This is a genomic window from Gaetbulibacter sp. NE, from assembly GCF_025548475.1.
Classification (GTDB): Bacteria; Bacteroidota; Bacteroidia; order Flavobacteriales; family Flavobacteriaceae; genus Gaetbulibacter_B; species Gaetbulibacter_B jejuensis.
Genome location: NZ_JAOQHY010000002.1, coordinates 173,015 through 266,526 on the forward strand (window position 1 = coordinate 173,015; position 93,512 = coordinate 266,526).

General features: G+C 33.0%; 96 protein-coding genes and 1 tRNA gene (1 of these 97 cut by a window edge). 40 read left to right on the plus strand and 57 right to left on the minus strand.

Annotation, left to right across the window (positions count from 1 at the left end; genetic code table 11):
• From OD803_RS05425 to OD803_RS05470, 10 genes are all read right to left on the minus strand, one after another.
• On the minus strand, nucleotides 1-616 hold the start of the coding sequence (locus tag OD803_RS05425) for an OstA-like protein (protein ID WP_442899854.1). It extends 1,079 nt beyond the left edge of the window; 616 of the gene's 1,695 nt are visible here — the first part of the coding sequence; its start codon is at nucleotides 614-616; its stop codon lies beyond the left edge, outside the window.
• A 228-nt stretch (nucleotides 617-844) separates the two neighbouring features.
• Complete coding sequence (locus OD803_RS05430) at nucleotides 845-2,119, minus strand: adenylosuccinate synthase (RefSeq protein WP_262732642.1); 1,275 nt, start codon at nucleotides 2,117-2,119, stop codon at nucleotides 845-847.
• Nucleotides 2,120-2,135: 16 nt separating this feature from the next.
• Nucleotides 2,136-2,582: a Fur family transcriptional regulator gene (locus OD803_RS05435; RefSeq protein ID WP_129760439.1), complete on the minus strand. Its 447-nt coding sequence runs from the start codon at nucleotides 2,580-2,582 to the stop codon at nucleotides 2,136-2,138.
• Between the two features lie 25 nt (nucleotides 2,583-2,607).
• Nucleotides 2,608-4,818 (minus strand): RelA/SpoT family protein, encoded by a 2,211-nt coding sequence (locus tag OD803_RS05440; protein WP_262732643.1) that lies wholly within the window; start codon nucleotides 4,816-4,818, stop codon nucleotides 2,608-2,610.
• Nucleotides 4,819-4,915: 97 nt separating this feature from the next.
• Complete coding sequence (locus OD803_RS05445) at nucleotides 4,916-6,148, minus strand: M48 family metallopeptidase (RefSeq protein ID WP_262732644.1); 1,233 nt, start codon at nucleotides 6,146-6,148, stop codon at nucleotides 4,916-4,918.
• A gap of 48 nt (nucleotides 6,149-6,196) precedes the next feature.
• Nucleotides 6,197-6,544 carry a four helix bundle protein gene (locus tag OD803_RS05450; protein WP_262732645.1) on the minus strand — a complete coding sequence of 116 codons (348 nt, stop codon included), beginning with the start codon at nucleotides 6,542-6,544 and terminating at the stop codon, nucleotides 6,197-6,199.
• Between the two features lie 28 nt (nucleotides 6,545-6,572).
• Complete coding sequence (locus OD803_RS05455) at nucleotides 6,573-7,370, minus strand: TrmH family RNA methyltransferase (protein WP_262732719.1); 798 nt, start codon at nucleotides 7,368-7,370, stop codon at nucleotides 6,573-6,575.
• 92 nt (nucleotides 7,371-7,462) lie between these two features.
• Nucleotides 7,463-8,773: an amidohydrolase family protein gene (locus OD803_RS05460; protein WP_262732646.1), complete on the minus strand. Its 1,311-nt coding sequence runs from the start codon at nucleotides 8,771-8,773 to the stop codon at nucleotides 7,463-7,465.
• Between the two features lie 12 nt (nucleotides 8,774-8,785).
• Nucleotides 8,786-11,770 carry an amidohydrolase family protein gene (locus OD803_RS05465; RefSeq protein WP_262732647.1) on the minus strand — a complete coding sequence of 995 codons (2,985 nt, stop codon included), beginning with the start codon at nucleotides 11,768-11,770 and terminating at the stop codon, nucleotides 8,786-8,788.
• A gap of 85 nt (nucleotides 11,771-11,855) precedes the next feature.
• Complete coding sequence (locus OD803_RS05470) at nucleotides 11,856-12,923, minus strand: DUF3810 domain-containing protein (RefSeq protein ID WP_262732648.1); 1,068 nt, start codon at nucleotides 12,921-12,923, stop codon at nucleotides 11,856-11,858.
• A gap of 195 nt (nucleotides 12,924-13,118) precedes the next feature.
• On the opposite strand from OD803_RS05470, the gene OD803_RS05475 reads away from it, so the two are divergent.
• Complete coding sequence (locus OD803_RS05475; protein WP_262732649.1) at nucleotides 13,119-14,582, plus strand: aminoacyl-histidine dipeptidase; 1,464 nt, start codon at nucleotides 13,119-13,121, stop codon at nucleotides 14,580-14,582.
• A 69-nt stretch (nucleotides 14,583-14,651) separates the two neighbouring features.
• On the opposite strand, the gene OD803_RS05480 is transcribed toward OD803_RS05475, so the two are convergent.
• From OD803_RS05480 to OD803_RS05490, 3 genes are read right to left on the minus strand one after another with little or no spacing between them, the layout of a single operon-like run.
• Nucleotides 14,652-15,875: a peptidylprolyl isomerase gene (locus OD803_RS05480; protein ID WP_131507699.1), complete on the minus strand. Its 1,224-nt coding sequence runs from the start codon at nucleotides 15,873-15,875 to the stop codon at nucleotides 14,652-14,654.
• A 10-nt stretch (nucleotides 15,876-15,885) separates the two neighbouring features.
• Nucleotides 15,886-16,431 carry a gliding motility-associated peptidyl-prolyl isomerase GldI gene (gene gldI, locus OD803_RS05485; RefSeq protein ID WP_262732651.1) on the minus strand — a complete coding sequence of 182 codons (546 nt, stop codon included), beginning with the start codon at nucleotides 16,429-16,431 and terminating at the stop codon, nucleotides 15,886-15,888.
• A complete protein-coding gene (locus OD803_RS05490) occupies nucleotides 16,424-17,443 on the minus strand; it encodes a DHH family phosphoesterase (protein WP_262732653.1) in 1,020 nt (339 codons plus the stop codon). Before OD803_RS05490 ends, gldI begins: the two co-directional genes overlap by 8 nt.
• A gap of 88 nt (nucleotides 17,444-17,531) precedes the next feature.
• Here OD803_RS05490 and OD803_RS05495 point away from each other — a divergent pair, with 88 nt between their 5' ends.
• On the plus strand, nucleotides 17,532-17,951 hold the full coding sequence (locus tag OD803_RS05495) for a nucleoside-diphosphate kinase (RefSeq protein WP_129760457.1): 420 nt from the start codon (nucleotides 17,532-17,534) through the stop codon (nucleotides 17,949-17,951).
• A 50-nt stretch (nucleotides 17,952-18,001) separates the two neighbouring features.
• Here OD803_RS05495 and OD803_RS05500 read toward each other — a convergent pair whose 3' ends face one another.
• From OD803_RS05500 to recF, 3 genes are read right to left on the minus strand one after another with little or no spacing between them, the layout of a single operon-like run.
• Nucleotides 18,002-18,298 carry a DUF721 domain-containing protein gene (locus OD803_RS05500; RefSeq protein WP_129760459.1) on the minus strand — a complete coding sequence of 99 codons (297 nt, stop codon included), beginning with the start codon at nucleotides 18,296-18,298 and terminating at the stop codon, nucleotides 18,002-18,004.
• Entirely contained in the window at nucleotides 18,298-18,720 is a 423-nt protein-coding gene (locus tag OD803_RS05505) for a hypothetical protein (protein ID WP_262732654.1), read from the minus strand. The genes OD803_RS05500 and OD803_RS05505 overlap by 1 nt, the downstream gene beginning before the upstream one ends.
• Nucleotides 18,717-19,796 (minus strand): DNA replication/repair protein RecF, encoded by a 1,080-nt coding sequence (gene recF / locus OD803_RS05510; protein ID WP_262732656.1) that lies wholly within the window; start codon nucleotides 19,794-19,796, stop codon nucleotides 18,717-18,719. Before recF ends, OD803_RS05505 begins: the two co-directional genes overlap by 4 nt.
• A 134-nt stretch (nucleotides 19,797-19,930) precedes the next feature.
• Between recF and OD803_RS05515 the strand changes: the two genes are divergently transcribed.
• From OD803_RS05515 to OD803_RS05550, 8 genes are all read left to right on the plus strand, one after another.
• On the plus strand, nucleotides 19,931-20,695 hold the full coding sequence (locus OD803_RS05515) for a tetratricopeptide repeat protein (protein ID WP_129760464.1): 765 nt from the start codon (nucleotides 19,931-19,933) through the stop codon (nucleotides 20,693-20,695).
• 5 nt (nucleotides 20,696-20,700) lie between these two features.
• On the plus strand, nucleotides 20,701-21,180 hold the full coding sequence (gene ribH, locus OD803_RS05520) for a 6,7-dimethyl-8-ribityllumazine synthase (RefSeq protein WP_129760466.1): 480 nt from the start codon (nucleotides 20,701-20,703) through the stop codon (nucleotides 21,178-21,180).
• A 107-nt stretch (nucleotides 21,181-21,287) separates the two neighbouring features.
• Nucleotides 21,288-21,506 (plus strand): hypothetical protein, encoded by a 219-nt coding sequence (locus OD803_RS05525; protein ID WP_129760468.1) that lies wholly within the window; start codon nucleotides 21,288-21,290, stop codon nucleotides 21,504-21,506.
• A gap of 14 nt (nucleotides 21,507-21,520) precedes the next feature.
• On the plus strand, nucleotides 21,521-21,802 hold the full coding sequence (locus OD803_RS05530; protein ID WP_129760470.1) for a riboflavin synthase subunit beta: 282 nt from the start codon (nucleotides 21,521-21,523) through the stop codon (nucleotides 21,800-21,802).
• Nucleotides 21,802-23,661: a DNA mismatch repair endonuclease MutL gene (gene mutL, locus OD803_RS05535; protein WP_262732658.1), complete on the plus strand. Its 1,860-nt coding sequence runs from the start codon at nucleotides 21,802-21,804 to the stop codon at nucleotides 23,659-23,661. Before OD803_RS05530 ends, mutL begins: the two co-directional genes overlap by 1 nt.
• Before the next feature lie 3 nt (nucleotides 23,662-23,664).
• Nucleotides 23,665-24,435 carry a rhomboid family intramembrane serine protease gene (locus OD803_RS05540; RefSeq protein WP_129760473.1) on the plus strand — a complete coding sequence of 257 codons (771 nt, stop codon included), beginning with the start codon at nucleotides 23,665-23,667 and terminating at the stop codon, nucleotides 24,433-24,435.
• Nucleotides 24,436-25,305 carry a rhomboid family protein gene (locus tag OD803_RS05545; RefSeq protein WP_134200406.1) on the plus strand — a complete coding sequence of 290 codons (870 nt, stop codon included), beginning with the start codon at nucleotides 24,436-24,438 and terminating at the stop codon, nucleotides 25,303-25,305. It abuts the gene before it with no gap.
• A 6-nt stretch (nucleotides 25,306-25,311) separates the two neighbouring features.
• Complete coding sequence (locus OD803_RS05550; protein WP_262732659.1) at nucleotides 25,312-26,334, plus strand: endonuclease/exonuclease/phosphatase family protein; 1,023 nt, start codon at nucleotides 25,312-25,314, stop codon at nucleotides 26,332-26,334.
• A 1-nt stretch (nucleotide 26,335) separates the two neighbouring features.
• Here the strand turns inward: OD803_RS05550 and OD803_RS05555 are convergent, their stop codons facing one another.
• From OD803_RS05555 to OD803_RS05625, 15 genes are all read right to left on the minus strand, one after another.
• Nucleotides 26,336-26,959 carry a WbqC family protein gene (locus OD803_RS05555; RefSeq protein ID WP_262732660.1) on the minus strand — a complete coding sequence of 208 codons (624 nt, stop codon included), beginning with the start codon at nucleotides 26,957-26,959 and terminating at the stop codon, nucleotides 26,336-26,338.
• Between the two features lie 16 nt (nucleotides 26,960-26,975).
• Nucleotides 26,976-28,511 carry a signal peptidase I gene (gene lepB, locus OD803_RS05560; protein ID WP_262732661.1) on the minus strand — a complete coding sequence of 512 codons (1,536 nt, stop codon included), beginning with the start codon at nucleotides 28,509-28,511 and terminating at the stop codon, nucleotides 26,976-26,978.
• A 57-nt stretch (nucleotides 28,512-28,568) separates the two neighbouring features.
• Nucleotides 28,569-29,267 (minus strand): 4-hydroxy-tetrahydrodipicolinate reductase, encoded by a 699-nt coding sequence (gene dapB / locus OD803_RS05565; RefSeq protein ID WP_262732662.1) that lies wholly within the window; start codon nucleotides 29,265-29,267, stop codon nucleotides 28,569-28,571.
• A gap of 29 nt (nucleotides 29,268-29,296) precedes the next feature.
• A complete protein-coding gene (locus tag OD803_RS05570) occupies nucleotides 29,297-29,905 on the minus strand; it encodes a DUF5683 domain-containing protein (protein WP_262732663.1) in 609 nt (202 codons plus the stop codon).
• Nucleotides 29,895-30,794 (minus strand): ParB/RepB/Spo0J family partition protein, encoded by a 900-nt coding sequence (locus tag OD803_RS05575; protein WP_131507671.1) that lies wholly within the window; start codon nucleotides 30,792-30,794, stop codon nucleotides 29,895-29,897. Before OD803_RS05575 ends, OD803_RS05570 begins: the two co-directional genes overlap by 11 nt.
• Nucleotides 30,794-31,558 carry a ParA family protein gene (locus OD803_RS05580; protein ID WP_134200394.1) on the minus strand — a complete coding sequence of 255 codons (765 nt, stop codon included), beginning with the start codon at nucleotides 31,556-31,558 and terminating at the stop codon, nucleotides 30,794-30,796. The genes OD803_RS05575 and OD803_RS05580 overlap by 1 nt, the downstream gene beginning before the upstream one ends.
• 134 nt (nucleotides 31,559-31,692) lie before the next feature.
• Nucleotides 31,693-32,850 carry a hypothetical protein gene (locus OD803_RS05585; protein ID WP_262732665.1) on the minus strand — a complete coding sequence of 386 codons (1,158 nt, stop codon included), beginning with the start codon at nucleotides 32,848-32,850 and terminating at the stop codon, nucleotides 31,693-31,695.
• Between the two features lie 37 nt (nucleotides 32,851-32,887).
• Complete coding sequence (scpA, locus tag OD803_RS05590; RefSeq protein ID WP_262732667.1) at nucleotides 32,888-35,044, minus strand: methylmalonyl-CoA mutase; 2,157 nt, start codon at nucleotides 35,042-35,044, stop codon at nucleotides 32,888-32,890.
• Complete coding sequence (locus OD803_RS05595) at nucleotides 35,044-35,685, minus strand: hypothetical protein (RefSeq protein ID WP_131507665.1); 642 nt, start codon at nucleotides 35,683-35,685, stop codon at nucleotides 35,044-35,046. The genes scpA and OD803_RS05595 overlap by 1 nt, the downstream gene beginning before the upstream one ends.
• Nucleotides 35,666-36,334 carry a hypothetical protein gene (locus tag OD803_RS05600; RefSeq protein ID WP_129760496.1) on the minus strand — a complete coding sequence of 223 codons (669 nt, stop codon included), beginning with the start codon at nucleotides 36,332-36,334 and terminating at the stop codon, nucleotides 35,666-35,668. The genes OD803_RS05595 and OD803_RS05600 overlap by 20 nt, the downstream gene beginning before the upstream one ends.
• 10 nt (nucleotides 36,335-36,344) lie before the next feature.
• On the minus strand, nucleotides 36,345-37,718 hold the full coding sequence (locus OD803_RS05605; RefSeq protein ID WP_262732668.1) for a methylmalonyl-CoA mutase subunit beta: 1,374 nt from the start codon (nucleotides 37,716-37,718) through the stop codon (nucleotides 36,345-36,347).
• A complete protein-coding gene (locus OD803_RS05610; protein WP_129760500.1) occupies nucleotides 37,708-38,037 on the minus strand; it encodes an FtsB family cell division protein in 330 nt (109 codons plus the stop codon). Before OD803_RS05610 ends, OD803_RS05605 begins: the two co-directional genes overlap by 11 nt.
• Before the next feature lie 6 nt (nucleotides 38,038-38,043).
• Nucleotides 38,044-38,649, minus strand: a complete 606-nt coding sequence (udk, locus tag OD803_RS05615; RefSeq protein WP_131507661.1) for a uridine kinase — start codon at nucleotides 38,647-38,649, stop codon at nucleotides 38,044-38,046.
• Between the two features lie 46 nt (nucleotides 38,650-38,695).
• The gene (locus OD803_RS05620; RefSeq protein ID WP_262732669.1) at nucleotides 38,696-39,112 is read right to left on the minus strand and encodes a c-type cytochrome; all 417 of its coding nucleotides are present in this window, start codon (nucleotides 39,110-39,112) and stop codon (nucleotides 38,696-38,698) included.
• Complete coding sequence (locus tag OD803_RS05625; protein ID WP_262732670.1) at nucleotides 39,109-40,215, minus strand: PQQ-dependent sugar dehydrogenase; 1,107 nt, start codon at nucleotides 40,213-40,215, stop codon at nucleotides 39,109-39,111. Before OD803_RS05625 ends, OD803_RS05620 begins: the two co-directional genes overlap by 4 nt.
• Nucleotides 40,216-40,309: 94 nt before the next feature.
• On the opposite strand from OD803_RS05625, the gene OD803_RS05630 reads away from it, so the two are divergent.
• The 17 genes from OD803_RS05630 (at nucleotide 40,310) to OD803_RS05710 (ending at nucleotide 61,156) form a co-directional block, all read left to right on the plus strand.
• Nucleotides 40,310-40,384 (plus strand) — tRNA-Pro (locus tag OD803_RS05630).
• A gap of 231 nt (nucleotides 40,385-40,615) precedes the next feature.
• Complete coding sequence (locus OD803_RS05635; protein ID WP_262732671.1) at nucleotides 40,616-41,881, plus strand: site-specific integrase; 1,266 nt, start codon at nucleotides 40,616-40,618, stop codon at nucleotides 41,879-41,881.
• Between the two features lie 302 nt (nucleotides 41,882-42,183).
• A complete protein-coding gene (locus OD803_RS05640; RefSeq protein ID WP_262732672.1) occupies nucleotides 42,184-43,770 on the plus strand; it encodes a DUF6377 domain-containing protein in 1,587 nt (528 codons plus the stop codon).
• A gap of 250 nt (nucleotides 43,771-44,020) precedes the next feature.
• A complete protein-coding gene (locus tag OD803_RS05645) occupies nucleotides 44,021-46,963 on the plus strand; it encodes a SusC/RagA family TonB-linked outer membrane protein (protein ID WP_262732674.1) in 2,943 nt (980 codons plus the stop codon).
• 12 nt (nucleotides 46,964-46,975) lie between these two features.
• A complete protein-coding gene (locus OD803_RS05650; protein ID WP_262732675.1) occupies nucleotides 46,976-48,451 on the plus strand; it encodes a RagB/SusD family nutrient uptake outer membrane protein in 1,476 nt (491 codons plus the stop codon).
• A 12-nt stretch (nucleotides 48,452-48,463) separates the two neighbouring features.
• Nucleotides 48,464-50,185, plus strand: coding sequence for a SusE domain-containing protein (locus OD803_RS05655; RefSeq protein ID WP_262732676.1), 1,722 nt, complete (start codon nucleotides 48,464-48,466; stop codon nucleotides 50,183-50,185).
• A gap of 11 nt (nucleotides 50,186-50,196) precedes the next feature.
• On the plus strand, nucleotides 50,197-51,636 hold the full coding sequence (locus OD803_RS05660; RefSeq protein WP_262732677.1) for a glycoside hydrolase family 30 protein: 1,440 nt from the start codon (nucleotides 50,197-50,199) through the stop codon (nucleotides 51,634-51,636).
• A gap of 11 nt (nucleotides 51,637-51,647) precedes the next feature.
• On the plus strand, nucleotides 51,648-53,126 hold the full coding sequence (locus tag OD803_RS05665) for a glycoside hydrolase family 30 protein (protein ID WP_442899852.1): 1,479 nt from the start codon (nucleotides 51,648-51,650) through the stop codon (nucleotides 53,124-53,126).
• Between the two features lie 24 nt (nucleotides 53,127-53,150).
• Nucleotides 53,151-54,146 carry a T9SS type A sorting domain-containing protein gene (locus OD803_RS05670; RefSeq protein WP_262732678.1) on the plus strand — a complete coding sequence of 332 codons (996 nt, stop codon included), beginning with the start codon at nucleotides 53,151-53,153 and terminating at the stop codon, nucleotides 54,144-54,146.
• Nucleotides 54,147-54,250: 104 nt separating this feature from the next.
• Nucleotides 54,251-55,627 (plus strand): sugar porter family MFS transporter, encoded by a 1,377-nt coding sequence (locus OD803_RS05675; protein ID WP_262732679.1) that lies wholly within the window; start codon nucleotides 54,251-54,253, stop codon nucleotides 55,625-55,627.
• 18 nt (nucleotides 55,628-55,645) lie between these two features.
• A complete protein-coding gene (locus OD803_RS05680) occupies nucleotides 55,646-56,485 on the plus strand; it encodes an RteC domain-containing protein (protein WP_262732680.1) in 840 nt (279 codons plus the stop codon).
• 235 nt (nucleotides 56,486-56,720) lie between these two features.
• The gene (locus OD803_RS05685; protein ID WP_036124021.1) at nucleotides 56,721-56,999 is read left to right on the plus strand and encodes a helix-turn-helix domain-containing protein; all 279 of its coding nucleotides are present in this window, start codon (nucleotides 56,721-56,723) and stop codon (nucleotides 56,997-56,999) included.
• Between the two features lie 33 nt (nucleotides 57,000-57,032).
• On the plus strand, nucleotides 57,033-57,569 hold the full coding sequence (locus OD803_RS05690) for a 1-acyl-sn-glycerol-3-phosphate acyltransferase (RefSeq protein WP_262732681.1): 537 nt from the start codon (nucleotides 57,033-57,035) through the stop codon (nucleotides 57,567-57,569).
• Nucleotides 57,566-58,228, plus strand: a complete 663-nt coding sequence (locus tag OD803_RS05695) for an ATPase (RefSeq protein ID WP_262732682.1) — start codon at nucleotides 57,566-57,568, stop codon at nucleotides 58,226-58,228. The genes OD803_RS05690 and OD803_RS05695 overlap by 4 nt, the downstream gene beginning before the upstream one ends.
• Nucleotides 58,229-58,311: 83 nt before the next feature.
• Nucleotides 58,312-59,217 (plus strand): sce7726 family protein, encoded by a 906-nt coding sequence (locus OD803_RS05700; protein WP_262732683.1) that lies wholly within the window; start codon nucleotides 58,312-58,314, stop codon nucleotides 59,215-59,217.
• A complete protein-coding gene (locus OD803_RS05705) occupies nucleotides 59,178-60,113 on the plus strand; it encodes a sce7725 family protein (RefSeq protein WP_262732684.1) in 936 nt (311 codons plus the stop codon). The genes OD803_RS05700 and OD803_RS05705 overlap by 40 nt, the downstream gene beginning before the upstream one ends.
• Before the next feature lie 2 nt (nucleotides 60,114-60,115).
• The gene (locus OD803_RS05710) at nucleotides 60,116-61,156 is read left to right on the plus strand and encodes an RES domain-containing protein (protein ID WP_262732685.1); all 1,041 of its coding nucleotides are present in this window, start codon (nucleotides 60,116-60,118) and stop codon (nucleotides 61,154-61,156) included.
• 533 nt (nucleotides 61,157-61,689) lie between these two features.
• Here the strand turns inward: OD803_RS05710 and OD803_RS05715 are convergent.
• The 4 genes from OD803_RS05715 to OD803_RS05730 are packed head-to-tail and all read right to left on the minus strand — an operon-like array spanning nucleotide 61,690 to nucleotide 63,268.
• Nucleotides 61,690-61,878: a hypothetical protein gene (locus OD803_RS05715; RefSeq protein ID WP_262732686.1), complete on the minus strand. Its 189-nt coding sequence runs from the start codon at nucleotides 61,876-61,878 to the stop codon at nucleotides 61,690-61,692.
• Nucleotides 61,868-62,110 carry a hypothetical protein gene (locus OD803_RS05720; RefSeq protein ID WP_262732687.1) on the minus strand — a complete coding sequence of 81 codons (243 nt, stop codon included), beginning with the start codon at nucleotides 62,108-62,110 and terminating at the stop codon, nucleotides 61,868-61,870. Before OD803_RS05720 ends, OD803_RS05715 begins: the two co-directional genes overlap by 11 nt.
• The gene (locus OD803_RS05725) at nucleotides 62,088-62,510 is read right to left on the minus strand and encodes a DUF5675 family protein (RefSeq protein WP_262732688.1); all 423 of its coding nucleotides are present in this window, start codon (nucleotides 62,508-62,510) and stop codon (nucleotides 62,088-62,090) included. The genes OD803_RS05720 and OD803_RS05725 overlap by 23 nt, the downstream gene beginning before the upstream one ends.
• A 2-nt stretch (nucleotides 62,511-62,512) precedes the next feature.
• Nucleotides 62,513-63,268, minus strand: coding sequence for a hypothetical protein (locus tag OD803_RS05730; RefSeq protein ID WP_262732689.1), 756 nt, complete (start codon nucleotides 63,266-63,268; stop codon nucleotides 62,513-62,515).
• A 221-nt stretch (nucleotides 63,269-63,489) separates the two neighbouring features.
• On the opposite strand from OD803_RS05730, the gene OD803_RS05735 reads away from it, so the two are divergent.
• The gene (locus OD803_RS05735) at nucleotides 63,490-63,690 is read left to right on the plus strand and encodes a hypothetical protein (RefSeq protein WP_229730285.1); all 201 of its coding nucleotides are present in this window, start codon (nucleotides 63,490-63,492) and stop codon (nucleotides 63,688-63,690) included.
• Nucleotides 63,691-63,917: 227 nt separating this feature from the next.
• Here OD803_RS05735 and OD803_RS05740 read toward each other — a convergent pair whose 3' ends face one another.
• Complete coding sequence (locus OD803_RS05740) at nucleotides 63,918-64,388, minus strand: hypothetical protein (RefSeq protein WP_262732690.1); 471 nt, start codon at nucleotides 64,386-64,388, stop codon at nucleotides 63,918-63,920.
• A gap of 195 nt (nucleotides 64,389-64,583) precedes the next feature.
• Between OD803_RS05740 and trxB the strand changes: the two genes are divergently transcribed.
• The gene (gene trxB, locus OD803_RS05745) at nucleotides 64,584-65,564 is read left to right on the plus strand and encodes a thioredoxin-disulfide reductase (RefSeq protein WP_262732692.1); all 981 of its coding nucleotides are present in this window, start codon (nucleotides 64,584-64,586) and stop codon (nucleotides 65,562-65,564) included.
• Nucleotides 65,565-65,636: 72 nt separating this feature from the next.
• Here the strand turns inward: trxB and OD803_RS05750 are convergent, their stop codons facing one another.
• The 7 genes from OD803_RS05750 to OD803_RS05780 form a co-directional block, all read right to left on the minus strand.
• Entirely contained in the window at nucleotides 65,637-67,457 is a 1,821-nt protein-coding gene (locus tag OD803_RS05750) for a M2 family metallopeptidase (RefSeq protein WP_262732693.1), read from the minus strand.
• Between the two features lie 21 nt (nucleotides 67,458-67,478).
• Nucleotides 67,479-68,321, minus strand: a complete 843-nt coding sequence (locus OD803_RS05755; RefSeq protein WP_262732694.1) for a DUF2807 domain-containing protein — start codon at nucleotides 68,319-68,321, stop codon at nucleotides 67,479-67,481.
• A 110-nt stretch (nucleotides 68,322-68,431) separates the two neighbouring features.
• Nucleotides 68,432-69,154 (minus strand): head GIN domain-containing protein, encoded by a 723-nt coding sequence (locus OD803_RS05760; RefSeq protein WP_262732695.1) that lies wholly within the window; start codon nucleotides 69,152-69,154, stop codon nucleotides 68,432-68,434.
• A 17-nt stretch (nucleotides 69,155-69,171) separates the two neighbouring features.
• Nucleotides 69,172-69,684 (minus strand): nuclear transport factor 2 family protein, encoded by a 513-nt coding sequence (locus OD803_RS05765; RefSeq protein ID WP_262732696.1) that lies wholly within the window; start codon nucleotides 69,682-69,684, stop codon nucleotides 69,172-69,174.
• 90 nt (nucleotides 69,685-69,774) lie between these two features.
• Complete coding sequence (locus tag OD803_RS05770) at nucleotides 69,775-71,550, minus strand: PspC domain-containing protein (protein ID WP_262732697.1); 1,776 nt, start codon at nucleotides 71,548-71,550, stop codon at nucleotides 69,775-69,777.
• Nucleotides 71,550-71,888 carry a PadR family transcriptional regulator gene (locus OD803_RS05775; protein WP_129760523.1) on the minus strand — a complete coding sequence of 113 codons (339 nt, stop codon included), beginning with the start codon at nucleotides 71,886-71,888 and terminating at the stop codon, nucleotides 71,550-71,552. Before OD803_RS05775 ends, OD803_RS05770 begins: the two co-directional genes overlap by 1 nt.
• A 73-nt stretch (nucleotides 71,889-71,961) precedes the next feature.
• Nucleotides 71,962-72,408, minus strand: a complete 447-nt coding sequence (locus tag OD803_RS05780) for a DUF4870 domain-containing protein (RefSeq protein WP_129760525.1) — start codon at nucleotides 72,406-72,408, stop codon at nucleotides 71,962-71,964.
• Nucleotides 72,409-72,552: 144 nt separating this feature from the next.
• Here OD803_RS05780 and OD803_RS05785 point away from each other — a divergent pair, with 144 nt between their 5' ends.
• The 6 genes from OD803_RS05785 to OD803_RS05810 all read left to right on the plus strand — a co-directional run bounded on the left by OD803_RS05785 (nucleotide 72,553) and on the right by OD803_RS05810 (nucleotide 76,579).
• Entirely contained in the window at nucleotides 72,553-73,008 is a 456-nt protein-coding gene (locus OD803_RS05785) for a DUF4442 domain-containing protein (RefSeq protein WP_131507642.1), read from the plus strand.
• 11 nt (nucleotides 73,009-73,019) lie between these two features.
• Nucleotides 73,020-73,676, plus strand: a complete 657-nt coding sequence (locus OD803_RS05790; RefSeq protein ID WP_262732698.1) for a hypothetical protein — start codon at nucleotides 73,020-73,022, stop codon at nucleotides 73,674-73,676.
• Between the two features lie 185 nt (nucleotides 73,677-73,861).
• Complete coding sequence (locus OD803_RS05795) at nucleotides 73,862-74,662, plus strand: TIGR00266 family protein (RefSeq protein WP_129760529.1); 801 nt, start codon at nucleotides 73,862-73,864, stop codon at nucleotides 74,660-74,662.
• Between the two features lie 161 nt (nucleotides 74,663-74,823).
• A complete protein-coding gene (locus OD803_RS05800; protein ID WP_129760530.1) occupies nucleotides 74,824-75,021 on the plus strand; it encodes a hypothetical protein in 198 nt (65 codons plus the stop codon).
• A gap of 140 nt (nucleotides 75,022-75,161) precedes the next feature.
• Nucleotides 75,162-75,491 (plus strand): hypothetical protein, encoded by a 330-nt coding sequence (locus OD803_RS05805; protein ID WP_262732699.1) that lies wholly within the window; start codon nucleotides 75,162-75,164, stop codon nucleotides 75,489-75,491.
• 62 nt (nucleotides 75,492-75,553) lie between these two features.
• Entirely contained in the window at nucleotides 75,554-76,579 is a 1,026-nt protein-coding gene (locus OD803_RS05810; protein WP_262732700.1) for a transporter, read from the plus strand.
• A gap of 26 nt (nucleotides 76,580-76,605) precedes the next feature.
• Here OD803_RS05810 and OD803_RS05815 read toward each other — a convergent pair whose 3' ends face one another.
• A complete protein-coding gene (locus OD803_RS05815; RefSeq protein ID WP_131507632.1) occupies nucleotides 76,606-77,565 on the minus strand; it encodes a LysR substrate-binding domain-containing protein in 960 nt (319 codons plus the stop codon).
• Between the two features lie 103 nt (nucleotides 77,566-77,668).
• On the opposite strand from OD803_RS05815, the gene OD803_RS05820 reads away from it, so the two are divergent.
• Nucleotides 77,669-78,148, plus strand: a complete 480-nt coding sequence (locus OD803_RS05820; protein WP_262732701.1) for a Dps family protein — start codon at nucleotides 77,669-77,671, stop codon at nucleotides 78,146-78,148.
• A 60-nt stretch (nucleotides 78,149-78,208) separates the two neighbouring features.
• Here OD803_RS05820 and OD803_RS05825 read toward each other — a convergent pair whose 3' ends face one another.
• Genes OD803_RS05825 through OD803_RS05850 form a run of 6 tightly spaced genes read right to left on the minus strand, consistent with a single transcriptional unit; the run spans nucleotide 78,209 to nucleotide 84,456 of the window.
• Nucleotides 78,209-79,543, minus strand: a complete 1,335-nt coding sequence (locus tag OD803_RS05825) for a DUF58 domain-containing protein (RefSeq protein WP_262732703.1) — start codon at nucleotides 79,541-79,543, stop codon at nucleotides 78,209-78,211.
• Nucleotides 79,543-80,613: an AAA family ATPase gene (locus tag OD803_RS05830; RefSeq protein WP_262732704.1), complete on the minus strand. Its 1,071-nt coding sequence runs from the start codon at nucleotides 80,611-80,613 to the stop codon at nucleotides 79,543-79,545. The genes OD803_RS05825 and OD803_RS05830 overlap by 1 nt, the downstream gene beginning before the upstream one ends.
• A 2-nt stretch (nucleotides 80,614-80,615) precedes the next feature.
• Nucleotides 80,616-81,815, minus strand: a complete 1,200-nt coding sequence (locus tag OD803_RS05835) for a DUF4350 domain-containing protein (protein ID WP_129760548.1) — start codon at nucleotides 81,813-81,815, stop codon at nucleotides 80,616-80,618.
• Entirely contained in the window at nucleotides 81,812-82,555 is a 744-nt protein-coding gene (locus tag OD803_RS05840) for a hypothetical protein (RefSeq protein ID WP_262732705.1), read from the minus strand. The genes OD803_RS05835 and OD803_RS05840 overlap by 4 nt, the downstream gene beginning before the upstream one ends.
• Entirely contained in the window at nucleotides 82,548-83,492 is a 945-nt protein-coding gene (locus OD803_RS05845; protein ID WP_262732706.1) for a hypothetical protein, read from the minus strand. The genes OD803_RS05840 and OD803_RS05845 overlap by 8 nt, the downstream gene beginning before the upstream one ends.
• Complete coding sequence (locus OD803_RS05850; RefSeq protein ID WP_131507611.1) at nucleotides 83,479-84,456, minus strand: stage II sporulation protein M; 978 nt, start codon at nucleotides 84,454-84,456, stop codon at nucleotides 83,479-83,481. The genes OD803_RS05845 and OD803_RS05850 overlap by 14 nt, the downstream gene beginning before the upstream one ends.
• Nucleotides 84,457-84,479: 23 nt before the next feature.
• Here OD803_RS05850 and OD803_RS05855 point away from each other — a divergent pair, with 23 nt between their 5' ends.
• Nucleotides 84,480-85,223 (plus strand): RDD family protein, encoded by a 744-nt coding sequence (locus OD803_RS05855; protein ID WP_262732707.1) that lies wholly within the window; start codon nucleotides 84,480-84,482, stop codon nucleotides 85,221-85,223.
• Nucleotides 85,223-85,828, plus strand: a complete 606-nt coding sequence (locus OD803_RS05860) for a trimeric intracellular cation channel family protein (RefSeq protein WP_129760558.1) — start codon at nucleotides 85,223-85,225, stop codon at nucleotides 85,826-85,828. The genes OD803_RS05855 and OD803_RS05860 overlap by 1 nt, the downstream gene beginning before the upstream one ends.
• Here OD803_RS05860 and OD803_RS05865 read toward each other — a convergent pair.
• The 3 genes from OD803_RS05865 to OD803_RS05875 form a co-directional block, all read right to left on the minus strand.
• Nucleotides 85,825-86,190 (minus strand): hypothetical protein, encoded by a 366-nt coding sequence (locus OD803_RS05865; RefSeq protein WP_262732708.1) that lies wholly within the window; start codon nucleotides 86,188-86,190, stop codon nucleotides 85,825-85,827. The two genes, OD803_RS05860 and OD803_RS05865, sit on opposite strands and share 4 nt — an antisense overlap.
• 110 nt (nucleotides 86,191-86,300) lie before the next feature.
• Nucleotides 86,301-88,463 (minus strand): M3 family metallopeptidase, encoded by a 2,163-nt coding sequence (locus OD803_RS05870; RefSeq protein WP_262732709.1) that lies wholly within the window; start codon nucleotides 88,461-88,463, stop codon nucleotides 86,301-86,303.
• 62 nt (nucleotides 88,464-88,525) lie between these two features.
• Nucleotides 88,526-89,236, minus strand: a complete 711-nt coding sequence (locus tag OD803_RS05875) for a peptidylprolyl isomerase (RefSeq protein ID WP_262732710.1) — start codon at nucleotides 89,234-89,236, stop codon at nucleotides 88,526-88,528.
• 1 nt (nucleotide 89,237) lies between these two features.
• Here OD803_RS05875 and OD803_RS05880 point away from each other — a divergent pair, with 1 nt between their 5' ends.
• Nucleotides 89,238-89,879 carry an NUDIX hydrolase gene (locus OD803_RS05880; RefSeq protein WP_262732711.1) on the plus strand — a complete coding sequence of 214 codons (642 nt, stop codon included), beginning with the start codon at nucleotides 89,238-89,240 and terminating at the stop codon, nucleotides 89,877-89,879.
• 46 nt (nucleotides 89,880-89,925) lie between these two features.
• The gene (locus OD803_RS05885) at nucleotides 89,926-90,723 is read left to right on the plus strand and encodes a lysophospholipid acyltransferase family protein (protein WP_134200311.1); all 798 of its coding nucleotides are present in this window, start codon (nucleotides 89,926-89,928) and stop codon (nucleotides 90,721-90,723) included.
• A gap of 111 nt (nucleotides 90,724-90,834) precedes the next feature.
• Here the strand turns inward: OD803_RS05885 and OD803_RS05890 are convergent, their stop codons facing one another.
• From OD803_RS05890 to OD803_RS05905, 4 genes are all read right to left on the minus strand, one after another.
• On the minus strand, nucleotides 90,835-91,476 hold the full coding sequence (locus OD803_RS05890; protein WP_262732712.1) for a hypothetical protein: 642 nt from the start codon (nucleotides 91,474-91,476) through the stop codon (nucleotides 90,835-90,837).
• Nucleotides 91,477-91,480: 4 nt separating this feature from the next.
• On the minus strand, nucleotides 91,481-91,975 hold the full coding sequence (locus OD803_RS05895; protein ID WP_129760564.1) for an RNA polymerase sigma factor: 495 nt from the start codon (nucleotides 91,973-91,975) through the stop codon (nucleotides 91,481-91,483).
• A gap of 56 nt (nucleotides 91,976-92,031) precedes the next feature.
• Nucleotides 92,032-92,706, minus strand: coding sequence for a lysoplasmalogenase (locus OD803_RS05900; protein WP_262732713.1), 675 nt, complete (start codon nucleotides 92,704-92,706; stop codon nucleotides 92,032-92,034).
• Between the two features lie 121 nt (nucleotides 92,707-92,827).
• Complete coding sequence (locus OD803_RS05905) at nucleotides 92,828-93,325, minus strand: hypothetical protein (RefSeq protein ID WP_262732714.1); 498 nt, start codon at nucleotides 93,323-93,325, stop codon at nucleotides 92,828-92,830.
• Nucleotides 93,326-93,512: the final 187 nt, after the last annotated feature.

Consider the following 93,512-nt stretch of genomic DNA (forward strand, 5'->3'; position numbering starts at 1 on the left):
TTCGATTCTCATAATCTATTCTTGATTTTTTTACGAAATAACCAACATCATTATTGGTGTCATAAAATCCTCTTTCGCAATAAATGTTTGAAGCTTCACCTTTAATGGTTGTTGGACCATAAAGGTAAGCGTGACCACTTTCAGAATAAAAATCTAATTGGTTGGAATTAATTGTATAATCAGGATTAACCAATACCACGTCTTTTAAAAAACGGTATTTTTTGCTGTCCATGTAATAACGACCAATTTGACTAGTAATAGTACCAGAAGAGTCTCTAACCACTTTTCCTTTGCTCTTATAATAAGCTTGTTGTTTTGCTCGATCAAAAAAGAGCGTGTCAGTTGTTAAGGTAGATTGCGGTTCGGTAAGTACAACGTCTCCACTGGCAAAAGCTAGTTTTGTAGTTCCGCTATATTCAACATACTTAGCAGTCATGTTTATAGTATCTCCTTGCTGCATTCTTACATTACTGAATGCTTCAATAAAGTTTTCGTTTTTATAATAAATGGCTTTATCACACCACATGTTTACACCATCATGAGTGACATGAATTTGTTGCTGGTCATTTCTTACAAATGTTGCAATGTCTTTACCAACAGTAGAATCAGCAACCATAAAACCAGCATGCTCAATTTGTATTCTTTTACCTTCTTGAGCATAACTTTTAGTGACTACAAAAAGTATAAGTATAGTGTAATAGAGTAGGTTGTGTATTTTCAAGATAAAATTAATTTTTTTCAAAAATAACTATATTCTAAAGGCTTTCGTATGTGTTAACACATTTTTTAACAGAAAAAAGCCTGCTTAAAAATAATGAGCAGGCTTAGTATTTAGGTTTGTAAATTACTTTCTTACAATGGTTTGTTTTCTGTCAGGTCCTACCGAAACAATTGTGATAGGAAGTTCAAGTTCTTTTTCTAAGAAAGCGATGTAATTATTAAGTTGTTTTGGCATTTGAGAAGCTTCAGTCATTTCTGTTAAGTCTTCATTCCAACCGTCAAACTCTGTGTATACAGGCGTTACATTTTTCTCTTCAATATTAAACGGTAAGTGATGTATGGTTTCACCTTTATAGTTATAGGCAGTACATACCTTTAACGATTTAAACCCAGAAAGTACATCGCCTTTCATCATGATAAGTTGCGTAACACCATTTACTTGACATGCATAGCGTAATGCTACCAAATCTAACCATCCGCAACGACGTGGACGACCAGTTGTTGCTCCAAACTCATGACCAACTTTAGCCATAGTTTCTCCATCTTGATCAAATAATTCAGTAGGGAATGGTCCAGAACCCACACGAGTAGTGTAAGCTTTAAAGATACCATACACTTCACCAATTTTATTAGGAGCAATTCCAAGTCCAGTACAAGCACCAGCAGCTGTAGTGTTACTAGAAGTTACAAATGGATAGGTTCCAAAATCGATATCTAAAAGCGAACCTTGAGCACCTTCGGCTAAAATAGATTTGTCCGATTTTTGTGCTTGGTGTAAGTACTCTTCAGAATCTATAAACTGAAGTGTTTTTAAGGTTTCTATAGCATCAAAAAATTCAGTTTCAAGTTCTTTTAAATCGTACTGAATGTCAACATTATAAAATGCTATCATAGCTTCGTGCTTATCTGCAAGAGCTCTATATTTTTCTTTCCAATCGGCAAGTTCTATATCACCAACTCTTATACCATTTCTTCCGGTTTTGTCCATATAAGTTGGACCAATACCTTTAAGGGTTGAGCCTATTTTAGCTTTTCCTTTTGAAGCTTCGCTTGCAGCATCTAATAAACGATGCGTAGGCAGTATAATGTGAGCTTTTCTAGAAATAAGAAGTGATGCTTTGTAGTCCACATCTTGTTCTGCTAATTTATCAAGCTCTTTTTTGAAGATTACAGGGTCAATAACTACACCATTACCAACTACATTTGCAGTATCGTTATGAAAAATACCAGAAGGTATTGTGTGTAATACATGTTTTTTACCATTAAATACCAATGTATGTCCAGCATTTGGACCACCTTGAAATCTTGCAATAATATCGTATTTGGAGGTGAGAACATCAACAATTTTTCCTTTGCCTTCGTCTCCCCATTGTAAACCTAGTAGTAAATCTACTGCCATTATAATTTAGTTAGTGTTATTTGTTTTTAGTTCCGTAAAAATAAAGTGAGTGATTGTTGATTTTTATATCAAAAACTTCTTCGATGGTTTTTTTGATAGATTGAATTCTTGGGTCGCAAAACTCAATAACCTCACCAGTGTCAGTTAAAATAACATGATCGTGTTGTTTGTCGAAGTAAGATTTTTCATAATGTGCTTGGTTTTGACCAAATTGGTGTTTTCTTACCAATCCACACTCTAAAAGGATTTCTATAGTATTGTATAGTGTAGCACGACTTACACGATAGTTTTTATTTTTCATTTTGATGTATAGAGATTCAATATCAAAATGTTCTTCACTATCGTAAATTTCCTGAAGTATAGCATAACGCTCAGGAGTTTTTCTGTGTCCTTTTTCTTCTAAGAAAGCCGTAAAAACGTTCTTTACGATTTCTTGATTACTTTGTTCTGTCTTTACACTCATAATAAGTTGCAAATTTACACATTTTTTACACTCTAGTAACCTTATCTATACCATTAATTTTTTTAAGGTTATCCATAAGTTTTTTTAACATGGAATTGTTTTTAACTACAACGTTGATTTTTCCTGTGAAAACACCATCGTCACTTTGAAAACTAATACTCTTCATGTTAACGTGCATATTTGAAGAAATAATTTTTGTAATGTTATTTACCAATCCTAAATTATCAATACCAGATAATTTTATTTGAGCTGAAAATTCTTGTTGTGAAGAATCTATCCATTTTGCCTGAATAATTCTGTAGGCATAATTAGATTGTAAACTCAAGGCATTTGGGCAATTCTTTTTATGGATTTTTATACCTTCATTAATAGTTAAAAATCCAAATACAGGATCTCCTGGAATAGGATTACAACAGTTAGCTAACTTATAGTCTAGTTTTTCTTCTTCTTTACCAAAAACTAATAAATCATACTTTGAGGTAATCTCATCTTTTTCTATCTCTTCCTTAGAGATATTTTGCCTTCTAGAGATTTTATTTTTGATAAAGCTAACTAAAGCATTGCTTCTAGATGAAGCAAAGTCCTTAAGCATACTATTATCAATAGTGCCAATACCAACACGATAAAATAAATCTAAGCTTGTTTTTAGCTTAAAGTAAACAACCATGTCGTTTACAGCCTTTTCATCAAGGTTTATTTTAAGCTGCTTTAGTTTTCGTTTTAAAATCTCTTTACCGTCTTCAGCAATTGTTTTTTTCTCGTCTTTTAACGACCCTTTAATTTTGCTTCGTGCTCTTGCAGTAGTAGCATAGTCTAACCAGTTGGAGTTAGGTTTGGCATTTTCGGATGTTAAAATTTCAACTTGGTCACCACTTTGCAATTCTTGACTCAAAGGCACCAGTTTGCCATTTACTTTAGCTCCTCTTGTTTTCATACCTATTTCGGTATGGATACTAAAGGCAAAATCTAAAGGTGTTGCGCCTTTTGGTAACGATTTTAAATCTCCTTTAGGCGAGAAGACATAAATTTCTTTTGAATATAGGTTGAGCTTAAACTGTTCAACAAAATCAACAGCATTGGTTTCGTTAGTTTCTAATGCTTCTTGTAGTTTATTTATCCAGGTGTCTAGAGCATCTTCGGTATTACCTTGTTTGTATTTGTAGTGTGCTGCATAGCCTTTTTCGGCGATTTCGTTCATGCGCTCACTACGAATTTGAACTTCTACCCAACGTCCTTTAGGTCCCATAACCGTTATGTGCAACGCTTCGTAACCAGTAGATTTTGGAGAGGATATCCAATCTCTTAATCGGGTTGGGTTGGGTGTGAAGTGGTCTGTAACTATAGAGTAGATTTTCCAAGCTAGGAATTTTTCATTAGCGACATCAGACTTGTAAATGATACGAACAGCAAATTTGTCATATACTTCATCAAAGGTGACACCTTGTTTTATCATTTTTCTACGAATAGAATAAATAGATTTTGGTCGACCTTTAATGTCGTAATTTAAGCCTTCAGCATCTAAAGCATCTTTAATGGTTTTAGAAAAGGTTTCAATGTATTTGTCTTGCTCTTCTTTACTTTCCTTTATTTTATCATGAATATCTCGATAAACTTCAGGCTCGGTATATTTTAAACCAAGGTCTTCTAGTTCGGTTTTTATGTTATAAAGCCCAATTCTATGTGCTAATGGTGCATAGATGTAGAGTGTTTCAGAAGCTATTTTTTCTTGTTTATCACGTCTCATCGCATCCATGGTTTGCATGTTATGAAGACGGTCGGCTATTTTGATAATGATAACTCTAATGTCGTCATTGAGTGTTAATAGCATTTTACGGAAATTTTCCGCTTGGGTGGAGACATCGGTTTCTTTACTTAGCGACGAAATTTTAGTAAGTCCGTCAACAATACGTGCTACAGTTTCTCCAAATAATTGTTCGATGTCATTTTTGGTATAATCCTCATTGTCTTCAACAACATCATGGAGCAGAGCAGCAGCAATAGAGATAGCATCCAAGCCTATTTCTGAAGCGACAATTTTTGCTACAGCTATAGGATGAAAAATATAGGCTTCACCAGATTTTCTACGTTGATCTTTGTGCGCATCAACAGCTACATCAAACGCATGACGGATTAATTTTTTATCGTCATTGGTTAATGTCTGGTAACTTACTTTAAGGAGTTCTTTGTAAGCTTTAGCAATGGCTGCATTTTCTTTTTCTATCTCAACTTCTGTCATAAAACTAAAGTACGCATTAGAAATTTAATGTGCAATTGCTTTTTATGGTTTTATTTAATGGAAAACAGTTGCCAAATCTGTTAAAAATAAATGCTATTTAACCCAATAAATTTCGCATGCGTTGTAACAGTGTTGGGTGTGAATAATGCACAAATACGTAAGCTTTGTGAGGTGTTAAATTGCTAAGGCTGTTTTTGTTTAGTTTTTTTAAAGCTGTGATAAGCGGTAGCGCTTTATAAGTGTTTTTTGCGTAATCATCAGCTTGATATTCAAACTGTCTTGACAGCCAATTCATTACCAGTCCTGTGATTTCAGAAATAGGAGCGTAGAGTAGTCCAAAAGCAACTAAACCAACATGAAAACTGTGTGTGCTTACGCCTAAGGCATTAGAAAGTAATGGATTTGTTATAAAAATGGAAAGCACATACAAAGTAAGTCCTGTAAGTAGTACTGAAGCTACTAAGTTGTAAATAATGTGTTTTCTTTTGTAATGACCTACTTCATGAGCTAAAACTGCTACAATTTCCTCTTCTTCCAAATCATTGATTAAGGTATCATATAGTGTAACTCTTTTTTCATTTCCAAAACCCGAAAAGTAAGCGTTTGCTTTTGTGCTACGTTTTGAACCGTCAATCACAAATATTTTTTCAAGATTAAACCCAACCGATTGAGCATATTCTGAAATTTTATGACGTAAAGAGCTTTCTTCTAAAGGAGTTTGTTTGTTGAATAGTGGTACAATAAGCTTAGCATAAAACATATTCATAAATACCGAGAATATCGTTATGATAGCCCAAGCGTATAACCAAAAATGTTGTTGGGTAAGTTGAAATATGTAAATGATGAGAGCTAAAATTCCACCACCAATAACAGCCATCATTAATACCCCTTTTACTTTGTCTAGAATAAATGTCTTTATGGTAGTTTTATTGAAGCCAAAACGCTCTTCAATCACAAAAGTCTTATAGTAAGAAAATGGAGTAGATAGGATATCACTTCCAAACATGATTATACCAAAAAACACCAAAGCGATTACAATTGAGTTATCGCTGAACCGTCTTGCTAAAACATCAACATATTCGAAACCACCAAAACAAATAAAAGCCAATGTTAAAGCCACCGAAAAAGTTGAACTCCAAACACCAAACTTATAATTGGTGAGTTTGTAGGCTTGCGATTTTTTATATTCAGCGTCATCATAAACATCTTTAAGCTCGTTTGGTATAGCATCGTTAAAATGTTTTGCGTTAAGCGCATCTAGGATTTTATCAATAATAAAATTTACAATGATTATTGCTATTATAATATAAAATAGAGTAGTGGCAGTCATATTAGAATTAATAATTAGTAATGATTGATTATTAATAGTTAATTATAATTAGTCTTCTTTAGAAGATTGAATTATTTTAAATAAAATTTTCAAAATACTTGAGAGTTCAGGTTCAAGTTTGTTATAATCTTCTTTTGAAATGTAATTTGTGTCTTTCAAAAGTCTTAACCAATAATGGGTTTCTCTGGCTTCCTTGTAAGAAATTGACATTTTTGCTCTGAAGTCTTTTTTTGAAATACCTCCAATAGCTTCTTCAACATTAGCACCAATAGATGTTCCGGACTTTAAAAGTTGTTTTGACAAAATGTATTCATTTTGTGACATTAACTTTTTACTTAAAAGAACGATTGATACCGCAAAAGTATATGATTTAGTAACTATTAAGTTGTCTTTCATTTATTAACGATTAATTGTACATCATTAATTATTCATTGATAAGCCTTTGGCGAACAGCTTCAAAAATAAGTATTCCTGCAGCAACAGACACATTCATAGAGTCAATTTCACCTTGCATAGGAATGATAATGTTATGTGTAGACTCTTGCAACCATTCGTCACTTAATCCAGTCGCTTCAGTACCTACAACTATAGCAGTAGGTAATGTATAATCTTGTGTGTGATAGTTTACAGAAGCTTGTAGTGCAGCACAAAAAATGTTAATGCGATGTTGTTTTAAAAACGAAACGATATCTTTTGTTGAGCCTGTAGCCACTTGCTTGGTAAATACACAGCCAACGCTAGAGCGAATAATATTAGGGTTGTATAAATCGGTTTTTGGGTTTGCAATAATTACAGCATCTACATTAGCAGCATCAGCAGTACGCAATAAAGCACCAATGTTACCTGGTTTTTCAGGAGCTTCGGCTACTAAAATCAAAGGGTTTTCACTTTTAAAGATAATATCATCTAAAAGATGTGATTTTGTTTTGGCAACAGCAATAATCCCTTCGGTTGTGTCTCTATGTGCAATTTTTTGAAATACATCTTTAGAAATTTCAATACGCTTAATGTTTGATGGTATTAATGAAGATAGTTCTTCTTCTGAAATCAATTCAGAATAAAACAAAACGGTATCCACGTCATAATTGCCTTTAAGTGCTAAAGATAATTCTCGTTTGCCTTCAATAAGAAACAATCCAGACTTTTTACGCTCGCGCGATTTGTCTTTTAACTGAACAAGTTGTTTAATGTAAGGATTTTGTATGCTTGTAATTTCTTTTATCATAACCAGACAAAAGTAGCCATTTTAGTCGATAATTTTATTGTAACGAATGTCTATTGAACAAAAAAGCGAACCATTTGGTTCGCTTTAAGTTATTCTTGATTTTTGAATTTATTGGAGTAGCGTTTCCACAATTTAGTTTGATGACTTTCTAAACTCACATCGCGACCATCAATAAAAGCGTGTGTTAAAACATTTGTACGCATATCTAATGCATCACCTTCGCTAATAAAAAGTGTAGCACTTTTGCCTTCTTCTAAAGAGCCATATTGATCATCAATACCTAAAACTTTAGCAGTATTAAGTGTTATCATTTGTAATGCTTGCTCTTTTGTTACGCCATGAGCAACAGCTGTTCCTGCTAAAAACGGAAGATTTCTAGCATTCATACGCTCCATACTACCACTACTTTCTAAAGCAACTGTAACACCTTTGTCTGTTAATAGTTTTGCTAATTTATAAGGTAAATCGTAATCGTCATCTTCATTACTAGGTGTTTTATGAAGACGTTGTACTAAAACCGGAATATTGTTTTGCTTCAGTAAATCGGCTACTTTATAAGCTGAATAACCTCCAACAATAACCATGTGTTTAATACCATTTTTGTTTTTGAAGTTGATAACATCATTAATTCCTTTTTCGTCATCTACATTTACATATAGTTTTTTAGAACCATCAAAAATACCTTTAAGTGCTTCAAAAGGTAAGTTTGTGATTTTTTTGTCTCCATTGTTATAGGCTTTAGATTGGTCTAAATAATCTTGGAGTTCATTAACTTGCTTTGAGTAGTTTTCGTTAGGTTTTAAACCAGGATCTTCTCCACGCCACCAACGACCTCTAGAAAAACTATTAGGCCAATTAACATGAATGCCATCGTCAACTTTTATAGCAGCATCTTCCCAGTTCCAAGCGTCAAATTGAACGATAGACGATGTTCCTGAAATAGTACCACCTCTTGGTGTTATTTGTCCTATAAGCACTCCGTTTGGACGCATACTTTCAACCACTTTGGATTCTGAATTATAGGCAATTAAACTTCTAATGTGTGGTTTGTAAGTTCCAATTTCGGCATCGTCATCAGTTGCTCTAACTGCATCAATTTCTACTAATCCTAAAGTAGTGTTAGGTACTATAAATCCTGGATACACATGCTTACCTTCGGCATTTATGGTTTCCATGTTAGTGATATTGATTTTTACAATTCCAGCATCGGCAACTGTAAGTAATTTACCATCTTTAATTATGATAATACTGTTATCGATAACGTCACCATTACCAATATGAGCTGTAGCTCCTACAATAGCAATGTCTTTAGTTTGCTTTGGAGCAGGTGTTTGTTGTGCTATTGCTGATGAAAAGCATAACACTAATAACACTATAAGGGTTTGTTTAATTTGTTTCATAATACTGTTTTTTTAGTGTTCATGGTGTTCGTTATCCATAGAATCGCAATGCAAAAATTCTTTTTCTTTTTTCTTAATAGGTTGTGTTTTTAACCCTTTGTTCTTTGCTTGTAACATCAAGTTGATGAGTTCGCTTTTTTCATTTTGAATTTTGCTTCTCATCATTTCATCTCGTTTTAAATCGAAATAGGTAACACCTTCAATAATGGTTTTTTCTGCTTTTGCATATATTGAAAGTGGATGGTCTGTCCATAAAACCACATCAGCATCTTTACCTACTTTAATACTACCAACTCTATCATCGATATGTAATAATTTAGCAGGATTAAGAGTTACGAATTTCCAAGCTTCTTCTTCACTAACACCACCATATTTTACCGCTTTTGCAGCTTCTTGATTTAAACGTCGAGACATTTCGCCATCATCACTATTTATAGCAACTGTAACACCTTGGTTGTGCATTATTGCAGCGTTGTAAGGAATGGCATCATTTACTTCATACTTGTATGCCCACCAATCACTAAATGTAGAGCCACCAACACCATGTTCTTTCATTTTGTCAGCAAGTTTATAACCTTCTAAAATGTGTGTAAACGTATTGATGTTGAAATTGAACTTTTCAGCTACTTTCATTAGCATATTTATTTCGCTTTGTACATATGAATGACAAGAAATAAAACGCTCTTTATTTAATATTTCGGCAAGTACTTCAAGTTCTATATCCTTACGATAAGGCTTTCCGCTTTTCTTTAAAGCATCATATTCTTTTGCTCTTGTGAAATAATCTATATAGAGTTGCTCAACTCCCATACGTGTTTGTGGGAATCTTGAATAACTAGACCAATTAGATTGTTTTACGTTTTCACCTAATGCGAATTTGATAAACTTAGGACTGTTGTCGTAAATTAAATTATCGGCAGATTCTCCCCATTTTAGTTTTATAATTGCTGAGCGTCCACCAATTGGGTTAGCCGAACCATGTAAGATTTGTATTGAAGTTACACCTCCAGCAAGATTGCGGTAAATACTTATGTCTCCTGGTTCTACAACATCTTCTATAGATACTTCGGCAGAAGAGTTTTGTCCACCTTCGTTTATAGATGCAGCAGCAATATGTGAGTGCTCATCAATAACTCCAGCAGTAAGATGTTTTCCTGTTGCATCAATAACTTTTGCGCTATTGTCTGATAGGTTTTGACCTATTTTGGCAATCTTTCCGTTTTTGATAAGTACGTCAGTGTTTTCTAAAATTCCATCAGCTTCATTAGTCCAAACCGTAGCATTTTTAAATAATAATGTTTCGGCTTTTGGTAATTCGGTAAAACCATACGCATTGTTTGGGAATGTTACTGGAAATACTTTTTCAGTGGAGTCTTTAGATTTCTTTTTATCGTCAGATTTAGTGTCGTCTTCTTTTTTTAACGATTTAGCATAAAATGACATTTCGTTTCCTGTAGGCATCGTAGTTGTACCTCTAAGGTTGTTGTCACTGTCAACATTTGCTATAATTCTAACAAACTCTTGTTTTGTAGAATCTTTTGTTGTCATTGAAATAGTAACCCAATTATCACTGTAGCTTACTTTAGAACCTAAGGTATTGTCACCACTGATAATTTCAGATTTCAATTTGCTAAGTTCTCCTTTTAATGACATTTTATAATCTTCACCAGCTAATCTAAACTCATAGTCGCCTCTAATGTCCTTAATTGTCATGTCTTCTATAACATTTTGCTGACCAAGTACCCAGTTTTCATATAATGTGGTTTCTTTATCAAAAATGTTTCCAGAAGTAATTAAGAAGTTAGCGTAAGTTCCGTTCTTTAAAGAACCAATAGTATTTTGCTTTCCTAATAATTGAGCAGGAATAGTAGTAAGTGATTCCAAAGCTTTTTCTTCAGAAAGTCCATATTCAATAGCTTTTAAGAGGTTGGATTTAAATTCTTTTGGCGATTTTAATGAATGCGTAGTTAACGCAAATTTGATATTGTTTTCAGCTAAAACCTTTGGGTTTGCTGGTTTTTGATTCCATGCTCTCATATCGCTAAGCGATAAACCTGAAGCCAAAAACGGATTTTCAACATCGTAAGCGTCTGGGAAGTTAATTGGGATAATTAACGACGCGTTTGTGTTTTTTACTTCGTTTACACGTTCGTATTCATCACCACCTCCAAGTATAACATATTGTACACCATATTCATCACCAACTTTATCAGCTCTTAATAGATTAGCTCTACTACCTGCAGCAAAAATTTGAATTAAGGATTTATTCTTATTTAGTGCTTCAAGAGATAAATCTTTTGTTTTAGAGTTTCCTTTTGCATACCAATCAGCATCAATATACAGTTGTCTTAGCAAAGCCATACTTCCCATAATAGAAGAAGGGTAAGACTGTCTTGAAGTTACACTTTTAGAAAACGAGAAGTATTGCGCAGAATAATCATCTAATATTCGGTTAGCGTTTGTGCCTTCGCTATCAAGCGCTACAAGCATTCCGCTACCTCTAACAATTCCATCTTGTATGTGTGCATTAAGTGTTCCAAAACCTGCTTTAATGTATTCTGAAGCTTTTTTGCTGTCATAACTAAAGCGGTCTATTGCTTTGTTTTCAGGCATTACATGGTCGTTCCAGTAATATCCTGACCTGCTAGGTTCGTACTGTGCACTTCGTCCACTTCCTGAGTCTCGTTCAGGGGCTTTAATACCAAAATCGGAATAGATGTCAATAAAAGAAGGATAGATGCTTTTACCTGAAACATTAATGATTTTGGTGTTTTTTGGAATGCTTACAGAAGTTCCTGTAGCAACGACTTTTCCGTCTTTAATTAATAGTGTTCCGTTTTCAATAACTTGAGTAGGAGTCACATAAATTTTAGCATTTGTAAATGCAGTGTAGTTTGTGTTTGTTGCAACTACACCATCATTTTTTGGAAAATATTCTTGTGCGTAAAAAGAAAAACAGCACAAAAATGTTAAGATAGTGAGATACGGTCTTATCATTATGTAAGTGTTGGTTAAAAAAATTGAAAGCTAAAGATAGAAATATTGCCTTTAGTAAAGAACTAATACACTTTTTTTAACTTTTTTAGAATGTATTATTTTCAAAATAATTTACTAAAAGTGCAACTACATAACTGTAGCTTTCCATACCATCTATTTGGTTGTTAGCTTTTAGAAATGTATCATAAGTAGATTTAAACAGAGGCTCAGTTGGGTTTTGATAACTGTCCCAAAAGTCTCTAACCTCTTGATAGTTTTTTAAAATGCCTTTATTCACTTTAGTAACCAAAGTTTCATACTGTTTAGGATCGCGTCTATAAATTTCGTGTAGGCAATGTCTTAATGCAAACGCATAACCAGAATACTTAAAATAAATATCATCATGATGCATTGCTGCCATACTACCTATAAAGTTAGCTTCATTTTCAGCAGCATAACCCAATTGGTGTGCTACTTCGTGGCTTGTAGTGGTTGGATATTTAAAAGTTGGAATCAGTCCATCAATTTGTGCTTCATTGGTAAACGGATTTAAATATCCTGAAAAACCCATATAAGTTAGTGGTAAACTATAAATTGAACGTTTAACGCTTTTAGGCTGATAGGCTAAATGAGGAAATTTTTTAGAAAGTTTATCATAGCCTTTAGGGACTTTTTGTAATAATTCTGTTTTGCTATAAGGCATGTCAACCTTAATAGTGTCATTATTTGTAATAGCTATATGAACAGTGTTTACAGTACTAATTAGACGCTCTGTAGTTGCAATAAGTGCTTCAGTAGTATAGTCTTTTTCTATATTAAGCGCTTTGTGTAGTGGTAGCCTGTAATAATTAAAAGCCCAAAGTAAATGAAATGCAAAATACCCAATAGATACGGCTGATAATACATCTAAAATCCACGCTTTTGTGTCTTTTATTATACGTTTTCTATTTACAAACAACCATCTTAATATATAAACAGTAGCTAAGGTGTATAACACATCACCTACAGAAAAAGGCACCCAACCAAAAGCGTATCGCATCAGTTTTGAGATGTATACATAAAGACCATTGCTGTATAATTGTTCAACAACATCAGGAAAACGCGCTATAATTTTCAAGAATATAATTTGAAGTACAATTGAAAACGCTAGTATGGATTTGAGGTATTTCTGCATAAATCAAAAATAGATAAAAATTATTGTCATTCCGCACTTGATGCGGAATCTAATAATGCAATTTTCTTTATGGAATTCTGAAAACAACATTTCGACTGCGCTCAAAGTGACAAATTATAAACACAAAAGAGAACGCTAAATTAAGACAGAATGCAATATTCAATTTGTACCTTTGTAAAACTTAAAGTAAATACTATGAATTCAGAAATAAGACAATTAGAACCAACACAACTTTGGAACAAGTTTGCAGACCTAAATGCTGTACCAAGACCATCTAAAAAAGAAGAGCGTGTTATCGCGTTTATGAAAGATTTTGGAGAGCAACTCGGTTTAGAAACGATTGTTGATAAGGTAGGTAACGTCATTATAAAAAAGCCTGCAACTGCTGGTATGGAAGACCGCAAAACCATTGTAATGCAATCGCATTTAGATATGGTTCACCAAAAAAATAACGATACCGTTTTTGATTTTGACACACAAGGAATTGAAATGTTTATTGAAGGTGATTGGGTAAAAGCCAAAGGCACAACGCTTGGTGCTGATAACGGACTTGGAGTAGCCACCATAATGGCAATTTTAGAAAGTAAAGATATTGAGCATCCTGCTATTGAAGCCTTATTTACTATTGATGAAGAAACAGGAATGACAGGAGCAATGGGACTTGAAGGCGGTTTATTGCAAGGAGATATACTTTTAAATTTAGATACCGAAGAAGATGACGAAATTGGAGTAGGTTGCGCTGGTGGTGTTGATGTTACTGCTACAAGAACTTATAAAGAAGAAGAAACTCCTGAGTTTAAAACTGGTTTTAAATTAACTGTAAAAGGTTTACAAGGTGGACACTCTGGAATGCAAATCCATGAAGGTTTAGGTAATGCCAATAAAATAATGAACCGTTTATTGTTTGACGGATTTGAAAACTTTGGCTTGAGAATTAGTGAAATTGATGGTGGAAGTTTGCGTAATGCAATCCCTCGTGAAAGTGTTGCTACTGTTGTTGTAGATGCGATACACGAAGAAGCGTTTGTTGCTGAAACAGAAGCGTTGGCTCAAGAGATAAAAGCAGAGTATAAAACAATGGAACCAGATTTAACAGTTGTGGTTTCTAAAATTGAAACACCAGAATCTATTATGGATTTAGGTGTGCAAGAAGGATTAACAAGAGCTATTTATGCTGCATTAAATGGTGTATATCGTATGAGTGCTGATATTCCTGATTTGGTTGAGACTTCAAATAATATTGCACGTGTAATTGTAAAAGAAGGGAATATTAAAATAGGTTGTTTAACGCGTTCTTCGGTAGAAAGTTCTAAATGGGATTTAGCCAATACACTAAGAGCAACATTTGAACTAACAGGTTGTGAAGTTGAGTTTAGTGGTGATTATCCTGGTTGGCAGCCTAATATGGACTCTGAAATACTAAAAGTAATGGTACCATTATATAAAACACTTAATAATGGAGAGGAACCTCATGTTGCTGCTTGTCATGCAGGATTGGAGTGTGGTATTTTAGGACAAAATTATCCTGAAATGGATATGATAAGTTTTGGACCCAATATTAAAGGTGCACATTCACCTGATGAGCGTGCTCAAATTTCTTCGGCTCAAAAATATTGGAACTATGTACTTGAAATCTTAAAACAGATTCCGAAAAAGTAAATTGAACACCATAAAAAAACTCCATTTTCATCTGAAAATGGAGTTTTTTTATTCTTAATATTTAGAAATCTATTCTATTCCTGTCATTTCAGCAATAAACGATAGGTTTGATTTTGCAGGAATTGGTCCGTAATCACGTTCGCCATAGGCTAAGTGATAAGGAATGTACATATATACTTTATCACCAACACGCATATCAGCAAGGGCTTCTTTCATACCTGCAATAAGTTGTGCATCTGGACTAATTTTCATTGGGAAAGGCTTGTACATGTTAGCTTCTTTTCTACGCTCGTCCAACATACCATGACGCTCAGCAACAGCTTCAACATTACTGTCAAATAAACGTCCATCTTCATAATAACCTTCGTAGTTTACATACGCTCTTTTACCTTGTGCAGGCTTTTCTCCATCACCTTTGTTAATGTAATATACTCTTAAACCTGAAGCTGTTTCGGTAGCTTTAGTTAGGTATTCGTCTAATTGTATTTTTATTTCAGCACCAGCTTCAGCATTTTTAGCTTCTCTAGCTTTCTTTTCTTCTTCAGCTCTTATACGAGCTTGTTCTTTCATGTTTTCTAAATCTTCTTTTACCTTAGGCATTTGCTCTTCAAAAACCTTAGCAGCATTGAAAGATTTTGCAGCTGATCCTTTTCTGATAATGTTTACTTTGTAGATGTATACATTTTCAAGAGGCTTGTTACCACGTCCAACTTTTACGTTAGAAATTGAATCTTGTACTTCAATACCTTTTACCAATTGTCCAAAAACCGAATGACAGCTTACACCACGTTGGTCGCAAGGTTTAAAGTCACCATTAGCATCAAAAGCATCTAAGCTTGGGTATGGTACTTCGGTAATAAAAAACTGACTTCCGTTGGTGTCAATTCCTCCACCATTTGCCATTGATAATACACCAGCTTTATCATGTTTTAAGCTTGGGTCAAAATCGGCAACAAATCTGTAACCAGGATCACCAGATCCAGTAGCAGTATGGTCTCCACCTTGAATCATGAATTTATCCATAACTCTGTGGAATGTTAAGCTGTCGTAAAATGGCTTTCCTTTAAATTGCTCGCTTACTAAAGGATGAGTACCTTCGGCTAAAGCCACAAAATTGGCAACAGTAACTGGTACTTTTTCGAAGAATAACTTAGCAACCATAGTGTCTTTAGAAGTCACTATTTCAGCATAAAGACCATCTTCTAAATCTGGATAAAGGTCTTCTTTGCACGAGGTTGCAGTTACTAGTATAAATAAAATAAATAACTGTAGGGCTTTACTAATCAGTTTCATAAAATTTTAATTAATTGTTTTGTTTTTTTGTTATTGTATTTACGGTTACCTTACACATTAAAGGCGTGTTAACACCTATTTTATTGGTATCGCCATAATAACCATAGGCTTTTTGTGAAGGAAATAAGAATGTTACTGTTTCTCCTGGTTTCATAAGTTTTAAACCTTCTCTAAGGCCTGTAAACAATTCTTCTTTGTCCATAGCATAATCTTGAGGCGCTATGTCTTCTTCAGAATAGATTTGTGAACCATTCAAATCTTTAACATCGTAATCAAAATTTACAATGTCACCAAATTGAGGTGTAATGGTATCTTGTTCAATTTTTGTATTGTAATAGTACCAAAAACCACTTTCAGAAGCTATGTAATCTATTTCAGGATTATCTTTAATAATACCTTCAATAAACTGTTGCTCTTTTTTATTTAGTTTAATATTTCGTTCTATTGAAGCATTAATAAATGAACCAGATTTAACGGTCTTAGGAAGTCTAGCTTCAGGTGATTTACAGCTAAAAGCCATAAAACTTATTAGTAATATAATGATGCTTTTATTCATGATTTAGGACCTCTTTATAGCTTGGTAATATACTAATAAATTTTTCAATAGTTTCTTTTAAGCCCAAATCACTTTTTCCACCAGCAGCATTTGTGTGTCCACCACCATTAAAATGTGCTCTAGAAAATTCGTTTACTGAAAATGCTCCTTTACTTCTTAGCGACACTTTTACAATGTTTTCTTGTTCGTTTTCTATAAAAATAACAGCAAATACAATACCTTCTAGCGAGAGACCGTAATTAACAAAACCTTCGGTGTCACCTTTTTTAAAGTTGAATGTGTTAAGTTCTTGTTGCGATAAACTTATATAAGCAGTTCTATACTCTGGCAATACTTTTAGATTGCTGAGTGCACAACCTAATAATTGTAATCTGCTATAAGTATTGGTGTCGTAAATGTTATTGTGTATTTGAGCGTTATTTGCTCCTTTTTCAATTAAATTGGCAATGACTTTGTGAGTTGTACTCGTGGTTGAAGGAAACCTAAACGAACCAGTGTCAGTCATAATTCCTGTATATAAACAGGTTGAAATGTCTTGGTCTATACTATCTTCATCACCTAAATTACAAATGAAATTATACACCATTTCACAGGTTGATGACATGCTAACATCAGAATACATATACAATGCATAATCATCAGGTTGCTGATGGTGGTCAATCATTATCTTAATACCTGTAGCAGATTGGATAGGAGTTTCCATATCTCCAATTCGATTCAACGCATTAAAATCTAAAGTGAAAATAATATCTGCTTGATTAATTACTGTGTCACAATCTTCCTGTTGTAGTTCGTATTTTAAAATTGAGGTTTCACTAGGCATCCACTTTAAAAAATCTGGATAATCATTAGGTGCAATTACTGTAACCTCATGATTGTACTTTTTAAGGTAATGGTATAAACCTAAGCTTGAACCTATAGCATCTCCATCAGGATTTTTATGAGGTACAATTACAATGTTTTTTTTGGAACTTAAAAGTTGTTTTATGCTGCTGTAATCTTCATTTGTCATATCTGGCGAAGATACAATTTTTTAATATTGCTTTATATTGTTTTTGTTAAGAAATACATTACTTTTGCAACCAAATTAAAATAAACAAATGGCAACAAATAGAACATTTACAATGCTTAAGCCAGATGCTGTTGAAAAAGGACACATTGGCGCAATATTAGAAAAAATAACTGCTTCAGGATTTAGAATTGTAGCAATGAAATTAACTCACATGACTACTGCTGATGCAAAAGCTTTTTATGCTATTCACAGTGAAAGACCATTTTTTGGTGAGTTGGTTGAGTACATGACTCGTGGACCAATTGTAGCAGCTATCTTAGAAAAAGATAATGCTGTTGAAGATTTTAGAACTTTAATTGGAGCTACTAATCCTGCTGAGGCTGCTGAAGGTACAATACGTAAAATGTATGCTGCTTCTATTGGTGAAAACGCTGTACACGGAAGTGATAGTGATGAGAACGCAGCTATTGAAGGTGCTTTCCATTTTTCAGGAAGAGAAATGTTTTAATAACATATAATTCATATAAAAAAAGCAGCTCATTGAGCTGCTTTTTTTATTTATCGTAGGACTAGTTTTTTGATAACGTCTTTACCTAAACTTTCATTGAGCATAGCAATAATTTTTTCTTTACCATAACTTAACTCTTCTCGTAAAACACTACTGCTTAATTGTACATAAAGTGTGTCTTGTTTTAAAACAATATTGGTAGTGTAGTTGTTTACACCATTTCCCATCATGTTTTCCCAAGCATTGCGCACATTTACCTTATCTAAACCTTGTTGTAGGTTGTTAGTGTCTACAAACTCTTTTAGGAGGTCACTAATAGGTGAATGTTCGTTGTTGCGTTTGGACATTATTCTTCAAGATTTATAGGTTCGTAACGTTTATAAAGATACATATCTTTATTAGCATTAAGAATTAAAAGTTCATCTTTTGTAGCGTTTAAAACCGTTTCTTTCCAGCTGTGAAAAGGTGTTTTGTAATAGAGGTTTAAACTATCGTTTTCTAAGACAATCTTAAGTTGTTCAGCATCATTGGACGTTTCAAAAGTTCCTGAGAAGTTAGGTTTCAACTTTTTTCTAAAACCTGTTAAGCTGTCAGTAATTTCAATATAATCTATAGTGCTGTTAAAATTGTAGTCGCGTTTTGAACCATCTTTTAAAGTTACTTCGTCAATTTCCCAATAACCTTCAACATGTTCTACAAATGTCTCAGGATTGTTAGAGCAATTAAAAAATGCCATAAACACTAAGCTAATGCAAAAGGCTCTTATCATAATTCAAATATTTTATACGATTGATGAATTTGTTTCACAACATTTTCGGTGCGTTCAGCATGCGTGTCGCTTATAAAGAGTTGACCAAAATGCTCATCGTCAACAAGACCAACTATTTGTGCTACGCGTTGTTCGTCTAGTTTATCAAAAATGTCATCTAAAAGCAAAATAGGAGCAACACCACTTTCTTGTTTTAAGAAATCAAACTGAGCCAGTTTTAATGCAATTAAAAACGATTTTTGCTGTCCTTGGCTTCCAAATTTTTTGATAGGATATTGCTCGATTTCAAAAATAAGATCGTCTTTATGAGTGCCTACACTTGTATATTGTAAAGCCTTGTCTTTATTGAGGTTTTTGCTAAGGAGTTCGCTTAGTTGTGCTTCAAACAAATCGCTTTTATAACTTAGATTTACAACTTCGTTATTATTACTAATAGCATTGTAGCGCGATTTAAAAATAGGAATAAAGGCTTTTAAAAAAGCATCTCTAGTTTTAAAAATAGCGGTTCCGTAAGTATTTAACTGGTCGTTATAAACCTCTAGTGTTTGCGCATTAAATGTATTGTTGAGTGCAAAATATTTTAATAACGCATTGCGTTGTGAGAGTACTTTGTTGTAGTTAATTAAATCGCTTAAATACTGTTTGTTGCTTTGTGAAATAACGTTGTCTATGAATTTTCGACGTGTATCGCTACCTTCAATAATTAGGTCTCTATCAGCAGGCGAAATAATTACCAAAGGAATAAACCCAATATGGTCGCTAAATTTATCATACACTTTTCCATTGCGCTTAATCATCTTTTTTTGACCACGTTTTAGCGACACGATAATCTTTTCGGTTTTATCATCTTTGTCAAACACACCATCAACAACAAAAAAATCAGCATCGTGTTTTATGTTTTGTGTAGCTACAGGATTAAAATAACTTTTTCCAAAAGCTAAATGATAAATAGCATCTAAAACATTAGTCTTCCCAACTCCGTTTGAACCTACAAAGCAGTTTATCTTAGTGTCAAAAGCAAAGGATTGGCTTTCAAAATTCTTGTAATTAAGTAGGGAAAGGGAATTTAAAATCATAAAACAAACAATATATTGATGTTTTTGGTTAACAATTATGGAAAAGGATGTGCAAATTATTGAAAAATAACAAATAATTTACCTTTTATTTACCAATAAAAATTTTATTTTTGCGGCGCATAAATAGAGAATATATGGCAACTTATAAGAAAAGAGGATATAAACCAAAGACTAAAGAAGAAAAAGTTGAAGCTATTGAAGAACACTCAACAACGGCTGAAGTTTTTAACACTTTAGATGAAACAGCTTCTAAGACTGAAGAATGGGCTGTTAAAAATCAAAACTATATTTATATTATTGTTGGTGTAGCTGTTGCAGTTATACTAGGATACTTAGGTTACAATAAATTTGTTGCTGAACCAAAAGCTGGAGAAGCTATGAACGAAATGTATAAAGCACAACAATATTTTGACCAAGCGGTTAATGGTGTTGAAAAAGATTCTTTATACACGTTAGCTTTAAATGGAGGTGAAGGTAAATATGGTATGGTTGATATTGCTGATAAATACAGTGGTACTCCTGCAGGTAATTTAGCCAACTATTATGCAGGTATGGCTTACTTAAACCTAAATAAATATTCTGAAGCAATTTCTTACTTAAACAATTTTTCAAGTGATGATATCATGTTAGCACCACTTGCAAAAGGAGGAATTGGTGATGCTTTTGTGCAATTGAATCAGCCAAAAGACGCTATGGATTACTACGAGCAAGCTATTGCAATTTCTAATAATGAGTTTACAACACCATTATATTTATACAAAGCTGGTACATTAGCATTGTCTCAAGGTGAAAACCAAAAAGCATTAAACTATTTTACAAGAATAAAAGAAGAATTTTCTGCTTCAAATGAAGCTTCTAATATAGATGTACTTATAGGAAAAGCAGAAGCAAGTTTATAATACATATGGCAACTGCAAATTTATCCGAATACGATAAAAACACAATCCCAAACGCGAAAGACTTTCGGTTTGGGATTGTTGTTTCTGAATGGAACGATACCATTACAAATGGCCTTTTTAAAGGTGCTTACGATACATTAATTGAACATGGTGCTTTACCTGAAAACATTGTGCATTGGCAAGTTCCTGGTAGCTACGAGCTAATTTATGGAAGTAAAAAAATGCAAGAGCAAATGGTAAATGCTGTTATTGCTATTGGTAGCGTTATACAAGGCGAAACCAAGCATTTTGATTTTGTTTGTGATGCTGTTTCTCAAGGTATCAAAGACCTTAACGTGATGCGTGAAACACCAGTTATATTTTGTGTGTTAACCGACAATAATATGCAACAAGCAATTGATAGGTCTGGAGGTAAACATGGTAACAAAGGTGTTGAAGCTGCTGTTGCTGCAATAAAAATGGCAGAGCTTAGACGAAAAGCTTAAAAACACTATTCTTCATTTTAAAACTGTTAACAATTTTTAGCAGTTGAAAGGCTTATTTTCCTAGCTTTTTAAGTACATTTGAAGTGTAACAACGATTATACTTTATAGTGGAGTTTTTTAAGCAACGTAAAAATAAACGTTTCAGTTATACGCCTAAACATCTTAGAGACCAAGATGATACTACCAAGAAAAGTGTTGAAGCACAATGGGAAGAGGTAAGAGCTGCTAACAAACGTAAGAAAAGTATTTTTACTACTTTACCCTTTTTGGTCTTGTTTTTGATTGGTGTATTAGTAATACTTTACATATTAAGTCGTTACGAATAATAAAGCGTTACATCATGTTTAAATTACGAAGAAATAAAAAGTTTGAATACACTCCAAGATACTATAAAGGCGAGGGAAGTCCTTATGAAATTAAGCATAAATTTGACGAACACAGGCAAACTGTAGGAAGCAATAAAGGATTAAAAACCAAGTTTGTTAATGCCATTGACGATTATAAGCATAATGAAGATACGGCTGGAGCCAACAGACGTGTATTGATTATTATAGGTGTATTGATTTTGGTTTTTTTGATTTTTATTGATTTTGACCTGTCAATATTCTTTTCAAAACGCTAATGGCAGACATTATTCAACTATTACCAGACCATGTTGCTAACCAAATTGCAGCAGGCGAAGTCGTGCAAAGACCTGCTTCAGTGGTTAAGGAGCTTCTCGAAAATGCAATAGATGCTGAGTCTACTGAAATAAAACTTATTATAAAAGATTCAGGTAAAACACTTATTCAGGTTATTGATAATGGTAAAGGCATGAGTGTTACTGATGCACGATTAAGCTTTGAGCGTCATGCAACATCCAAAATACGCGCTGCTGAAGATTTATTCAATTTACATACAAAAGGGTTTAGAGGCGAAGCATTAGCTAGTATTGCTGCTATTGCTCATGTTGAACTTAAAACCAAACAAGAGCAAGACGAACTAGGAACACAAATTGAGATTGAAGGTAGCGACCTTAAAGCTCAAAATGTTGTGGTAACCCCTAAAGGAACGTCTTTAGCTGTAAAACATTTATTTTTTAATATTCCTGCTCGACGCAATTTTTTAAAATCCAATGCAGTAGAGTTACGACATATTATCGATGAATTTCATCGTGTCGCATTAGCGCATCCAAGTATTGTGTTTGCAATGTACCATAATGGCAGCGAAATTTTTAATCTACCAAGTAGTAATTACAGACAACGTGTAGTTAATATTTTTGGAGGTAAAACCAACGAAAAGTTAGTTCCTGTTGAAGAAACTACCGAAGTGTTAAAAATTTCAGGGTTTGTAGGAAAACCTGAGTTTGCTAAAAAAACAAAGAACGAGCAGTTCTTTTTTGTAAATAATCGTTTTATCAAAAGTCCTTACCTTAATCATGCTATCAATTCAGCATTTGAAGGTTTGATAAAAGATGGAGCGCATCCAAGCTATTTTTTAAATCTTACTGTAGACCCAAAAACTATTGATATCAATATTCATCCAACAAAAACCGAAATTAAGTTTGATGATGAACATACTTTGTATGCTATTTTAAGGTCAGCAGTAAAACATAGTCTAGGGCAATTTAACATTGCGCCAGTTTTAGATTTTGATAGTGATCCTAACCTAAACACGCCTTACGATTACAAAGATAAGAGTGTTGCTACACCACCAACAATAGAAGTTGATAGAGATTTCAATCCTTTTAAAGAAAAAGTATCTCATGGTGGAAGCAGTAAACCTGCAGTTACCTTTAAGAAACAAAATACATCTAGTTGGGACAGTTTGTATGTAGGATTAGAATCAAAAAGTACACAGCAAGACCATAATTTTAGTGAAGTAGAGTTTGAAAGCGATTCAAAAAATGAAACCTTGTTTGATGATTCGCAAACCGAAACTACACAAGCTACTTATCAGCTTCACAACAAATACATTGTGAGTACTATAAAATCTGGTATGTTGATGATAGATCAGCATAGAGCGCATCAACGTGTGTTGTACGAAAATTTATTGAAGAATATGACTGTGAAAGAAGCTGTTAGTCAGCAGTTGTTATTTCCGTTGCAGTTGCATTTTTCCTCAACAGAATTGCCAATACTTATTCAGTTAAAAGAAGACTTAGAAAGTACAGGTTTTGCATTTTCTAGCGTTAAAGATCATACTATAGAAATCACTGGAGTTCCTTTAGGTGTCCCTGAGAGTGAAGTGTCTATTATTTTAGAACAACTGATAAGTGATGTTGAGCAAGAAGTACCAGACAGTAATTTTAGTGCTACAGATTTATTAGCAAAATCTATGGCAAAAAGTTTAGCTATAAAAACAGGTCAATCGCTTAATAAACAAGAACAAGAGCATTTGGTAAACTCACTGTTCGCTTGTAAGGAACCTACAGTTTCGCCAACAAATAAAACGACTTTTATAACCATGAGTGTTGATGATATCGACAAAAAATTTATGTAAGCTATGATGAGAATTACAGAAACGGTTAAGCACCTTATTATTATAAACGTTTTAATGTTTATTGGTACAGTAGCTATAGGTAATGGCGAATTGTTCTATAAATGGTTCGCGTTATATTTCCCTGAAAATGATTTGTTTCAACCATGGCAAATTGTTACACACATGTTTATGCATGGAGGAGGGAATACCGCAAATTTCAGCATAACACATATTTTATTTAATATGTTTGCGTTATGGATGTTTGGTAGTGCTGTTGAACAGCAATTAGGAAGTAAAAAGTTCTTGTTCATTTACTTTTCAGCAGGTTTAGGTGCTGTTCTATTTCAGTTAGGATATTATTATTTCAACTACATTCCATTACATTCAGAACTTATAGCGTCAGGACTTACAGGAGATGAAATCGTGCAAATGATGAAAACCAACAAGACTTTAGATACAATTAACCAAGTTCAATTTGAAAAGCTAAAGGAATTGTTTCCAGTGTATAATGCTTCAATGGTAGGAGCATCTGGTTGTATTATGGGTGTTTTGGCTGCTTTTGGGATGATGAATCCTGAAGCCAAATTGATGCTCATATTTTTACCTATTCCTATAAAGGCAAAATACTTTATACCTGGAATTATTATTTTAGATATTATTTCTGCAGTAACTGGTCAATCTTTCTTTAGTCCAAGTAATACAGCATATATGGCTCACGTTGGTGGTGCATTAACAGGGTTTATAATTATGTGGTATTGGAAAAAAAATCAGTTTAATAAAAATAGATGGGATTAAATGACAACGCTTACACAAGACATACAAGACAAACTAAAACGTCTTAATGCCTTCGAAAAGATTATAGGTGTTAATGTTGTTATATATATAATTGGATTTATACTTACTAAGGTTAAAAACACTACCAATGTATTGCATTGGTTTGAATTACCTGTGAGTCTTAACGAGTTTATATACCAACCTTGGTCTATTTTTACCTATGGTTTTGTGCATTACGGTTTTTGGCATATTGCTCTAAATATGCTTATCCTGTATTTTATTTCTAATATGCTGGTTAACCTTTTTAGTGTAAAACTATCTTTGAATATTTACTTTTTAGGAATTTTATTTGGCGGACTTGCATTTGTATTGGTTCATACACTTTTTTCTGGAAGCTTGGTAAATTATACATTGCCATTGGTAGGAGCATCAGCAGGAGTGAGGGCTTTAATTATTTTTTTAAGTGCTTATATGCCTAATAAAGAAGCACGATTGGTAACTATAAACATTAAACTTTGGTACATAGGTGTAGCAATGGTAGTTATTGATATTCTTGGATTGTTTACCATAAACCAAGGCGGTTATGTAGCGCATTTAGGAGGAAGTTTGTTAGGATATTTATATGCACAACAATTAACTAAAGGAAATGATATAGGTAAAGGCTTTGAGCGTATAATGGATAGCGTTGCTAGTATGTTTAAACGAAAGTCGCCTTTAAAAACAGTTCATAAGAGCAAGAAAAAACCGTTTGCAGGCCATAATAAAGACGATTTTAATGAGTTTACTAAACAAAAACGAATTGACCTCATTCTAGATAAAATCAGTAAAAGCGGTTATGAAAGTTTAACTAAAGAAGAAAAAGCGTTTTTATTTAAATCAGGTAAGGATTAAAAGTCTATGAAGCGACTAAAATTGGTAGATAAATTGGTGTTCTTCGTTAACTCCATTGTAGCGACAATGTTGCTGCTGTCTTATATTTTACCTTATGTGTCGCCTAAAAACTTCGCTTTATTATCAGTTTTAAGTCTTGCAGTTCCTTTTTTAATACTACTCAATATTCTATTTTTTGTGTATTGGCTTTTAAAAGTAAAAAAGCAGCTTTTACTATCACTTATTATATTGTTTATTGGGTATAACTATCTGTTTTCATTGTATAAATTTTCATCATCCAAGAATATTGAAGATCCAAATAATATTTCAGTGATGAATTATAATGTGAGATTGTTTAATGTATTTGAATGGATTCCTGATGAAACCGTTAAAACTCAAATAGTCGATTTTATTTCTGAAAAGCAACCTGATATTTTAAGCATGCAAGAGTACAGACCTGATGAAGCTATTAACTTAAAAGGATACTATAAGTACGAAGAGCTTTCAGGTAAAAAGGTGAAAAACGGTCAAGCAATATTTTCTAAATTCCCTATAGTAAACTCGGGTTCTATTGAGTTTCCAAACACTAGTAATAATGCCATTTTTGTCGATATAGTAAAGGCTAAGGACACGATAAGAATTTATAATGTGCATCTACAATCGCTTGGTATTGATCCAACGGTTGAAAAATTAGCAAATGAGTCTTCTGAAAACTTATTTAAGCGTGTAAGTAAAACGTTTAAAATGCAAGAGAGTCAAACCGATTTGTTTTTACAGCATAAAGCAAAATGTAAGTATAAAATGGTTATTTGTGGAGACTTTAATAATACTGCCTATTCTTATGTGTATAAAGAGATAAAAGGCGATTTGCAAGATGCTTTTGTTGAAGGAGGTAATGGTTTTGGACGTACGTTTAACTTTAAGTTTTTTCCTGTTAGAATTGACTTTATTTTAGCTGATGACGCTTTTGAAGTAAACGGTTTTAAAACCTTTGATGTTGAATTATCTGACCATTATCCTATACTTGCTAAATTAAAATTAGCGAAGTAGTTTATGGTATTTGAAGCTGTTGAGACTCTAAATAACTCATAGCATTTGTTCCTTCATTAAATAACAAATCCAATATGCTCAAATTAGGAATGAACCCATGTTTGTCATCAAAGACTTGTGTGTAGAAGTTAAAATTATGAGGTTGTTCTTTTCTGCTGTTTGCTAAAAATCTATAATCGGTTTTGTGGTTTGGTTCTATTTCAAAATGCTCAGTAGTAGAAAACTCAAAAGGTAATTGAAGACACTCAAAAACAACTTCTAAACATTTCAAATTAAAGTCTAAAAGAAATGTCTCATTACCAGTAAATAAAGGTTGAAATTCGTCTTCATAAAACTCAAAAAAAGGAGATGTTCTGTAAGCTGATTCTAATGATTTCCAATGTAAATCCTGCCATCTACTATCGTTAGCAATTTTTACATCCTTATAAAGTTGACGGTTTTTTTGTGTATGCTTTATAGGAATGTTTAAAAGCAGCTTTCCATTAGCAGCATAAATGTATGCACGATTTCTATAGGTTTGTTTTTGGTAATTATCACAAATCTCAAACGTTAAACTATCAGCTTTAGCAATAGCAACAAAGTGAGCTATACTAGGGAAATATGTAGGATGAATAAGGGTGTCCATTTATAAAATAAATGTATTATGCCTTTTTACGTTTACGCCATTTATTAAACCCAAACCAACCTAAAAGTAATACCAAAAATGGGATAAGGTATGATGTTGGTTTTCCACTGCCACCAACAGTTGTAAAGAAACGCTCCCAACGAGGTTTTCCGTTTTCCCAACTCATCCATATAAAAACTGGTTTTCCAACTACGTGGTCAAACGGAACAAATCCCCAAACTCTTGAGTCTTGTGAGTTATGACGATTGTCTCCCATCATCCAATAGTAATCTTGAGCAAATGTATAGGATGTTGTTGGTTGGTCGTCAATTATAATTTGATTTCCGTTTACTGAAAGTTTATGACCTTCATAAGCAGTGATAATGCGTTTGTAAAGCGGTAAATTTTCTAAGGTTAACTCTATTGTTTTTCCTTTTTCAGGAATGTATAATGACCCGAAATAATCATTATTCCAGTTGTAATTCACATTACTAGGAAAAATACCAGCATCTCTAACACCATCTTCATTTTTTAATGGTACAACACTAGCAACTTCAGGATGATTCTTTAAACGCGCTACAGCTTCGTCAGTTGCTGCAGGAATTAAATATGAACCTTCAGTAGTTCCATAACCTAAACCATCAGTTATATCATATCTTGATAATAAATTCATTATATCATTAGGATGTAGGTTGCGCTTAAAGGTAATATCATATGAAAACTGAAGTTTAGCTCTATCTGGTAAATCATTTGGCTTACCGTTAATGTATACATATCCATCTTTTAAAGACAGTGTATCACCAGGAATACCAACACAGCGTTTTACATAGTTTGTTCTTTTGTCAATTGGCTTATAGTAGAATTTGTCAGTATGACGCATGTTCTTCATAGTGTCCACAGGCCAGTTGAAAACCACTATATCATTTCTTTTTATTTTTTGAAAACCAGGAAGTCTAAAGTATGGTAATTCAAATTTTGGAATGTACGATTTTACTTTTGCTACTGGTATTGTATCGTGTACCATTGGTGTAGCTAAGGTGGTCATTGGTGTACGAGCACCATAATGCACTTTACTCACAAAAAGAAAATCACCTACTAAAAGTGTTTTTTCTAAAGACGATGTTGGAATTGTAAAAGGTTGGATAAAATAAGTGTGAACAATAGTTGCTGCAACTATGGCAAATAAAATTGAGTTTACCCAATCTCCTAAACCGGTTTTAGGGTGTAAGTCTCTGTTTTCAATATATTTTACATCTGCTACATAATTGAGATAGAAATTATAAAATCCAAGTAAAACAACAGCTAATAACGTATCAGTTGCTGAGTTTTTACCATAGCTTCTTGCTGTTTCAACCCACACTACAGGAAGCATTATAAGATTAACAATAGGAACAAAAAGTAAAATGGTCCACCACCAAGGACGATTAATGATTTTCATTAATACTACAGCATTGTAAAATGGTATAAAGGCTTCCCAAGCTTTTCTACCTGCTTTAATATAAAGTTTCCATGTGCCTAGACCATGTATTATTTGAATAGCAAATAAAAAAATTAACCACTGTGTACTCGTCATTTTATGTTTTTTTTATGAGTTGAAAAGTATTTAAAAACGTTACAAACCTTAGTGCAATTAACCAATGTTTAACACATCATTCATTGAAAATACACCTTTTTTGCCAATAATCCATTCGGCTGCAACAACAGCACCTAAAGCAAACCCATCTCTATTATGGGCAGTATGCTTTATTTGAATAGTATCTACATTGGATTGATAGGTGATTTCATGTGTTCCAGGGACGTTTTCAATACGTTTTGCGTCTATTTTTATGTCTTTTGGATTTGGGTTATCTAATGTCCAATTGGTATAATTGGAATTTTTAATAATGTCTTCAGCTAGTGTAATGGCAGTTCCGCTTGGTGCATCGAGTTTTTGAGTATGATGAATTTCTTCCATCGCAACATTGTATTGAGGTTGCCCATTCATAAGTTTTGCCAATACTTTATTAACTTCAAAAAAGATATTTACACCTAAGCTAAAATTTGAGGCATAAATAAAAGCACCATTTTGCGCTTTGCATAAATTAACTGCTTTGTCATAATCTTTTAACCAACCTGTTGTCCCAGATATAACTGGAACATTATTGAGTAAGCAGTTTGAAATATTATTGTAAGCTGCTTCAGGAATACTAAAATCTATTGCAACATCAGCATCAGTAATGGTGTATGCTGTGTCTAATTTAGCTTTTATAACAATGGTATGGCCTCTTTCTTCAGCAATTCTTTCAATGGTTTTTCCCATTTTTCCATATCCTAATAAAGCTATCTTCATAATTTAAGTATCGTTTGTGTATTGCTAAGCTAAAATTTGAAATTTACTGTCACACCCAAATCAGAAGTGTTTTCAAGCTCATTATATTTGAAATGAGGCTTTAGAGCTAAATTTTCGTCGACGTTGTATTGGAGTAGGTGCGCATCAACATTAGCATCAATAATATTTAAAGCATAAATACCAATGGTTACTAATAATGAAATTTCTTTATTACGTCTTAGCGATTCTTGTGCTCTAATAAGTCCATCGTCAGAAACTCTTGGAGAGGCTAGAGGAGAACCATCTGCATTTTGTCCCCAAAACTCATCGTTAGAGTAGCCTGCTAATCGGCTTTTGTATGCATCTCTATAACGATGGTATTCTCTATTGTTGTGGTCGTAAATTAAAATTCCGGTTGTAATGGCACCAACAACAATAGGGATTTTCCAATATTTTTTATTGTAAGCTTGACCTAAACCAGGTAACACTGCAGAATAAAATGCAGCTTTTGAAGGTGCAAGAATGTTTATAGGCTCACGAGTTATGGTGTCGCTCACTACCATAAGGTCAGTATCTACTTTGGTGCTGTCGCTTTGTGAAAAGCAAGTAGAACCTATGAAGAGTAAAAATAGAATACTATAAAATGTCTTATTTGGCACTTTTAACAAGTTTTTGTATACGATTAAAATCTTCTTCAGAATGGAAAGGAATCGTAATACTACCTTTACCGTTCTTAGATACCTTAACGTTTATTTTATGGCCAAAGTATTCTGAAAACTCTTTAATGCCTTTTTTAATATATTTTGGAAGTTCTTGCTTTTCTGGGACAGTTACAGTATTGCTAGAATGATAGTTTTTTACCAGTTTTTCAGTTTCTCGTACCGAAAGTTTATTGGTAATTATTTTTTCATAAATAGCTAACTGTGTATTTTGATCTTCAATGTTAATAATTGCTCTACCGTGACCCATTGATATAAATCCATCTCGCATTCCTGTTTGGATGATTGGATCTAGTTTGAGTAAACGTAAATAGTTGGCAATTGTAGAACGCTTTTTACCAACACGATCGCTCATTTGTTCTTGCGTTAAATTGATTTCGTCAATTAAACGTTGGTAAGATAGCGCAATCTCTATTGGGTCTAAATCTTGACGTTGAATGTTTTCAACAAGAGCCATTTCTAACGACTCTTGGTCATTAGCTATTCTAATATAAGCAGGAATAGTTTCAAGACCTATTAATTTTGAAGCTCTAAACCTACGTTCTCCAGATACCAATTGGTATTTGTTGAATTCTAGTTTTCTTACTGTTATAGGTTGAATAACTCCAAGCTCTTTAATTGAAGATGCTAGTTCACGTAAGGCTTCTTCATTAAAGTTTGTACGAGGCTGAAAAGGGTTAATCTCAATAGCTTCAATATCTAAATCAACAATATTACCAATTACCTTATCTGCATTTTTGTCCTGAACCGAATTGATATCATTAGAAGGGTCTTTAAGCAGTGCTGAAAGTCCTCTACCTAATGCTTGTTTTTTTGTTGCCTTCGCCATTAGCCATTCTTTTTAATAATTTCCTTTGCCAAACTTAAGTAATTTGTAGCACCTTTACTACTTACATCGTAGTTAATAATGCTTTCACCATAGCTAGGAGCTTCACCTAATCTTACATTACGCTGAATAATGGTTTCAAAAACCATATCACTAAAATGCTTTTGAACTTCTTCTACAACTTGATTTGAAAGTCTTAAACGTTGGTCGTACATGGTTAAAAGCATACCTTCAATATCCAAGTTTTGATTATGGATTTTTTGAACACTTTTTACTGTGTTTAGTAGTTTGCCTAAACCTTCCAAAGCAAAATATTCACATTGAATTGGAATAATCACAGAGTCTGAAGCCGTTAAAGCGTTTAATGTTAACAAACCTAACGATGGTGCACAGTCAATTAAAATATAATCGTAAGATGATTTTAGGTGAGAAATCGCTTTTTTAAGCATGTACTCACGTTCATCTTTATCTACTAGTTCAATTTCAATAGCCACTAGGTCAATATGAGCTGGTATGATATCTACATTTGGAGAATCAGTAGACATTATACATTCTTCAGCTGAAGTAGTATGCTCTAATAATTGATAGGTTCCTATTTCAATAGTTTCTACATCAATACCAAGACCTGAAGTAGCATTGGCTTGAGGGTCAGCATCAATGAGCAACACTTTTTTTTCTAAAACACCTAAAGATGCGGCTAAGTTAACAGAAGTAGTTGTTTTACCTACTCCTCCCTTTTGATTGGCAATTGCAATGATTTTACCCATTAATATGATTTGGTTTTTTGTCCCGTAAAAATACAATTATTTACGAGTTTATAAAATGGAAGTTGTTAACAGTTTTATAAATAAAAAAACCACTTTAATTTTTTAAAGTGGCTTTAAGTATTGAGTTTATTTAATTATTTTAAATTAAATACATAACCTATTTTAAGTTGAAAGTTTGTTCCATAATCCTCTGCTTCACCTGGAACTTGGTAGCTGTAATCAGAGAAAGCTAGTTCAAACATGAACTTATTTTTGCTTACGTTTATAAATGTTCCAAATTTGTAGAGAAGTGAAAAAGTTTGATTAACATCTCTTTCATAAATTACCTCAGAAAGATTATCTCTTTCTTGAATTTCATGAGATAGGGTAAAACCATAAGATGTACCTAAACCAATATAGGGACTAAAAAGCCCTTTTTTGTTATAAAAAGGTTGATAAAGAGCTAATAAATAAGGCTCAATTACACTTGCATCATGTACAATATTTCTATCACTTACAAAGTTAGGTTCTCTGTAGCTATAATCAACTTTCTTTTGGTTGTATTCAATTCCAAAAAGAAAGGATAAGTTGTATTTATTTATGTTAGGTGAATAACTAACAAATCCTCCAATACCTAAGCCCATACTAGGACTTTCAGTTTTATAACCTCCTGTAGTTGTGTCTTCAAAATTAGCATAATTTCCTCCAACTGTAACTCCAGCTTCAAAGAGATTCACTACTTCTTCATCTATAGAAAAGTCATTAATATCGTTATTTGTACAGGCATTTAGTTCGCTAACAAATTTAGATAAACTTTTACGGTTATATTTTACAGCATTAACTTTGGATTGAAGTTCTTTACAGTTCTTACTATAATTATTCAGTACACCTATGTAAGTGTTAATAGTGCTTTCGTATTTACCTTGATCTGTCGATGTTTCAATTTTCTTTACTTCGAGCTTGTTCAATCCCTCTGTTTCGTTTTTGAGATAATAGGTGTCATCTAGGATTAAAAGGGAAACATCACTTTCTATAACATATTCAAAAAATTTAGCAGGTTGATTGTTTTCGGAAAGGCTTATATATTTTTTATAGGGTTTTTTAAAACTAAAAGTTTGTATAGCTTGAGCATTTAATATTTTTTCATTGCTATCGATACTGTGTTTAAAAATAATTTCTCTTTCAGAGATTATTTTGATTAAACCGCTAAATTCTTCTTGATTTTTTGAGGTATAACTACCATCTTTAAATTCATTTTGAGCATTACTAATTAACGTAAATAATAGGAATGCAAATAAAAAAGTGTTTTTCATTAATTGATTAATATAAGTTAGAAATCAAATATAAGTATTAATCAATCAAAATCTCCAAAATCTTTATAGCAGCATCACTAATTTTTGTTCCTGGTCCAAAAACAGCTACAGCTCCTACATCAAATAAATATTGATAGTCTTGTTTTGGGATTACACCTCCAACAATTACCATAATATCATCACGACCATAACTTTTAAGTGCTTCAATAACTTGTGGCACTAGAGTTTTATGTCCAGCAGCTAATGATGAAACGCCTAAAATATGTACATCATTTTCTACAGCTTGTTTAGCGGCTTCTTGTGGTGTTTGAAACAGTGGACCAATATCTACATCAAAACCAACATCAGCATAACCTGTAGCAACAACTTTTGCACCACGATCATGACCATCTTGTCCCATTTTTGCTATCATAATGCGAGGACGTCGTCCATCTTGTTCAGCAAATTTATCAGCTAATTCTTTAGCTTTTTTAAAGGATTCGTCGTCTTTTATTTCTTTACTATACACACCACTAAATGATTTAATTTGCGCTTTATAGCGACCAAAAGCAGCTTCTAAAGCATCACTTATTTCTCCTAAAGTTGCTCGTTCTCGAGCTGCTTCTACAGCTAAAGCTAATAAATTTTCTTGTCCTGTTTTAGCAACTTTAGTTAATTTTGATAATGCTGCTTGTACTTTTCCGGTATTTCTTTCTGCTTTAATAGCCTTTAAGCGTTCTATTTGGGAGTTGCGTACAATTTGGTTGTCAACTTCAAGTGTAGCGATTGGATCTTCTTCTTGTAATCTATATTTGTTTACACCAACTATAATGTCTTGACCAGAATCAATTCGAGCTTGCTTTCGTGCAGCAGCTTCTTCAATTCTAATTTTAGGAATACCAGCTTCAATAGCTTTTGTCATTCCGCCTAATGCTTCAACTTCTTCAATCAGTTCCCATGCCTTTTGAGCAATGTCATGTGTTAGTTTTTCTACATAATAGCTTCCTGCCCAAGGGTCAACGGTTTTTGTAATATGGGTTTCTTCTTGTAAAAATATTTGTGTGTTACGCGCAATTCTAGCCGAAAAATCTGTTGGTAATGCAATAGCTTCATCCAATGCATTGGTGTGTAAACTTTGTGTGCCGCCAAAAGCTGCAGCAGCAGCTTCAATAGTTGTTCGTGCTACATTATTAAATGGATCTTGCTCTGTTAAACTCCAGCCACTGGTTTGACAATGGGTTCGCAATGCTAAAGATTTTGAATTTTTAGGATTGAATTGTTTTACCAATTTTGCCCAAAGCATTCTTGCAGCACGCATTTTGGCAATTTCCATAAAATGGTTCATCCCAATTGCCCAGAAGAACGATAAACGTGGCGCAAAGGTGTCAATATCCATTCCTGCATCAAGTCCTTTTCTAATGTATTCTAATCCATCAGCTAAAGTGTAAGCCAATTCAATATCACAAGTAGCTCCAGCTTCTTGCATGTGGTATCCGGAAATACTGATACTGTTGAATTTAGGCATGTTTTTGCTGGTATATTCAAAAATATCTGAAATGATTTTCATGGATGGTGTAGGAGGATAGATGTAAGTGTTTCTTACCATAAACTCCTTTAAAATGTCATTTTGAATAGTACCAGATAACTGTTCAGGTTTTACACCTTGTTCTTCGGCAGCAACAATGTAAAATGCCATAATTGGTAGTACAGCACCATTCATGGTCATAGATACACTCATTTTATCTAGCGGAATTTGATCGAAGAGAATTTTCATGTCCTCAACACTATCAATAGCAACTCCTGCTTTTCCAACATCTCCAACAACACGTTCGTGGTCACTATCATAACCACGATGTGTAGCCAAATCGAAGGCTACAGACAATCCTTTTTGACCTGCAGCAAGATTACGTCTGTAAAAAGCGTTACTTTCTTCTGCTGTTGAAAATCCTGCATATTGACGAATAGTCCATGGTCTACGAACATACATTGTGCTGTATGGACCACGAAGGTTTGGAGCTATTCCAGCCACAAAATTTAGATGTTCAACATTTTTAAGGTCATCTTTAGAGTAGGTTGATTGAACATTTATATCTTCCGCAGTCGTAAAAAGCCCTCTCTGTCCTTCGGACATCTCTCCCAAAGGAAGAGAATCTTGGTTCTTGGTTCTTGGCTCTTGATTCTTTAAGGTAATATGTTGAATGTTTTTTCTAGACATTATAAAATCATTTTTTGAAGAAATGGGTCAAAATAGACGTCAAAAGGTGTGGTTAGATTAATGAAGACCGTTTTGTGATTAGACGAAATAATATAAGTTGTACTAAAGGTTGAGGTTTGTTTAGCTTCATTATCAATTCTGTGTACAACTTTGAAAATTTGCGGACCATTACTAGCATTATACTTGGCTGTGATTTTAGTGAATTTTAAATCGGTGTTTTCAGCTACTCTTTCATTGCCAAGACGTATCATTCCTAATAAATATTGAGCGTCTCTCTTGTAAAGTGGCATATAAGGCATTGTATTTATACTATAGGTAGAACGCGTAGTTTCATCAAAATATAAATATAAATTACCTTCCAGTTCTCTCATGGACTTTAGCCTTTTAGACTCGTACTCATAGTCTTTTTTTGTGGCTAAAGAATCTAGTAATTGTTGATACTCTACTGATGAGTAACGTTTAAAAACATCAGGTAGATATATTTTTATGCCATCGTCTTCAAGCATGTGGTATTTACCAAAAATTTCGTCTTCAGCATTTAATTCTATCCAGCTTTTGACGTCATTGGCAACATTAAGACACGATTGAAATGTTACTACAACAAGTAATAATACTGTTATTTTAATGGTTGTGACCTTCATGCGAATCTTTTGACTCAATTTCTTTTTTTACAGGTTTCTTATTGAAATCTATGTTTGCTTCTGGTTGTTTGTTAAAGTCTACACCAAATAGTTTAGCATAGTATAAATCTAATGCTACAAAAAGAGCTAAATACTTGTCTTTTGTTATGCTTATGGTGTTTCGTCTTAATTCTTCGCTATACATTCTGTAGCTCATACTATTAGTGTCAACTAAAGCATTGAAAGTAATTTTTAAATCACCCTCTTGCATATTAGAAGCAATACAAGCGACTAAAGGGTTAGCGTAGTTTAAAGTATAATCACCCTCTTTAGTATTCCATAAATCGGATTTAGATTTTAAAGCTTCAAACAGTTCTTTTGTGTGTTTTGATGTGATAGCTATATAATTAACTTTATTAACTCTTACATCGCTTAAAAACCTAACATAAGACCTATTTGGACTTTGGGTTTTTGGATCGTAAGCGTTTATTAAATCTTTTTCAAAAGACATTAATGCCTCGTTAAGAAGAAGAGAGTCTTTGCTTTTACAGTCTTTTAATTCGTTATTGTTAGCATATTTGTAATCTACTTCAGGCGTTTTTGGTTCTTGCTTACAGTTCCACAATACTAAACTTGCAATAAGGCATGTAATAATTAATTTAAACTTCATGATGTTGTGTTTATTCATTATTAATTCGTTCTTGTTCCATTGACTCAGCTAATCTGTTTTCAATTATTGGAGCAATAAGTGTTTTTACAGGGTTGTGTTTTACAAAAGGGTATAGCTCAAGTTCGTGCTTCATTTTATCGTTAGGGTTTGGATGCTTGTTTGTTCCTAATAAAATGAGTTTGTTAGCATTAAAATCTTCTTGTTCTTTAGTAGCACTTTCTTTTATTTTACGTTGAATAGTGCCTTCTTTAAGTTGTTTTAAAAATCCACCATTACTTTCTATATCTTTAAATAATGCTAAGGTTTTTTCTGAAATTTGCTCAGTTAACGTTTCTACATAATAATTACCATCGGCAGGATTATTGACTTTGTCAAAGTAACTTTCGTGCTTTAAAACTAATAACTGATTTCTCGAGATTCGCTCTCCGAATTCGTTGTCTTTATGATAAATAGCATCATAAGGTAAATTACATACCGAATTTGCGCCACCAAGAATTGCACTCATACACTCTGTTGTAGTACGTAGCATATTGGTGTTGTAATCATAAAGCGTTTTATTGCGCTTTGTAGGTGTAGCAAAAATGTGACACTGTGGATTAAAATTGAAAGCTTCGGCAAGTGTTGAAAACAATAACCTTAAAGCACGAAGTTTAGCAATCTCAAAGAAATAATTTGTGCCTACTGAAACATTAAAAACAATGTTGAATTCTTTTTTAGCTTCAGTAGAAAGTAGTGCGTCAAGATGATTGAAATATTCATTAACATGTGCTAGCGCATATGCTAATTGTTGCACAATAGTTGCTCCCGAATTTTGATATAAAGCAACATCAACACTTAAAGAATTGGTACTTTTTACAATACTTTCAAAAATAGAATGGTCGGTTTTTAAGTCTTTAAACCAATTGCCAGTTCTTGCTAATTGACCAATAATATCTGTTAGGATATAAACCTTGTCTTTTGACGTTTTGCTGAGGATTTCAGTAACGTATTCAGTATCTAAAAACTGTAATTCAAAATAGAGTAGCGTAGTGTTGGTGTCAATTGATTTGAGGAGTTCTTCTAAGTTTATTTTAGTGTTAGGAATAATAAACTTGATGCTTTCGGCTCCTCTAGAAAGTGCATCAATAGCTTTTTCGTTAGATTTCTTAGCATCAGCAACAAAAATAGTTTGGCAAATGTGCCATTGTGTTGCTTCTGCATCTGAAATTTCAGGAAGTGCATCAAACTCATCAGCATGATAAAAAGGTCTTACATCAATGCCTTCGTTTGATTTCCATATTAATGTGTCATTATAATCAGCACCTTTAAGGTCAGCTTGAATTTTTTGTTTCCATTGCTTTGATGAAACACCATCAAAGTTGGAAAATAACGGATTATTTTTCATTACTCTGTTTTGCTAAGCTATCTTCATACTCAATGATATAAATCTCTTCATTTTCCTTTTTCATATAGTATTTTTCTCGAGCTAGTTTTTCAATACCTTCTTCGGTTTTTAGCTCTTTAATAGCTTTATTGTCTTTTTCAATTTCCTTTTTATAATACTCTTTTTCGTTTTCTAAATCCTCCATTTCTGAATTTAATTCATGATGAATTAAAAAGGAGTTAGTGTCAAAAAACAGCATCCATATTGCAAAAGGCACAAGTATGATTACAAAAAGATTTTTGAAAGGTTTTAAATATTTTATGTTTTTCTTTTTTGGCATTGTAAGCTACAAGCGTTGATTAATAATAGTTTTAACTATATCAACTGCTACAGTATTGTACTTATTGTTTGGTATGATAATGTCTGCATACTCTTTCATAGGTTCTATAAATTGCTGATGCATAGGTTTTAATGTGTTTTGGTAACGCGATAATACTTCGTCAATGTCTCTTCCTCTTTCAGAAATATCTCGTTTTAAACGACGTATAAGGCGTTCATCACTATCAGCATGCACAAATATTTTTATATCAAACATGTCTCTCAACTCAGGATTGGTAAGGATAAGAATACCCTCAACAATCATCACTTTTCTTGGTTTGGTTTTTACAACATCACCTGTTCTGTTATGTTTTACAAAAGAGTAAACAGGTTGATCTATTGTATTTCCTTTTTTTAACTCTTTAAGGTGTTCTTCCAAAAGTTCAAAATCGATAGAACGAGGATGGTCAAAATTAATTTTTACTCGTTCGTCATAACTCAAATGAGACGTATCTTTGTAATATGAGTCTTGAGAGATGACCCCAACTTCACCTTCGGGAAGTTGAGCTAATATTTGATTAACCACAGTTGTTTTTCCACAACCTGTTCCTCCTGCGATTCCTATAATGAGCATATTTTTTGTTTAGAATTTAGGCAAATTTAAGTATTTACAAGAAAAATTAAGGCTGAATTTTTGAAACTTCATCTTCGGTAATCATTTTATTATTGGTGTTTCCCCAAGAGTTTGTAATGTAATTCATTACATCGGCAACTTCTTGGTCGCTTAGTCCTAAAGGTGTCATTACATTATCATATTCAACACCATTAACTGTTATTTTTCCTTTTTGTCCGTACTTAATAGCTTTTATACTTTCAGCTCTTTTGTTCATTAAATAATCCGATTTCGCCAAAGGCGGAAATGTGCGTGGTACACCTTGTCCGTTTGGTAAATGGCAAGCCATACAAAAGTCGTTGTACACTTCAGAACCACGTTGTATACTTTCTTGTATTTCTGGGCTTTTATCTTCTTTCTTGCTATTGCAAAACGTTAATGTAGCGAAAGCTATAATAAATAATAGTGGTTTGGTTTTTATCATTTTTTTGGTAACAGTTTTACAATTCCTAAGTTTTCAATACCTACATAAATGTAACCGTCTGGTCCTTGATTTATTGAACGCACACGACCTAAGTTGTCTAAAAGACGTTCTTCCTTAATTACTTTACCATTTTTGATGACACATTTATCAAGATATTGAAATTTTAATGATCCAACAAGAAGGTCTCCTTTCCAACCAGGATATTTATCGCTAGTTATAAAAGCCATTCCACTAGGAGCAATTGAAGGATCCCAATAATGAAAGGGTTGTTCCATGCCTTCTTTTTCGGTAATGTCAGTAAATTTTGTTCCACTATAATTGATACCATAACTTATAACTGGCCATCCGTAATTTTTTCCAGATTTTATAATATTGATTTCGTCTCCTCCTCTAGGACCATGTTCATGAGTCCATATTTCACCAGTTTCATAGTGTAAAACCATACCTTGCGGATTTCTATGACCATAGGAAAAAATTGCAGGTTTTGCGTTAGGTGTGTTTACAAACGGATTATCTATTGGGATTGACCCATCACTATTTAACCTATAAACTTTACCGCAATCTTTTGTTATGTCTTGTGGATTTGTATCTCTATCTCCACGTTCGCCAATAGTAAAATATAAATACCCTTGGTTGTCAAAAACTATTCTTGAACCAAAATGTTGACCTCTTGTTGTATTAGGACTAGCTTTGTACAATAGTTGTTTATCAACTAAAGTGTTGTTTTTTAGTTTTGCTCTCATTAAGGCTGTATTGCCTCCTTTTTCTTCTCCTTCAGGAGATGCATAGGTGAAATAAATCCAACCGTTATCTTTATACTCAGGATGTAAACAAATGTCCAATAAACCTCCTTGACCTCTTACATATATTTCCGGTAAACCAGAGATAGTAGTTTTTTGACCATTTTTAAAATGAATGAGTTCACCACTTTTTTCAGTTATTAGTATTGAGTTATCAGGTAAAAATGCAAATCCCCAAGGTATATTAAGTTCTTTTACAACTAGTTCGTAATCGTGGTTTGTATTTACGGGATTTTTATCTTGAGCGCAAGCAAAAACACTTAATAATGCTATAAAAAGCATGTACTGTTTTTTAAATTTCATATAAAAATGATTTTGAGCTTAAATTTAATGATAAAATGTGTCAGTTTTTAAAAAAAGGTATATATTTGCAGTCCTAAAAATGATAACCAAAATTCGGGGTGTAGCGTAGCCCGGTTATCGCGCCGCGTTTGGGACGCGGAGGTCGCAGGTTCGAATCCTGCCACCCCGACAAAAATTAATACCAATAGAAACTAAAACCTTGTAAATCGTATAATTTACAAGGTTTTATGGTTTTTAGACTATCATAAGAATTGAATTAATATAGTTTAATTCGGTTAACAATTCGGTTAACAGTTAGCAGAGTATAAAAGTGTTAACCGAATAGATGCTTAAAATACTGTAATTGAAATAGTTGATTTGACTTTCGTCTCGATGAATGTTTAACAAAAAGACGACAACTATGCAATCACAAGCCACCTTTAGCTTATCATTTTGGGTAAGCGCTTCACGTAAAATTAATAACCAAGTTTCTGTTTATGCTCGAATAACAGTTAACGGTAAACGTGCAAATATCAGTCTGCAACGAAAAGTAATTGTTTCCGAATGGGATTCCAACAAAGGAAAAGCTAGAGGAAACAAACAGGAATCTCGATTACTCAATAGATATTTAGACCAGGTCAAAAATAGAATCTATGAAGCTCACGATGAACTTGTAAAAGAAAAAGCGTTTATCTGTGCTCAATCTATTAAAGCTCGTTTTCTTGGAGAGGATAACGAAGAATATTCTTTGTTAACATTGGTTGATTACCACAACACCCAAATGAGCGAATCTTTAAGCTATGGTACTTTAAAGAATTACTTTACAACTCAAAAGTATATCAAACTATTCCTAGACAAAAAGAAAATACAAGATATATATTTGACACAATTAACCTATCGATTTTTAGTTGACTTCGAAAAGTTCTTACGTTCCCATGTTCCAGAGGACCATCAAAAGCAAATGGAAAACAATACAGTTATGAAGCATATTCAACGACTTCGAAAAATGGTAACATTAGCCTATAAAATGGAGTGGATGGATAAAGATCCATTCATAAAATTCAAGCCAACTTATATAAAGAATGAACGTGAGTTTTTAAGTGATGATGAGTTGCAAACTATTATCGAAAAAGCATTTGAAATCAAAAGACTGGAGCTCGTTAAGGATTTATTTGTTTTCAGTTGTTATACAGGTTTATCATACATTGATGTCATGAACCTCAACGAAGACAATATTACATTTGGGATTGATGGTGGCAAATGGATAATCACCAATAGACAAAAAACACATAACAAAGTGAAAATTCCATTACTTCCAATTGCTGAAGAGTTGATAGAAAAGTACAAAGAACATATTAAAACCAAGAAAACAAAAACCTTATTCCCTAATATTTCTAATCAAAAGCTCAACTCATATTTAAAAGAGATTGCGGACTTATGCAAAATCAAAAAGAATCTAACGTTTCACATTGCGCGACATACATTTGCTACAACGATAACTTTGAGCAACGGTGTACCTATCGAAACTGTTTCTAAGCTGCTTGGCCATTCTAAAATCGCTACAACACAAATTTATGCTAGAGTAATTGAAAGTAAAGTATCTAAAGATATGAATTCATTAAAAGAAAAACTTAAAAATAGCGGTATTAATAATGACCAAAGAACTAAACGTAGTTCTTTAAGATGAGATTATTTGAAGAATTAGTCATAAAATTTGAAGTTTAATATTTTCATTTACATTTGTTATTAAGTTGCAAATTCATGAATCGAGTATTATTTGTATTATTGTTTATATGCAATTTATTATTTTCTAATAATGAAAGAGATTCGCTTTTCAGTAAACTTGACGCAGAATTACAGAAAAAAAGTTTCTATGATAGTCAAAAAGAAAAGTGCATAAAGCTACTAATTAAAGAAAGTGCTGAAGCAGATAATTTATTAGGCCAATATTAATATTTTCATTTACATTTGTTATTAAGTTGCAAATTCATGAATCGAGTATTATTTGTATTATTGTTTATATGCAATTTATTATTTTCTAATAATGAAAGAGATTCGCTTTTCAGTAAACTTGACGCAGAATTACAGAAAAAAAGTTTCTATGATAGTCAAAAAGAAAAGCGCATAAAGCTACTAATTAAAGAAAGTGCTGAAGCAGATAATTTATTAGGCCAATACCAAATATTTGATCAGATTTTTGAAGAATATAAGTTTTATCATTTCGATGAAGCACTAAAATATATTGAAAAAAATATTCAAATTGGGGAAAAACTTGATGATGAATTGTTTTTCAATCAAGCAAAGTTAAAACTCGGTCTTCTATTGGTAAATTCCGGTAGATACAAGGAATCTATTGATGCCTTAAATGAAATAAAGAGAGACTCGCTTCCTGAAACAATACTCAATGATTATTATATAGCTTATAAAGAAGGGTATTCCGGCCTTTCATACTATACTAAAGTTACCAGTAATAAGTCTAATTACACACAGTTATACTTGGCTTACCAAGACTCACTATACTCCCGACTTAAAGCAGATTCTGAAGAAGCTTTGAGGTTAAAGGAAAAGGAGTATAGAGATAACAGAAATCTTAAAATGGCTATTAAAGTTAATGACCAACGGTTGTCAGAGGCTGATGAAGGTTCAAGATTATATTCTTTAATAACATTCGAGAGGTCATTGCTGTATGAATTAGAAAATAATATTGCTGAACAAAGAAAATATTTGATTTTATCGGCCATATCTGATATAAAAGCCTCAGTTAAGGATAATGCCTCACTAGGAACACTTGCTAAAATTTTATTTATTGAAGGCGATTTGGATCGCGCACATTTATACATCAATTTTTCTTATAGCGATGCTGAATTTTATAATTCCCAATTACGTTTTGTTAATATAGCTAATACCATGCCTTTAATTTCAAAGGCTTATGAGGAGAAAACTGAAAAACAGAAAAAGAAACTAGAGTATTCGTTAATATTTATTAGTGTTCTAGCTGCTTTTCTAATAATAGCCATTTATGTTGTATACAATCAAGTAAAGAAAGTTTCAATTGCAAAAAACGAATTAAAAGTTTCCAATGAAAATTTAAACAAACTTAATATTGAACTTTCGGAATTGGACCAAGTTAAAGAGCATTATATAGGTTCATTCCTTAATCTTTATTCTGAATATATTACCAAGCTTGATGTTTATAGAAAATTGGTTAGTAAGTACGTAAAGGCAAATCAAATGAATGCTTTGTTAGACCTTTCTAAATCTAAACAAATGATCGATGAGGAATTAGAGATATTTAACAAGAACTTTGATAGTTCATTTTTACATATGCATCCAGATTTTGTTGAATCTGTTAACAGTCTTCTAAAGGAAGGAGACCAAATTCAATTAAGTAAAAATGACCAATTAAATACTGAATTAAGAATTTTAGCACTTATAAAACTGGGTATAACTAGTAGTTCCAAAATTGCAAAAATTTTAAGGTATTCAGTAAATACTATTTACAACTACAGAGCGGCAATTAAAAGTATGGCAAAAGACAAAACTTCATTTGAAGATTTAATAAAAAAGATAAAATAAAATTATCAATTCTTTTATTTAGGCTCTTTTAAGTAGTTTTAATTCAAAAAACACGCTATATTTTTTTCTTTTTCGTATTTAACACCCACTTTTTTATATTATTATATTTTATATAAAAACCAGTAAGTCAATAAATTAAATTAAAATTAAGCTTTAATTTATCCACTTTTTTATTATTGGCTATTGTCACAGGCTCTTTGTTAGGGTAACTTGCAACAAGGAATTTTTTTAACTAAAGCTTAACTAATATATGATACAACAAAAGTGGTTAAAAGTAATAATACTTTTTCTTTTTATTCATTTTTCCGCAATTGCTCAGAAGAAAATTTCTGGACAAATTTTGGATAATAATAAAGTTCCGTTGCCAGGTGTTTCAATTATAATTAAAGGAACAACTATTGGAACAAGTACAGATTTTGATGGCAATTACAGTATAGACCAAGGTATTGAAAGCAATTCTATCCTTGTCATTAGCTATTTAGGTTTTAATACCCAAGAAATTATGGTTGGTGACCAAACAATTATAAATGTGACTTTGGAAGAAAACATCAATGCATTAAATGAGGTAGTGGTTGTTGGTTATGGCTCTCAATTGAAAAAGGATATTACCGGTTCAGTAACAACAATAGATGGCGATAATTTTGAATCTAGACCTAACACTCAACTAGGTTCGCTATTACAAGGTCAATCAGCAGGTGTTCAGGTTGTTTCAAGTTCAGGTAAGCCATCTGGAGGTTTTAGTGTGAGAATAAGAGGTACAAACTCAATTAATGCAAGTAGTGAACCTTTATATGTTGTTGATGGAGTTCCGACTACAGATACAAGATCAATAAATCCTAGTGACATTGATACAATCACAGTCTTAAAAGACGCCTCCTCATCAGCCATTTATGGTGCACAGGGAGCTAACGGAGTGGTTTTAATAACAACAAAAAGAGGAACGACTGCAAAGCCAGAGATAAGTTTAGATACCTATTCAGGTTTTTCTCAAGTATGGAAAACATTACCGGTCTTAAATGGAGAACAATACCGTGATTTAATGACCGAAATGGGATTATCTACTGATTGGGAAAACTACACTGAACGGACAGATTGGCAAAATGAAATATTTCAAAATGGTTTTTCTCAAAATTACCAGGCTTCTGTTTCTGGTAGATCAGAATCTACAAATTACTTCGTATCAGCGGGCTATTTGTCTCAAGAAGGTGCGGTCAGGAGTTCGGAAATGCAAAGAACAAATTTTAAAATTAATTTAGACCAAGAGATTAATGATTGGTTAAAGGTTGGTACAAGAATGGCCTATACTATTTACAGTGATGTAGATGTAAACGACAACAATAGTGTTAATCAAGGAGGTGTCCTTTTAGGAGCCTTAACCACACCTTCAATTATTGGGGTTTTTAATGAAGATGGAATGTTTACAAGTAATCCGTTTCAAAATTGGGAAAACCCGCTAGCAAGTACTGACGGACTAGATCGGGAATTCAATGAGCAACGAATAATAGGTAATATATATCTAGAGGCAAAATTCCTTAAAAATTTCAAATATCGTTTCAATTATGGAATTGATAATGGCCATGGTGTTTTTGATTCTTTTTTAGATCCTTTTAGGACTGGATTTGGTGTTGCCATAGGAGGTCAAGGAATCAATAATACAGATAAAAGGTCTTATTATATAGTAGAAAACACATTAAGCTTTAATAAAAGTTTTAACAAGCATTCAGTAGAGGCTTTAGTTGGTTCTGTTGCCCAGAAATTTAAATTTGAAAATAGTGCTATTCAAACGCGTAATTTTTCTAGTGCAACAATATCAACGCCAAATGGAGGTTCAGAAGTGTTTTTGGCTTCTGCATCAAAATCTGAAAAATCAAACGCATCATTCCTGAGCAGAATAAATTATAGTTATGATGATAAATATCTTCTTACTGCCAACTTTAGAGCAGATGGTTCAAGTGTTTTTGGACCTAATAAGCGGTGGGGATACTTTCCTTCATTTTCTTTAGGTTGGAGGGTTTCAAACGAAAGGTTTTTTAAAGACGATTCATTTATTAATGATTTAAAAATAAGAGCTGGATGGGGACTTGTTGGAAATGACAATATAGCGCCTTACAGCTATTTAGGTCGTGTAGGTTCTGGTGCTAATTATCCTTTTGGAGGTGTAGCCCAACCTGGAACTTTCCCAGCATCAATAGAAAATCTTGAGTTAAAATGGGAAGAATCTGAACAAACTAATGTAGGTATTGATGTCTCTCTTTTTAATAGTAGAATTAATTTTACTGCTGATGCCTACATAAAAAAAACTAGAGATCTTCTTTTAAATGCACCACTTCCAACTGCAACCGGTTTTGATAGTGCTATTCAAAATATTGGAGAAATTGAAAATAAAGGGCTGGAATTTGCTTTAAATACCGTTAATGTAACATCAAAAAACTTTTCTTGGAATACTGGATTTAATATTTCATTTAATCGTAATGAAGTTATTAACCTAGTAGGTCAGGAATTGCTTCAAGGAGGAATAACTGGAGGTAGAGGCGAAGCAAGCTTGGTACGTGAAGGTAAGCCTTTAGGTACACTTTACGGTTATATTTTTGGAGGGGTTGATCCAATGACAGGAGATGCTTATTATATTGATAGAAATGGTAATTCTACTTTTACACCAAGTCCTGAAGATAGAACAATAATAGGGGATGCTAATCCCGATTTTTATTATGGAATAACAAGCTCATTAAATTATAAAGGGTTTGGATTGTTCTTGTTTCTTCAAGGTTCTCAAGGTAATGATATGCTAAATGTAACTCGCATTGAAACAGAGGGTATGATTGACCCTAAAAATCAATCAACTGCAGTATTAGATAGATGGCGCCAACCAGGCGATATTACTAATATTCCAAGAGCGAGTTTTGGGAATAGTGACAATTCTAGAGTGTCTACAAGGTTTATTGAAGACGCATCTTATTTAAGGTTCAAGACCATAACCTTAAGTTATGATTTGTCAAAGGAGGTTATAAAACAACTAGGAATAACAGCCTTTAAAATATATGGAACGGTAGAAAATATTTTTACAATAACAGATTATTCAGGTTTTGATCCCGAGGTAAATGCTTTTGGGGGTAATAATACCGTTCAAGGAATTGATTTCGGTACCTATCCACAAACCAGAAATTTAATATTTGGTATAAACATAACATTTTAAAAAAAACTATATATGAAACCATATAACATCCTTATCATTCTTTTTATATCAATTACATGGTTTTCCTGTGAGGATTTTTTAGACCTACAGCCTATTTCAGAGGAGACAAGTAGTAATGCCTATGAAACAGCTAGTCAAATAGAATCTGCTTTAGTAGGTGCCTATGAATCGTTTCAATCATCGGAATATTACGTTTGGGATAATCTTTTGTTCCAAGATGTAAGATCGGACAATTGTTATGCAGGTGGTGATAACCCAGAAATTTTTCAACTAGACTATTTAGATATTGCTCCAACACATTCTCGATTATTCAAACACTGGTCTAATGTTTACAACGCTATCTCAAAAGCTAATTTAGTGCTAGAACGTGTAGATGAAATTAATGATCCTCAACTTACTGAAGAACGCAGAAACCAAATTAAAGGAGAGGCACTTTTTTTACGGGCATATCATTATTTTACATTAGTGAAATTATGGGGAGGAGTTCCGTTAATTACAAATACCATTACCTCAACCGAATCTGATGAAGTAAATATTCCACGCTCTTCAGTTGAAGATGTTTATAGTCAAGTTACTTCCGATTTAGTATTGGCAGCACTTTTGCTACCAGATGTTTATGGAAATGATGCAAGTGTTAACAAAGCAAGAGCAACTTCTGGGGCGGCACACGCATTAGCTGCAAAAGCCTACGCGCAACAGCCTAATCCAGATTACCAAGAGGTTTTGAACCATATTGAAGCTTTAGAATCTAGTGAAGCCAATTACCAACTAATTAATTACAGCCAATTGTTTGATGGTAATAACTACAATAATGCAGAGTCTATAATTGAAGTACAATACCTTGGAGGAAATGAAGGAAATTATGGTCCTCAATTATTACTGCCACCTTCTGTAAGTGGTGATTCTTGGAGGAAGTTTGTAACACCATCTGTAGATTTGGTAAATGCTTTTGATTCCGAAGGTGATACAGTTAGAAAAAATACAGCCATTTTATTTGAATCTGTACAATGGGTGGATGAATTCTGGGGGAATACTCAAGGGTTTTCCATTCCATTTAGTTATAAGTGGAAAAATGCTAATGGTTTTGCAAGTGCAGACAATACTTACCTGTTAAGGTATGGTGACATTGTATTATTAAAGGCAGAGGCTTATAATGAACTGAATCAATTACAAAATGCCATCACAGAAGTAAACCGAATTAGATCCAGAGCAGGATTACCAGATTTAACTGATACGCAAAGTAATTCACAGCAAACATTACGCACATCTATACTTAAAGAGCGCCGATTAGAATTATTTCAGGAGGGACAAAGATGGGATGATCTTGCAAGATATAATATGCTAGTTTCTACTATGAATAATTTGGTTGAAATTGATTTGAGAACTGGTAATCAAGTTAACTATAACATGACAGAGGCTAAAAAACTCTTACCAATTCCACAACAAGAATTAGATAGAAACCCTGCTCTAGTACAAAACCCCCTTTAAAAAAAAATAGTTATGAAAACAAAAAAAATATTTATTGCCTTATTTGTGGTTTTACTTGGTTTTACATTCATTTCTTGTGATACCGATGATAATTTGCAACCTGAAGGTCAATGGGAGTTAAGCTCACCAGAAATCTTGTTGCCAACATCAGAGCCAACGATTGTATTAGATGAATCTACACCAAATGAAACCATTACGTTTAGTTGGGAAGCTGCTAAATCTTCTGCTGGATATGCAGTTACTTACGAAGTTTTTATTGATAATTTAAACGGCGACTTCACTTCACCGTTTTTCTCTTCTGTTTCGTCAAATAATGGTAGCGGAACATCACTTTCTGTGAGTTATGAAGAATTGAACGAAGCTCTAGCCTATGGTGGTTATCCCGCAAATTCTGAAGCACATGTAGCTTTTGCGATTAAGGCAACGAGCTTAAGTAAAACAAGTCAATCTACTAGAGCGATTAAGGTAGTGAGATTTGAAAATGAAATCATTCCGCAGAATTTATATTTGTCTGGATCAGCTACAGAAAATGGTGAAGACCTTTCTCAAGGCATTCAATTAAGACGCTTATCAAACAGCAGTGGTTCACTGTCAAATATCCATGAAATATATACCAGTTTAGTAGCTGGCGAAACGTATAAATTTTATAGTGAGCGTTCACTGCCGGCATTACAATTTGGTGGAAGTGATGGTAATCTAGAGTCTTTTGGAGACCCTATAATTGCTGAAACTTCTGGACAATTTAGAGTAAAAGTAGATTTAGACAATAACACCTATGAACTACTTCAAATTAACTTTTGGAGTATGGTGGGTACACCAATAGCCGGTGGTTGGGGAGGTGACGAACCTCTGGATTATCAGGGTAATAGTGTTTGGAGGGCTTCTATCAACTTATTGGAGACTGGAGGTTTCGTTTTTAGAGCAAATGGAGATTGGGGATATTTGTTAAAACGGGTTGTAGGAACTCAAAATACGGTGGTATTAGAAAGTGATGCAGCAAATCAAGGCGTGACTTATGAGGATATACCAAATAATCAAACAGGTCAATATTTTGTGACTTTAGACCTTTCGGCCGAAAATTACACTTATTCTTTCGAGGTTGATGACTCGGTTGTAGATCCTATTGATACACCTGCGCAATTATTCTTATTAGAAAACGGATCTATGATTGAAGAGTTTTCTTTGAGTGGCGATGTCTTTAGTTCTAATCGTTTTATCCCTATGCAGGCCAGTAATACTTATACACTTAATAGTGCTAGTGATGGTTCAGGAACTTCCTATTCTGTAAATGGCTTACTTGCCGAAAGTGTTACACCCGATGCCGATATAGTGTCAGATGCACTTACATTAGTTGAAAGCAGTGATAATTTTACTGTGTTTGCAGACAGAGCGTTACGATTTAGTATAGATTTTAGCGCACCAGCATTAAACTGGACCTATTATAACTTTAAATTATTCCATTGGCAAGTTTGGGATGATAGAGAGGAGTTCCCAATGACATACGCTCACCCAAATACATTTACTGTAACTACGGACCTTATAGCTGGTTCTGAAAGTAAATTTATTAGCCCTTGGGATTTTGATTTAGGAAGTGATAATCCATCATCATTAACAGGAAACCTTATCAATGGTGGCGGTTCAAATTTACTTAATATCAATACTGATGGTACTTACACAGTGACCATAATTCTCAACGATGATTATCAAACAGGTTCTTATGAATTTGCCCAATAAATAAATTTAAAATGAAGATATCAAATAATTTTATATCCAGAACAGTGATACTATTAGCCTTACTTTTTGCATTTCTATCTTGCAGTGACGATCAAATGCCTACTTACCCACCTCCAGAAGTTGAAGAACTTAATGTAGACTATTACTTGACTTCACCGGATCAAACAAATTTGCTGACTTTGCAATCTGGCGGTATGTTTCCTCTAGCGACTAATAATAATTTTACTATTAATGTTTCAGAAGAGACAACTTTTCAAGAAATGGATGGTTTTGGTTATACCTTAACAGGAGGTAGCGCTATGTTGATAAATACTATGTCTTCTGGTTCTAGGGCTAGTTTGTTACAAGAACTTTTTGGAAATGATGCGAATAGTATTGGTTTAAGTTATTTACGAATAAGTATTGGTTCTTCAGATTTAGACAGTACAACTTTTAGCTATAATGATTTACCAAATGGGCAAACAGATGAAAATTTAGATAACTTTTCTTTAAACCCTGATATGGCCAATCTTATTCCAGTATTAACTGAAATATTAGCTATCAATCCTAATATTAAAATTTTAGCATCACCTTGGTCTGCGCCCACATGGATGAAAAGTAATGGTTCTACCATAGGAGGAGAATTATTACCACAATATTATGATACCTATGCTAACTATTTTGTAAAGTACATACAAGGTATGGCTGCGCAAGGCATTACAATAGATGCTATTACTATTCAAAACGAACCAGAAAACCCTTATAATAATCCAAGTATGCTTATGAGTGCAGAACAACAAAAAACCTTTGTTCGAGACCATTTAGGACCCTTGTTTGCAACCGAAAGCATCAGCACAAAAATTATTCTTTTTGATCATAACCTAGATAATCCAGATTATCCAATATCAATAATGAATGATGCGGTAGCTAAAAGTTTTGTAGACGGTTCTGCGTTTCATTTATATGCAGGTCAAATAAGTAATATGACTCTCGTGCACAATGCACACCCTGACAAAAATGTGTATTTCACTGAACAGTGGATAGAGGCACCGGGCGATTTCTATTCTGACATGCGTTGGCATGTTCGTGAATTAATTGTAGGAGCACCTCGTAATTGGAGCAAAAATGTATTACAGTGGAATTTAGCAGCAGACCCAAATAGTGACCCTCATACAGATGGCGGGTGTACCTCATGTTTAGGTGCAGTCACAATTAGCGGTAATGATGTAACAAGAAACCCAGGATATTATAGTCTTGCTCATGCTTCAAAATTTGTGCCTCAAGGTTCAGTGAGAATAGAATCAAACTACTCTTCAGATTTTCCAAATGTCGCATACAAAACACCAGATAATAATATTGTTGTGATTGTTTTAAATAATTCAGATGTACAAAATACACTTAATATTAATGTGGATTCAGAACCAATAACTGCTACAATTCCTGGAGGGTCTGTAGCTACATTTATCTGGTAAAAACAATAGAAATGAAACAAACACTATTATACATACTATTTACGGCAGTTACTCTTATCTCTTGTAAGCAGAAAGGAAATCCTGAAGATTTAGGGATGACTTATGAAAGCGAAGAAAAAGTTAGTTACTATGGTAAAAAGGCAAGTGTCTATACTACTGCTGAAAACACGAACAAAAGATTATCACTAGAATTACATAAAACCTTTGAAACAGCAAAACAACCATTAGAAACTGAAGTAGCCATTTTTGTTAATCCAGAAAAACAATTTCAAGAGTTTTTAGGCATTGGCGGAGCTATTACCGACGCATCTGCAGAGGTGTTTTCAAAATTAAGTAATGACAAACAAGAAGAATTACTTAAAGCCTATTATTCTGAAGATGGCATAAACTACAATATTATAAGAACCAGTATACACAGTAGTGATTTTGGTTTAGGTAGTCACACATATATAGATGAAGGAGATAAAGAGCTAAAAACATTTTCAATTGACAAAGATAAAGAGAAGCGCATCCCTATGATTAAACGTGCGCAATTTTTAATTAGTGACGATTTAGTGTTTTATGCCAGCCCTTGGAGTCCACCTGCCTTTATGAAAACTAACAAGCATATGCTTGAAGGCGGTAAGTTGCTCCCCGAATATTATCAGGCTTGGGCTAATTATTTCGTGAAGTTTATTGAAGCTTATGAAGCCGAAGGTATCCCTGTTTGGGGCGTTACAATTCAAAATGAGCCTATGGCTACACAGCGTTGGGAATCTTGTATCTATACTGCCGAAGAAGAACGTGATTTTTTAAAATATAATTTAGGGCCAACTTTTGAAAAAAATGGTTTTGGTGATAAAAACATTGTGGTTTGGGATCATAACAGAGATTTAATATCGCATCGAGCCAATACAATTTTTGAAGATTCTGAAGCGTCAAAATACGCTTGGGGAATAGGTTTTCACTGGTATGAAACATGGACTGGTGGTGACCCAAAGTATGACAACCTAAAAAACATCAATGAATCTTACCCTACTAAAAATTTATTGTTCACAGAAGGCTGTCAAGAAAAATTTGATCCCAATCAATACGATCGTTGGTCTAATGCAGAGCGCTATGGGAATTCAATGATTAATGATTTTAATAGTGGTACTGTTGGATGGACAGATTGGAATATTTTGCTTAATGAAAATGGTGGTCCAAATCACGTACAAAATTTTTGTTTCGCTCCAATCCATGCTGATACTCAAAAGAATGAACTTATTTATACGCCTACCTATTACTACATAGGCCATTTTTCAAAGTTTATTAAACCCAGAGCAAAGCGTATTAGTACTACGGCCAGTAGGAGCACAATAGAAAGCACTTCTTTTCAAAACCCAGATGGACAAATCATAACAGTAGTTATGAATAAAACAGATAACAATATAAACTACAAATTGCAAGTGGGTGATAGTGAGATATCAAATACTATTCCTCCACACGCTATGCAATCAATTATTTATTAATTAATTAATATAAATTACTTTATTATGAAAAAAAAATACTTCCTTAATTTGGTGGCGCTTGCGTTACTATTTTCTTATCAAGCATTTTCGCAAGTAGATGTTACTTTTCGTGTAGATATGTCTGCCGAATCAGTAAGTGCTGACGGTGTTCATATTACAGGTACAATTAATGACTGGAATACCAGTAGTACAACCCTTACGCAAGAAGGTTCAACCGATATTTATTCTGTAACAGTGCAGCTGGATCAAGGTTGGCATCGTTATAAATTTTTAAATGGTAATGCTTGGGGTACCGATGAGTCTGCTGGTTATCCTTGTGCTCCAAGTAATGGAGATAGATTTCTTTATGTTAATGATTCAGGTATGAGTATAACACTTGAGTCCGTGCCATTTAACGGTTGTAACTCATCTGGAACTGGTTTTGAGGTGACTTTTAATGTTGACATGTCAAGTGAAGCTTCTATTTCTGGGGATGGTGTTCATATGGCAGGATGGCATACAGATTGGAACCCTAGTGTTTTATCGCTTCCAGATGTTAATGGTGATATTCATAGTGCTACTTTGCGATTACCAACACCTTCTGACTACCCAATTACTTTTGAGTACAAATATCTTAATGGTAATGGTTGGGGAACTGAAGAAACTCCAGAATCAGAGTCAACCTGTTCGACCGTAACAGGTACTAACAGAATTGTAACGGTTAATAATTCAGGCGATAATATTTATAATGTATTTAATGGTTGTGACTATTCCTTAAATACTGAAGAATTTAATGAGAATGCTTTTGAATTTGTATATAATCCTAACCAAAGAGTGCTTAATTTTTATGGAGAAGGATCTCATGGTAGCATGGACAACGTAAGTGTTTTTGATGTTAAAGGCCAATTAGTAAAGAGTGTCCCAAGCTCAAAAGATATCACAAGTTTATCAATAGATTTTCAAACGTACTCTGATGGTCTTTATTTTGTTAGATTGACCAGTAATAGTGGGCAGGTTGTTAAGAAAATACTTGTATATTAATTGAAGTGTAGTTAATAATGTGTTGAATTAGTTGAATACGTTCTTTAAGATAATAATCGTTTTAAGGAACGTATTTTTTTGCCATAATTTCAAATCTTTCCAAAATGAAAAAAAAATCCTACCTATTATTAATAACTATTATATCGGCCCTTGGTGGTCTTTTGTTTGGTTATGATACTGGAGTTATAAATGGTGCTCAATTTTATTTTAGTAAATATTTTGAGTTAACTGATGCTCTAAAAGGATGGGTGGTTGGTAGTGCCATACTCGGTTGTTTAGTAGGAGCTGTTGTTTCAGGAAAATTAAGCATCCTAATCGGTAGAAAAAGATCATTAATAATTTCCGCAATACTTTTTACTATTTCAGCATATGGTTCTGGTCTCCCCAGTCTATTTCCTGAATCTGTAACTGTTTTAGTGATTTTTAGAATTATTGGAGGTATAGGTATAGGTATAGCTTCTATGAATGCGCCTATGTATATAGCGGAAATTGCCCCATCTTCAATTAGAGGTAAAATGGTAACATATTACCAGTTGGCAATAGTTATTGGTTTTTTTAGTGTTTTTTTGGTTACCTATTTTATAGGCAACGATCTAACGCAACAAGAAAATATTGCTTTTGGTTGGCGGTATATGTTTTGGTCAGAGTTAATACCTAGTTTAGTATTCTTAATATTATTGTTTTTTATACCAAAAAGCCCGAGGTGGCTATGTTTAAAAGAAAAAACAGATGAAGCTCTTTTAGTTTTAAAAAAAATACAAGGTGAACAAAGCGCAAAACAAGATATTGAAAGAATCAAGACCTCTACTCTAAATGATAGCTATTCTTCAGAAAAAGTAAATTATTTTTCTAAAAAAATATTGAAAATAATCATTATTGGTTCGCTGCTTTCAGTTCTACAACAATTTACAGGAATTAATGCAGTGTTATATTATGGCGCAGATATTTTTGAAAAAGCACTGGGATATGGACAAGAAGATGTGTTAAAACAACAAATTCTTTTAGCATTTATTAATGTTGTTTTTACATTAATAGCCATGTTTACTGTCGATAAATTTGGAAGAAAACCATTAATTTATATTGGTTGTATAGGGATGATTACAGGTTTCTTGGTGCTAGGTGTAACATTACAACAACAAATTGTAGGGATATTATCATTGATTGGAATTTTAATCTTCATTGCGTCGTTTTCCCTATCCATGGGACCAATTGTATGGGTACTATTGTCTGAAATGTTTCCTAATAAAATTAGAAGTGTGGCTATGTCAGTTGCCGTGGCTGCTCAATGGGCTGCTAATTATATTGTTTCTCAATCATTCCCTGTAATTGTTGGTAGTGATATAAATAATAGTACCACATGGAACGGGTCTTTACCTTATTTTATTTTTATATTTTTCATTTTACTAATTATAGTTGGCACCTACAAATTTATCCCAGAGACAAAGGGGAAAAGTTTAGAAAAATTAGAACAGATATGGTAGTTTTAAAAAATAAAAAAATTGAATGTTAGATTTAGAGAGATAATAGGAAACTTAAACGAGCAACTAAATTTTATCAATCTTGAAATAGACGATCCTATAGAACAATGTGAAAAATCAATTGAAATTATTGTTTTGACTGTTGAAAATTTAAAAACTCAAATAAGCAAAAAGAAGTTTAAGTCTCAAGAAGAAGAAATCAAATTTTTTAAGGAAATAAAACCACAATTTACCTCAAAACTTATCTACTACAATAAGATTTATAAGATAGAAACCAAAAAACCACGTGGTGGTCGCAGAGTCGTAAAGAAATATTATAGAGAAGAACTTCAAAAGCTAAAAAGGTTTTTTGATTATGAACTGGAGTTTTATAAATATTATCGTACTGGAAGCACATATCTTGATTACAAGTATTTCGTAAGGGGTAACTTTGATATTAAGTTGAGTTTAGACTCTTTGTATTTTGAATCAGACCTGTCTTTTGCTACACTTCACAGCTATAAAGTAGCTAAAATTATGGCCAACGATTTGTTGGAAGTCTTTATTGAAAATAAACTGCAAGAAACAAGTAATAATTATAGACAGAAATCACAACGCAAACCCAACTCGGCTTTAACCTGGACGGGTTCAAAAGTAGCCTTAATAGAACTGTTGTATGCATTACATTCACAAGGAGTGTTTAATAACGGGGCAACCGACTTAAAGGATATTGCCTTGTACTTTGAATCGGTGTTCAATATCAATTTAGGTCAGTACAGACGTACATTTTTAGAGATTAGGATTCGTAAAACAAACAGGACAAAATTCATTAATTCTCTAAAGGAATCATTAGTAAAACGAATGGATGATACAGATTTTTAAAAAATCGTTCACAACACAATCCCCGTTGTGAATAAACTTCACTAATCCATTTCATATTTGCCAAACGAAAGTCAAATCAATATAAAACTCTCACTGTCATATTGAGCACTGTCAAAATATCTGTGAGAGTTTTTTTGTCATCCTGAACTTGTTTCAGGATCTAATTAAAAATCATTAATAGCTGCTGCCGAGAATGAAAGTTCGAGGCGGTAGCTATTTAACTTAAATCGTTACTATGGCAGCAACAATTATTACTACAGAAGATCTTCGAGAATTTAAAGAAGAATTACTTGAGGACATCAAAGCAATCATTAACCACCAATCAGGTTTCGCACCTAAAAAATGGCTCAAATCACCAGAGGTTAGAGACCTATTAAGTATCTCACCAGGAACATTACAAAATCTTCGTATTAATGGCACATTGCCCTATACAAAAGTTGGTGGTGTTATCTATTACGACTATGAAGAAATCTTAAAAGTAATGGAAGAAAATCGCATCCATAATAAATTCTAATTGTCACCCCGAGCGCAGTCGAGGGGGCTTTTTATGGAAGACGTAAACTACATCAAACACCTTAACGCAGTTTTCAGCCAATTCTCAAAAGACAGTCGTTTAAACCCAACCCATATAAGCTTATACATAGCCTTATTCCAGTTGTGGAATTTAAACCGATTTTTAGAAGAGTTTTTTATAAACCGTGATGAGGTTATGCAATTATCAAAAATAGGCTCGAAATCCACCTATCACAGATGCATCAAGGAATTAAACCATTGGAAATATATCGTGTATTTCCCATCACACAATCCGTATAGAGGGAGTAAAATTAAGATGTTCAAATTTGGGACAAGTTCTGGACAACTAGTGGGACACAACAATACTCAAATCGAGACAAGTACTGGACAAGCACTGGTACCTATATATAAACATATACAAACTATAAAAAACAAAAACAGTAATAAACAGAAAAATTTTAAAAATTCAGATTTTAATGATTCTGAAAGAGATTCAAAACAAAACAACAGTGTCCCAAATATGGACAACCTAAAGACTACTAAAAACAAAAACTACAACGAGCCTTTATGAAAAATGAGCAACCTCACATAATCATCGAAAAAGGCGTCCAATACAAACTTGGCGAGTTAAAAGACAATTGTATTCAATACGATTTCAAAAGCATACTCATTTACCTCGATGCAAAAGGAAAGTTGTTATTTGGCAAAAACTTTAAGATTTATGAAGAGGATGAGGTTGTGTTGTACAAGTTATGTATCTATTTTATTCGTGATTTTGAAGCTTGTGAAAAACTAAATATAGATCCAAACAAAGGTATTCTGTTATCTGGTCCAGTTGGTTGTGGTAAAACCAGTTTAATGAAATTGTTAAGGCACATAGTACCACATCATAAGGAGTATGAAGTTATTCCGACAAGAAACATCACGTTTGCATTTAACAATGTTGGTTATAAGACCATTCAAGAATATGGTAACAGTAATTTCTATTGTTTTGACGATTTGGGAGTAGAAACAACCGGAAGACATTTTGGGAAGGACTGTAATGTTATGGGCGAAATCCTCTTATCACGTTACGATTTATTTCTTCAGAGAAAAATCAGAACCCACGCAACTACAAACTTAAACGCACAAGAATTAGAAGAAAGATATGGAAATAGAGTACGTTCCAGAATGCGACAACTCTTCAATTTGATTGCTTTTGATAAGGAAAGTAAGGATAAAAGAACCTGATTTATAGACTTATGCTCAATAAAAAATCTTAAAAGTCGTTAGAAATACGACTTCTTTATGAATTTTGTAGATTTGTAAAAATAATGGAGATAACTAAAAATATAAACCAGATTAGGAGTTTAGCTCAAATTTTTTCTACCGCTAATTTTAAAAAAATAGTGAGAGACAAAGATTATTTTGATACATTTTATCGTGTAGATAGATATACAAAAGTCAAAGAGGGCACTACTAATCTTCAGGTTCTAAATCAAATTTACAAATCCTTACTTTGCAACTATAAAAACGAGTATGTCTACAAAAATATTCTTATCAATAAGCTTTTATTGAAAAAATATAGTTTGAAAAGTACTATAGCATTAAATGAATTTAAAATAGCAAATTCAATAGCGGACTTTGTTCTTTTAAACGGTGAAGCTCGTATATATGAAATCAAAACTGAACTTGATGGTCTAGAAAAATTAGATAAGCAGTTATCTGATTACGAAAAATTTGCAGACAAAATATATATAGTTACAAGCTCAAAGCATATACCAAACCTATTAATGAAGTATTATAATTCTAATATTGGTATAATTGAGTTAACTCAACGAAATGCACTAAAAACTGTAAAAGAAGCTAAAAACAATACATTTACTTTTAAGCACGATACTCTTTTCAAGACATTACGAAAAGATGAATACATTAGCTTGATAAGATCTTATTTTAAATATGTGCCTGATGTTCCTAATACTCAAATTTTTAGAGAATGTCTTAAGATGTCAAAAAAAATAGATATTTTAGAATTTCAAAAATTAGTTGTACAAAAATTAAAATATAGGAACATTTCTAATCCGGAAGTTTTTAAAGAAAGACAAATTCCTGAATCACTTAAGCATATTTGTTATTCTTTAGATTTTTCAGAGGCTGAATACCAACAATTAGAATATTTCTTATCACAAAAAAGCAAAATATGTATTTCCCATATGTCAGAGGTAAGCAATTTGAGTTAATCGCATTAAGAGACTTATGTGGCTTATTTCCAAACGATATTTTAAAGACTTCACCAGTAATAGAACCTGTAAAAAGTTCCTCTACATTAAAATCTTCTTTAAAAGAATTAGCTTCTAAAAATGTCAATTTTAATGTTGTAATTAACCCTAGAGTTGGAGATTTAAAAAACAACAATCAAGCAATAGTTGATGTCCTTAATGAAAATTTACAGCATTACGATAATTATCAACTAGCAGTAATTATTGATGCTTTCTCTTCAAGACAATTAGAAACTTTAATAGGGTTTATTAATGGTTTGAACCTAAATTATAACGGTGTAACTTTAATTCATAATACTGAAACTACAACAGAAAACATAGAGCTGCTAACTTCAAGTTTAAATGTTGTATATAATTTAATCTATTTCTCTAAAACAAGTAGAAGATATTACCGTGAATTTGAACAACAAACAAGGGTGTCTCTTGATGATTATTTTAAGGAATTACCAAGAAACGTAGACTATTTAGACCAAGAAAGTAGCTTTTCTGAAGAGTACAGATACTATCAAGAAGACGGTTTTGTAGGATTTGGTGACTTTATCACAATAGGAGACAATTATTCTGATTCTGGATTTTTACCAAGGGCTGTAGCTATTCATTTATCTTACATTGATGGCACAGATAAAATTAAAGTAAAACATTTTGTTTCAGATTCAAATGGTGACACTTCAGATATCGGAGGAAAATTCTCTGAAGCTTTAGATAAATTAGTCGCTTGGTGTAATCAACATAACATTCATACCCGAGCGGTAGAAATTTTTAGGGACTTGCAACAGAGAGGTCATTTTCCTGGTCTTGGAACTCTTAAAAAATTATCTATTATGAACCACATCGAACTGGTAATTACTAATATATAGTTATGAATTGTTGCATTAACTGTTTTACCAGTGACTATCTCATTAATATTATAAATGCAGATGATAGAGTCGGTGATTGTAATTTCTGTAAATCGACTAATGTATCCATATATGCAGCTAGGGAACTTGCACCATTTTTTAGAAATATTATATCGCTTTATACAGTTGACGAAGCTTCAAAACTTGATTTGCCACAATCTTTAAAAAAAGACTTTAATCTTACTACAGATGAGGTTGTAAACTCTAAAGAGCTTTTTCAAGCAATTTTTGCAGATGAAATAGAAGATATTGAAGATTTGTTTAATAATAATGTATCTTCTGAAATCAAGATTGATTTACTTACTGAAACAAACCAAATTCACGGTATTTGGGAAGACTTTAAAGAGGAAATAAAATATACAAACCGGTATCACATTCAAAATACAATTGACTTAAATAAGCTTACTAACTTTTTTATGCACGAAAGCTTCTATAAGGAGATTAAAAAAGGGAGAATATTTTATAGATGTCGTATTTCTGATAAAAATGGTTTTCCGCCAGACGAAATGGGAAATCCACCTAAAGAATTAACAACTGGTGGTAGAGCAAACCCTAAAGGTATTTCATATTTATATGTGGCAGATTCGTTAAAAACATCATTGTACGAAACACGAGCTTCACTATTTGATTACGTTACTGTAGGAGAATTTCAATTAGAAGAAGATTTGAGAATTTTAAATTTAAGAAACCCTAAAGATGACCCTATTCCTTGGTCAGAAAATGAGGCAATAGAAGACTTCTTAATTTATGTTCCTTTCATTCAAACACTACAAAAGGAAATCTCATTACCTATCAGAAAATTAGATAAGCAGTTAGACTATATCCCAACACAATATATTTCAGAGTTTATAAAATCTTTGGGATTTGATGGAGTTGAATATCAAAGTTCGTTATACTCTGATGGTTACAATTTAGCTATTTTTAATCCGGACAAATTAGATTGTCACACAACTCAAGTTTACGAGATAGAAGGTATTGATTTATATCATACAACTGTTAAGTAAATTCCCCACAAACCAAAACCCAGTTTTTTCGTTCCTCAAAATCCTCTGTCTTTTGGTTTGTTCCGCTTCCCTTGCTTATGTAGAGTTTAAATTGCCAACGCTTATGTAGCACATTATAGCTTGTTTTCTCGTACCTCGTTCACAACTGTAAAGAACTACACTTCGCCAAAAGCTATAAATTTAAACACTACCCAAAGCTATATTTACATAACGGGTAGTTATAGTAGCATTCATTTAGTTTCTGTACTATAACTCCATTATGTAAAATATCCGCTCACCAGCCGCCAATTATGTACTGGCATTGAAGTTCAGAACACACAATTTTTCCATCTTTTCCCCACCACCCATTTCAACGGTATAGGTTACAGCAATTATTAATGTTTTGCCTTGTGTCTGCGGTAGGTAAAAGGCTAAACCATCTGCTTAGAAGGCAGACGGTCATAGCTTTCACCCACCTCAACACCGCGCATAAAAAAAGGGCATTTTTTAGAAAATGCCCTTTATTTATTTTTCCAACCACTAAACATCAATAATCACTTACACCTACGACACTTTGCCCCAAGAAAAGTGATGATTTTTTTAAGAAGTAGAGAAACAAAGAAACTCACGATAGCACCAACAATAGCCAAAACAATGGTAGTAATCAAATCTTCAACACCAATATTAACGATTGATGAAAAGAATGTACCACCAATAATGGCAGATTTGGTATTATAATCCATCGTCATTCGCATCAGTTTCGGTTTTTTCATCATCAATAACAACAGCTTGACTTACTGCGGTGGCTACAGTTCCGGCAACGGTCATATAAGTAGCAATGGTTACCACAATAGCTGGCATCGAAATTGGTGCAGCTATGATGGCACCACCTGCAGTAGCCAATGCAATACCAATATTGCGTAAAGTCTTGAAAAATTTGGGAGTTGGTTTTTTATAACGTTCTACAATGTTCATAATTCTGTGATTTAATAGTTAATAAAATGGTTTCTTTTCTGTCTTTAGCTTGATACACCAAAGACAACAGTTTTTGCATAGCATTCCTTGAATAAACACCTTTACCAATTCCACTCAAATACGTTACTGGAGCAATACACCCTTGAAGCTCTTTTAAAGCATTATTCGCAGGATGAAACAAAATGAAACTTCTACCTTTTACATCCTTCAAAATCAAATGATGCTTAAACCGTTTAGAAAAACGCGGTTCAATTTCATAAACACCTTCAGGTATACAGGAAATATTTCGCTTGTTATCGTTCCAGGGCAATTCAATAGTATGGCAAAGAAATTTACCAGAATTAAAGAGAGTACCATTGGTACCCTCTTCAAAATAGGCTCTATGCAACACTAATTTCATACTTACGGGATATCTACAATAACAATTGCCAAAGCGTTGTAAGCACCGTTCTTAAGCTCGTACATTTGTCCGTTAACCTCTTGGTAAAACTCAATACCAAGCACCTGAACAACAGGAAGCGTTGAGTTAGCGGTTAAAGAAGCTGTTAAGGCAATAGCAGCAGTATCTGCAGCAATGTATGGAAGAATGGCAGTCTCATCATTTTCAAATGTTGAGGTTTCATTCTCAAAATCCAATTCAGAAGCACCCATTACCACCTTAAAATGGGTTGTTCCCGTTGGTGCTGCAATTCTTACCGTTGGAGAAAATGCATCAAGGTTAACCGTAGCATCACCAGAAACACGGTCAAAAGCATTCGTAAACGGAGCAAAAAGTGTTGTTCCTAACTTTCCACCTAAATTGAATTCAAAGCTTTCTAACAGGCTTAAATTCCCATCTTGAAGTGTTCTAGATCCTCTTTCATTGGTTGTGTCAGTTTTAGTGATAGCAACCAACGTTTTAGTTAAACGAGACACTACACGTTTGTCCTTTGCATTTTGTAAAAGAATACGTATAGCATTTCGAAGTAGTTTACCACCTTTACCAGCGCGTCCAAATTCAGACCCATTTTCACGCGTTCTCTGAAACGCAGGATCATTCGCAATACGATTGGCATCTACACCGCCTTTTTCGCGTGCAAGATGTCCGTCAGTCGTTTTGTAAAAGGAAATACCACCGATAGTTCCTTTCAGTTTAATAATACCAGTTTGTTTTGCCATAATAATTCGTTTTTTGATTAATGAAACCAAATCACGTAATTTTATAGCACGTTGTTAAAAAAGCAATTCCGTTTTCGGTCATGCATTCCGATACAACCAAAAACGTCATTAAAATATTGAAAACCCTATCGGGATTTTCAACATTTTAACAACGCATCATCATCACCATAATCATAAAACAATAAAGTATGGATGATGTATGGATAAAGTATAGATAAAGTATGATGACCCCAAAAAGAGCTTGCATATACCCAAAAGATATTCAGCGTATCACAGGACGTAGTGAACGTTATGGGCGTAAGCTTTTAAATGATATTAGAAACTACTTTGGAAAGGAATCCTACCAATTTGTCACAATCAAAGAATTCGTTGAATACAGCGGAATAGAAGAGGAAATTGTAAACAAATATTTAATAGATTAATCATAATATTTGGTGCAAAATGACTGGTTATAATGGAGTTAAAATTGTAAATTTGTAGTAAGACGTTCAGATAAATAATACTATTTCAAACTAACAGATAGGTCTACAATTCGGTTAACACTGTTTTAGTCTACTTCTGGAAGTATTGATTTTACTGCATAGTGGCGGTTTGAGTATCATCCTGCCACCCCGACTTTAAAAGCTGAACTGTTTTGTTCGGCTTTTTTTTATTCAATACGTTTGTAGTTTTCTGAGTAAATACGGTTACCCTCATCATCAACTTCAATTTGACTAAAGGTGTTTTCTTTTAAGTTGAGCTCGTATTTAAATTCTTTTCGTTCATTAATAATTTTTTTCATCATTTTAGAGCCATAATCCAAAACTTCGGTAAGCGTATCACCATTAATATTATAATATCCATAACCAAACCATTCAGTACTGTCGGTTGGTACATTTTTACTCCACATTACTTTGGTTGTGGTATACATCTTTACTTGACGATAACCTGTCGAAGGGTTAAACGAATCGGATACTTTATTGTTGATGTAGTTATAAAAACCTACCAATTCCCAAGTGCCTTCTAGTGACACGTTGATTGAATCTTGTGTTTTTGTGTTGTCTTGGACGTTTTGATTTGCATTGTTTTTACAAGCAATTACAAATAGGGCAGTAAGTATTATTAGTGCTAAATGTTTCATGACAGAATGTTTTAGTTTTAAATGTGTTGCCTTCTAAATTTACAAAAATCTACTGGTATTTTTAAACTATTCAATGTAAAAAATATGTAGCTAGGTATAATTTTTACTTATAGTTGTATACAAACTGTTAATAACTTATATGTAAGGATTTGCCCAAAAAACCTACTTTTGTTTAGTAAAATTAATGATACGATTATGTCTGAAACAATTGAAAAAGTAAAGTGTTTGATAATAGGTTCTGGACCTGCAGGTTATACAGCAGCTATTTATGCAGCAAGAGCAAATATGTCTCCAGTTTTATACCAAGGAGCACAACCAGGAGGACAATTGACAACTACTAATGAAGTTGAAAATTTCCCAGGTTATCCTGAAGGAATAACTGGTCCTGAAATGATGATTCAGTTACAAAAACAGGCTGAGCGCTTTGAAACTGACGTAAGAGATGGGTGGATTACCAAAGTAGATTTTTCTGGAGATGTACACAAAGTATGGGTAAATGATACTAAAGAAATACACTGCGATACAGTTATAATTTCTACAGGAGCTTCAGCAAAATATTTAGGATTAGAATCTGAACAAAAATATTTAAAATTAGGAGGAGGTGTTTCTGCATGTGCAGTTTGTGATGGCTTTTTCTACAGAAATCAAGAAGTAGTGATTGTTGGAGCAGGAGATAGTGCTTGCGAAGAGGCACATTATTTATCTAAGCTTTGTAAAAAGGTAACAATGCTTGTAAGACGTGATGAGTTTAGAGCTTCAAAAATTATGGCTGAACGCGTTAAAAACACACCAAATATTGAAATACTATTCAATACTGAAACTGAAGAGGTTTTAGGAGATGGACAAGTAGTTACAGGTGTTAAAGTGTTTAATAACCAAACTGATGAGAAGCACGAAATTCCTGCAACAGGATTTTTTGTAGCTATTGGACATAAGCCTAATACTGATATTTTTAAAGATTATTTAGATTTAGATGAAACTGGATATATTATAAATGTTCCTGGAACATCTAAAACTAATGTAGAAGGTGTTTTTGTGAGTGGTGATGCTGCCGATCATGTTTACCGACAAGCAATTACTGCTGCTGGAACAGGTTGTATGGCTGCTCTTGATGCAGAACGTTGGTTAGCTGCAAAAGATACTACTTTTGAAGTTAGTACTTCTACCTATAACTAGAACATAAATAATAGAGATAAAAAAAACCGAAGCTATAAACTTCGGTTTTTTTTATGTATTAAAGTTTTAATATTATAAACTTTCTGGTAGTGTGTGTGTTCTGCCTTTGTTTTGTTCTTTTAAGTAATCCATAAGAGGAGCAAAATAGTCTAACATTGGTTTTGCGCTCATTTCGCTACCAACACTTTCTTTTAATAACTCTCTCCAATCATTATTAGCACCAGATTTTAAAACTTCTTTAAGGAAATCTCCAACAGGTTTGCTACCATAGTAATTTGTAGCATGTGGATCTTGCTTCAAGATATTTTTAGAAATATGGTCATGGAATTGGAATAATAAAATATAAGATACTGCATAATCGTAATATTGAGCAGCATCATTGTTGATGTGTGTTTTTGAAGCAGCATCACAAAACTCTTCACCTCTTTCAGAAGGAGGAACCATACCTTGGTACTTTTGAGCGAGTTCCCACCATTTTTTGTTGAACTCATCCTTTGGAAGGTTTTCAGCATAAACAGCATTTTCAAACTCAGTCATTACACCTGCTGAGAATGGTAAAAACACAACATAGTTTAAAGCTTCTTTTAATAAGTTTTGAGTTTCATCAATTTCAACATTAGCATCAACTAATCCTTTTTCAGCTAAAAATGGCTTTTGCATAGCAGCTAAACCTAATAAACTACCAATGGCTTCGTGGTATCCTCTGTTTGCGCCTCCACGTAATAAAGGTGGAACATCAGGGTTGGTGTAAGCTTGATAATAATAAATATGTCCTAATTCATGATGAATAGTCTCATAATAATCGGCAGTTGCTTCAACACTCATTAGACAACGCAAGTCGTTTTCTAAATCCATATGCCATGCAGAAGCGTGATTGTTCTTTTTGTAAGGAGCATCAGCAGGTAAAGGATACATGCTAGATTTTTCGTAGAAGCTTGCAGGTAATGGGTCAAAACCAATACTCTTATAGAAGTTTTCACCTTCTTTTACAATCCATTCTGGTTCTTTATCAGCTAAAGCAGCATCAATATCCAATCCTTCAACATTAACCAATGCGCTCCAGTCTTGTCCCCAACGGTTTGGTAACCAGTGTGCAGGTAAATACTGAGGTACTTCAGCATTGAATTTTTTAGCTAATTCATATCTAGCCCAAGTGTGTAATTCTCTATACAGTGGCCAAACTTCTTTAACCATTTTGTTCATTTCATCACGCATTTCTTGACGTGACATACCATAATCTGATACTTGGTAAGTAAAGTAATCGTCATAACCTAGAGCTTGTACAGTTTTGTTACGAAGCGATCTTAAGTTTTCCAATCCATCTTTTAAATCTTTACCAACAGCTTTTGAAGTTTCCCAGTTGGCAAGTCTTTCTTTTAAATCGTTAGATTCTCTTAATACTTTGTCGATGTCTCCTGTGGTTACTGATTTGCCATCAACTTTAAAATCGAAACCAAATAAAGTTTCGTTTTGAGCATTTTCGGCAGCAATACGTTCTGAAACTAAATCGGAAACTGTTTCAGGGTTGTTAGCAGCAGCATAAAGAATTGTATTAAGTTGTCTTACTTGAACAATATCTAAAGCATCTTTATTCTCTAAAAATTTTCTTGTTTTTTCAATGTTTTCAGTGCTTCCTGTAAATTTAGCAAAGGCTTCATTTGCTTTTTGAACATTGTAAGCATTAGTTGTGTCACCAGCAACAATACGTGTGTTGGCATCCCACTCAGCAAGTGCAGAATCGTAATATAATTTTACGAAAGTATTAGTGTAATCATCTAAAAACGCTTGAACTTCAGCTTTCAATTCAGCTGAATTATTGCTAGTTTTAGATGTGTTTTCTTTACATGAAACCATGGAAAAAAGAACAATTGATAAGGCAATTAGTTTTTTCATTTAAATAAAAAGGGTTAAAAGTTAATTAGTTTCTTTTTTAAGCAATTTTGCAGTATCAATAAATTTATTGATAGTTACCTTTGGGTTGTTGTATAAGAAAACTTCACTGCTTCCGGTAATTTCTAGAGTGATAGCTTCAGATACATTTACGTGTGCATCACTAGCAACTTCAGAGATTAAAGTACAGGTTTTGGTTGTAAAGTTTTTTCCGTTAAAATCAGAATTATTATCAGTTCTAATAATTGCATTATTAGTATCTCCTTCAATGTTTATAGTTGCTCTTTGGTATAAGTCAATTTTAGCTTCTTTACTGTTTACAAGAGCGTCTAACTTACTGTTATCACTTAAAACAACTGTTGATGTGCCTTTGGCTGTAAGGTTTAATTTTACTTTTGCTTTGTCTAAACTTGTATACTCAAAGTTATTGGCATTAATATTTAAGTATGCTTTGGAGGTTCCTGTGGTTTTTAAGACAACGTCGTTAAGCTCTAAAGACGTTAATGAGCGAATTTCAGCATCGTCTTTAGTTTCGATATACTCTAATGGAGTGTTGTAATTTACCGTTATATTCAATCTCTTTTTAGAAGAAATTTCTTGAGTTGTAGAGAAAGTTAGTGTACTATCAACGACTTCAACTTTAATGATATCATGAAGATTGCTGTCAGTTTCAATTTCTACTGAAGACTTTGAGTTGTATATGATTTCTATTGAAAAGTCGCCACCTACAATTATTTTAGTGAAATCATCTAAATAGGTTTGTTCAATGGTAACATCTCTATTACCTTTTACTTTTTCACTGTTTTGAGCAAAAAAGGATGATGTAAAACCTAAACCGAATAGTAAAACGAAAAGGATTTTATTCATTGTATAAATTTAAAATTGTACAACAAATATATGCAAAAACCATCCCAAACTCTAACTAGAGGTTGAAATGGTTTGAAAACAGGTTGGTTAGTTGTATGTAAACAGGTTGGTTAGCGTTTTCTTATACTACCAGAAACATTATCGCTAGTTTCTACTTTTTTAGGGTTACCATAGTAGTTAATGTCGCCACCACTACTAGCTTTAGCTATTAATTCTTCTGATGTGTTTACGGTAATGTTTGCACCACTAGTTGCTTTTACTTGACAGGATACAGCACTTAAATCTTGTGCGCTTATATCGCTTCCGCTTGTAGCACTTGCGTAGAGTTTATTTGTTTTACCTGAAAGCTTAACATGGCTTCCGCTAGTTGAACTACAGTCAATACTTTCGGCATTAATATCTAGTTCAAGGTCGCTTCCGCTAGTGGTTTTAATCTCGATAGTGTTTGTGTTAATAGTATTGGTTGAAAATACATCGCTACCACTGGTTGTTGAGATTTTAGATAAATCGTCAAGAGATACCATTATTTTTTTTGATTTTGAAGTGCCAATATTTTCTTCGGCATAAATGTTTAAAACATCACCTTCAATTTCTACCATAATAATGTCTTGTAAGTTCTCATCAGCTTCAACACTTACACTTTCGGTATTGGTTTGAGTAATGTAAACATCTAAACCTCTACTTACTTTTATTGCGCTAAAGCTACCATCAAGCGATCTTTCGGTTGTGGTTACATTTCCGTTTCCATTTACTCCAAAATTCATATCAAAGTTACAGGACATCATAAGTAGTCCTAAAACTGTGGAGATAATTACTTTTGCTAAGGTTGTCATAACTGTTTGTTTTTTGATTAATAATATTTTGTTGCTATGTGATTATAACTTAAAACACGCTTTAATTTCCACTTATTATTTTCTAATAGCCATAAATGGGAGAATTTGGCATTTCCGTTTAGAGTCTCTTTATTATTGACTGTTTCGTAGAATAAATGTTCTCCTTGTTGAATAGCTCCATAGAGTTTGTTATTATTATAAAGCGGAAACACTTCTAGACTATTTTTTTTAAGTTCTCTTCTTAACTTTGAATTGTTTTTTGAATTGCAAATACCATTTTTCATGACCTTAATGAAGTCTAGTTTAGAGTTGATAACACCTGATTTATCATGGTAAAACTCTAGATCATCAAAAATTAGGTTTTCAAACTGACTCATGTCACAAGTATTAAAGCCAACTTTAAAAATTAAACTATCATTATTTTTTAGAATTTTAAAAAGCTCTGATTTTTTATCTACCTGAGCAATAGCAACAGTTGAATAGCTTAGTGTTAAAAAAGCAATTAATAGTTTGTGTGTTAACTGTTTCATTTTTTGATTGATTACAGGTTCAAAGGTCTAGTTTTATATATGCGATTAATAAACTAAGTGTCTGAAATGTTGTTTTTTATTGATGAATTGTTAATTGTCGTCTGATATTATTTCAACACCATTATCATCTATTCTTACTTTAACATCTACGTCCTTTGCTCTAATGCCTTGGTCGTTGATTTCTATTTCTACACTGTCTTTTTTAATTTTAACACCATCTTCATCTATTTTAAGACCAGAGTGTTCATCGTTTACATCAACTCTTACTTTAAACTCATCGTCTTCGCAGTTTAAACACACCACACCATCATGAGTTACTTTTAAATAATGTTCTTCCATACCATTTTCTAGTATGTCTCTGTAATAGCTAGAGTTTCTGTGAAAGGAATAGGTGTTTTGATCTGCATAAAATATTGTGCCTTCTGGTAAATACAATGTTGCTTCAATTTGTTGTTCACCATACTTGTTTCTGAATTCTGTAGTAAGGTAAGCATCTAGTAAAAGCTCATTACCATTTACCTTGAAATCATAATTAATGTTTTGTGCTCTTGATTTTGCTTTTTGATAATCGCTAGCATGTGCATTTTTTTCAATACTTAAAGAGGCTACACTATCTTTAGTTGAACGCACAATAAGTCGCACATCAGTATTGTATATAAGTTTGTTGTCGTTATCGTCATACACTGTTTTAAACAAGCTGCTACGTCTTCCAAAATGTTTGCTGTATGACGAGTTTCCTTTCATACGTATTGTTAAAGTATCTGATGGGTTAAGCATTAACAATTCAGTATTTTCAGTCACACTCGCATCAAACGCATGTTCACTAGCTTGCTTTATTCCTATTACAAATAGTCCTATCATTGACATTAACCACAACCCTAGTAACGAAAACTTAGCGATGTTACCAATTGATTTTAGGTTGTTGATTAATATTTTGAGTCCTAAATAGAAAATGAAAAAGAACGGTATTCCTATGGCAAACAATAGCAACATTGATACTAACCAAACTGGTGTATTTGCAGCATTGGCAGCATTTATAAATTCAATTCCTGGGACGTTAACAGAATCGGCAATTCCAACGGTAAATAATGCAATTATTAATCCTATTAAAGTACTGGCTCCAATGAGTATTAAAATAATACCAATGAACTTTGCAAACACTTTAAGACAAAACATAATGATGTCTCCTATAGTGTCAAAAAATGTTTTTGACGATGATTTTATTCGGTTTCCTTGTTTGGGTAAATCAATGTTTTTTACCGTGTCTGAAACCGTTTGTGATACATTATCAAATCCGTCTTTAATTTTTTTTTCAATGTTACTGATGTTCACAGGTTCACCAGTCATTGTAAGTTTATCAGCGGTTGAAACTGCTTCAGGAACTAAAACCCAAAACAATACATATATAAGCACAAACGTACCACCAGAACCTAGAGTAAGTAAAATCCAAAGTAGTCTTACCCAAATGGCATCAATACCTAAATAGTGTCCAAGACCTGATGAAACACCTCCAATGTAAGAGTTGTCAGTATCTCTAAATAGTTTTTTGGAAGATGAGGTTCTTCTGTATTGTGTTTTTGGTTCGTCTTCAAAAATTTCGTCATCAACAAGATAGTCTTCAGGTTGTCCCATTATTGAGATCACTTCATCAACCTCTTTTATTCTGATAACTTGTTTTTCGTTTTGAACACGCTCGTTGAACAATTCAGCAATACGAGCTTCAATATCTGCTATGATTTCTGATCGACCTTGAGAGTCTGTAAATGAACGTTTTATAGCCTCAAGATAGCGTTGTAATTTTAAGTATGCATCTTCATCAATATGGAAGAATATACCTGCTAAATTTATGTTGACTGTTTTATTCATTATTTTTTATTTTTTTGTCTTGTTACTAGGTTAACTGCATTTTGTAATTCGCTCCATGTGGTATTAAGCTCATTTAGAAACAGTTTTCCTGTTTCTGTTAAACCGTAATATTTTCGTGGAGGACCTGAGGTTGATTCTTCCCAACGGTAGTTAAGAAGACCAGCGTTTTTAAGTCTTGTAAGTAGTGGATAAATGGTTCCTTCTACAACAAGCAGTTTTGCGTCTTTTAGTGTGTCTAGAATTTCGGCTACATAAGCATCATCGTCTTTTAAAACTGATAATATGCAGTATTCTAATACACCTTTACGCATTTGTGCTTTTGTGTTTTCTATCTTCATGTTCTAAAGAAATTTTAATTTGAAAAACTGTTCATTTTTTGATTGATTGATTGATTGATTGATTGATTGATGGTTATTTGATGAAATTTATGGTTAATGGATAGTTGTACAACTCACCATCGCGTGCTTTTAAACTTGCAATGACTATAAATATAAGTTCTAAGATAAATCCAAAAACTGCAAGAACACCTAAACCTCCTGTAATGTAAAGTAGAGGAGAAGGTTTCCCTATGTTAATGTGAAAATCATTAAACCCATGAAAGTCTATAAAGTCAATACCATTAAAAAACTTTAAAAAGAAAAACGGGATAGTTAGCGTACCTATAATTAAGGTATATAGTAATATACTTATTTGAAAGTTTATGGCTTGCTTTCCATGACTATCAACAAACTCCGATTTTTCTTTGTTAGTAATCCATAGTATAATAGGTCCAATAAAATTTCCTAACGGAATTATAAACCTACTAAAGGTGGATAAATGAATAAAAGTTGCAATATTTTTTTGGTGGTTGTCTAACATGATTTTAAAACGTATAATATTATCTTATACAAATATATGTCTAAAAAAAGGTATTATGTTACGCATAGTAGTATATTTTAACATAATATTAACAAATTGAATTATGGATTATTTTGTCTAGATTTGATAAAACTAATTTTTAAAATGAAGCTTACTCCTAATAAAATAAACACTTTTAACTTTTTTAAACTGCCTTCAGTGTTCTTTACTGGAGTTCGAGTAAAGTCTATTAATAATGACACTTGCACAGTAGTTGTAAAACACCGTTGGATTAATCAAAACCCTTTTAAATCTATGTTTTGGGCAGTTCAAGGTATGGCTGCCGAATTAACTACAGGTGCTCTGGTACTTGCAAAAATTAGAGAAAGCGGTAAGCCTATTTCTATGTTGGTAGCTAATAACAATGCTACTTTTACTAAAAAGGCAACAGGAAAAATTACATTTAGTTGTACAGATGGTCATAAAATTGATGATGCCATAGCCAAAGCTATTGAAACTGGTGAAGGACAAACCTTGTGGATGCAATCAAAAGGTGTAAACCAAGATGGAGTGGAAGTGTCGGTGTTTAATTTTGAATGGAGTATTAAAGTTAAAAGTTAGTTGATAATAATTTGAAAAAAAATTACGAAATACAATTAAGTGGAATTAAAATAGGAACAACTGCTTTTGAATTTGCTGATACTCCAATGGGAGTTGTTTATGGGAAAATTAATTTTGAAAATGTAGACTCACCCTATAATTTGTTTAAAAATCATTGTCAACAGCATAAAGTAACAATAAATCAAGACGATAAAGAATATAAATTTATTGATACTCAGGTGATCCCTAAATTGAAAGTTTATCTTGAAAACGGAACAGAACTAGTTGGTTGGGGAGGCGCAATTAGCGGAATGGAAAAAGGAAACGATTTTGAAATTCAGTTTGGCGGAATTAATAGTAAAATAATGAAGACAGAATTTGCTCAACATTACTATGACTATTATGGAAATGAATCAGACTTAATCAAAATTCAGGTAGATGAACAGTTTAAAAAAATTTGCGAAAGTATTTTGGCTAGAAATTTAAATATAAATCAATGGGCTGAAATTGAGAGTTCAGATGAATTTCAAACAGAAAGGTATCATGGTGGGTTTGATACAACTGAAATGGAATTTTGTTTCAGTTATTATATAGAAAAACAAGAATATTGGTTTCAGTTAAACTTGAATGATATAGAAAGAATAATAAATGCCAAAGTTGAGTTTTTATATCCAAGAAAAGCAGAATAAAATAGATGCAATATTTTAACTTCTTACTTGTAAGTTGTTTGTTTTTAGTTTGTTATGTTTTAGTATCTTTGATTAAGAGTAGAGGATTTTTGTAAATTTCATGTAATGAGGCCTTTATAAAACTATTTGTAACAAAACAGATAATACATCAACTAATTTATAAATCAATTAAAAAACACAATATAATGACAGCACACGAAATAGACTACAGAATCTACGGAGAAGAAATGCAATTCGTAGAAATAGAATTAGATCCACAAGAAGGTGTTATAGCCGAAGCAGGAAGCTTTATGATGATGGACGATGGTATTAAAATGGAAACCATTTTTGGAGACGGTTCACAAAAAGACACTGGTTTTTTAGGTAAAATCCTTGGAGCAGGAAAACGCATACTTACAGGAGAAAGCTTGTTTATGACTGCGTTTTACAACAACCTTTCAGGTAAACGCAATGTGAGTTTTGCATCACCTTATCCTGGTAAAATCATCCCAATAGATTTAACCGAGTTTAGAGGTAAGTTCATCTGTCAAAAAGACGCTTTTCTTTGTGCAGCAAAAGGTGTAAGCGTTGGTATTGAGTTTTCAAGGAAATTAGGTAGAGGACTTTTTGGTGGCGAAGGATTTATAATGCAAAAGCTTGAAGGAGATGGTATGGCGTTTGTTCATGCAGGTGGTACTATGGCTAGAAAAGAATTAAAAGCAGGAGAATCTCTAAGAGTAGATACTGGTTGCTTAGTAGGTTTTACTCAAGATGTAGATTATGATATTGAGTTTGTAGGAGGTATAAAAAATACGGTATTTGGAGGTGAAGGTTTATTTTTTGCTAAACTACAAGGACCAGGAACAGTATACATACAATCTTTACCTTTTAGTAGATTGGCAGGTAGAGTACTAGCTTCAGCACCAAGATCTGGTGGCAAAAGTAAAGGAGAAGGTAGTATTCTTGGTGGTTTAGGAGACTTACTTGATGGTGACAATAGGTTCTAAACGTTAACGTATTGAGTTATATTTAATGAGGGATTTTTAGTGTTAAAATTTTGTTTAACTAAAACAACTAATCGATTTTTTTAGTACTTTAGGAATGTAAAAACAAAAACATTTTAAGCCTATAAAATACAACTACCTAACCCTAAAACCTAAAATTACAAATGGCAAGAGCAATGTTTGAGTACACCAAAACGGTACTTAATAAAGTTAGTTTTGATGCTTCGTTGTTCTGTAAAGAAGTACAAAAAGCTGTTCAACGATTATTACCTTATGAAATTGAAGAGTTAAGAATTTATATTCAATCACTTGTACTACAGAACCCAGAGTTAAATCAATGTTTAATATATTTAAAACCTTAACATAAAGCGACCAAACGGTCGCTTTTTTTTGTTAAAAATACTACTAGCCATTAGTATTGGTGTTATCTTTGTAGGAAATTATATAAGACCTGAAAAAACTATATTTAACCATATTACTTCTTTCGTTTGCATTGCGACCAATGTATTATGTTGGACAAGTATTATACTATGAGTTAAATATTGATTACATTATTGAAACCTACTGTATTAATAAAGACAAACCAGAGCTACAGTGTAATGGTAAATGTCATTTAGCTACACAAATTCAAAAAGCAAGTAACGATTCAGGTAAAGGTAAATCGCATCAAATGGTGTTTGAAGCGTTTTATCCATTGTTTTTTGAGGCTTTCAATGAAATAGAATTCACTAATAAGTTTGAAACTACAGTAAAAAACAATTGGAGTTTAAAAAACTTAATAGATTATAATTTTATAAACAATCTCTTTCACCCTCCTGAGATCTATTCTTAGAGATCTATAAAGGGCTTAAAGCCCAAATTAATTTTAAACTAATTCATTTTTAAATTTTCACAATGAAACAGATTTTTATTGCCGTTTTTTTAATGGTAACAACAGCCTTATTGGCACAAAATAACGTAAAAGACACTCTAATAATAAGTAGACCAGATGCACACGCTCCTATATCGATTATGGGAGACCATACTCATAAAAAAGGAGAATTTATGTTTTCATATAGGTTCATGTTAATGAATATGGACAATATTAAACAAGGAACTGATGATAAAGATTATAACAGTTTATTAATGCCCAATGGAGGAGATTATATGGTTGCTCCAATTGAAATGCCAATGCAAATGCATATGTTAGGAGCTATGTATGCTATAAATGATGACATTACATTGATGGCAATGCTAAATTATATAGATATGTCTATGGACCATGTTACTGCAATGGGTGAAACATTTACAACAAATTCTAATGGTTTTGGAGATATAAAGGCTACAATGCTTTATAATGTTTTCAAAGAGAAATCTCAGAGTCTTCATACTCAATTAGGAGTAGTTTTGCCTACTGGTAATATTGAGAGTAAAGACGTAACTGCAATGTCTTCGGGTAATGAAGTGATTTTGCCTTATCCAATGCAAATAGGTAGCGGCACTTTTGGAACAGAATTAGGTTTGACTTATACACTACAAAGAAGTAAATGGTCATTTGGTTCACAGCTAAAAGGATTGTTGAGGTTTGGAAAAAACAACAAAGATTATAGATTGGGAAATCAATACGGATTAAACAATTGGATAGCTTTTAAAGTTTCTGATTGGATTAGCTTTTCTGGTCGAATAGAAGGTTTAAGAGTAAGCAAGATTGAAGGAAGTAATTCGGAATTAAACCCTATGATGGTTATTACAGCTGATGCTAATAACTCTGGTGCTACTTTTTTAAATTCAGGAGTAGGGTTTAATATATTAATCCCATCAGGTAGTTTTAAAGATTTTCGCTTTGGATTTGAATTTGCAACACCTTTATTACAAGACGTTGAGGGTATTCAATTAAAACAGAGAGAAACAATAATTTTTGGTTTGCAGTATATGCTTTAACATAGAGTAAAACAAAAAGAGCGGTTTTAAACCGCTCTTTTTGTTTCTTTAACAGCTAAAGGGCTTATAATTTCAACATTTTGAAATGCAATAGCACCTCTTATAATTCCTGAAATTACATTGTGTAATGCATCAATAATTTGAAGTTTAAGCTCACTTTTATGATAAATGATGCTCACTTCTCTTGCTGGACTTGGCTCTACAAAATGATGTAAGTTTTGTTTTAGGTTATCATTAAGCTCCATAGTATGTAAATAAGGTAAAAGCGTCATTCCTAAACCTTCGTTTGATAGTTTTATCAAGGTTTCAATACTACCACTTTCTAACTGAAAATGTTCATCGGTATTGTTTTTAAATACTTTACAAAGGTTAATAACACCATCTCTAAAGCAATGACCGTCTTCTAGCAGTAGCATATCGTCAATTTCAAGATCAGAAACTTCAATGTTTTTCTTTTCATGTAATCTATGACTGCTAGGTATGTAACCAACAAAAGGCTCGTAATAGAGTACACGTTCTTTTATGGTTTCGTCCTCAAGAGGTGTTGCAGCAATAGCAGCGTCTAGGTGGCCTTCGTTTATACGCTCTATAATTTCTTCAGTCGTTAATTCTTCAATTTTTAGCTTCACTTTAGGAAACTTTTTAATAAATGTTTTTAAAAACATTGGCAATAATGTAGGCATTATGGTTGGAATCATTCCAAGCTTAAATTCGCCTCCAATAAACCCTTTTTGTTGGTCAACAATATCTTGTATTCTATCAGATTCGTTAACAATATTTCTGGCTTGATGCACAATTTTTCTTCCTACATCAGTAAGTTCAATAGGTTTTTTACTTCTGTCAAATATTAAAACATCAAGTTCTTCTTCGAGTTTTTGTATTTGAGTACTAAGCGTTGGTTGGGTTACAAAGCACTTTTCAGCAGCCTTAGTAAAGTTTTTATGTTCAGCAATTGCTAAGACGTAATGTAATTGTGTTATGGTCATTTAATTAATTTTAGCTATAAAAATATAAAAACTATCAATTAATTCTATAGTTGATTGTGTTAATTATAATTTAAATTTGTAATGAATTAAAAAACAGTAAATTATGACTTTAAATAGTATAGGTTTAGAAACCAAGAAAACACAAGAAATTGCTAATGATTTAAATATTTTGCTAGCAAATTTTCAAATATATTATCAAAATTTAAGAGGAATTCACTGGAATATTAAAGGGAAACGCTTTTTTGATTTACACGTTAAGTTTGAAGAATTATACACTGACGCTAACTTAAAGGTTGATGAAATTGCAGAGCGTATTCTTACTTTAGGGACAACACCTTTACATACGTTTGAAGATTATACTAAGAACGCTAAGGTGCCAGTTGGAAAAAATGTTTCTCAAGATGAAAAAGCAGTACGATTAATTGTGGATTCATTAACCGAATTATTAAAGATTGAAAGAAACATATTGGATGCTTCTGATGAAGCTAATGATGAAGGTACAAACTCGATGATGAGTGATTTTATTACTGAACAGGAAAAAACTGTTTGGATGATGAAAGCTTGGTTAGACGAATCAATCTAACCGTTTGTTAATTGATTAATAGCAAAAAGCCACTCTCGATAGAGTGGCTTTTTTTATTTATTACAACAATCCTCTTGCTTTAATCTCAAGGTATTTGTTAATAGTGTTTATGGTTAAATCTTCTGGAGCTGTAAGTATGCTTTGTATACCATACTTTTGAAGCTCACTTACAATCAGTCGTTTTTCGTAAGCAAATTTCTCAGCTATGACTTTGTCATAAGCCTGCTGTACTGTTTCTGCCTTGTCTTCTATAAGCGTGTTTAATTCAGTATTCTTAAAGAAAATAACTACCAAAAGATGGTTTTTTGCAATACCTTTTAAGTAGGGAAGTTGTCTGTGTAATCCATCTAAAGTTTCAAAATTGGTATACAACAACATCAAACTTCTTTGGTTAATGTTTCGTTTTACATCAGCATAAAGTCTTCCGTAATCACTTTCAAAATAATCGGTTTTTACATTGTAAAGAGTTTCTAAAACAAGATTCATTTGCGACGTTCTACGTTCGGCAACAACAATATTTTCAACCTTTTTAGAAAAAGCCAAAATACCTGCTTTATCTTGCTTTTTAAGAGCTACATTAGAAATTACCAAAGAAGCGTTGATAGCATAATCTAACAAGGTTAAACCATCAAAAGGCATTTTCATAACACGTCCTTTGTCAATTACCGAATATACAGGTTGCGATTTTTCATCCTGAAACTGATTAACCATTAACTGATTGGTCTTTGCTGTAGCTTTCCAGTTTATAGTACGTAAATCGTCTCCCAAAACATACTCCTTAATCTGCTCAAACTCCATGGTATGACCAATTTTTCTAATCTTTTTTATACCATATTGATGCAGGTTGTTGCTAATTGCCAACAAATCGTATTTGCGCAATTGCATAAAGCTAGGGTAGGTTGGTACCATTTTGTTTTCGGCACTTACAAAACGTCTTGCAACTAAACCAAAAACAGATGAAGCATATATGTTAAGTTTTCCAAAATGATATTCGCCACGTTCAACAGGACGCAATTCATACTGTAATTTTGAAACGCTAGATGCTTTTAATCGTCGTTCAATATTAAAGTTTCTAACCTGGAATTGCACAGGAATTTCATCAATAACTCTAACATTTACAGGAAAGGTGTAGAAATTTTCCAACGTAAGTTCAATAGCGTTTTGGTCACCATTTGAGAATTTTTCAGGAAGTAAACGGTTACCAACAACACCTCGTTTAGCCATAAATAACAGTAAGGTGTCCAAAATGGTTAATGCGACTAATAACAATACCAAAAGCTTAACAATATTGAACAATCTTGGAAAAATAAAACTGACAATAAATAGCAGTATTATACCTAAGCAGGCATAAAAAAATCGGTTTTGTATGTAAAACGGTTTTAGGCGTTTAAGCATTATCTTGGTATTTCTACAGCTTCTATAATTTGATTAATAATTTGTTTTGTGGTAATACCTTCCATTTCGCGTTCAGGAGTTACAATTACTCTGTGTTGTAATACAGGAGTTGCCGCTTTTTTAATGTCCTCAGGAGTTACAAAATCTCGTCCAGCAATAGCAGCAAATGCTTTACTTGCTTTTAGTATTGCTATAGATGCTCTTGGTGAAGCTCCTAAATATAAAAACGGATTGTTACGTGTGTTTACAATAATATTGGCAATGTATTTTACCAAATGCTCTTCAATAATGATTTGGTTAACAATATCCTGAAACTTTTTAATTTGTGCTTTGTTAAGATGAGACGTTACCTTATCGGTTTTTAAATCGCCTTTAAGCGCTTGTTCTCTGTTAAGGATTTCAACCTCTTCATCAAGGTTAGGATAATCTACATCTATTTTAAATAAAAAACGGTCTAATTGCGCTTCTGGTAAACGGTAAGTCCCTTCTTGTTCTACTGGGTTTTGAGTTGCTAAAACAATAAAAGGTAAATCCATTTTATATTTATTACCATCTATAGTAATTTGGCGTTCTTCCATGACCTCAAAAAGCGCAGCTTGTGTTTTTGCTGGTGCACGATTGATTTCGTCAATTAAAATCATATTCGAAAAAATAGGACCTTCTTTAAACTGAAATTCTGATGATTTCATATCAAAAACCGAAGTTCCTAAAATATCACTAGGCATAAGGTCTGGTGTAAATTGAATACGACTAAACCCAATATCCAATGACTTTGCTAATAGTTTAGCTGAAATGGTTTTTGCAACACCAGGAACGCCTTCAATAAGCGAATGTCCATTTGCTAATAACGACGCCAAAAGCATGTCTATCATTCCTTTTTGACCTACAATAACTTTACTTATTTCTTGCTTTATTGATGCAACACCTTCTTGTAACTCGCTAAGGTCTATTCGGTTTTTAAAACTAATGCTTTCGTCTTCTGTATTAGCGGTTTCAACAGGTTGTTGAGTAGTTTGCTCGTCTTGTTGAGGTTGTAATTGCTCGTCTTGATTTTCGTTTTCGTGCTCCATAATTATTTGGTATAAAAATCTTCTATTGCTTTATTTAAATTGAGTAAATCATCTTCATTGCAACTAGGTTTTGCTTTTAAATGTGCAATAAGGTTGATGAGTTTTTGAGTTTCGCTTTCGTCTTTTCCTGATTTTAAGACTAAAGACTTTACAAACTTTTTATCTAGTACTTGCGTGTCTAAATAATACACACGTCTTATATGTTCTAAAAAGTAAGTTATTTTTTTATTGACAAGATTGTCGTGGTCTTTTGTTTCGTAATATAGGTTTCCTATGGTTTTTGTAAAGGCTACTGTTGTATTTTCTAATGGTTTTATCACTTTTACAACACGTTGTTTTCGTTTTGCATTAAAAATCATAAATAAAAATATAGACAATAGTGCTAAATACCAAGCATAGCGTAAAGGTGGCTGACTTAAAATGAATCGTAATGGTGAACTTCCTAAATCTTTACCAAACTTATTTTTTGAGTCAAAATAAATAGTGTCGTCAGGCAAGTAAGACAATGCAGCAGCTGCATACTTCTTATTATTTTTTTTGAGTAAATGGTAGTTGGTAAACACCACAGGTTGTAGGTGTAAAAAGATGTTGCCTTTTCCCCAATTCACTTTTATAAAATTGACACGTTGTTGTAATGAGTCAAACTTTTGATAGCCTAAAACGGTTGTGTAAACAGTATCTAATTCTGAAAAGTAGATGTTGCTCATACCTTTTTGTATGGAAATAGAATCTTGTTTAAGCCTAGGATTTGCAAAGCTTAAATTTGCAGCACCTTTAAAACTGTAATCGTTGTCAGTTTGAAAACCTAAACTATCAAAAAATGTCCTTGGAGGATAACTGGTTGACATGAAAATAGAATTTCCAAAGGACGCAAAATCCAATAACTCTTGAGCTGAAACATCATCGGTAGGAGAGAACTCATTAATTTGAATAAAGTTTCCAGCAGTAAGGTACGTACTATCTTCCCAACTGTAGTAATCGTCAAAATACTCATAAGGTGTAACCTTTATATCATGCACTTTACTGGTTGGAAAAAGGGTTTCCAATTCGTTGTGTAAAATATAAGTACCATATGGTATTTTTTGATTTTCGTTATAGGTTTTAGTCCAGTTTACTGGTGGAGGAGTAGAAAACTCAACAATTATAGCTCCTACAAAAAGTAAAACTAAAAGACCTATGTATATTTTTATGGTTTTGTTCATGCTTTTACGTTGTTTATAAAGGTTGTAAATGCATGTTTAGCTTTGTCAAACTGTTGTGTATTGACATCAAACTCACCATACCAAATGTAATTATATAAGTAAGAGGTGTAAGAAAATTGATCTCTATTGGTTTTTGATTGTAATTCGTACAGATAGTCGCTATCAGTTTTTTCTACATCGTAATCAATAAGTTGTGCATTGGTTAACGATCGTAACAACCATAGGTAATAATAGCGTACAGCAAGTCTGTAATTATTTTCACTTTCAGCAATTTCAATAAGCGATTTAAAATCTGCTACGTGAATGTTGTTTTCAATATCAGTAACCGGAACAATATTTTTTTCAGAAGATTTTCCAAACACCCAAGTGCCTTCTTTGTTGATAATTGCTCTAAAAATAAAATACACTACCAGTAGAAAAACGACCACATAGAAAATTTTTAAAGCAACCTCAGTAAATGAAGACGCTTGTCCATCACCACTTAAATTGAATAGTTTTTGAAACAAATCGCTTAACCATTGTTTAAATCGAGTCCACCAACCAGACTGTTCTACTGTGCGTTCATAAATGTAATCGTTACCAGAATACTTATCGGTTAACTCTTCAAAATGACGTTTTTCAATAGGCGAATTGTCAGTTACTAAAGAATCAGAAGCAGTTTCAGTAGCAGGAATACCAAACACTGTAGTTAACGACCCAAAGTAGAAAAGGATAATATGTATAAATAAGAATTTATTCACCAGAACCAATTTGATCAATAACGCTTTTGGTGTTTATATTTTCATTGTCTTCTTTTAAACTGTAAAACACAATACCTTGGTTTAGTTGAACAATTACATTTAGTATTGAGCTTACTAAAAAGGTTAATAAGAAAATTGCAATCATCATTACTGTCATTGTACCAGCAATTTCCTGTGGGTTATTCATTGTGTCTCCTTGTTCTATGGTAGTAAATAAGCTTGCCATACCAAAAATGTAAGGTATTAAAGCAATAATGTTTTGTACAATGTAGCTCATTAAGAAAAAGATACCAACGCTACCTATTGCAGCCCAAAATTTTGAACTTATTAAGGTCCAAGCATATCCAAAACATTCCCAAATACCTTTTTTGTTTTCAATATATTCTATAAGAGTAGACTGATAAAACAACGCTACAAAACCAATAACAAGTGGTAAAAGCAGCATACCAATAATTGTAATTACTAGAAGAAACATGGCTACTCCGCAAACAATCATTAAAGGGATACTAACTAAAATAGCACATACCAGAAAAATGAATATTTTACCAATATGTTTTTTATATAGGTCAACGATATCGCGTGTTTCAAAGTTAGAACCACCACGTTCGCTATATAATTTTAAATAAATAGGAACGAACGAATAGGAGACAACACCAGCAATTAATCCAACAGTACAAAACAAAATAATGAGTACAATAAAAATTCCCATGTTTTCATTCATGTAATCATCAACCACAGATGGATTATTAGACATTAATCCTCCAAAAACGATATCAGTATAAAACTTTGAAAAAAAGTAGCCCAATACCATAAGTATAATGAGGAAAATTCCATTTACTATAAAAAATTGCTTAAAAAGGTGTTTTCCGCTTTGCTTTAAAAATGAAAAAGTGTCTTGAAAGAATTCACCAAAGCCTCTAGATTTATATAGTTCCATAAGTCGATTTAAGTTTTTTGTTTAAAATGTATGGGTAAACCAAATAGTAGTAAGAAATTATAAAAAGGGTAACTAATATAATTCCTACTGATAACCAATTGGGCATAGTATTAGAATATCGAGTGACATAACCTTCTAAAAAACCTGCTGAAAAAGTAAACGGAAATGTACTGATTAAAATCTTTACACCATCTTTTACACCTGTTTTAAAAGAAGTCATTCGTGAGTAAGTTTTTGGAAATAAAATACTGGCTCCTAAAATTAATCCAGCTGCACATTCAATAACAATAGCAAAAATTTCCATAGAACCATGAATCCAAATACCTCTTACGCTTTCCCAAAGCACACCTTTATCATAAAAAAAGTATTGAAAAGACCCAAGCATAATACCATTATGTAGCATATAGTATACAGTGCCAATACCTCCAAGAACTCCAAAGATAAAGGAGCAAATACCAACATAAAGATTGTTTAAGGTAATGCCGATAAAACTTCCCCAATTACTCCCACTTTTATAAACAGCAACAGGATCGCCAGCTTCAATGTTTTCTAAAGTCATGTTTACATAATGGTCTCCAAGTATTAATCTTACAAAGGTGTCGTCGTGTGCTGCAGAAATTGCTCCAATAGCTACAAAAGCAGCAAAAATTAAAAAGGCATAAAGCACATAACGTCTGTATTGGTAAACAATTAGCGGAACTTCAATTTTCCAAAAATGCACAAATCGATTAGTGTCTTCGCGCTTGGTTTTATAAATTTTTTGAAAAGCTTTAGCAGCTAAGTTGTTTAAATAAAGAATTGTTTTACTTTTGGGATAGTAAGTTTGAGCATACGAAAGGTCGTTTACTAAGTGAATATAAAGTGATGCAAGTTCATCAGGATTTTTAAGGGTTTTTCCAAAAATAGCCTTTTCAAAATTGAGCCATTTTTCTTTATTTTGTTTAATAAATGCAACTTCTCTCATAAGCTATCAAATTAAAGTAATAAATGGTAGAGTTACAAATAAACACCACTCAAAATGTAAATATTAATTTCACAGCTGCTAGTGTTGGAGATAGGATATTGGCATACATTATAGATTTAATAATTAAGATAGCCTATATTGTTGTAATTTATCAACTGACATTTAATCTTTTTGAAATTGATGAAATGATTGAAGACATGGATCATTGGTCTCAAATAGCCATTCAAGCATGTTTTTATTTACCTGTTGTTTTATACTCTCTTATTTTTGAAACTATACTTGATGGTCAAACACTTGGAAAACGTATAATGAAAATTAAGGTTGTAAAAATTGACGGTTACCAAGCATCATTAGCCGATTTTATGATTCGTTGGTTTTTTAGGATTGTAGATATTAACATGATGTCTGGTATTGTGGCATTAATCTCTATTGTAACTAGTAAAAAAAGTCAGCGTTTAGGTGATATGACTGCTGGTACATCGGTAATTTCATTAAAGAATAATGTAAATATCAGCCATACTATTCTTGAAGATTTAGAAGACACTTACACGCCAACTTATCCATCGGTTATTAAATTGTCTGATAATGATGCACGTATTATTAAAGACACTTTTATAACTGCCAAAGCAGCCAAAGACTACACAACGCTTATAAAACTGCGTAAGAAAATAATTGAAGTTATAGATATTAAAGAAGTACAGGGTAATGATATTGAATTTATTGACACCATACTTAAAGACTATAACTACTATACACAAAGCATGTAATGTTTTTTCAGGTTATTGACATACTAGGTACTATTGCTTTTGCTATTTCAGGCGTTTTAGTCGCTATGAATAAAAGAATGGATCCATTTGGAGTGCTTATTATAGCATTTGTAACTGCAGTAGGTGGTGGAACTTTAAGAGATACACTTATTGGGCAAACTCCTGTGTCTTGGATGATTAATATGACTTACGTGTATGTTATTTTAGGAGCAACCTTATTTGCTATTCTTTTTAAAAACTATATTAATTATTTAAGAACGTCACTTTTTTTGTTTGATACTATTGGTATTGGACTTTACACTGTGGTTGGAATTGAAAAAGGCTTAACCATTGGTTTGCATCCTATAATTTGTATTGCGCTAGGAACCATGACAGCTTGCTTTGGTGGTGTGATAAGAGATATTTTATGTAACGAAATACCTGTGATTTTTAGAAAAGAAATTTATGCAACAGCTTGTATTTTGGGTGGACTTACTTATTTCTTGCTTAGTGAGTTTTTAACCGATTCTAACTTTGTGTTTGTAATAGCAGGAGTAGTTGTAATCGTTATTCGACTTTTAGCTGTTAAGTTGAAAATAAGCTTACCTAGTTTGTATAAAGATTAGAGATTGCTTTTGATGCTTTTAATAACTGCGTACTTGTAAATCATAATTATTGATATAACTATAGTGGCTATAAAATAAAGTAAACCTACTAAAAGTAGTGTTTGTGCTTCAGTGTTAAAACTAGGAAACTCACTAACTTCAGAAAGTACAGCTAAAATCATATACAAGCTTATAACAATTAAAAGACTTGGTATTGAAATTCCTACTACTTTATTCTTGAAGATGATTTGCAAAATTAAACCAGCTATAAGCGTAATGGCAATATAGTTAAGTGTTAGTCCTGTTGAAAACCAATAAAAAATTACGCTAGCAATTAAAAAGTATTCTGGGATTTCAAGAATTATTTTTTTGAAGTTGTTCATTCTATTTGTTTGGTGGTTGTTAATTGAAACGAAAAATAGACATATTTATTATAAAAAATCCCATTACCTAATACTAAGATAATGGGATTTAATTGTTGTTATATTAATGTTTAGTTTTGCGGTACAGGAAATCCTCTATCGCGCATCAACGCTTCAATTTTAGCATCACGGCCTCTAAATAGTCTATAAGCTTCAGCTGGATCCATAGCGTTTCTAGGAGCAAACAAATACTTCACTAATTTTTCAGCAACTGCTTCATCATAAAAACCACCTGGAGCTTCAGCAAAAGCTTCTGATGCATCACTAGTTAATACATCTGCCCACATGTAACCATAATATGCAGTAGCATAACCTTCACCAGAAAATACGTGTCCAAAGTGAGGTGTTCTATGACGCATTGGTAATTCTTTAGGCATACCAAGTTCGTCTAAAGTTTCACGCTCAAACTTATCAATATCTATATTGGTTGGATCAGCTAAGTGTAATTTCATATCAATTAATGCAGAAGCTAAATATTCCGTCGTACCAAAACCTTGATTAAACGTCGAAGCTTTTTTGATTTTTTCAACCAATTCAGCAGGCATTGGTTTTCCTGTTTCGTGGTGTACCAAGAATTGATTAATCACCTTGTCAGTAGATAACCAACGCTCTAACAATTGCGATTGAAACTCGGTATAATCTCTAACACCACCTTGTAAGGTTGGGTACTTCACATCAGCAGCAAAGAAGTGTAAAGCATGTCCAAACTCATGGAAAAATGTTGTTGCATCATCCCAAGATACTAATACAGCTTCTCCTGGAGCAGGTTTTACAAAGTTAGAGTTGTTAGATGCCAATACATTGGTTTCACCATCAAATGACGTGTAACTTCTGTAAGTAGTTGCCCAAGCACCTGAACGTTTACCTTCACGAGCAAATGGGTCTAAATACCAAAGACCGATATGTTTTCCTGAATCTTTATCAGTAACTTCCCAAACGTTTACATCTTCGTTAAATACAGGAACTGAGCCTTCTTCAACAGGAGTGAATTTGTAATTAAACAATTCTCCAGCTACAAAAAACATTGCTTCGGTTAACTTATCTAATTGAAGGTATTGCTTTACTTCATCGCTATCTAAATCGTATTTCTTTTTACGAACTTTTTCAGCATAGTAGCGGTAGTCCCAAGGTTCAATGGTAATATTGTCGCCATTTTCATTAGCTACAGCTTGCATGTCTGCTACCTCTTCTTTGACTCTTGCTGTTGCTGCTGGCCAAACTTTAAGCATTAAATCCATAGCGTTTTCAGGAGTTTTTGCCATTCGGTCTTGTAATCTCCACTCAGCATAATTGTCATAACCTAAAAGCGCTACACGTTCTTTACGTAGTTTTAAAATCTCAGCAATAATTTGGTTGTTGTCGTATTCGTCACCATTGTCTCCACGCGAGTAGTAGTTTTCCCAAACTTGTTTACGTAACTCTCGGTTGGTAGAGTAGGTAAGGAAAGGATCCATTGACGAACGTGTGTTTGTAATGGCATACTTACCTTCGTGACCTTTATCTGTAGCGATTTTAGCAGCAGATTTTATAAACCCATCTGAAAGCCCACCTAACTGGTCTTTGTTCAGGTAAGTCACATAGTTTTCTTCGTCATGTAAAACATTATTAGAGAATTTGGTGTACAATGACGATAATTCTTTGTTGATTTCAGCGTAACGTGCTTTTTTAGCAGCATCAAGGTTGGCACCATTCATTTCAAACTGCTTGTAAGTTAAATCTACAACACGTTGCTCTTGGTCGCCTAAAGGCGTTTTTTGTGACGCATCATAAACTGCTTTAATACGTTGAAATAATTTTTCGTTTTGCGAAATTTTAGATTGGTAATCTGACAGTTTAGGTGCTAACTCTGCTTGAATTGCTCTAAACTCAGGCGAAGATACATTACTACTAAAAATACCATAGTAACGCGTTACTCGGTCTAACTCTTCAGCAGAACGCTCCATAGCAACTATAGTGTTTTCAAAAGTTGGAGGTTCAGGATTGTTGGCAATAGCTTCAATATCTTTTAAACCTAATTCCATTCCTATTTCCATAGCTTCTTTAATGTCCTCAACCTTCATTTTGTCAAATGCAGGAACGCCTTGGTAAGGACCTGTCCATTCTTGTAGTAAAATATTATCACTCATGGCAACGTCATCATTTTGTTGTTGGCTCTCTTCTTTACAAGCTGTAAAAGAGATTAAAGCACATAAACCCAAAGTTTTAATGTGCGTAGAAAAATTGTGTTTTTTCATTTAGAAAGTAGTTTAGTATTATGCTGCGGAAGGTATTAAAAATCTATAAAACGAAGTCTTAATTATTTTATAATTTCTACCTTTTTAATGTATATATTATGCAATGGCCATTCGGCTTCATCGGTTTCCTGTGCTGCGATTTTATCTACTACGTCCATTCCATTTATCACTTTTCCAAAAATGGTATAGTCACCATCTAAATGATAAGAACCACCAGGTTTTTGAACAATAAAAAACTCATAAGGTGATGCCAATTTGTAAGGATTTTCAATTTCGCTACTTGGCATGCTCACCACACCTCTGTCGTGTCTAAAACCACGTTTGGTATCAGTAGGTAAGAGGTAGCGACCAATGTCTTTTCTTTTGTTCATAACTTCAGGGTCGTCAGTGCTTCCACCTTGTATAATAAAGTTGTTGACTACTCGGTAAAATTGTGTGTCGTCAAAATAGCTTTGTTTGGTAAGAAAGATAAAATTGGCTCTATGGAATTTAGTTTCGTTAAACAATAAGATGTCTATTGTACCAAAATCTGTCGTAATTCGTACTTTGTTTTCTTTGTTGTGCTTTTCATACTCCAAGAAAAACTCCATAGCATTCTCATCGGTTAGATAAGGAAATTCTCTTTCTGGCTCAACAATAGTATCAGTTTTTGGAGGTTCTTTTTTGGTTTCTGTTATATCTGTTGAAGGTATTGTATTATTTTTTTTAGAAGATTTTTTATCTTCACAGTTCGTTAAGGCAAAACAAAGGCAAACCAATAAAAGAATTCTCATAATGAATTTTAATGCGTTTTTAGATTCTGTTTCAAAAATAAAAAATCTACCACTACCAGGAGAGGCTTCACAAATTAAAATGTCGCCTCCTTATCGTTTGGAGCTTATGGCAAAGCAAAAAGAAGCCATGAAAAACTCCAAGCACGCTGGTGTTATGGCATTATTTTATCCTGATACCAAGCAAAACGCAAAACTGCTGTTAATTTTAAGAAAAACCTACAAAGGTGTACATTCGGCTCAAGTGGGTTTTCCTGGAGGCAAGTTTGAAAAAGACGATGCGTCATTAGAATTTACTGCTTTAAGAGAAACACGAGAAGAGGTTGGTGTATTGGAACAGAGCATAAAAGTATTGCGAGCGTTAACGCCAATGTATATACCACCAAGCAACTTTACTGTGTTTCCGTTTTTTGGAATCACTACCACAATGCCTAGTTTTATAAAACAAGAAGAAGAGGTTGAGGATTTAATAGAAGTTGAGCTGTCTCATTTTTTAGATGATAGTACAATGATTAAAACTTCTGTACCAACATCTTACAAAGTAAATGTTGAAGTTCCTGCCTATAAATTGAACAATCATATTGTTTGGGGAGCCACTGCAATGATGCTTAGCGAGTTAAAAGACTTGTTAAAACAAGTGTTATAAAATAACAGTTTTCTTACATTTGTAGCTTACTAACTAATAAAAATCTATGGGATTATTTAAAAAAAATCCTTTCGGACATATTCTTTTTTTGAAAAAATGGCTCATTAGAATCTTAGGCGCAATGACTCACAGACGCTTTAGAGGTTTTAATGAACTTAAAATTGAAGGCTCTGAGGTTATCAAGAATCTTCCTGATGCCAATGTGTTGTTTATTTCTAATCACCAAACCTATTTTGCAGATGTTGTGGCTATGTTTCACGTGTTCAATGCGAGTTTAAGTGGAAGAATAGACAATATTAAAAATGTAGGTTATTTGTGGAATCCTAAGCTGAACATTTACTATGTTGCTGCTAAAGAAACCATGAAATCTGGTTTGTTGCCAAAAATTTTGGCGTATGTAGGTTCAGTAAGTATTGAGCGCACATGGAGAGCAGAAGGACAAGATGTTAACCGACAGGTTAAAATGAGCGATATTTCTAATATTGGAAAAGCCTTAGACGATGGTTGGGTTGTTACTTTTCCGCAAGGAACCACAACGCCTTTTAAACCTATTAGAAAAGGAACAGCGCACATTATTAAAAAATACAAACCTGTTGTTGTGCCTATTGTAATTGATGGTTTTAGACGCTCTTTTGATAAAAAAGGATTGCGTATTAAAAAGAAAAACATCTTACAAAGCATGGAAATAAAAGCGCCTTTGGAGATTGATTACGATAACGAAAGTATTGCTGAAATTGTTGAAAAAATAGAATACGCTATTGAGCAACATCCTTCGTTTTTAAAGGTGATTTCACAAGAGGAACTACAAGCGCAAGAAGAACTCAACAAACTACGTGAGTGGTAAAACTAATTTAAGACTGTATTGCACTTGATTTGCTAATGCGGAATTCAACTCAAACATAAATTATGAGAATCTGAAACGAGCTCAGATTGACAATTCACATTTTAATAACCACTATACTTCCAGCTTTTTAAGCTCTCTGTAGTTGTTGTTAAGACGTTTGAGTAAAATACCATAAATAAGCCAGTAAAACCCAAGTAGCACTAGTATTGCACCACCTAGAGTAACTATGGTTAGTCCTATAATTTTAGCGTAGAATGTAAAGGCTTCACCATTTGCCGAAGCTAGCTCTACCTTAGAGATAACATCTTCGTTTTGGCTAAATTCAATATACAACGCTATAACTGCTGAGGCAATCATAAAAATAAGGTTAAAAGCTACATATTGCTTTACAGTACGTCTGGTTTTTAGGATGTTTTCCATAAGTACTTTTGCGCTGTCAGTTACAGAAATTCTGCGGTAGTTTCTATAGAATAGATAAAAGAAATACGCCAAAACCACATACCCTAAAATAGCAAATGGTATGAGTAAAAAGTCGCTTTCTAACTCGTCAAAATGTTTAGCGTTCTTATTGTCTTTTAACAAGAAACTTATTCCTGTCCAAAATGCAAATTCTAAAAGACTGATAATAAAAATCCACTTGACAATAGATGATGATTTTTTTAATATCATTTTATAAATCTCATTGTAAGTCAACTTTGGGTAGTTGTCTTCTCCCTTTTTCCAGTCTTTCTTTAATAATTCTAACTCATCCATAAGCTTACGGATTTAATATTGTTTTTAGTTTTGTTTTCACTCTGTTCATCTTCACTCTTGCATTTACCTCAGTAATTCCCAGAGTTTCACTTATTTCACTGTAATTTTTATCTTCTAAGTATAAAAACACCAGTGCCTTTTCAATGTCGTTTAATTGGTGGACTGCTTTGTACAATAGCTTTAGTTGTTGCTCTTCGGTGTCGTCGTATTCTTCCGATTTTATTTTAAACTGAATACTCTCAAACTCCTGTGTTTGTATGGAGCGTTTAGATTTTCGGTACAACGTTATTGCTGTATTTAAGCCAACTCTATACATCCATGTGCTAAATTTAGAGTCGCCTCTAAACTTAGGATAGGCTTTCCATAATTGTATAGTTATTTCTTGAAACAAATCATTGTGCGCCTCTTGATTATTGGTATATAATCTGCAGACTTTGTGTACAATGTTCTGATGCTTTTCAAGCTGTTCTACAAAACTATGTTCAAGTTGTTTGTCCAAATTTCAATCAGTTAGTTGACTATATGTAGCTATAAAAGGTGAGTTGTTACACTAGTTTAAAATTTTTTGTTTTTTAGTAAGCCTAACACTATGAAATACTGTGCCAAAGCATACGTTAGCATAATACTGATGTTCGATAATGGTAAGGGTTTGTAAAACTTATTGAGTGCCAAAATGCTATCAGAAAGCATAAACAGCAATGCGCCTAAAAATACTAGCGAATAGCTTAATGGTAGCACTTTACCTTGTCTTAAAAACGCAGTTATAGCCATAGTTAAAATTACTAGCATATAAACCGTTACTGGATACAGCATGTCTCCAAGACCATCAAACATTATATAAAACAGTATTGCAGCATACAGCAAAGCTATAAGTGTAAATACATAAGGGTTTTTGTTTGGGTTTTTATGTTTTAAAAATACTATGATGTACATAATATGAGCCAGTAAAAAAGCGATAAGCCCAAACATAAAATAACCTTCTGATTTGTGCACAAACATTAACAACACATCACCAAGCAAGGAAAACAGTAAGGCAAATAAGGTAAGTAGCTTTAAGGTTTTATTGAGGTGATTACTGCTTGTTAAAAAATAGGCGATAAGCGACACCAAAATAGCAGGCTTGGTAATATAATGCAACCCATTTAGGCTTTCAATACTACTGCAAATAAGCTCTGCAATAACAATGATAAAAAATAAGATACTAAAGCCTTGTTCTTTTTTTGTAAGCATAATAGATAATTAATGCTTAAAGGTACTAAATTGAATATGGAAATAAGAATAGGTTGATTTGGAATGTTTGAAAGAAAACTAGAATTAGTAAATTAATTATTAAGCGTATTGCTAATAGTTACTATTTATTTAAGAGTTTTTCAGTTCTATTCATTTTTGGGTGCTCTTTTATGAATTTAATCAAAACTGAATCGGTTAATTCAATCTTTTCAAATTCATTTGAGTCAGTTATTGACAAATTTGACTTATAAGTTTTACCATCATATTTAAAGTTTGTTGTTAGCCATGGCGGACTTTTTGCGCCATATTCTTTTTTTACAACGATACCTTTAATGTAAATTCCTTCTTTATCAATTCGATTTTGTATTCTGTTGGTATTCAAAAAAATAATTAAAAATAAAAATGCGAAAATGCCAAAAGAAATATTGATAATTAGTTTCCTCTTGATTTTCGGTCGTATCTCAGTCATAATTCCGAATACTATGGAAGTTAGAGCAAAATGACAAAGTCCAGTTAAAACAAAAAATTCGATATTATATAATTCCTTGTACCAAAATAAATAAATAGCTATTTCCAAACTAACTATTATAATTCCTGATATGATTAAGAATTTTTTCAATTCATTAGGTATTGATTGGGACAATTATCCACAACAGCTATGGTTGTGAGTAGTTACAGGATTTTTAGAAATGTGAAAAACCAAGCAATTATTTATAGCCATTGTTGTGCTTAGTTTTTTTTCTTAATATATTCTTTCGATGCTTTTTCAATCCAATTGTCATTACTCCAAGTAAATTCAGATTTTA

What these genes read in the sequence shown, in the direction of transcription:
- OD803_RS05430 (WP_262732642.1), bottom strand. Translation starts at nt 2,119, where the DNA reads ATGGCAGTAGATTTACTACTAGGTTTACAATGGGGAGACGAAGGCAAA.
- OD803_RS05435 (WP_129760439.1), bottom strand. Translation starts at nt 2,582, where the DNA reads ATGAGTGTAAAGACAGAACAAAGTAATCAAGAAATCGTAAAGAACGTT.
- OD803_RS05440 (WP_262732643.1), bottom strand. Translation starts at nt 4,818, where the DNA reads ATGACAGAAGTTGAGATAGAAAAAGAAAATGCAGCCATTGCTAAAGCT.
- OD803_RS05445 (WP_262732644.1), bottom strand. Translation starts at nt 6,148, where the DNA reads ATGACTGCCACTACTCTATTTTATATTATAATAGCAATAATCATTGTA.
- OD803_RS05450 (WP_262732645.1), bottom strand. Translation starts at nt 6,544, where the DNA reads ATGAAAGACAACTTAATAGTTACTAAATCATATACTTTTGCGGTATCA.
- OD803_RS05460 (WP_262732646.1), bottom strand. Translation starts at nt 8,773, where the DNA reads ATGAAACAAATTAAACAAACCCTTATAGTGTTATTAGTGTTATGCTTT.
- OD803_RS05465 (WP_262732647.1), bottom strand. Translation starts at nt 11,770, where the DNA reads ATGATAAGACCGTATCTCACTATCTTAACATTTTTGTGCTGTTTTTCT.
- OD803_RS05470 (WP_262732648.1), bottom strand. Translation starts at nt 12,923, where the DNA reads ATGCAGAAATACCTCAAATCCATACTAGCGTTTTCAATTGTACTTCAA.
- OD803_RS05475 (WP_262732649.1), top strand. Translation starts at nt 13,119, where the DNA reads ATGAATTCAGAAATAAGACAATTAGAACCAACACAACTTTGGAACAAG.
- OD803_RS05480 (WP_131507699.1), bottom strand. Translation starts at nt 15,875, where the DNA reads ATGAAACTGATTAGTAAAGCCCTACAGTTATTTATTTTATTTATACTA.
- gldI (WP_262732651.1), bottom strand. Translation starts at nt 16,431, where the DNA reads ATGAATAAAAGCATCATTATATTACTAATAAGTTTTATGGCTTTTAGC.
- OD803_RS05490 (WP_262732653.1), bottom strand. Translation starts at nt 17,443, where the DNA reads ATGACAAATGAAGATTACAGCAGCATAAAACAACTTTTAAGTTCCAAA.
- OD803_RS05495 (WP_129760457.1), top strand. Translation starts at nt 17,532, where the DNA reads ATGGCAACAAATAGAACATTTACAATGCTTAAGCCAGATGCTGTTGAA.
- OD803_RS05500 (WP_129760459.1), bottom strand. Translation starts at nt 18,298, where the DNA reads ATGTCCAAACGCAACAACGAACATTCACCTATTAGTGACCTCCTAAAA.
- OD803_RS05505 (WP_262732654.1), bottom strand. Translation starts at nt 18,720, where the DNA reads ATGATAAGAGCCTTTTGCATTAGCTTAGTGTTTATGGCATTTTTTAAT.
- recF (WP_262732656.1), bottom strand. Translation starts at nt 19,796, where the DNA reads ATGATTTTAAATTCCCTTTCCCTACTTAATTACAAGAATTTTGAAAGC.
- OD803_RS05515 (WP_129760464.1), top strand. Translation starts at nt 19,931, where the DNA reads ATGGCAACTTATAAGAAAAGAGGATATAAACCAAAGACTAAAGAAGAA.
- ribH (WP_129760466.1), top strand. Translation starts at nt 20,701, where the DNA reads ATGGCAACTGCAAATTTATCCGAATACGATAAAAACACAATCCCAAAC.
- OD803_RS05530 (WP_129760470.1), top strand. Translation starts at nt 21,521, where the DNA reads ATGTTTAAATTACGAAGAAATAAAAAGTTTGAATACACTCCAAGATAC.
- mutL (WP_262732658.1), top strand. Translation starts at nt 21,802, where the DNA reads ATGGCAGACATTATTCAACTATTACCAGACCATGTTGCTAACCAAATT.
- OD803_RS05540 (WP_129760473.1), top strand. Translation starts at nt 23,665, where the DNA reads ATGATGAGAATTACAGAAACGGTTAAGCACCTTATTATTATAAACGTT.
- OD803_RS05545 (WP_134200406.1), top strand. Translation starts at nt 24,436, where the DNA reads ATGACAACGCTTACACAAGACATACAAGACAAACTAAAACGTCTTAAT.
- OD803_RS05550 (WP_262732659.1), top strand. Translation starts at nt 25,312, where the DNA reads ATGAAGCGACTAAAATTGGTAGATAAATTGGTGTTCTTCGTTAACTCC.
- OD803_RS05555 (WP_262732660.1), bottom strand. Translation starts at nt 26,959, where the DNA reads ATGGACACCCTTATTCATCCTACATATTTCCCTAGTATAGCTCACTTT.
- lepB (WP_262732661.1), bottom strand. Translation starts at nt 28,511, where the DNA reads ATGACGAGTACACAGTGGTTAATTTTTTTATTTGCTATTCAAATAATA.
- dapB (WP_262732662.1), bottom strand. Translation starts at nt 29,267, where the DNA reads ATGAAGATAGCTTTATTAGGATATGGAAAAATGGGAAAAACCATTGAA.
- OD803_RS05575 (WP_131507671.1), bottom strand. Translation starts at nt 30,794, where the DNA reads ATGGCGAAGGCAACAAAAAAACAAGCATTAGGTAGAGGACTTTCAGCA.
- OD803_RS05580 (WP_134200394.1), bottom strand. Translation starts at nt 31,558, where the DNA reads ATGGGTAAAATCATTGCAATTGCCAATCAAAAGGGAGGAGTAGGTAAA.
- OD803_RS05585 (WP_262732665.1), bottom strand. Translation starts at nt 32,850, where the DNA reads ATGAAAAACACTTTTTTATTTGCATTCCTATTATTTACGTTAATTAGT.
- scpA (WP_262732667.1), bottom strand. Translation starts at nt 35,044, where the DNA reads ATGTCTAGAAAAAACATTCAACATATTACCTTAAAGAATCAAGAGCCA.
- OD803_RS05595 (WP_131507665.1), bottom strand. Translation starts at nt 35,685, where the DNA reads ATGAAGGTCACAACCATTAAAATAACAGTATTATTACTTGTTGTAGTA.
- OD803_RS05600 (WP_129760496.1), bottom strand. Translation starts at nt 36,334, where the DNA reads ATGAAGTTTAAATTAATTATTACATGCCTTATTGCAAGTTTAGTATTG.
- OD803_RS05605 (WP_262732668.1), bottom strand. Translation starts at nt 37,718, where the DNA reads ATGAAAAATAATCCGTTATTTTCCAACTTTGATGGTGTTTCATCAAAG.
- OD803_RS05610 (WP_129760500.1), bottom strand. Translation starts at nt 38,037, where the DNA reads ATGCCAAAAAAGAAAAACATAAAATATTTAAAACCTTTCAAAAATCTT.
- udk (WP_131507661.1), bottom strand. Translation starts at nt 38,649, where the DNA reads ATGCTCATTATAGGAATCGCAGGAGGAACAGGTTGTGGAAAAACAACT.
- OD803_RS05620 (WP_262732669.1), bottom strand. Translation starts at nt 39,112, where the DNA reads ATGATAAAAACCAAACCACTATTATTTATTATAGCTTTCGCTACATTA.
- OD803_RS05625 (WP_262732670.1), bottom strand. Translation starts at nt 40,215, where the DNA reads ATGAAATTTAAAAAACAGTACATGCTTTTTATAGCATTATTAAGTGTT.
- OD803_RS05635 (WP_262732671.1), top strand. Translation starts at nt 40,616, where the DNA reads ATGCAATCACAAGCCACCTTTAGCTTATCATTTTGGGTAAGCGCTTCA.
- OD803_RS05640 (WP_262732672.1), top strand. Translation starts at nt 42,184, where the DNA reads ATGAATCGAGTATTATTTGTATTATTGTTTATATGCAATTTATTATTT.
- OD803_RS05645 (WP_262732674.1), top strand. Translation starts at nt 44,021, where the DNA reads ATGATACAACAAAAGTGGTTAAAAGTAATAATACTTTTTCTTTTTATT.
- OD803_RS05650 (WP_262732675.1), top strand. Translation starts at nt 46,976, where the DNA reads ATGAAACCATATAACATCCTTATCATTCTTTTTATATCAATTACATGG.
- OD803_RS05655 (WP_262732676.1), top strand. Translation starts at nt 48,464, where the DNA reads ATGAAAACAAAAAAAATATTTATTGCCTTATTTGTGGTTTTACTTGGT.
- OD803_RS05660 (WP_262732677.1), top strand. Translation starts at nt 50,197, where the DNA reads ATGAAGATATCAAATAATTTTATATCCAGAACAGTGATACTATTAGCC.
- OD803_RS05665 (WP_442899852.1), top strand. Translation starts at nt 51,648, where the DNA reads ATGAAACAAACACTATTATACATACTATTTACGGCAGTTACTCTTATC.
- OD803_RS05670 (WP_262732678.1), top strand. Translation starts at nt 53,151, where the DNA reads ATGAAAAAAAAATACTTCCTTAATTTGGTGGCGCTTGCGTTACTATTT.
- OD803_RS05675 (WP_262732679.1), top strand. Translation starts at nt 54,251, where the DNA reads ATGAAAAAAAAATCCTACCTATTATTAATAACTATTATATCGGCCCTT.
- OD803_RS05685 (WP_036124021.1), top strand. Translation starts at nt 56,721, where the DNA reads ATGGCAGCAACAATTATTACTACAGAAGATCTTCGAGAATTTAAAGAA.
- OD803_RS05690 (WP_262732681.1), top strand. Translation starts at nt 57,033, where the DNA reads ATGGAAGACGTAAACTACATCAAACACCTTAACGCAGTTTTCAGCCAA.
- OD803_RS05695 (WP_262732682.1), top strand. Translation starts at nt 57,566, where the DNA reads ATGAAAAATGAGCAACCTCACATAATCATCGAAAAAGGCGTCCAATAC.
- OD803_RS05700 (WP_262732683.1), top strand. Translation starts at nt 58,312, where the DNA reads ATGGAGATAACTAAAAATATAAACCAGATTAGGAGTTTAGCTCAAATT.
- OD803_RS05705 (WP_262732684.1), top strand. Translation starts at nt 59,178, where the DNA reads ATGTATTTCCCATATGTCAGAGGTAAGCAATTTGAGTTAATCGCATTA.
- OD803_RS05710 (WP_262732685.1), top strand. Translation starts at nt 60,116, where the DNA reads ATGAATTGTTGCATTAACTGTTTTACCAGTGACTATCTCATTAATATT.
- OD803_RS05715 (WP_262732686.1), bottom strand. Translation starts at nt 61,878, where the DNA reads ATGGATTATAATACCAAATCTGCCATTATTGGTGGTACATTCTTTTCA.
- OD803_RS05720 (WP_262732687.1), bottom strand. Translation starts at nt 62,110, where the DNA reads ATGAACATTGTAGAACGTTATAAAAAACCAACTCCCAAATTTTTCAAG.
- OD803_RS05725 (WP_262732688.1), bottom strand. Translation starts at nt 62,510, where the DNA reads ATGAAATTAGTGTTGCATAGAGCCTATTTTGAAGAGGGTACCAATGGT.
- OD803_RS05730 (WP_262732689.1), bottom strand. Translation starts at nt 63,268, where the DNA reads ATGGCAAAACAAACTGGTATTATTAAACTGAAAGGAACTATCGGTGGT.
- OD803_RS05735 (WP_229730285.1), top strand. Translation starts at nt 63,490, where the DNA reads ATGATGACCCCAAAAAGAGCTTGCATATACCCAAAAGATATTCAGCGT.
- OD803_RS05740 (WP_262732690.1), bottom strand. Translation starts at nt 64,388, where the DNA reads ATGAAACATTTAGCACTAATAATACTTACTGCCCTATTTGTAATTGCT.
- trxB (WP_262732692.1), top strand. Translation starts at nt 64,584, where the DNA reads ATGTCTGAAACAATTGAAAAAGTAAAGTGTTTGATAATAGGTTCTGGA.
- OD803_RS05750 (WP_262732693.1), bottom strand. Translation starts at nt 67,457, where the DNA reads ATGAAAAAACTAATTGCCTTATCAATTGTTCTTTTTTCCATGGTTTCA.
- OD803_RS05755 (WP_262732694.1), bottom strand. Translation starts at nt 68,321, where the DNA reads ATGAATAAAATCCTTTTCGTTTTACTATTCGGTTTAGGTTTTACATCA.
- OD803_RS05760 (WP_262732695.1), bottom strand. Translation starts at nt 69,154, where the DNA reads ATGACAACCTTAGCAAAAGTAATTATCTCCACAGTTTTAGGACTACTT.
- OD803_RS05765 (WP_262732696.1), bottom strand. Translation starts at nt 69,684, where the DNA reads ATGAAACAGTTAACACACAAACTATTAATTGCTTTTTTAACACTAAGC.
- OD803_RS05770 (WP_262732697.1), bottom strand. Translation starts at nt 71,550, where the DNA reads ATGAATAAAACAGTCAACATAAATTTAGCAGGTATATTCTTCCATATT.
- OD803_RS05775 (WP_129760523.1), bottom strand. Translation starts at nt 71,888, where the DNA reads ATGAAGATAGAAAACACAAAAGCACAAATGCGTAAAGGTGTATTAGAA.
- OD803_RS05780 (WP_129760525.1), bottom strand. Translation starts at nt 72,408, where the DNA reads ATGTTAGACAACCACCAAAAAAATATTGCAACTTTTATTCATTTATCC.
- OD803_RS05785 (WP_131507642.1), top strand. Translation starts at nt 72,553, where the DNA reads ATGAAGCTTACTCCTAATAAAATAAACACTTTTAACTTTTTTAAACTG.
- OD803_RS05795 (WP_129760529.1), top strand. Translation starts at nt 73,862, where the DNA reads ATGACAGCACACGAAATAGACTACAGAATCTACGGAGAAGAAATGCAA.
- OD803_RS05800 (WP_129760530.1), top strand. Translation starts at nt 74,824, where the DNA reads ATGGCAAGAGCAATGTTTGAGTACACCAAAACGGTACTTAATAAAGTT.
- OD803_RS05805 (WP_262732699.1), top strand. Translation starts at nt 75,162, where the DNA reads ATGTATTATGTTGGACAAGTATTATACTATGAGTTAAATATTGATTAC.
- OD803_RS05810 (WP_262732700.1), top strand. Translation starts at nt 75,554, where the DNA reads ATGAAACAGATTTTTATTGCCGTTTTTTTAATGGTAACAACAGCCTTA.
- OD803_RS05815 (WP_131507632.1), bottom strand. Translation starts at nt 77,565, where the DNA reads ATGACCATAACACAATTACATTACGTCTTAGCAATTGCTGAACATAAA.
- OD803_RS05820 (WP_262732701.1), top strand. Translation starts at nt 77,669, where the DNA reads ATGACTTTAAATAGTATAGGTTTAGAAACCAAGAAAACACAAGAAATT.
- OD803_RS05825 (WP_262732703.1), bottom strand. Translation starts at nt 79,543, where the DNA reads ATGCTTAAACGCCTAAAACCGTTTTACATACAAAACCGATTTTTTTAT.
- OD803_RS05830 (WP_262732704.1), bottom strand. Translation starts at nt 80,613, where the DNA reads ATGGAGCACGAAAACGAAAATCAAGACGAGCAATTACAACCTCAACAA.
- OD803_RS05835 (WP_129760548.1), bottom strand. Translation starts at nt 81,815, where the DNA reads ATGAACAAAACCATAAAAATATACATAGGTCTTTTAGTTTTACTTTTT.
- OD803_RS05845 (WP_262732706.1), bottom strand. Translation starts at nt 83,492, where the DNA reads ATGGAACTATATAAATCTAGAGGCTTTGGTGAATTCTTTCAAGACACT.
- OD803_RS05850 (WP_131507611.1), bottom strand. Translation starts at nt 84,456, where the DNA reads ATGAGAGAAGTTGCATTTATTAAACAAAATAAAGAAAAATGGCTCAAT.
- OD803_RS05855 (WP_262732707.1), top strand. Translation starts at nt 84,480, where the DNA reads ATGGTAGAGTTACAAATAAACACCACTCAAAATGTAAATATTAATTTC.
- OD803_RS05860 (WP_129760558.1), top strand. Translation starts at nt 85,223, where the DNA reads ATGTTTTTTCAGGTTATTGACATACTAGGTACTATTGCTTTTGCTATT.
- OD803_RS05865 (WP_262732708.1), bottom strand. Translation starts at nt 86,190, where the DNA reads ATGAACAACTTCAAAAAAATAATTCTTGAAATCCCAGAATACTTTTTA.
- OD803_RS05870 (WP_262732709.1), bottom strand. Translation starts at nt 88,463, where the DNA reads ATGAAAAAACACAATTTTTCTACGCACATTAAAACTTTGGGTTTATGT.
- OD803_RS05875 (WP_262732710.1), bottom strand. Translation starts at nt 89,236, where the DNA reads ATGAGAATTCTTTTATTGGTTTGCCTTTGTTTTGCCTTAACGAACTGT.
- OD803_RS05880 (WP_262732711.1), top strand. Translation starts at nt 89,238, where the DNA reads ATGAATTTTAATGCGTTTTTAGATTCTGTTTCAAAAATAAAAAATCTA.
- OD803_RS05885 (WP_134200311.1), top strand. Translation starts at nt 89,926, where the DNA reads ATGGGATTATTTAAAAAAAATCCTTTCGGACATATTCTTTTTTTGAAA.
- OD803_RS05890 (WP_262732712.1), bottom strand. Translation starts at nt 91,476, where the DNA reads ATGGATGAGTTAGAATTATTAAAGAAAGACTGGAAAAAGGGAGAAGAC.
- OD803_RS05900 (WP_262732713.1), bottom strand. Translation starts at nt 92,706, where the DNA reads ATGCTTACAAAAAAAGAACAAGGCTTTAGTATCTTATTTTTTATCATT.